We start from the raw sequence: 112,224 nt of genomic DNA, 5'->3' as shown, positions 1-112,224 counted from the left end.
CTGGATGGCGGCGAGCCCCATGGAACAGCCAGTCGCGACACCCTGCCCGGTCTTACCAGACTGGCAGTTGCCGGGGGTGGACCTGGCCAGCGGCATGCGCCGCGTTCTGGGCAAGCCCGAACTCTACCTGCGCCTGCTCGGCAAGTTTTCTGTCAGCCAGGCCGATTTTGCCGCGCGTTTGCGTCAGCTGCTGGCAGATGGCGAGCAGGAGGCCGCCGAGCGTGAGGCGCACAGTCTCAAGGGGCTGGCCGGCAACCTGGGCGCCGGTGATCTGGCGGCCCTGGCGGCGGCCCTGGAAAGTGCGATCAAGGACGCCCGGCATGATGAGCTGGACGCCGTGCTCGATGAGCTGGAAGCCAGCCTGGCGGCGCTGGTGCAGGCGATCCGGGCTCTGCAGCCGAGAACTGCCGCGGCGGTCGCCGATGCGCCGCAGTTACAGGCGCTTTGCCAGCAGCTGCTGCAACTGATCGCCGCCGATGATCCGCGCGCCGGAAAAGTCTTCGACGAGCAGGCCGAACTGCTGCGCAGCGCCTTTAATGAGCAGTACGGCCCCTTGGCTGCCGCGGTGCGTGGCTTCGATTTCGAACGGGCCCTGGTACTGCTGCGCGAGGCGGCGAAGGGAATCGATAGCACGCTCTGAGCGAGGAACAGGACATGATGGAAATGCTCGATCGGCCCGACCAGCCGCTGATATTGCTGGTGGACGACACGCCGGAAAACCTCACGTTGATGAGCGAGCTGCTGCTGGACAGCTACCGGGTCAAGGTCGCCAGCAATGGCGCCAAGGCCTTGCGCATCGCTGCGGAAAGTCAGCCTGATCTGATCCTGCTCGACATCATGATGCCGGAGATGGATGGCTACGAGGTTTGCCGGCGTCTCAAGGACGATCCCGCCACCGCTGACATTCCGGTGGTCTTCCTCACCGCCAAGACCGAGCTGGCCGACGAGCAGCAGGGTTTCGACCTGGGTGCGGTGGACTACATCACCAAGCCGATCAGCCCGCCCATTGTCCTCGCTCGGGTGCGGGCACAACTGCAGCTCAAGGCCAGTGCTGACTTCCTGCGCGACAAGAGCGAGTACCTGGAGTGGGAGGTGCGCCGCCGTACTCAGGATATCCAGCGCCTGCAGGAGGTGACCATCGAGGCCATGGCCAGGCTCGCGGCCATGCGTGACAACCCCTGTGGCAAGCACTTGGCCCGTATCGAGCCCTACATGACGGAGCTGGCCGGCAGCTTGGCGCGCCAGCAACCCCTGTTGGCCGATGAACTGAACCAGGCGCGCATCGCCCAGCTGGGCAAGTCCGCGTTGCTGTACGGCATTGGCAAGCTGGTACTGCCGGACCGCATTCTGCTAAGCCCGACGCCGCTGCAGGGCAAGGACCTGGCGCTGCTGCACAGCCACGCGCTGGCCGGGCGTGATGCGCTGCTGGCCGCCGAAGCCCGGCTGGGGAGCGTTACCGATTTCCTGCGTGACGCCCGCGATATCGTCTACAGCCAGCATGAGCACTGGGACGGCAGTGGCTATCCACAGGGCCTGCGTGGCGAGCAGATCCCCTTGGCGGCGCGCTTGATGGCAGTGGTCGGCGCCTATGAGGAAATGACCAGCTATCGCCCCTATCGGCAGACCCTGGATCACCCCGCGGCAGTCGCGCGGATCAGCGCCGCCAGCGGCACCCGCTTCGACCCTTCCGTGGTGCTGGCGCTGATCGAGTCCGCCGAGCGCTTCGTCCAGATCGCCCGGGAGCATGCCGACGATGCAGCCTCCTTGCACGGCGAACTGCAGCGCCTGGAAGAGTCGCTTGGCGAGAGTATCGAGCTGACCTTGCCGCCTTCCTAAGTTCAGGCTGGAATCAGGCGCCCGGTTGCCAGTCCAGGGTCAGGGCTTCCTTCCAGGCGAAGCGTTCGAAGTGGCTGGCGACCACGTTCTGCAGCCTTTCCAGGTTCTCCTGATCGGTGCTTTCCACGCGCAGGCTCAGGCCATTCGGCTCGGCTGTCAGCAGCGACAGGCCGATATTGAATTCGATACGGCCCTGCTGCTCGTCGAAGCTGACCGGGATCTTGTGGGCAAAGTGCTTGCACAGGCGGCTGATATAACGCGCCGGGCTGTCGGTGGTGACGAAGGCAGTTGCACTGAGATTGTTCATGGGTGACTCCTTGAAGGTGTGCAGCCCCTGAAACAGGGGCTGTCGATCAGTAGGCCAGGGTGAAACGCTGACGGATGTGCTGCGGATGCTCAGTCTCGTCGAGCAGGGCCACGGCCAGGTCGGCCACCGAGATGCGGCCGGGTTGCTCGCCGTCCATCAACAGCGCTTCGCCGCCCAGGCGGAACTTGCCGCTACGTGGGCCCGGTTCGAGCAGGGCAGCGGGGGAGAGGAAGGTCCACTCCAGCTCCTGTTCTTCGCGCAGCTGACTCAGGGCCTGGCGAGCGCCCTCGGCGCCTTCCTTGTAGGCCGCCGGGAAGCTGGCGGTATCGATCAGTTGCAGGCCCGGCGCCACGTACAGGCTGCCGGCACCGCCGACCACCAGCAGGCGCTTGACCCCGGCCGCCTTGCTCGCCGCGACGATCGCCTGGGAGCCGGTGATGAACTGGGCGCGAATGTCGGCCTGCTCCCAGCCGGGGTTGAAGGCGCTCAGCACGGCGTCGTGGCCGCGCAGTTGCTCGGCGAGGGCGGCGGTGTCATGCACATTGGCGCCTACGCCGTTCAGGCGTTCGTGGCTCGGTAGCTTCTCCGGATGGCGGACCAGGGCGGTGACCTGGTGCCCCCGGTTGAGGGCTTCTTCCAGCAGGGCCTTGCCGACAAAGCCGGTGGCGCCGATCAGGGCGAGTTTCATGCTGCGATTCCTTGGGTGGATTGCGGTGGTGAAATGATCGCAACTGGATAAAGATCGGAAAAAGACGCTTAATTGGCTTTCATAGTTAAGTAGGGCTTAATAATGGAGCAGCTCAAGCGCATGGCCCTGTTCGCCGCCGTAGTGGACAAGGGTTCCATGGTCGGCGCCGCCGAGGCCCTGGGCATGACCGCCTCGGCGGTCAGCCAGCAGATCCGCAAGCTGGAGGAGAGCACCCAGCTCAGCCTGCTGCACCGCACCACGCGCAAGTTGACCCTGACCGAGGCGGGGGCTCAGCTGTACCAGAGCTGCCGGCAGATCGTGGCGCTGGCCGAGCAGGCCGAGCAGCGCCTGGCCGAGCTGCGCGATGCGCCGGTGGGCGAGTTGCGCATCGCCGCGCCGGTGGGCTTCTCCGGTGGCCTTTTGTGCGAGGCCCTTGCGCCGTTGCTGCAGGCCCATCCGCAACTGAGCCTGCGATTGTTCTTCAATGACGAAGTACTCGACATGGTCGAGCAGCGCATCGACCTGGCCATTCGCGTCGGCCGTCAGGAGGACTCCAGCCTGGTCGCCCGGCATGTGGCGGACTGGGACACCCTGCTGTGCGCGGCGCCGGCCTATCTGGCCCGTTGTGGCTGGGTCGGGCAGCCGCAGCAGTTGCTCGACCTGGACTGGATCGGGTTGCATACCGATCGCGCCCAGCACCTGCTGCTGCGCGGACCGGCCGGTGCTGAGCAGCGTCTGCGCCTGGAAAGTCGCATCGCCTGCAACAACATCCTTGCGGTGCGCCAGTTCACCCTGGCCGGCATGGGCGTGTCGCAGCAGCCGGAGCCCGAGGTGCGTGAGCTGCTGGCCCGTGGCGAGCTGCTGGCGCTGCTGCCGGATTGGCAGCCGGAGAGCATCGGCCTGCATATCGTCACGCCGCGTCGCGACGCCCAGCCGGCCAAGGTACGCTATGCCATCGAGGCCTTGCGCCGCCGCCTGTTGCAGGCTTGAGCTGGGCGCGGCGGCGCGATTGCCGTATAAGGGCGCAATTGTCACCCGTGGAGACCCGATCAGTTCGATGAAAACCCCGAAACGCCTGGAACCCCTGCTCGAAGATGGTCTGATCGACGAGGTGGTACGTCCGCTGATGAGTGGCAAGGAAGCCTCGGTCTATGTCGTGCGCTGCGGTACCGAGCTGCGCTGCGCCAAGGTTTATAAAGAGGCTAACAAGCGCGGCTTCCGTCAGGCCGCCGAGTACCAGGAAGGCCGCAAGACCCGCAACAGCCGCGATGCCCGGGCCATGGCCAAGGGCAGCAAGTACGGGCGCAAGGAGCAGGAAGAGGCCTGGCAGAATGCCGAGGTCTCGGCGTTGTTCCGCCTGGCCAATGCCGGAGTGCGGGTACCCAAGCCCTACGACTATCAGGACGGCGTGCTGCTGATGGAAATGGTCGACGATGGCTACGGCGATGCCGCCCCGCGCCTCAACGATGTCGACCTGTTGCCGGACGATGCCCGCGAATTCCATGCCTTCATGATCGGCGAGATCGTCAAGATGCTCTGTGCCGGCCTGGTGCATGGTGACCTGTCGGAATTCAACGTGCTGCTCGACCCCTATGGCCCGGTGATCATCGACCTGCCGCAGGCGGTGGATGCGGCCGCCAACAACCACGCCTTCAGCATGCTCGAACGCGACGTGCGCAACATGGCCGAGTATTTCGGCCAGTTCGCCCCGGAGCTGCTGGGCACCCGCTACGCCAAGGAAATGTGGGCCCTGTTCGAAGACGGCAAGCTGACCCCGGAGAGCCAGCTCACCGGCCAGTTCGACGAGCCCGAGGACGAAGCCGACGTCGAGTCGGTGATGCGCGAGATCAAGGCCGCCCTGGCCGAGCAGGAGCGCCGTGAAGCGCTGCGCAGCGCCGAAGACGCCCCCCGCGACGAGCCGCCGCCACCGCCCTGGGCGCAATAGGTTGGTCTTCGCCAAAAAAAGCCCGCCCGTCGCGGGCGTTTTGGCATGTACCTGGGTAGACCTAAAAAGCAATCGATGCAGCTGCCCGGCCCTTGCTGCGAAAGCGGGTCAAGTGCGTTCGGTGGGAGCGGCTTCAGCCGCGATGAAGGCCGCTCGCGGTCGTGCTCTGTCCAGGCATTGCCTCGTGGCTGCAGCCGCTCCCTCACGGGTGTTGCGCTGGTGGTGCATACAGTTGCTCGGTAACTGTATCGATCCAGTCCTGCGGCAAACTGTTAGGGTGCTCAGGTTCTTGCTGGAGCGTTCGCCATGCCCCTACCGCACATCCTCCTGGCCCTGTTGGTCACCCTGATCTGGGGCGTCAACTTCGTCGTCATCAAGGTCGGCCTGGAGGACTTTCCGCCGCTGTTGTTCTGTGCCCTGCGCTTCGCCCTGGCGGCTCTGCCGTTGCTGTTCCTGCGTGGGCCCTTGCCGGCGCCCGGGTGGCGCATCGTGCAGATCGGCGTGCTGCTCGGGGTGGTCAAGTTCGGCCTGCTGTTCGTCGGCATGCACCTGGGCATGCCGGCCGGGCTGTCGTCGCTGGTGCTGCAGAGCCAGGTGTTCTTTACCGTGCTGATCGCCGCGCTGGTGCTGGGCGAGCGGCCGACGGCCCGGGCGTTGGCCGGCCTGGTGCTGGCGGCCGGAGGGTTGGTGCTGATCGGCCTGCAGCGGCCGCTGGGCGACAGCCTGCTGGGCTTCGCCCTGGTGGTAGCCGCCGCGCTGGCCTGGGCCTTCTCCAATATCGCCACCAAGCGTTCCGGCGCCAGCGACATGCTGCGCCTGATCTGCTGGGTCAGCCTGGTGCCGGTGTTGCCGCTGCTGGGCCTGTCGTATCTGTTCGAGGGGCCGCAGGCGATGGGCGCGGCACTGAGCAACCTGAGCTGGCGCGGCGTCGGCGCGCTGCTGTATATCGCCTTCCTCGCCACCACGGTCGGCTTCGCCATCTGGAGCTTTCTGCTGCGCCGCTACCCGGCCAGCCTGGTCACGCCCTTCGCCCTGGCGGTGCCGGTATCCGGCCTGCTGTCCGGCTGGCTGCTGCTCGGTGAGGCGCTCAGCCCGCTAGGTTGGCTGGCCTGCGGCCTGGTTTTCGGCGGCCTGGTGATCACCGTGTTGCCGGCGTCCGTTCTGCGACGTAGGGGCGCACCAGGCCAGCCAGCCAATCCATGAATACCTGCACCCGCTTCGACAGGTTGCGTCGATGCGGGTACAGCAGAAACACCGGCATGGGGGCGGCGCGGAACTCGGCTAACACTTCCACCAGGCGCCCATCGGCCAGATAGGGCAGCACGCCCACGCGCGGCACCTGGATCAGTCCGAGTCCGGCCAGGCAGGCCTGGCTGTAGGCGTCGGTGCTGTTCACCGTCAGCGCGCCAGGCATATCCAGGCTGTGCGTCTCGCCGTTCTGCTGGTATTCCCAGCCATCGGCCCGCGCGCCGAGGTTGGGCACGTAGTGCACCAGGCGATGCTCGGCCAGGTCCGCCAGGCTGCGCGGCGTGCCGAAGCGTTGCAGGTAGGCGGGGCTGGCGCAGTTGATCTGCTCCATCTGCCCCAGCGAGCGGGCGATCAGCCCCGGGTCGACCTGGCCGCCGACCCGCACCACGCAATCGAAACCTTCGCGGATCAGGTCGACTCGGTGATCGGTGCAGCTCAGCTCCAACTCCAGTTGCGGATGGGCGCGGAGGAATTCGGCCAGGCGTGGCAGCACCAGGTCGCGGGCCACAGCCTGGTTCATGTCCACCCGCAGGCGGCCACGCAATTGGCTGGCTTCCAGCTGGAACATCGCCTCGATTTCCTCGGCGTCGGCCAGCAGGTCCTTGCAGCGCTCGTAGCAGGCCTGGCCGTCCTGGGTCAGGCTCACCCGGCGCGTGGTGCGGTGCAGCAGGCGGGCGCCGAGCTGGTTTTCCAGTTGCTGTACCAGCAGCGAAACGCTGGCCTTGGGCTGGCCCAGGCTCTCGGCGGCGCGGGTGAAGCTGGCCAGTTCGGCGACGCGGACGAAAGCCCGCATGGCATGAAAGCGGTCCATAGCTGCTCACTGTTATTGATATTTGGACAGTCTAAACAGGATTGGCTGATTTATCTGATCAAGGTCGATCAATAGTTTTGTCCTCGTCAGCCATTCACTCCGACGAGGACATCAAGATGAACCCGACTCTCACCCTGATCACCGGCGCCAGCCGCGGCCTTGGCAAGAACGCCGCCCTGCACCTGGCCGAACAAGGCCACGACCTGATCCTGACCTACAACAGCGGCAAGGCCGAGGCCGAAGCATTGGTGGCGCAGATCCGTGCCCTCGGTCGCAAGGCCGTGGCCTTGCAGCTGGATGTCGGTCGCGCGGCAAGCTTCGAGGATTTCGCCAACCATGTGCGTGCGGCCCTGGCCGCCACCTTCCAGCGTGACAGCTTCGATGCCCTGGTCAACAACGCCGGCATCGGCATCCACGTGCCCTTCGCCGAGACCAGCGAGGAGCAGTTCGACCAGTTGCTGAACATCCACCTCAAGGGCACTTTCTTCCTCACCCAGAAACTGTTGCCGCTGGTGGCCGACGGTGGGCGCATTCTCAATGTCTCCAGCGGGCTGGCGCGTTTCTCGCTGCCGGGCTACGCCGCCTACGCGGCGATGAAAGGCGGTATCGAGGTTTTGACCCGCTACATGGCCAAGGAGCTGGGGGCGCGTGGCATTCGCGCCAATGTGATTGCCCCGGGCGCTATCGAAACCGATTTTGGCGGCGGCGCCGTGCGTGATAACGCCGAACTCAACGCGGCCATTGCGGCGCAGACGGCGCTGGGGCGGGTTGGCCTGCCGGACGACATCGGCAAGGCCATCGCCATGTTGCTGTCCGCGGAAGCCGGCTGGGTCAATGCGCAGCGTGTCGAGGTGTCCGGCGGCATGTTTGTTTGAGCCTGGCCTGAGCAACCGAGGAGCGGAGTTCTCTGCTCCTCGGTTGCTGTTTGTGGCGCGTTATCAGAGGCATTTTCATTTACTGCAAGATGGCTTAAACCCAGCAAGCATGCGGCTTTGCGCTAATGCGAATCGCTCCGCCGATAAAGGCGTTTTGTTGCTTGACCAGTGCGCATCGAGGGTCGAAGCTTGCCGTCTGAACGAAGCTTTTGTTGGGGAATCGAGTCATGCAAGGCGCTGCCGAAGTCGTCGAATATCTCAAGGAACTACTGCGTGGCGAGCTCGCCGCGCGCGATCAGTATTTCCTGCATTCACGGATGTACGAGGACTGGGGCTTCAACAAGCTCTACGAGCGTCTCAACCACGAGATGGAGGAAGAGACCGAACACGCCGATGCCCTGCTCAGGCGCATCCTCTTCCTCGAAGCCACGCCGAACATGACACCACACAAGATCCATCCCGGCGCCACCGTGCCGGACATGCTGCGTGCCGACCTCAAGCTGGAATACGAAGTGCGTGAGGCCCTGGCCAAGGGTATAGAGCTGTGCGAAAAGCATGGCGATTACATCAGCCGCGAGATGCTTGAAGTGCAGCTGCACGATACGGAGGAAGACCACGCCTATTGGCTGGAACAGCAGCTCGGCCTGATCGACCGCATCGGCCTGCAGAACTACCTGCAATCGCAAGCCTGACGCTTGCACTCTCAGCAATACCCAAGGGGCGCTTCGGCGCCCCTTTTGTTTGCCTGGCCAGTCAGCGCATCGCGCTGGGTTGGCATCTCTCCTGAAAAATTATTGCGCTGTTGCAAGGAACTTTCTTTTGGCAGGTTCTTTAAATTGAGTCTTTATCTGAATTACTATGATAAGCATTCTCAAATAAAGCATTAGCCAACGCATAACCCTTCGGAGTACACCATGTCCCCTTGCACCCTCCCGCGTCAGCCAGGTGCGGCTGCCGCGCGCTCGTCCCTGTCACTTCGCCCGCTGGCCCTGGCGATTCACCTACTGGCTGCTGGTAGCGCTGTTGCTGCGTTGCCGGCTTATGCGCAGCAGACAGAGGAGGGGGCGGTGACGCTCGATGCGTTGGCCATCACCGGCGAGGCTGCACAGGTTCTGGGTGACACCACCGAAGGAACACGGTCCTACACCACGGGTTCCGCCAAGACCGCGACTCCGCTGAAGATGTCGCTGCGCGAAACCCCGCAATCGGTCACCGTGGTCACCCAGCAGCGCATGCAGGACCAGGACCTGCAGACCATTACCGATGTGGTCAACAACACCACGGGTATCTCGCTGAACCGCTACGAGACCAGCCGTGGCCAGATCAACGCCCGCGGTTTCGAACTCAACTCGCTGATGATCGACGGCGTACCGACCATCTATGAGCAACCCTGGAGCTCGGGGGAGATCTTCAGCAGTCTGGCCATGTACGACCGCGTCGAAGTAGTGCGCGGCGCCAACGGCCTGATGACTGGCGCGGGCGACCCCTCCGCCTCGCTGAACATGGTGCGCAAACGCGCCAACAGCCGCGAGCTGACTGGCTCGGTCGAGGTCAGTGCGGGCACCTGGGATACCTATGGCACCCTGGGTGACCTGTCCATGGCCTTGAACGAGGAGGGCACCATCCGCGCGCGCCTGGTCGGTGAATACAACGAGGGTGACAGCTGGATCGACCTGCACTCCAACCAGCGCGAAACCTTCTACGGCACCATGGATATCGACCTGACGCCTGATACCACCCTGTGGTTCGGGGCCAGTCGCCAGGAGAACAAGTCCGATTCGCCGATGTGGGGTGGCCTGCCCGTGTGGTATGCCGACGGTGGCAAGACCGACTGGAGCCGCTCCAAGACTTCCTCTGCGAACTGGAGCCAGTGGGATACCACCTACGAAACCTATTTCGTCAATCTGGATCACACCTTCGCCAACGACTGGCAGGTCAACCTGAGCTACAACCGTGGCGAGCGGACCGGCGATTCCGCCCTGTTGTATCTCTCCGGCAATCCCGGCCGAGATGGCGCCAGCGGCATGTCCTCGTTCCCGGCCACCTACAAGACCGAAACCACCCAGGATGACTACAGCATTCGCTTCAGTGGCCCGTTCGCCCTGCTTGGCCGTGACCATGATCTGGCCTTCGGCTATGTCCACAGCGAACAGGATTTCGATGCCGACCAGGTTCCCGCGCTGAGCGGCTTTGGTGGCGTGGCGAACTTCGACGACTACAGCGGCGATTTTGCCGAACCGATCTGGGGCGCACGCAGCGACTATGGCTACGGCGAGGTCGAGCAGCGCGGCGTCTATGCGGCGACCCGCCTTAACCTGAGCGATGACCTGAAGCTGATTCTCGGTGCACGTGACAGCTTCTACGAGAAGACCAGCGATGACATCTACTCGGAAGTCAGCAAGGTCGACGTCGACAACGAGATCACGCCTTATGTCGGTATCGTCTATGACCTCACCGACAGTGTCTCGGCCTATGCCAGCTACACGGAAATCTTCCTGCCGCAATCGGTACGCGATAGCAGCGGCCAGCAGCTCGACCCGATTACCGGCGAAAGCTACGAGACCGGTCTGAAGTTCGAGTTCTTCGACGGCCGTCTGAATGCTTCCGCGGCGATCTTCCAGATCAAGCAGGACAACCTGGGTCAGAGCACCGGCCAGCTGATCGATCCTACCGACCCGGTAGGCGGTTATGCCTATGAGGCCACCGAAGGTGCGACCAGCGAAGGCTTCGAGCTGGAGGTGTCTGGTGAGCTCACCGAAGGTTGGAATGTGTCGGCAGGCTACACCCAGTTCGAGGCCGAAGACGCCGAGGGTAGTGACGTCAACACGCTCTACCCGACAAAGCTGCTGCGGACCTTCACCACCTACCGTGTACCGGGCCTCTTCAACGACAAGCTGACCATCGGTGGCGGCGTGAACTGGCAGGACAGCATCTACACCTATGCCACCAACCCGGCAGGCAACCCCGAGAAGATCGAGCAGGACGCCTATGCTCTGGTCAGCCTGATGGCGCGCTACGAAATCACCGAGAACCTCTCGGCGCAACTGAACGCCAACAACGTGACCGACGAGAAGTATTTCGACATCTTCGATGCTTACGGTGCCCTGACCTACGGTGCTCCGCGTAGCCTCACAGCGTCCGCGAAGTACAACTTCTAAGGTTGCCCCCGCTGTAGCGACAGGCCCAAACCTGCCTGTTTTCAGCTCCACGCCAAACGCCGGCCCCAAGGCCGGCGTTTGGCTTTCTGGTGCTGTGCAAATCAGCCTTCTAGCGGTTTCCAGCTATACAGCCGCCCGCGTTGGCACTGTGCTCGCCGCTCCCCGTTTCCAGATCCCGCAGAATCGGGCAATCAGGTCGCTGATCGCCCTGGCAGTGCTGCACCAGTTCGCCCAGGGTGTCGCGCAGTGCGGTGAGTTCTTCGATCTTGCGGTTCAGCTCGGTGATATGGCCTTGCGCCAGGGCTTTCACATCGGCGCTGGCGCGCTGGCGGTTCTGCCACAGGGCCAGCAGTTTGCCGACCTCTTCCAGGGAAAAGCCCAGATCACGCGAGCGCTTGATGAAGGCCAGTACATGCAGGTCCTGGGCACCGTACTGGCGATAGCCGCTGTCCGTGCGCCCGGCCGGTTGCAGCAGGCCGATCGACTCGTAGTAACGGATCATCTTGGCGCTGAGGCCACTCCGCTTTGCCGCGAGACCGATGTTCACGGGGAGGTCAGGCCAGTTCTGCGCTGGCGTAGAAAGCCGTCAGCACCTTCACCAGATGGGCCAGGTCCTGGCTGCCGGCCAGTTCGCGAATCGAATGCATGGCAAAGGTCGGCAGGCCGATGTCCACGGTGCGCACGCCCAGCTGGCTGGCGGTGATCGGGCCGATGGTCGAGCCGCAGCCCATGTCGCTGCGTACCACGAAGCTTTGCACCGGCACTTCCTCGGCCAGGCACAGGTGGCGGAAGAAACCGGCAGTCTCGCTGTTGGTGGCGTAGCGCTGATTGCTGTTGACCTTGATCACCGGGCCGGCGTTGAGCTTGGGACCATGGTTGGCGTCGTGTTTGTCGGCATAGTTGGGGTGTACGCCGTGGGCATTGTCGGCCGACACCAGTAGCGATTTCTGGATGCAGCGCACGAAGTCTCCGCCCTCCGGCAGCACTCGGCGCAGCACCTGTTCGAGGAACGGACCATCGGCGCCACAGGCCGAGCAGGAACCGATTTCCTCATGGTCGGTGCACACCAGTACGCAGCTTTCGTCACCTTCCGCGGCCAGCAGAGCCTGCAGGCCGGCATAGCACGACAGCAGATTGTCTAGGCGCGCGCCGGCGATGAACTCCTGGTTGAGGCCGATCACGGCGGCGCTCTGGGTGTCGTAGAAGCTCAGCTCGTAGTCGAGTACCGCATCGGCGCTGACACCGTGCTCCTCGGCCAGACGCTCGGTGAGCAGGGCGCGGAAGTCCAGTTTGTCGTCACCCGAGACCTGCGCCAGGATCGGCGGCAATTCGTTCTGTGGGTTGATCGCCCAGCCCTGGTTGGCCTCGCGGTTGAGGTGGATGGCCAGGTTGGGAATCACCGCGATGGGCAGCTGAAAGTCGATCAGCAGGCTCTGCACCTTGCCGCCTTCGCGAAAGGTAACGCGCCCGGCCAGCGACAGATCGCGGTCGAACCAGGGGGCGAGCAGGGCGCCGCCGTAGACTTCCACGCCGAGCTGGAAAAAGCCCTGGCGCTGCAGCTCAGGCTGGGGTTTTACGCGTAGGCAGGGGCTGTCGGTATGCGCGCCAACCAGGCGCAGGCCGCCGTCCAGCGGCGCGCGGTTGCCCAGGCGAAAGGCAATGATGGATGAGTCGTTGCGGGTCACGTAATAGCGACCGCCCGCTTCGGTGTGCCAGGGCTCGCGTTCGTCCAGAGCCTTGTAACCTGCGGCTTGCAGGCGTTGGGCCAGGTTGCGGGTGGCGTGGAAGGGGGTGGGTGAGGCCTTGAGGAAATCGATCAGGCCCTGGTTCAGCTCTGTGCGCATATCGGACTCCGGACAACGATGGTCCCGAGTTTATCGGATTCGGCTCGTTGATTGGCAGGAGAGTCCGGCGCTTGTTCGACCTCACCGAAGGTCGTGGTCTCGGGCTATGCGGTTGTTCACGAATTTTCCCCTGTCTGCCGCAGGCGCTTGCGATAGGCACCAGGAGCCTCTCCGCTGAGTTGCTTGAACAGTTTGGCAAAGGTCGCCCGGTCGGCGTAGCCGACCTGCTCGGCCACCTGCTCCAGCGAGCAGGCGGGATTGCGCAGGGCGTGCTGGGCGGCGCTGATGCGCAGGCGCTGCAGATAGTCGTTGGGGGTCAGGCCGGTGGCAGCGCGGAAGCGCCGTAGCAGGGTGCGGGTCGAGCAGCTGGCTTGCTCGGCCAGGCGTTGCAGGTCGATGGCTTCGGCGTGGTGCTGACGCATCCAGCGCAGCAGTGAGGCGATCTGCGGGTCGTCCTGGCCGGCGCTTGGTAGCAGCGGGACGAAGCGGGCCTGGCTGCCGCGCTCGCGGTCGATCACCAGGGTGGCGGCGACCTGCTGTGCCAGCCAGTCGCCGGCGTGTTGAGCGATCAGGTGCAGGCACAGGTCAAGGCCGGCCTGGGCGCCGCCGGAGCAGAAGCGGTTGCCATCCTCGGTGAACAAGGCATCGATCTGCAGGCGGACCTGGGGAAAGCGCTGGCGGAAGGGTTCCGCCAGGCGCCAGTGCGTGGTCGCGCGGCGGCCATTGAGCTGGCCGGCGGCGGCCAGCAGGCAGGCGCTGCTGCACAGGCTGGCCAGTTGCTGTTCGGTCGGGCGCGCCGCCAGCCAGTCGAGCAGTTCGGCGTTGCTGTCTAGGGTGAGCTGCAGGCTGCTGCCCGTGGCCGGAATCAGCAGCAGCTCGGCGTCGTTGGCCAGGCTCAGGTCGCCCTGTACGCGTACTTCGGCGATGCCGAGCTCCACCGCGTTGCCGCTGGCACTGACGCGCTGCAGTGCGAACAGCGGTTTGCCGGCCAGCTGGTTGGCCAGCTGCAGCGCATCGATGATCATGCTCAGGCTGGAGAGCACGGTCTGCGGACAGACGTAGATGGCGACTCGGATCATGGCGGTGCTCGCTGGGTTTGGCGATTATTCACACAAAGTAGTCGTTATCGCCAATCGCGTATCGCTCTATCGAAGGCGATACTGCAATCGATCCCCATCGGAGCCACCTCATGACTCATCCCAATGCCGAACTGATCGAGCGTTTCTACCAGGCCTTCCAGCGCCAGGATGGCGAGGCCATGGCAGCCTGCTATGCCGAGCATGTGCAGTTTTCCGACCCAGTGTTCCACGACCTCAAGGGCCGTGATGCCGGTGACATGTGGCGCATGCTCTGTGCCCGCGCCAAGCAGTTCTCGCTGACCTTCGAGGTGCTTGAGGCAGACGACCGGCAGGGTCGCGCGCGCTGGGTGGCGACCTACCTGTTCAGCCAGACCGGGCGCATGGTGGAAAACCACATCGAGGCCAGTTTCCGCTTCGAGGCCGGCAAGATCGTCGAGCACCATGACCGTTTCGACCTGTGGCGCTGGGCGCGCCAGGCCCTGGGTGCCAAGGGTCTGTTGCTGGGCTGGCTGGCGCCGGTGCAGGCGGCCATCGGCAAGCAGGCCATGGCCGGATTGCGTGCCTGGCAGGCCGGGCGTCGGGCGGGGTAAGCTCGGCGACCGCCGATCACTCCTGTTCTGTTCATGACCGATACCCCATCCGACAAGCCCTGGTTCGTCTACCTGGTACGTGCCGAGAACGGCGCGCTCTACTGCGGCATCAGCGACGATCCGCAGCGACGCTTCACCCAGCACTGCAGTGGCAAGGGCGCGCGTTTCTTCCACAGCAGCCCGGCGCAGGCGCTGGTGTACGTGGAAGCCTGCTCGGACAAGGGCAGCGCCCTGCGTCGCGAGCGGGCGATCAAGTCCCTGGCCAAGGCGGCCAAGGAGCGCCTGGTCGCGAGCTGCGTCATGGGGGAAACTGATAGCCTGCTATCAGTCTGAGCGGGTAGGCTGCCGCTCATCCCGGGGGTAAGCTGCCCCTTCATTGCTACCGACGCGGAGCCCGTCATGCACGAGTTGATCCTGCACCACTATCCGACCTCGCCCTTTGCCGAGAAGGCCCGTTTGCTGCTGGGCTTCAAGCAGCTGTCCTGGCGCTCGGTGATGATTTCGCCGGTTATGCCCAAGCCCGACCTGACCGCCCTGACCGGTGGCTATCGCAAGACTCCGGTGCTGCAGGTCGGCGCCGATATCTACTGCGATACCGCCCTGATCGCCCGTCGCCTGGAGGCCGAGAAGAGCGTGCCCGCGCTGTTCCCGGAAGGCCAGGAGTTCGTCGTTGCCAGCTTCGCCCTGTGGGTCGACTCGGTGGTGTTCCAGCATGCGGTGAGCCTGGTGTTCCAGCCGGAGTCCGTGGCGCTGCGTTTCGCCAAGCTGCCGCCGGAAGCGGTCAAGGCCTTCATCGCCGACCGCGCCGGGTTGTTCAGTGGCGGCACCGCGACCCGCATCCCGGCGGAAATCGCCAAACACAACTGGCCGAGCATCATGGGCCGGGTGGAGCAGCAGCTGGCGCGCGAGGAGGGCGACTTCCTGTTCGGCGAGCCGTCGGTGGCCGACTTCTCCCTGGCGCATTGCCTGTGGTTCCTCAAGGGCACCCCGGTGACCGCGCCTCTGGTCGATGCCTACCCCAACGTGAGCGCCTGGCTCGGTCGTGTGCTCGGCTTCGGCCATGGCGCTGTCAGCGAGCTGGGCGCCGCCGACGCCATCGAGATCGCCCGTGCGGCGACGCCGGCGGCGCTGCCGGATGAGCAGTTCGTCGAGCCCAACGGCTTCCAGGTCGGTCAGCGGGTGAAGATCGCCGCTACCGACTATGGTGTCGACCCGGTGGAGGGCGAGCTGCTGTTCGCCGGTGCCGAGGAGCTGATCCTGCGCCGCGAGGACGAGCGCGCCGGCGTGGTGCATGTGCACTTCCCGCGCCTGGGTTTCCGTATCGAAGCGCTGTAAGCGCGACAGGTTGCAAGGCAGCGTGCTTTGCAAAGTCAGAAAAACGCCGCACACCCCTACAGGTCTGCGGCGTTTTTTATGCTCCGAGCATCATGAGCGAGACCTCTGCCGGGTGTTGGTTCGCGCTCCTGCGTCGCTGCCAAGTGAGCGTCGTGCCGGCGCCGATCTTGCCTTTAGGAGAGGTCGTCGGCGGTAAAGGGCGCTGGTGTGTCCGGCCAATCCAGTTGCAGGCGTTCCAGCTCGCGGGCCAGCAGGCTGGCGATCAGCCAGTCGCGCAGCCAGCGGTGCTCGGCGGGAATGATGTACCAGGGCGCATGTGGAGTGTGCGTGGCAGCCAGCAGGGTGCTCCAGCGGGCCTGGCGCTGCTCGAACTCGCGGTGTGCCTGCAGGTCGCTGGCCTGCAGCTTCCAGCGTTTCTCCGGGCGTTGCAGGCGGTCCAGCAGACGCCGCTTTTGTTCCTCCGGGGAGATCTGCAGGTAGCACTTCAGCGGGTGAAGGCGTCGCTCGTTCCACTGCGCCTCGAAGGCGAGGAGATCCTGCAGACGGGCCGGCAGCTCATCCTCGCGACATAGGCCGTCCAGCGGGTCGCTGATCAGGCCTTCGTAGTGGCTGCGGTTGAATACGCCGAGCAGGCCGGCGGCCGGCAGGGCGCGGCGATAGCGCCAGAGGAAGTGGTGGCGCCGCGCACAGGCGTCGGGCGCGCGGAAGGCTCGCAGGGCGATGCCCTGTGGGTCGAAGGCGCTGACCACGCGGCGGATCACGCCGTCCTTGCCGGCGCAGTCCGGGCCCTGCAGGAGCAGGAGTAGCGAGTCGCGTTGGCAGGCCCAGAGCCTGCGCTGGTGTTCGTTGAGCCAGGGCCGCAGCTCGGCCATGGCCAGCAGCGCCTGGCTCTTGCTCAGGCCGAACGTGCACGCCGGGTCGCCTGCCAGCGGTGCCTGCGTCTGGCACAGGCAGGCGTCGAGGATGGCGTCGCCCAGGCGCATCGGCTCAGTCCTTGCGGCGCTTGAGCTGGTCCTTCAGCTGGGTGGGCAGCTGGCGAATGATCAGCATGTCGCGCGCCTCGTCGTACTCGATGGCCGAGCCCAGCAGGTGCGACTCGAAGCTGATCGACAGGCCCTCGGCGCGGCCGGTGAAGCGGCGGAACTGGTTGAGGGTGCGCTTGTCCGCCGGGAATTCCGGAGCCATGCCGTAATCCTTGTTGCGGATGTGTTCGTAGAAGGCGCGCGGGCGGTCTTCGTCGATCAGGCCGGACAGCTCGTCAAGGGTGATCGGCTCGCCGATCTTGGCCTGGCTGGTGGCGTAGTCGACCAACGTGTCGGTTTTGGCGCGGGCCTGTTCTTCCGGCAGGTCCTCGCTCTCGACGAAGTCGCTGAAGGCCTTGAGCAGGGTGCGTGTCTCGCTCGGCGCGTCGACGCCTTCCTGGCAGCCGATGAAGTCGCGGAAGTAGTCCGAGACCTTCTTGCCGTTCTTGCCCTTGATGAACGAGATGTACTGCTTGGACTGCTGGTTGTTCTGCCACTCGGAGATGTTGATGCGCGCCGCCAGGTGCAGCTGGCCCAGGTCGAGGTGCTTGGCCGGGGCCACGTCGAGGGCCTCGGTCACGGTGACGCCTTCACTGTGGTGCAGCAGGGCGATTGCCAGGTAATCGGTCATGCCCTGCTGGTAGTGGGCCAGCAGCACATGGCCGCCGGTGGCCAGGTTGGATTCTTCCATCAGCTTCTGCAGCTGCTCCACGGCCTGACGGCTGAAGGCGGTGAAGTCTTTCTCGCCGTCCAGATACTGCTTCAGCCAGCCACTGAACGGGTAGGCCCCGGACTCTTCGTGAAACAGGCCCCAGGCCTTGCCCTGTTTGGCGTTGTAGCTCTCGTTGAGGTCGGCGAGCAGGTTCTCCATGGCCTGGGAGGTGGTCAGCTCGGAGTCGCGGGCGTGCAGCACGGCGGGGCTGCCATCGGGCTTCTTGTCGATCAAGTGGACGATGCAGTGGCGGATCGGCATGGACGGGTGTCTCGCTGGTATTCGGGCGCAGGGCGCAAAGTCTACCCGAGTCCGCCGGTGGGCGCGTCCGCTGGCGTTCAATGCTGGCTTTTTGCTGGCAGTTTGCGGGCATCTTCGGTGATCCAGTGCAAGTTTTCGGCAAAAGGCAAACAACTGTCAGGCGCCTTCGGCGATCCCTGTCTAGCCTCCTTGTTCGTCCACACGACGCAGTAAAGGGACGTGTCGCGGCGGTGCCACAAGTGCCGCCGTTTCCATCGTTGCTCCAAATACGGATTGGAGAAATCCCATGCACAACAGGAACAAGAACAACCACCTGCTGGCCACCGCCATTGCTGGACTGCTTGGCGGCGCTGCGCTGCCGGGCATGGCAGCGCAGGGTCAGGGCGCCAGCCAGCTGTTCGACCACTTCTGGAGCCCGACGCGGCTCAGTCCGCTGGAGTGTCGCAGCGGGTTGTTGAACACCTCGCCGCTGCTGCTGCCGCGCTGCATGCAGGCGGAAAACAGCAACATTCACCTGCAGATGCTCAACAGCATCGCCCAGGCCCATGGTGGCAATCGCGCCGCCGGCCTGCCGGGTTATCAGGCCTCGCTGGACTACATCCAGAGCACCCTGGAGAACGCCGGTTACACGGTCAGCCGCCAGGCGTTCCCCTTCAGTGCCTTCTATCCTCAGGGCCCCGGTGTGCTGGAGAGCCTAGCGCCGACGCCGGCTGCCTATGAGTGGGAGGTGGATTTCACCTATCTATCGCAGACCGACGCCGGCGATGTCAGTGCACCGCTGGCGGCGGTGGATGTCGCTCTGGGTGCCGGTAACACCTCGACCAGCGGTTGCGAGGCCGACGATTTCGTCGGCTTCCCGGCGGGCGCCATTGCCCTGGTTCAGCGTGGTGCCTGCAACTTCCAGCTCAAGGCGGAGAATGCCGCAGCGGCGGGTGCCGCTGGCGTGGTCATCTTCAACCAGGGTGACACCGAGGACCGCAAGGGACTGCTGAGTGCCACCCTGGGCGATGGCTATAGCGGTGGCGTGCCGGTGTTGTTCGTCACTTACGACATCGGCGCCGCTCTGGCGCAGACTGCCGACACTCAGGTGCGCATGGTCGCCGACGTGGTGCGCGAGCGTACCGAAACCTTCAACCTGGTCGCCGAGTCGCGCCGGGGCGATCCGGATAACGTGGTGATGGCCGGGGCGCACCTGGACTCGGTGTACGAGGGCGCTGGCATCAACGACAACGGCTCGGGCAGTGCGGCGTTGCTGGAGCTGGCGATACAGATGCGCAAGGCCAAGCCGAAGAACAAACTGCGTTTTGCCTGGTGGGGTGCCGAGGAGTCCGGTCTGGTGGGTTCGACTTACTACGTCGAGCAGTTGCCGGCCGAGGAGAAGGCGAAGATCAAGGCTTACCTGAACTTCGACATGATCGCCTCGCCCAACTTCGCCTACTTCATCTATGACGGTGACGGCTCCGATTTCGGCCTTGCAGGCCCGCCCGGTTCGGCGGCGCTGGAGCGCCTGTTCGAGGAGTACTACAAGTTGCGCGGCCTGCCGTCCGAGGGTGACGAGATCACCTTCCGCTCGGACTATGCGCAGTTCTTCACCGATGGCATCGCCTTCGGCGGACTGTTCACCGGTGCCGAGGTGCTGAAGACCGAGGAGCAGGCCACGCGCTATGGCGGCACTGCCGGTATCGCGCTGGACCCCTGCTACCACTCGGCCTGTGACGACCTCAACAACATCGACCAGCGTGCCCTGGAGGTCAACGGCGATGCCATGGCCTTCGTCACCAGTTGGCTATCGCTGTCGACCAAGCTGGTGGACGACGAGATCGAGGCCAGTCAGGCCGCTCCAACTCTGAAACGCGCCGCCCAGGCGTACGACGTCACGCATTGGGGCAAGCACTGGATCAAGTGATCCGCACCCACTGAAGAGCCCCGCCAGGGATTCCCTGGCGGGGCTTTTTCATGCCGCCGCGGCGCGTCGGCGCTGCACCGAGTGCAGACGCTCGATCATGTAGCGCAGGTGCATGTGCAGCTCGTACAGCTCGTTGGAATAGGACAGCGGCACTTCCACCCGTGCCAGCTCGTCTTCGAGTTTCTCCAGGCGCTCGATCTCGGCGCCGATGTCGCTGTCCAGCTTGCCCTTGTAAAGCTGCTGGTCGATCTCGCGCAGGTGCTTGTACCAGCGATAGATGCGCGCGCGGATACGCCACTGGTAGATGGGGCCGATGGCCTTGAACAGCGGGAACAGCAGGATCACCAGGGGAATGGCGAGAATGATGTAGCGGTCGGCCAGCGAGGCGATACGGAAGGGCAGGTAGCGCTGCAGGATCGGCAGGCCCTTGGCGTAGTAGTACTCGGCCTCGTCGAGAATCGGTAGCGACAGCGGTGGCCTGGCCGGGTAGCTGCCGGCCGGGTCGAGCAGGCTGCCGTTCTTCAGCACGGTCTTGGCGGCTTCGAGGATCAGCGGCGTCAGGGATGGGTGAAAACCTTCGCCGGCGGCCAGGGTGGCCACTGGGCCGAGGGTAGCGATATCGCGGTCCGGCGTGTTGTGGGCCAGGTCGAGCATGCCTTCGCCCACCTGCAGACGGCTCAGGTACGGAAAGCGCGCCAGGTAGGCATCGATGCGGCGCAAACCGACGAGATGCACTTTGGGCTCGGCAGCCAGGCGCTGGATCAGCGCATTTTCCGCCGGACCGACGAAGAAGGCCGCATCCAGTTTACCGGTGATCAATCCTTCGGCAGCCGCAGTGCCGCCGAGCGCTTGCCACTGCTTGGGGTAACTGGACGGCCCGATGCCGTTGGCTCCCAGCAGCGCGGCGGTTACCGCCTGGGTGCCGCTGCCTTCCGAGCCGATGGCCAGGCGCAGCTTGAGCAGGTCGCCCAGACGCTCGAACTTCACCTTGTTGCCGAGAAACAGCCACAGCGGCTCGCGGTACATCACGCCGAGGCCGGTAATCTTCTCGCGTTGCGTGTCGCTCAGGCTCAGTTCCTGGCCACTTTGCACCAGGGCTAGCTCCACTTCACCGGCATCCAGCTTGGCCAGGTTGTCCTGCGAGCCACGACTCTGCACCAGTTCCAGCTCGAAGCCCTGCAGCGCCAGCTCTTCGCGCAGGCGTTCGGCGAATGAGTGGTAGCCGCCGCCGGCTGCGCCTGTGGCCATACGCGCATGCATGGGCGGCGGCGGGGCGACGAAATAGAACAGCGCACCGACCAGGCCGGCGATGACCGGCACCAGCCACAGGTTGGCGAGAATGAGGATTTTCAGGTCGCGGAGAATGCGGCGCATGGGCGGTCCTTGTCATGTCTGAACGACAGCATAGCTGGGGCAGCTTGCGCCGAGAGAGTGGCCGTATGTCGCAATAAAGATACAAATGTGAAATTTTCGTGAAAAAAATGTTGAGCCGGTAGTGGCGCATCGCTACCTTTGCCGCCGTCAAGCATTAAGGAGCGGTCATGCGCTATCTGGGCACATATAAAAGGATTTTTCCTCATCAGGCTTGTCTGCGGGACTTGACCTTACATGTGCAGGACGATGCCTCTGCAGATGTTTTACCCCCTATCGCTGAGCTGATAGGGCGTCACGGTCATGAGCCGTCACGTGGCGGTCTGACCCGTCGTGTTGGCGCTTTTCACTCTCGTTTCTTTGTCAAAACCGAGAAAATAGAAAGCTTTCCATCACGTTTGCGCGCGACCTTCGGATTACAGCGCTCCGGTGGCGGGCGTACCTGGCTGGTCGAAGAGCTGCGCAATAGTGTTGAAGCCTTTCGCCGTGGTGCCCCTGTTCCCAGCGTTGTGGGCTTTGGCTATCAGCGCCGTGGGCGGCGCCTCGTTCGAGAGTTTTTCCTGATCAGCGAAATGCTCGATAGCTATGTCAATGGTATGGACTGGATACGAGTACCAGGCACCGATATCGAATCGTTCTTGCTGAATTGCTTTGCGTTATTCAAAGACTTGCATGATCGAGAGGTTTTCCACCTCGACCTGTGGTTGGCGAACATCATGCTCAACCCGGCTCAGCCCGAGCAGTTGCGTGCTGTCGATCTGGAAAATTGCCATATTGGTGGGGCCCCGTATCTTGCCGAAATGCTTGGCTTCCAGTTCGGATTCTTTTATTTCCGTTTTGTCCGGGATTTTATTAGCGAAGTTCGTTATGACGAGCTGGTAAACACGGCACTTCAGGCATACACGGGCATTGATAGAGAGCGCTTTGCTCGTGTCTATGAGGTGCTCAAGCATCAGCCAATTAGCCGCAAGAAACGTCGGCAGCTGATTCTGCAGGGTGTGCTGGAGACTAAGTAGTGGCGTTTATGCGCGTTGCGGCGAGCTGCGCCGCATATGTTGCTCACGCCAATAGCCCAAACCTGCCAGCAGGGCGAGCAGCCCCAGGGCATACAGCGCATCAATGCCCAACGCCACTAGCACCAGCAGACAGAGCAGGCTGCTGAAACCGGCAAGCCAGCGCCACACGCCGCGCAGCAGCACCACGCCTGCAGCCATGCTGAGCAGGTAGACCAGGATGAAGTTGCCGTTGGCATAGCGAATTAGGTCATCCACCGAGAGTTGCAGCAACAGCGCCAGGCCGGCGCACAGGGCGCAGATGAGGATCACCAGCAGCAATGCCGGGCCCGGCACGCCGTGGCGGTTACGTCTGGCCAGCGGCGCCGGCAGCTTGCCCTCGTCGGCCAGGCTCCAGATCAGGCGCGCAAAGCCCTGCACATAGACGTTCATCGAGGCGAAGCAGGCCAGATAGCCAATCAGCGCCACCAGCCAGCGCGCCTGGTCGCCAAGCAACAGGTGCATGAGGCGTGGTAGCGAGGCGGCGTCACTGTGTACATCGCCATACACGCCGAAGCTCAATACCGCTACCGAGAAGGCCCAGTACACCAGGCCCGCCAGCAGCACGCCGAGCAGCAGGGCCAGGGGAAAGTCGCGCTGCGGGTGCTTGAACTCCTCGCCCAGATGGGTGAAGGCCTCGATCCCGACGAAGCACCAGAACATAACCCCCAGGGCCGCCGGCACCAGTGCCCAGGCATCGGCGTCGATGGTCGGCAGCAGCGGCTGGCTGGCGTGGGGCAGATCGCCGACCCACCAGACCAGCGCCACGGTGCCGAGGATGGCCAGAGCTATCAGCCCCTGCACCAGGCCCGAGGCTTTGGCCGGGCGCTGACCGAGCAGGAGCATGGCACCGAGGGTGAGCACTTGGATCAGCAGCGCTTCGACCTTGCCGATGGGCAACACGGCTTGCCAGAACCCGGTGGCAATGTTCAGCGCCGCCGGCAGGCCGACCGGCAGCACGGCGAGAAACAGGAACGCGATCAGCCGCTCCATGCGCGCGCCGAAGGCGCGGCCGATCAGGTGCGGCGCGCCGCCGGCATGGGGGAAGTGCTTGCCCAGCTGGGCGAAGGTGAAGGCCACCGGCAGCACCAGCACGATGAGGATCAGCCAGGCCCAGAGCGAGGCGCTGCCAGCGGCGGTGGCGGCCAGTGCCGGCACCACGAAGATGCCGGTGCCCAGCAGTGAAGTGCTCAGCAGGGCGACGCCTTGTAGCAGGCCCAGTTCCTTGTTCAGGCGGCTCATGAGGTATGCTCGTTCCTTCCGTTAGATTCCGCCATGTTATGCCTGCCCCGCTCGGCAGGTTGCCGCCGATTGCCGGCGATATGACGGAATCCGCCGTCAAACTGCCGAGAGCCAACGTGGACAAGTTCGATCGCCAGATCCTCGCCCTGCTGCGCGCCGATGCGCGTACCCCTGTCAGCCAGATAGCCCGCGAGGTCAGCCTGTCGCGTTCGGCAGTGGCCGAGCGTATTCGCCAGCTGGAAGTGGCCGGTGTGATCCAGGGCTACCACGCCAGCGTGGCCGATCCGGAGCAGGCCAGCATCAAGGCGTTTCTCGAACTCTTCTACAAGGACAGCCGCTGCGAGATCTATGCCGAGCGCATGCGCGCTTTTCCGGAGGTTCGCCAGTGTTGCGGCATCAGCGGCGAGACCGACATGCTGGTGCAGGTGGAAACCACCAGCATGGCGCGCCTGGCAGAAATTCGTGGCGAGATCGAGCGTTTTCCCGGCATGCAGCGGGTGAAGACGCACATGGTGGTCAAGGAATGGGCCATGTAGTACTCGCGGGCTTTTGCAAAGCTCTCTGCGTCGCCAGCGTTTTTCAAAAAGCGGCTAGTGCTGCAATTCTTGAATAAACCTGCTTTGGGCCTGTTCGCTGGTCAGGATCGAGTAGCGAGTTCGCCGTGAAACCTTGTGGTCGCGAAAGCGCAGATAGACCGGTGAAAATATGCTCAGGTCCAGTTCCGCATGGGCGCGCTGCAGGTAGGCACTGCTGATCTCATGGTAGTGCTCCTTGTCGATAAAACGCTGGAACCAGTAGCGATAGAAGTAGCCATGCAGGAAGCCGAGTGTGAAATCTGGGTTGAATACCCGGTGAGCGCAGCATTCGAAGTCGATCAGGCGCAATTGCCCACTTGGGGCGATTAGGATGTTTTTCGGATGAGGGTCCATGTGACAGAAGCCCTGTTCGAGCATTTGGCTGAACAGGGTGAATATCTGCTCCAGTAACACCCCGGCTTGCTCGGGTGCCTGCTGCAGTCGCTCATCAACGTCGCAGTGCCCGGCAAAGAACTTCACCAGTAGGTACTCATCCTGCAGCAGGCAGCCGAACTGTGTGCGGTAACCATAGGCGCCGACGTGCGGCCGGAAGTCGCTGGCAGTAACGCTGCGCAGGTTGATCATTTCGTTCGTCAGGTCATAAAGCCCGTAGCTTTTCTTCAGGCCAAAGAAGTTGGCCAGTTGTTTTTTCCAGCTGGTCAGTCGATTGAATTTCAGCACCCATTGATGCTCGGCGCCCTGCAGCAGGTAGACGCTACGATTCTCCTCTGGCTTGTCGAGCAACTGATGCTCGTGCGGTGCAGCGAAAAAACGCTCCAGTAATGTCTGGATTTCCAGTTGGTGCTGAGGGTCAACGAGGAAGCGGTTGGCGTTCAGTGACAGCGGCGTGAAGCCAGCTGTGAAGGGAGCAAGATGGCGCATGAGTTGTCCGTGCTAGGGGCAGTTTGGGGTTGATGCTGCCGGTTTTCGCGAGAAAATTAGTGGCGATTAGGTGTGGCGATCCGTGGCGATGTGCTCCGTTTCGCTGATTGGCTCAAGGCTGATTCGGCCGCGTCCAAGGTCGCTTAACTGGCATTTTGCCAGGTCGAGCTTTGCAGTCGGTACGGCTAATTCAAGCCAGGCGCCGTTGGCGTCGAAAGTCTTCTGTTCCAGCAGTGCCTGCCAGGTGCTCAGGTAGGATTGAATGCGGGCCAGTTCGGTGAAGGGAACATGGCAGCGAACTCGAATATGTTCTACCAACTCCATCGCTGAGCCGCCTTGCAGGCACCTGGCCGCGCTACCGCCATAGGCGCGGGCCAGCCCGCCGGTACCGAGCTGGATGCCGCCGTACCAGCGGATGACCAGCACCACCACCTGGTCGCAGTCCTGGCCCTCGATGGCGGCGAGAATGGGTCGGCCGGCGGTGCCGCCGGGTTCGCCGTCATCGCTGAAGCGGTACTGGTTGCCGCATTTGAACGCCCAGCAGTTATGCGAGGCGCTGCGGTCACTGTGGCGCTCGATAAAGTCCAGCGCCTCGCCGGTGCTGGCGACCGGTGCGGCGAGGGCGAGGAAGCGGCTCTTGCGGATTTCCTCGCGATATTCGCAAGGGGCTTGCAGGGTAAAAGGCATGGCTCAGCTCGGCTTGCGGCCGTGCAGCCATGCGCTGCGTTGTGCTGGGCCGTGGAAGCTCCAGGCAACGAAGCGACTCTGTTTGTTGCCCTGGGCCATGTCGACGCAGCGCACCTCCGCAGCACCGGCCTTCTTTAGCAGCTTCTCGGCATGGGCGACGTTGCTGGCCTTGGACACCAGGCTGCTGAACCACAGCACCTGGTCGGAGACCTGCGCGCTTTCAGCGATCATGCGCTTGAGGAAGCTGGCCTCGCCGCCGGTGCACCACAGCTCGGCGCTTTGTCCGCCGAAGTTGAGTTCCGGCAGCTTGCGCTGCGGGTCGAGCTTGCCGAGGTTCTTCCACTTGCGCCGGCTGCCGCTGGCGGCCTCCTCGGCGCTGGCATGGAAGGGCGGGTTGCACAGGGTCAGCTCGAAGCGCTCGTCCGCCTGCAGCAGACCCTTGAAGATCTGCCCGCGCTGCTTTTGCTGGCGTAGTTCGATGACACCGCCGAGGCCGTTGCCCTGGACGATCGCCGCGGCCGAGGCTAGGGCGGGTTGCTCGATGTCCGAGCCAAGGAAGTACCAGCCATAGTCGGCCTGGCCGAGCAGCGGGTAGATGCAGCTGGCGCCGGTGCCGATATCCAGCGCGCGGATCGCGCTGCCGCGCGGGATTTCGCCGGCATTGTCCGTGGCCAGCAAGTCGGCCAGGCCGTGCACGTAGTCGGCGCGACCGGGAATCGGTGGGCACAGGTAGCCGGCGGGGATGTCCCAGTGCTGGATACCGTAGAGCTGGCGCAGCAGGGCGCGATTGAACACCCGCACCGCTGCCGGATCGGCGAAGTCGATGCTTTGTTTGCCGTAGGGGTTGAGGATGACGAAGCGCCCCAGTTCCGGACTGGCCTCGATCAGCTTGGCGAAGTCGTACTGCCCCTGATGGCGATTGCGTTGATGCAGCTGGCCCTTGGGCGCGGCCTTGGGTGAGCGAGTTGGTGGGGTGTTGTGAGGCATGGCGGGTGGTTCGCTGGGCGGGGCGGGCATTGTCCCACAGCCGTCACTTCCAGCCCATCAACCAGCGTTCGCCGTCCTGCAGGGCATGCCAGTCGAGGCGTTCACTGCGCTGGGAGAGCACGGCCTGCAGTTCGACCTGCAGCACCGTACCTTCCTCGTCGCAATGCAGTTCGGTGACCAGGAAATGCTTCTCGCGATTGTGCGGCTGGCGCGCTGTCCATTTCGACAGCAGCAGCTTGCGGGGGTTGAGTCGATACGGACTCACTGGCGATGCTCCAGCAAACGGCGCGCGGCCTCCTGGCCGCTCAGCCAGGCGCCTTCGACGCGCCCCGACAGGCACCAGTCGCCGCAGGCATATAGGCCCAGGTCGGCATCGGCCAGGGCTCCCCACTCGTGGGCACTGGCCGGGCGGGCATAGAGCCAGCGATGGGCCAGGCTGAAACTTGGAGCGGGCAGGGCGCAGCCGATTACTTCGGCGAAGGCGCCGTGCAGGCGTTCGATCACGTCTTCCTTGGGCAGGTCCAGATGCTGTCGGCTCCAGCTGCTGGATGCGTGCAGCACCCAGGTGTCGTATCGAGCATCGCGACCGGGTTTGCTGCGGTTGCGCGCCAGCCAGTCGAGGGCACTGCCCTGGACGAAGCTGGCTTCTACCGGCGTCTCCAGTGCCGGTTCGAACGCCAGGGCGACGGCCCAGGTAGGGTCCATGATCACGCTGGCGGCGGCGCTGGCCAGTTTCGGGGCGGCGCTGAGCAGGCCTGTTGCCTGGGGCGCCGGCGTGGCCACGATCACGCTGCTGAAGGGCCCATGGCTCTGGCCTTCGGCATCCTGCAATTGCCAGTTCTGTTCGCCGCGGAAGACCTCGGTGATGCGGCAGCTGAAATGCACCGGCAGGGCGCCGAGCAGGGCGCGGCTGATGGCACTCATGCGTGGCGTGCCGACCCAGCGCAGTTGTTCGTCCGGTGACGGTTGCAGGCCGTTCTGGTTGAGTTGATAGAGCTGCGGGTCCCACTCGGCGACCCAGCCACGCGCCTGCCATTGCTGCACGACATCGACGAAGCGTCGGTCGCGGGCGGTGAAGTACTGGGCGCCAAGGTCCAGCGAGCCGGCATCGCTGCGCTTGCTGGCCATGCGTCCGCCACTGCCGCGGCTCTTGTCGAACAACTGGACGTCCATGCCGGCTGCATGCAGGGACTGGGCGGCGGAGAGCCCCGCCAAACCGGTGCCGATGATGGCGATGGGTGCTGTCATGGTCTACCTCGTTTCCTTTACAACAGGCTACGTTCTAGACGTTAATTGTACAAACACTATTGTTTGTACAATTATTCGAGGCTGCTATTTCGTCCCCGTTGCAATTGCGACGTTGTCGGTGCCGGGTCAAGGCACGTGTCTGCGCCATAATTCAGACTAGGGCGAGAGAGGTGGTTAGCGCCATGCGAGGAGGATGCCATGCACATATTGCTGACCGGCGGTAGCGGTCTGATCGGCCGCGCACTCTGCCGTTGCTGGCTGGCCCAGGGACACCGCCTGACCGTATGGAGTCGCACGCCGGAGAGGGTGAGCCAACTCTGTGGCGCTGCGGTACGCGGCATCGCGCGGCTGGAGGATTACGGCGACGCACCCCTGGACGCGGTGATCAACCTGGCTGGCGCGCCGATTGCCGATCGACCCTGGACGCACAAGCGCAAGGCCCTGCTCTGGGCCAGCAGAATCACCCTGACCGAACAGCTGCTGGCCTGGCTGGAGCAACGCCAGCAACGGCCGCAAGTGTTGATCTCGGGATCGGCGGTAGGCTGGTACGGCGATGCGGGCGAGCACGAGCTGCGTGAGAGCGATCCACCCGTGCGCGAGGATTTCGCCGCCCAGCTGTGCGGGGCCTGGGAAGAGACTGCGCAGCGCGCCGAGACCCTCGGCATGCGCGTGGTGCTGTTGCGTACTGGTCTGGTGCTGGCGCCGGAGGGGGGCTTTCTCAAACGCCTGCTACTACCGTTTCGCCTGGGCCTGGGTGGGCCTGTCGGTAACGGCCGGCAATGGATGCCGTGGATTCACCTGGAAGATGAAATCGGTCTGATCGATTTTCTCTTGCAGCAGGTCGACGCCAGCGGTCCTTATAATGCCTGCGCGCCGCAGCCAGTGCGCAACAAGGCCTTCGCTCGGGCACTGGGGCGAGCCCTGCATCGCCCGGCGCTGTTGCCGCTGCCAGGCCTGCTGCTCAAGGCCGGCCTTGGCGAGCTTTCCGAACTCTTGCTCGGTGGGCAGAAGGCTCTGCCGCAACGCGCACTCGACGCCGGCTACCGTTTTCGCTTTACCGATATCGACTCGGCCCTGGCCGACCTGCTCAAGGATTCTGCATGACCGATCACGCCCTGCTGTTGCTCAACCTGGGTTCGCCCGCGTCCACCGACGTGGCTGACGTGCGTCGCTATCTCAACCAGTTCCTCATGGACCCTCATGTGGTCGATCTGCCCTGGCCGCTGCGCCGCCTGTTGGTGTCGCTGATCCTGATCAAGCGTCCGGCCCAGTCGGCGCATGCCTATGCCTCGATCTGGTGGGAAGACGGCTCGCCCCTGGTCGTGCTGAGCCGTCGCCTGCAGCAAGCAATGCGGCAACACTGGACGCATGGCCCGGTGGAGTTGGCCATGCGCTATGGCGAGCCGTCGATCGAGCAAGTGCTTGTAGGCCTGGCCGCCCAGGGTGTGAAGAAAGTCACCTTGGCTCCGCTCTATCCGCAGTTCGCTGACAGCACCACCACCACCGCGCTGCAGGAAGTGTGGCGGGTGGTGGCTGAACACAACCTGCCGCTGCAGTTCGCCGAGCTGGCGCCGTTCTACGACCAACCGGAATACCTAGACGCGCTGGTGGCCAGTGCCAAGCCGCATCTCGAACAGGGCTTCGATCATCTGCTGCTGAGCTTCCACGGTCTGCCGGAGCGGCATCTGCACAAACTCGACCCCAGCGGCCATTGCCTGAAAGGTGCCGACTGCTGCAAGACCGCTTCGCCACAAGTGCTCGCTACCTGTTACCGCGCCCAATGCATGCGCAGTGCCGAGCTGTTCGCCGAGCGCGCCGGGCTCAGGCCGGAGCAGTGGTCGGTGGCGTTCCAGTCGCGCCTGGGCCGGGCCAAGTGGATCGAGCCCTACACCGAGGCGCGTCTCGACGAACTGGCTAAGGCTGGGGTGAAAAAGCTGCTGGTGATGTGCCCGGCCTTCGTCGCCGACTGCATCGAAACCCTGGAAGAGATCGGTGATCGTGGGCGGGAGCAGTTCTGTGAAGCCGGTGGCAAGGAGCTGGTGCTGGTGCCCTGCCTGAACGACCACCCACAATGGGCGAGTGCGTTGAACCAGCTGTGCGAAAGAGCGCCACTATCGCTCTAGATTGGTAGTCGGGATCGGTCGACCTGCGGGAGCACTTTGGGGCGTAACTATAGTGTCCTATAGTGCTCGCGTTTTTCCGGCCAAGGACTCCGATGTCTTTCAAGTGGTGGTCTGTACTGTTGCCGCTCTACCTTTGCTCGCAGGCGTTCGCCTCGGCAGGCGAGCTACGGGTATGCCAGCAGGATCCGAGCAAGTACGCGTATCGCATCGAGTTGGCCAACCTGATCCTGGCGCGTACGGCCGAACGCTATGGCGAGCTTCGGATCGTTGCCCGTGACCATGCAGACCCTTCCCAGGATCGCTGTATGGCCTTGCTCGCTGACGGTCTGGTCGACCTGGCCTATGTCCCGCCCAGCGACGCCCGACTGCGTGACTTTGCCGTTATTCCTTTCGACATCCACAGCGGCATGCTCGGCTACCGCTTGCTGCTGATCAATCGCGCCGATGCCCAGCGCTTTGCTGCGGTAAACAGCCTCGACGACCTGCGTCGTTTCACCGGTGGTTTTGGCAGCCAGTGGAGCGACTTTCCCCTGTTTGCCAACAACAGCTTACCGGTGGTCGGAGTCGCTCAGGCGGACAACCTGCTGGCGATGCTCAACAGCCGGCGTTTCGACTATTACCACCGAGGTCTGCATGAGGCCTGGCAAGAGGTCGCCGCTCACCGCGATATCTACCCCCTGCTGATGGTCGAGCCGCACCTCGCGCTGGCCTATTCCCAGCCGGTGTACTTCACCTTCAATCGCACGAATACGCAGCTCAAGCAGCGTTTCGAGGAGGGCCTGGCGCAGATTCGCAGTGACGGCAGTTACCGTCAGCTATTCCTGCGCCACTTTGGTGAGCTGGTCCGGCAGAGTCGGCTGAGCGAGCGGCGGGTGATCCGCCTGCAGAGTGAAACGCCCGCGGGCCTGCCAGGCGCTGATAGCGACTTCTGGCTGCAGCCCTGAGCAGAACGAAAAATGGCGGCCTAGGCCGCCATTTTTGCTTGTTACACAGGCTTGTTACAGCACCTCGAACAGCCCGGCAGCGCCCATGCCTCCGCCGACGCACATGGTGATGACCACGTACTTCACGCCACGGCGCTTACCTTCCAGCAGGGCGTGGCCGACCATGCGCGCGCCGCTCATGCCGTAGGGATGGCCGATGGCGATGGCGCCGCCGTTGACGTTCAGCTTGGCCGGGTCGATGCCGAGCTTCTGCGCGCTGTACAGCACCTGGCAGGCGAAGGCTTCGTTGAGTTCCCACAGGCCGATGTCGTCGACGGTCAGGCCGTGCTGCTTGAGCAGCTTGGGTACGGCGAACACCGGGCCGATGCCCATTTCTTCCGGGGCCAGGCCGGCCACGGCCATGCCGCGGTACAGGCCTAGCGGCTGGATGCCGCGTTGGGCAGCCAGGGCGCCGCTCATCAGTACGCTGGCGCTGGCGCCGTCGGACAGCTGGCTGGCGTTGCCGGCGGTGATGCAGCCGCCTTCGATGACCGGCTTGAGGTTCTGCAGGTCGGCCAGCACGGTCTGCGGGCGGTTGCCCTCGTCCAGGCTGAGGGTGACTTCTTCATAGCTGACCGCGCCGGTTTCCTTGTCGACCAGCTTCTTGGTGGCGGTGACCGGGACGATCTCATTGGCGAACAGGCCAGCAGCCTGGGCGGCGGCGGTGCGCTGCTGCGACAGGAAGCCGTACTCGTCCTGGGCTTCGCGGCTGATGTTGTAGCGCTTGGCGACGATCTCGGCGGTCTGCAGCATCGGCATGTAGGCATGCTCGGCCATCTTCACCACGTTCGGGTCGAAGTCGGCGCCGGACCATTTCATGTGGGTGTTCTGCACCAGGCTGATCTGCTCCTGGCCGGCGCCGACGGTGACGGCCATGCCGTCGACCATGATCTGCTTGGCGGCGATGGAGATGGCCATCAGGCCCGAGGCGCACTGGCGGTCGATGGTCTGGCCGCTGACCGACAGCGGCAGGCCGGCGGCGATGGTGGACAGGCGCGCCAGGTTGATCGCGGCGGTGCCGCCCTGCATGGCGGTACCCATCACCACGTCTTCGATCTCGCCCGGCTCGATGCCGGCGCGCTCGACGGCGGCGCGCAGGGCGACGGCGGCCATGGACGGCGACTTGAGGTCGTTGAAGGCGCCGCGGAAGGCCTTGGCGATGGGCGTGCGGGCGGTGGATACGATGACGGCGTCTTGCATGGCGGATTCCTCGGTTTTTCTCGGTTTATCAGTCGCGCAACAGGCGGGCGAGCGCCGTGCGCAGGTTGTCGGGGATGCCGACCGGGCGGTTGCTCGCGCGATCGACGAAGACGTGGACGAAGCGCCCGGCGGCGCAGGCTTCCTCTTCGCCGGCCTTGAAGATGGCCAGCTCGTACTGCACCGAGCTGTTGCCCAGCTTGCCGACGCGCAGGCCGACTTCGATGCGCTCGGGGAAGGCGATGGAGGCGAAGTAGTCGCAGGAGGAACTGACCACGAAGCCGATGATTTCACCCTCGTGGATATCCAGGCCGCCGACCTCGATCAGGTAGGTGTTCACCGCGCTGTCGAAATAGCTGTAGTACACGACATTGTTGACGTGACCGTAGACGTCGTTGTCGTGCCAGCGCGTGGTGATCGGCTGGAAGTGGGCGTAGTCGCCGCGCAGATGCTGCGGTGGGGTCATGCTGGTTCCTCGTGCTTGCGCAACACCCTAAGGCCTGGGCGCGGCGCGGGATACTTTGATTCGTCGGCTGTATTGCGGGTTATTGACCACCCCTCTCCCTGTGGGAGAGGGGTAGGGGCGGCCCGCGTAGGGTGAGGGATTTACACGCTACTCCGAGTTGCCTGCGTCACCCTCACTCCAGCCCTCGGCTTTGGCATCCTGCGTCGCCCTACCTTCTGCATCAATGCAGTCGTCTCCCAGGGGGATAGGGAGCCAGTGCCAGTAACTCAATACGCTGCCTGGTAGATCGCCAGTGCGTCCGCCTCGCTCACCTCGCGCGGGTTATTCACCAGCAGGCGCTGCTGCAGCATGGCGTCGCTGGCCAGTTGGCCGAGCATGGCCTCCGGCACGTTGGCGTCGCGCAGGCGGCTGGGCAGGCCACAGCGTTCGTTCAGCGCCGCCAGCTCTTCGATGAACTGCGCGCACAGTTGCTCCGCATTGCCGGGGCGCAAGCGCTCACCGAGCAGCAGCGGTGCCAGTTCGGCGTACAGCGCGGTGGCGACCGGCGCGTTGAAGCGCAGCACATGCGGCAGCACCAGGGCGTTGGACAGGCCGTGAGGAATGTGGAAGTGCCCGCCCAGCGGATAGGCCAGCGCGTGCACCGCCGCCACTGGCGAGTTGGCGAAGGCCTGGCCGGCGAGCAGGGCGCCGAGCAGCATGGCCTGGCGTGCCTCGCGGTTCTGCCCGTTGTGTACTGCCTGGTCGAGGTTGGCGGCCAGCAGGCGCAGGGCCTCGCGGGCCAGCAGGTCGGACAGCGGGTTCTTCTTGATCTTGCTGGTGTAGGCCTCGATGGCATGGACCATGGCGTCGATGCCGGTGGCGGCGGTCACCGCCGGCGGCAGGCCGAGGGTCAGGTCGGCGTCGAGCAGGGCCAGGTCCGGCAGCAGCAGCGGCGAGACCACGCCCATCTTGGTGGTTTCGCCGGTGGTGATGATGGCGATCTGTGTCACTTCCGACCCGGTGCCGGCGGTGGTCGGCACCTGGATCAGCGGCAGGCGCTTGCCCCGGGCATTGCCCACGCCGTAGATGTCCTTGAGGCCCTGGGCGCAGTCGGGGTGGGCGAGCAGGGCGACCAGCTTGGCCACGTCCATCGAGCTGCCGCCGCCGAAGCCGACGACCAGCTCGGCCTTGAGCGCACGGGCGCGCTCCACGGCGTTGAGCACGATGGCCTCGGGCGGGTCGGCGATCACCTGATCGAACACCGCCACTTCCACGCCGGCACTGGCGAAGCCCGGCAGCACGCCGTCGAGCAGGCCGAAGCGGGTGATGCCGGGGTCGGTGACGATCAGCACGCGGTGTGCCTCGCGCTCGCGGCACAGCTCGGCCAGGCGTGCGGCAGAGCCGGACTCGCAGAGGATCTGGGCGGTGGTGGCGAAACTGAAGGGCTGCATGATGGTTCCTCCGGTGAGTCAGGGCTGGGCCGGCGCGGGGCGCTGGCGGGCGAAGAAGTCCCAGATGGCCTGGGGGCCGTCGAAGCCGCTCAGGGTCGGGCCGAGCAGGCGTGGGGCGCGGAAACCGACTTGCGGCAGCAGGTGGCCGCCGCCGATCAGGCTGTACAGGGCCACCTCGGCGCGTTCGGCGCTTTGCCATTGGTCGAGCGTAGCGCGTTGTGCGGGGTCGTCCGGGTTCTGCCAGGCGACGCTGCTGCGCACGGCGTCCTGGGCATAGCCGGCGTGCCTGGCGAAATAGCTGGCCGACTCGTACGCCGAGCGCACGCTGCCGCGGTTACCCAGGCCGAACAGGGTGACCACGCCGCCGTTGTAGGGGTTGATCGGGTCGCGGGTGCCGTTCATCAGCAGCACCGGCACGCTACCGGCCACCGGCTGGCAGTCGAGGTTGTCGTCGGTCGGCAGGTTGGCGGCGAAGGCGGCCACGCCGGCCAGCAGCTGCGGCTGTTCCAGGGCGATGCGCAGGCCCAGGTGGCCGCCGTTGGAGTAGCCGGTGAGGAAGGCGCGCCGTGGATCGGCGCCGTTCTGGCTGGCGAAGTGCTGGATCAGCGCGGCGATCAGGCCGATGTCGTCGATGTTCTGCGCACGCGCCGGGTAGTCTGCCGTGCGCCGGCAGTCGTTCCAGTTGCGCTCGAAGCCCTGCGGGTAGACGACGATGAAACCGTGCTGATCGGCCAGGCGCTCGAACTCATAGGCACTGTAGCGGCGAATGTCGTCGATGGTCTGCAGCGAGCCGTGCAGGACGAACAGCAGCGGCGCCTTGGCCGGCAACTGGGCGGGGATGTAGTAGGCGTAGTCGCGTTGCCGCTCGCCGAGGGTGATCTGGCCCTGCTGCAGCGCGGCGCTCAGGCTCGGTTGCGTGGGGGCGGGGGTATAGAGGAAATAGCCGTACAGCCCGGCGAGGGCCACGGCGATCAGTAACAGCAGGCTCAGCACGATTTTTATTATTTTCATCGGTGCCTCTCGGGACGCGGTTTTTCGGTGTGCGCTCGCGGCCAGCCCTGCAATCGCCAGGGCTGGCCGCGAGATCCGCTTACAGCGCGAAGCTGTCTTCCGGCATGGCCATCAGGCAGCCCGCGCCGCCCAGCAGGGCTTCACGGTGGGCGCTGGCACGCGGCAGCACGCGGCGCAGGTAGAACGCCGCGCTGTGCAGCTTGGCCTGGTAGAACTCGGCCTCGCTGCTACCGCCGTCCAGCGCAGCCTGCGCTGTAGTGGCGGCCTGCAGCCAGAAACCGGCCAGCAGGACATAGGACGAGTACTGCAGGAAGTCCACCGACACGGCGCCGATTTCCTCGGCATCCTGCTGGCTCATGGCGATCACCTGGCCGGCCAGTTCGCGCCACTGGCGCAGGCGGGCGATGACCACACCAGCCATCTCGGCCAGGGCCGGCTGCGCGGCGGCCTGGGTGGCCTGGGCCAGCAGCTCCTCGATCAGCCCCTGCAGCTCGCTGCCGCCGTCGCCCAGCAACTTGCGGCGGATCAGGTCCAGCGCCTGGATGCCGTTGGTGCCCTCATAGAGCTGGGTGATGCGGCTGTCGCGCATCAGCTGTTCCATGCCCCATTCGCGGATGAAGCCGTGGCCGCCGTAGACCTGCACGGCGTGGCTGGCGACTTCCTGGCTCATGTCGGTGAAGAACGCCTTGACGATCGGGATCAGCAGCGCGGCGCGCTTGGCCGCGGCCTTGCGCTCGGCAGCATCCTCGGCGCCGTGCTCCAGGTCGAGCTGGCGCGCGGTGTAGGCGGCGAGCATGCGGCAGCCTTCGACCAGGGTCTTCTGGGTCAGCAACATGCGGCGTACATCCGGGTGGACGATGATCGGATCGGCGGCTTTCTCCGGCGCCACGGCGCCTTTCAGACCGCGCGACTGCAGGCGTTCGCGGGCATAGCTCAGCGCGCCCTGGAAGGCCGCCTCGCCGATGCCCAGGCCCTGCAGGCCAACCTGGAAACGTGCGTCGTTCATCATGGTGAACATGCAGGCCAGGCCCTGGTTGGCTTCGCCGACCAGCCAGCCGGTGGCGCCATCGAAGTTCATCACGCAGGTGGAGGCGCCCTTGATGCCCATCTTGTGCTCGATGGCTCCGCAGGACAGCGCGTTGGCGGCGCCCGGTGTGCCGTCGGCATTGGCGATGAACTTGGGGACCAGCAGCAGGCTGATGCCCTTCACGCCGGCCGGGGCGTCCGGCAGGCGGGCCAGCACCAGATGGACGATGTTCTCCGACAGGTCCTGCTCGCCGCCGCTGATGAAGATCTTGTTGCCGGTGACCTTGTAGCTGCCATCGGCCTGGGGTTCGGCCTTGGTGCGCAGCAGCGCCAGGTCGGTACCGGCCTGCGGTTCGGTCAGGCACATGGTGCCGGTCCACTGGCCGCTGACCATCTTGCCTAGGTAGTCGCGCTTGAGCTCTTCGCTACCGTGCTTGTGCAGGGCCAGCACGGCGCCTTCGGTGAGGCCGGAATAGATGCGGAACGACAGCGAGGCGCCCATCAGCATCTCGTGAAAGGCGAAGGACACCAGCTGCGGGAAACCCTGGCCGCCAAACTCGACCGGCCCGGTCATGCTCGCCCAGCCGTTGTCCACGTATTGCTGGTAGGCGCTGCGGAAGCCCTTGGGCGTGGTCACGCGACCCTCTTCCAGGCGGCAGCCTTCCTCGTCGCTGTTGCGGTTGAGCGGGGCGATCTCGTTGCCGGTAAAGGCGGCGGCTTCTTCCAGCACGCCGTCGATCAGCTCGCGATCCAGGCCGTTGCCCAGACGCTCGCAGTGGCCGGCGACATCGAACAGTTCATGGAGGACGAAGCGCATGTCGCGCAGGGGGGCTTGGTAGCTCATGCTTTACCTTCCTGTACGTCGCTGAATTGCTTGCCGTCGGCCACCAGTCGGTCGATCAGCTTGGCCGGCTGCCAGCGCTCGCCGAGCTGCTCGCGCAGGTGCAGCAGGCGTTCGCGGATGTGCGCCACGCCCTGGGCGTCGGCCCAGGCCATCGGGCCGTCGGCGGGGAAGCCGTAGCCGTTGAGGTAGACCAGGTCGATGTCGCGGCTGTTGGCGGCGATGTTCTCTTCGAGGATCTTCGCGCCCTCGTTGACCAGGGCCAGCAGGCAGCGTTCGAGGATTTCCTCTGCGCCGACGGTGCGTCGTTGGTAGCCCAGGCGCTCGGACTCGCGCTGCACCAGGTCGTCGACCACGGGGTCGTGCTCGGCCTGGCGGCTGCCCGGCGCGTACAGGTAGTAACCCTGGCCGGATTTCTGGCCGAAGCGGCCCATCTCGCACAGGCGGTTGTCGACCTGCACCTGATCGACGTCCTGGCCCTTGCCGGCCAGCTCGCGGGCGCGCCATTCCAGGTCGATGCCGACCACGTCGTACATGCGGAACGGGCCCATGGCGAAGCCGAAGCCCTGCAGCACGCTGTCGATCTGGTGCGGGAAGGCGCCTTCCAGCAGCATGCTGCGCGCCTCGAAGACATAGGTGTGCAGCATGCGGTTGCCGATGAAGCCGTCGCAGTTGCCGGCGACCACACTGATCTTGCCGATGCGTTGGCCCAGAGCGACGGCGGCGTCGAGCACGGCGGGGGAGGTATGGGCGCCGCGCACGATTTCCAGCAGCTTCATGATGTGCGCCGGGCTGAAGAAGTGCAGGCCGAGCACGTCCTGCGGACGCTCGGTAACGGCAGCAATGGCGTCGATGTCCAGCGCCGAGGTGTTGCTGGCGAGGATGGCGCCCTGCTTCACGGTGCGATCCAGGGTGCGGAAGATTTCCTGCTTGAGTTCCAGGTTCTCGTAGACCGCTTCGATCACCAGGTCGACTTCGGCGAGGTCGGCGTAGCTGCTTACCGCCTGGATGCGCGAGCGACGCAGGCTGGCTTCGCCCGGCGTGATGCGGGCCTTGGCGACGTTCTGGGCCCAGGTGTCTTCCGCCATCTGCAGGCCGGCGGCAACCATGTCCGGGTTGTTATCCAGCCACAGCACCGGAATGCCGGCGTTGGCCAGACTGATGACGATACCGCGGCCCATGGTGCCGGCACCGATCACGGCGGCCTGCTGAATGTTGTAGTTGTTACTCATAGCCTTACCTCGGTCACGAAAAACGGAACTGACGCACCTTATGCAAGGCAGTACTATTTGAGAAATTTTGACTTGTGATAAGAAGTATTTAGTCAGTGAATATCTCGACCTTCGACCTCAACCTGCTGCGCGTGCTCGATGCCCTGCTGCGTGAGCGCAACGTATCACGGGCCGCCGAGCGCCTGGCGCTGAGCCAGCCGGCGGTGAGTAATGCCCTCAATCGCTTGCGCGATCTGCTCGACGATCCGCTGCTGGTCCGCGTGGGTCGGGCCATGCAGCCGACGCCGCGGGCCCTGGAGCTGGAAGGGCCGATCCGCGCGGCGCTGCGGCAGATCGAGGAAAGCCTCAGCGAGGGCACGCGCTTCGATCCGGCCAGTAGCCGCCAGCGCTTCACCATCGCCATGACCGACTATGCGGAGATGCTGCTGATGCCGCGGCTGTTGTCGCGCCTGGCCGAGCAGGCACCGGGTGTGCGCCTGGATGTGCGCCACCTGACCCCGCGCCTGCCGACCGAGGCACTGGAGAAGGGCGAGCTGGACCTGGTGCTGGGCCGCTTCGAGGCGCTGCCGCCGCGTTTCGCGGGCAGCCGCTGGATGAGCGAAACCCTGCAGGTTGTGGCCTGCAAGGGTCATCCGCAATTGCGGGCAGGCCTCAGCCTGCAGACCTTTCTGCAGCTGCGCCACCTGTGGGTGCATGGCGGGCAGACGCGCGGCATGGTCGAGCAATGGCTGGGCGAGCAGGGCCTGGCTCGGGAGATCGTCTACAGCACGCCGAATTACCTGCAGGCCGCGCACATTGCCGCCGGCAGCGAACTGGTGGCGGTGTTGCCGACGCGCCTGGCTCACTACTTCGCCGGGTTGCTGCCGCTGCAGCTGTTCGACCTGCCGTTCGAGCTGGGGCCATTTCATCTGGATGTGGTCAGCCTGGAGCTGCGCCAGCGCGATGCGGCCCTGCAGTGGTTGATCGGCGAGATTCTGCTACTGGGCAATACCTGAGTTCGGCCGCTGTTCGGCGGCACGGTCCGCACGGCTGCCCAGGTACCAGCCGAGCAGGGCCCACAGGGCCGCACAGCCGGCGCCGACCAGCGCGGCCAGCACGGCGCCCTGACCCAGCGCGTCGAGCAGGCTCTTGGCCCAGCCGCTGACGGCATCGCCGCCGCGATACACCAGGGTATCGATGAGGTTTTTCGCCTTGTACTTGGTCTCGGCGTCGAGCGGGGCGAACAGCATCTCGCGGCCGGGGCGGACGAAGGCATATTCGCCGATGCGCCGTACGATCATCAGCGCCGCCAGCACGGCGAAGGTGGGAGCCAGCGCCAGGCCGACAAAGCCCAGGCACATCAGCACCGGTACGGCCGTCAGCAGCATGCGGATGCCCAAGCGCTGTGCCACCCGCCCGGTAATGAACAACTGGCTGGCCAGCGCGCCGGCCTGCACCACGAAGTCGATCAGGCCAAACACCCGCACCTGGGCGTCGCGCTCGGGAAACAGTTCGGCCACCAAACGCGCCTGCTCGAAATAAAGGAAGGTGCTCACCGTGGCCAGCAGCACCACGAAGGCCGATACGCCGAGCAGGTAGGGCGAGCGCAGCACGCGGGTGAAGCCGCTGAACGGATTGCCCGGCACCGGCTGGCGCGGGCTTTCACTGGGCACGGCGCCGGGGCGCCCGGCGCCCGCGTATTCGCGCCAGCGCATCAGGTGCTGCTTGAGTAGCGACGCCACCGCCAGCAGCCCGGCAGTCAGCAGGCACAGGCCGGCGGCGTCCAGCGTTTCGATCAGCAGGGCGCTGAGTGCCGGCCCGCTCAGGCCGCCGACACTGGCACCGGCGGCAATGAAGGCGAACAGGCGCCTGGCCTGGCGGGTGTCGAACACATCGGCCATCAGGCTCCAGGCCAGCGACACGACGAACAGGTTGTATACGGAAATCCACACATAGAAGCTGCGCGCCAGCCACAGGCTGTCCCCGGCGCTGGCGAACAGACCGGCGAAGATCAGCAGGTTGAGGCCGAAGAAGCCGAACACCCAGTCGGCGAAGCGCCGGCGGGACACTCGCGAGTTGATCCAGGCGAACAGCGGCACCGCCAGCAGCATGGCGACGAAGGTGGCGCTGAACAGCCATTGCAGGTGCTCCACGCCGGCCTGGATGCCCATCGCCTCGCGGATCGGCCGCAGCATGAAGTAACCACAGAACAGGCAGAAGAACAGGGCGAAACCGGCCAGCGCTGCCGGCAGCTCGATGGCTTCGGCATTGATCGTCCGGGCCAGCCGCTGGCGCATGTTCAGGCGAACAGTTCGACGATGCGCTGGCGCTGGCGGGCGTCGGGCAGTTCTCCCAGACCGGCCTTGAGGTTGTCAGCCATATAGCGAGGATTCGAGGTGGCTGGAATGACGGCCGTCACCGCCGGGTTGGCGAGGATGAACTTGAGCATCAGCTGGGCCCATGAGCTGGCGCCGAGTTCGATCATGGCCCAGTCGGGCAGATCCTTGTCGCGCACCTTGTCGAACAGCGCGGCACGCTGGAAGGGGCGATTGATCAGCACGGCAATGCCCTTGTCGGCGCAGAAGGGCAGCAGCTCGCGTTCGGCATTGCGTTCGCCCACTGAGTAGTTGAACTGCACGAAGTCCAGCGGCTCGCGGCGCAGCACCTGCAGCAGGTGCTCGTGGGCGCTGTCCAGGTAATGGGTGACGCCGATGTAGCGCACCTTGCCCTGTTCCTTCAGCTTGCGCAGTAGCCTGAGCTGGGTTTCGGTGTCCTGCAGGTTGTGCACCTGCATTAGGTCGATGCGCTCGGTCTGCAGGGCGGCGAAGCTCGCGGCGATCTGCCGTTGCCCGGCCTCGCGCCCGCTGGAGGACACCTTGCTGGCCAGAAACAGACGTTTGCGCATCATGTCCTCGGCGGCCAGCGCGCCGCACACCGCCTCTGCGCGGCCATAACTGGGCGCGGTATCGATCAGGCTGGCGCCGCCGTTGACCAGGGTGCGCAGCACCTCGCGCAACGGCCCCAGGTGCTCTTCATCGAGCGCCACGTCGTGGGTGCGCGAAGTGCCCAGGCCTATCACCGGCAGCAGCTCGCCGCTGCTGGGTATCTTGCGCTGCATCAGCGAGTTCAGGGCAAAGGCAGGGCTGCTGCCGAGCCAGGGGGCCAGCGCGGTGATGGCGGCAAGGCAGGCGCTGTGCTGCAGAAAGCGGCGGCGAGTGGGCATGGCTGACTCCTGCGGGACGATGAACACCTATCCGTTATAGGCCAGACCGCGTATCGGCTCAGTTGTTACAGCCATCAGGGAGGGAAGACGCAAGAAGTCAGTCAGGCATGAAGTCGGATGGGCCTGGCATTTGCGGCGCCAGCCCCACCGAAAGTGGCTCCGCAGGAGCGGAGCCGGCAGTCGATCAGATCTCCGGATCGAGCGGCGGATGCTTGTGCCAGGCACTGCCGCCCGGGAGCAGCAGGTTCAGGCCCAGTGCCACCAGCGCGGCCAGCGAGATGCCGGACAGGCTGAACTCGTTGCCACCGATGGCCATGCCGCCGATGCCGAACACCAGGGGCACCGAGACGATGATCAGGTTGCGTGCCTCGGACAGGTCGACCTGGTGGCGGATCAGGGTGTTCAGGCCGACCACCGCAATGGAGCCGAACAGCAGGCAGAGGATGCCGCCCATCACCGGTACCGGGATGGCCTGCAGCGCCGCGCCGAACTTGCCGATGAAGGCCAGGGCGATGGCGAACACGGCGGCCCAGGTCATGATCTTCGGGTTGAAGTTCTTGGTCAGCATCACCGCGCCGGTCACTTCGGCGTAGGTGGTGTTGGGCGGGCCGCCGAACAGGCCGGCGGCCGAGGTGGCCAGGCCGTCGCCGAGCAGGGTGCGGTGCAGACCGGGCTTCTGTACGAAGTTGTTGCCGGTGACGCTGCCGATGGCCACCACCCCGCCGATATGCTCAATGGCCGGCGCCAGGGCTACCGGGACGATGAAGAGGATGGCGCCCCAGTGCAGTTCGGGGGCGACGAAGGCGGGCAGGGCCAGCCACGGCGCGGCGACCACGGCGTCCACGTTGATCACGCCGAAGAAGGCCGACAGCACGCAGCCCACGGCGATGCCGGCAAGGATCGGCACCAGGCGCAGCAGGCCCTTGCCGAGCACGGCGACCAGTACGGTGGTGACCAGCGCCGCCATCGAGATGATCAGGGCGGTGTGGTAGGGCACCAGCACGGCGGCGCCGTCACCGGTCTTGCCCATGGCCATGTGCACGGCCACCGGCGACAGGGCCAGGCCGATGGAGATGATCACCGGGGCGATTACCACCGGCGGCAGCAGGCGGTCGATGAAGCCGGCGCCACGCACCCGCACCACCAGGCTCAGCAGCACATAGACCAGGCCGGCTGCGACTATGCCGCCGAGCACCGCCGGCAGGCCGAATTGGCCCTTGGCGGCCAGGATCGGTGCGATAAAGGCGAAGCTGGAGGCGAGGAAAACCGGCACCTGGCGCCCGGTGACCAGCTGGAACAGCAGGGTGCCGATACCGGCGGTGAACAGTGCCACGTTGGGGTCCATGCCGGTGATCAGCGGCATCAGCACCAGGGCGCCGAAGGCCACGAAGAGCATCTGCGCACCGGAGATCACCTGGCGCCAGAGCGGATCATTGAACTGCTGGTCCATGCTCAGGCGTCCTTCTGCTTGGTGCCGAAGATCTTGTCGCCGGCATCACCGAGGCCGGGGATGATATAGCCGTGCTCGTTGAGGCACTGATCGATCGAGGCGGTATAGATGGTGACGTCCGGGTGGGCGTCTTCGACCTTCTTGATGCCCTCGGGCGCGGCGACCAGGACCATGGCGCGAATTTCCTTGCAGCCCGCCTTCTTCAGCAGGTCGATGGTGGCGACCATGGAACCGCCTGTGGCGAGCATCGGGTCGACGATCAGCGCCAGGCGCTCGTCGATTTCCGGCGCCAGTTTCTCCAGGTACGTATGCGCCTGCAGGGTTTCCTCGTTGCGGGCGATGCCCACGGCACTGACCTTGGCGCCTGGGATCAGGCTTAGCACGCCATCGAGCATGCCGATGCCGGCGCGCAGGATGGGCACCACGGTGATCTTCTTGCCGGCGATCTTCTCCACCTGCACCGGGCCAGCCCAGCCTTCGATCTGGTAGTGCTCCAGCGGCAGGTCGTTGGTCGCTTCGTAAGTCAGTAGAGCGCCGACTTCCTGGGCCAGTTCACGAAAGTTCTTGGTGCTGATGTCGGCGCGGCGCATCAGACCGATTTTGTGGCGGATCAGCGGATGGCGGATCTCACGGATGGGCATGCAGAGGTCTCCGGACGGGCAAATTCTGGCTAGAGTAAAGCACTGCTGAAGCCAGATTGAAGCCGCGCATTTTACCGATCTACCTGGTCGAATGGTCAGAAATTACTGCGCTGGGCTTGCCCTGGTGCCGTCATCTGAGTACCTTTGCCGCCCATTTTTTAACCAGCCCACTAGCAACTGCCCGGAGCCCGCCATGCCCGCCGATCTCTCCCATATCCGCCAAATCATGGCCGAAGCCGACTGCCTGTTCAGCGAGGCGCAGGTTGAAGTCGCCATCGATCAGGTGGCGGCGGCCATCAACGGCGAGCTGGCCGAGAGCAATCCGGTGGTGTTCTGCGTGATGAACGGCGGCCTGATCTTCGCTGGCAAGCTGCTGCCGAAGCTGAGTTTCCCGCTGGAACTGTCCTACCTGCATGCCACCCGCTATCGCAGCGAAACCACCGGCGGCGAACTGTTCTGGAAGGCCAAGCCGGAAATTTCCTTCATCGACCGTGAAGTACTGATCATCGATGACATCCTCGACGAAGGGCACACCCTGGCCGCCATCATCGAGTTCTGCAAGCACGCTGGCGCCAGCAAGGTGCACACCGCAGTGCTGGTCGACAAGGATCATGATCGCAAGGCGCGCCCCGACCTCAAGGCCAGCTACGTCGGCCTGTCCTGCGAGGACCGTTTCATCTTCGGTTATGGCATGGACTACAAGGGCTACTGGCGCAACGCCGCCGGTATTTACGCCGTCAAAGGCCTCTGATCCTGCATAGGATCTGCTGCGCGTCGGCCATGCTGCGTTAGAAGCACGCTCGGCCTGCTCATTTACACTCAGTAAACTCCGCGTCCTCGCGTGCTTCTGCCTTGCCTGGCTCTAGCTCGCGAGATCCTAAGCAGGATCAAGCCATGAGCCAGTCGACCTTTCTCGATCGCCGCCTGTTCGCTGAGCTGGCGGGCAAGGCCGGGCAGAGTCCGCGCCAGCGTGCGCACCATAACCTGCACGAGATGAGCGAGCCCTGCCACCGCCTGGCGGTTGGTCTGCAACCGGATACCTATATTCCCCCGCACCGCCATCTCTCGGCGGACAAGGCCGAAACCCTGCTGGTGCTGCAGGGCCGCATCGGCCTGCTGCTGTTCGGCGACGACGGCGTGTTGCAGTCGACTCGCCTGCTCGAAGCCGGCGGTGACTGTGTCGGAGTCGACCTCGCCCCCGGTCAGTTTCACGCTCTGGTGGTGCTGGCGGCGGACAGCATTCTCTTCGAATGCAAGGCCGGGCCTTACCGTCCGCTGGGCGAAGGCGAGCTGGCCAACTGGGCGCCGCGTGAGGGGGAGCCCGAGGTGGGCGAGTACCTGGCCTGGATGAAGGCGCAGTTCTAGAGCGGTAAATACTGCGCAGCCTACCCAACCCCAGGCTGTTGTGGAGCACTGGGCTGATCGTGATCCCAGTGTCAGTGCTGTTTCCCTGCAGCTATTGCCTCTGTTGCTCGGTCATTTGTTGCAGGCGCTGTTGGCTCTGGGAATTGATCTGATCGATCTGCTGTTTGAGCTGTTCCATCTGCTGCTGGGCCTGTTGTGCTCTATCTGCCTGTAGTTTGGTCGTGGTAGCGGTTGCCGCCCCACCGTCACAGGCGGCGAGGCTGAACAGGCAGATCAGTAGCAGGGTGGTACGCATGGCAAGCTCCCAGGGTGAGTGTTGGTCCACTCTAGCGTGCTCGCCGCTGGATTACTGCGAGCCCTTGGACTGCACGACTCAGCCGTAGCGACGTCTGGCCTCGATGGCCAGGCCGCTGCCGATGCTGCCGAAGCTGTTGCCTTCGGTGGCGCGGGCGTTGGGTAGCAGGGCGGCCACGCTCTGGCGCAGGGCCGGGATGGTGCTGGAGCCGCCGGTGAAGAAGATGGTGTCGATCTCGCCGTGCCCCACACCGGCCTTGCACAGCAGTTCGTCGACGCCGATGCGGATGCGTTCCAGCAACCCGTCGATGGCGCGGTCGAACAATGGGCGGTCGAGCAGGGCGCTGAGGCCTGGCTCGATGCGCGACAGGTCGATGTTGCGGCTGTCGTGCTCGGTCAGGGCGATCTTGCTGTCTTCCACCTGCATCGCCAGCCAGTGGCCGGCGCGTTGTTCGGTGAGGCTGAGCAGGCGGTCGATGCCGGTCGGGTCGACGATGTCGTAGCGCATGTTCTTCAGCGCCAGCTGGGCCTTCTGCGCGTACACCGCGTTGATGGTGTGCCAGGTGGCCAGGTTGAGGTGGTGGCTGGTGGGCATCGGCGCGTCGCTCTTCATGCGGCTGCCGTAGCCGAACAGCGGCATGACGCCTTCCAGGCTGAGCTGCTTGTCGAAGTCGGTACCGCCGATGTGCACGCCGCCGGTGGCCAGGATGTCGTCCTGGCGCTCGTTCAACTCGCGGCGTTCTGGCGCCAGACGCACCAGGGAGAAGTCCGAGGTACCGCCGCCGATGTCGACGATCAGCACCAGCTCCTCGCGCGTGATGCTGCGCTCGTAGTCGAAGGCCGCGGCGATCGGTTCGTACTGGAAGGAGACTTCCTTGAAGCCAAGCTTGTGCGCCACCGCCTGCAGGGTGTTGGCGGCCTCGGCGTCGGCGGCCGGGTCGTCGTCGACGAAGAACACCGGGCGGCCCAGCACCACCTGCTCGAACTCGCGATCGGCCTGGGCTTCGGCGCGGTTCTTCAGCTCACCGATAAAGAAGCCGAGCAGGTCGCGGAACGGCAGGGCGCTGCCCAGCACCGTGGTTTCGCTTTTCAGCAGCTTGGAGCCGAGCAGGCTTTTCAGCGAGCGCATCAGGCGCCCCTCGTAGCCTTCCAGGTATTCGCTCAGCGCCAGGCGGCCGTACACCGGGCGGCGCTCCTCGGTATTGAAGAAGATCACCGAGGGCAGGGTGATCTTGCCGTCTTCCAGCTCCAGCAGGGGCTCCTGCCCTGGCCGCCACCAGCCGACGGTGGAGTTGGAGGTGCCGAAGTCGATGCCCAGGGCGTTGGCGGGGAGCGGGTGGTTCATGGCGCGACGGTTCCGGAAAAAACGGCCGCGCATTCTATGCGAGCGGGGCGCGACATGCTCGGGCAAATAGACGCCGCAGGTCGGCTGATAGTCTTTGCTGGGGTTACAGCACTACGTGCGCTAGATTGCTGGATACCTATTTCGATGATCGAGAGTCGTTCCAGCTGTCAGGGGAGCTGAACATGCCTATTCGAGCAAGTGCCTGCCTGTTGGCGGCGCTGTTGGCTAGCGACGGCGCCACTGCACAGGAACGGTGCATCAGTCTGGTGACCAGTGCCGGTGGTCAGGTCTTCTGGCGTCAGGTGCGCGAGGGCGCCGAGGCCGTTGCCGCCGAGCTGGGCATCCCGCTCTATGCCCGAGGCCCGAGCCGCGATGGGGACGTTGCGGTGCAACTGGAGCTGATCGAGCGCATGGGCAAGTTCAACTGCGGCGTGCTGATCGTCGCACCCAGCGGCCCTGCGGTGGCCACGCGCATGGCCGAGCTCCGGGCCCAGGGAACCCAGGGCATCTATATCGATCGGGATCTGGGTGACAAGGCGGTGCTGGCCGCCATCGCCACCGACAACCACGCTGCTGGCCTGCTGGCTGGGCAGCAGCTGGCCCGCCTGCTGGGTGGCCGCGGCAAAGTGGCGCTGCTGCGCCTCAATGCTCAGGTGCAATCGACCAGCGAACGTGAGCGTGGCTTCCTGGATGGCGCCAGGGCCGGTGGCCTGCACGTGGCGCTGGATCGCTACCTGCCGCAGGACGAGCCTTCTAAGATGGCCGACTTGAGCCAGGAGTTGCAGGGGCTCGATGGGCTGTTCACACCAAGCGAGGGCACGACCCTGGAGACGCTGGCTGTATTGCGGCGGGCGAGGCTGGTCGGCAAGCTGGTGCATGTGGGTTTCGATTCCAGCCCATTGTTGATAGAAGCCTTGCGCCAGGATGAGCTGGCCGGGCTGATGGTGCAGCAGCCGGCGATGATCGGCGCCGAGAGTGTGCTGCGCGCCCGGCGGATTCTCGATGGCGATCTCGAGGGCGCGCGGCGCGTAGCGTTGCCGGCGATCTACGTAGATAAACGCAACCTGGACGAGCCGGCAGTACAGCGTTTGCTGTTGCCCTGAACGGGGTGGGTGAGGATAAACAGATGCTCAAGGTAATACGGGCGTGTTGGCTGTTGCTGCTGGCATTGGTGGCACTACCCGCCTGGGCGTCCGAGTTGCAACTGCTGACGGAGGAAGCGCCACCCACCAGCTTTTTGCGTGATGGCACACCCGATGGCTACTCGGTGGAGGTAGTGCGCGAGCTGATTCGTCGCACGGACAGCGCGGCGCACATCGAGCTGCTGCCCTGGACGCGCGCCTACCATCTGGCCAAGCAGCAGGCCGACACCGGGCTGTTCTCGGTGGTACGCACCGCCGAGCGCGAGGCGCTGTTCCAGTGGGTTGGGCCGATCCTGCGTGGCACTACCCGGTTCTATTCGCTGAAGAGCAGCAACCTGCATATCGACAGCCTGGAGGATGCCGCCAAGTCCGGCACTCTGGCCCTGCCCAAGCAGTGGTACAGCTACGAAACCCTGCGCCAGCTGGGCTTCGACAACCTGTATGGAGTGCCCAGCCCCCGGCAGATGGTGACCATGCTCAAGCATGGCCGGGTCAAGCTGATCGCCACCGAGGACCTTACCTTGCGTGAGGAGCTGGCCAGCGGCGGCCTGACGCCGGAAGAGGTACAGAGCCACCTGAGCTTCATGCAGTCCGACTACTACATCGCCTTCTCCCCGCAGACCTCGGGCGAGGTGGTGGAGCGCTGGCGTCACGCGCTGGCCGGGATGCGCCGCGATGGCAGCCTGGAGCGAATCTTCCAGAAATGGCTGCCGGACGCGACGCTGCCCTGAGAGCCTATTCAATGGCTGCTGTGCGTCGGCCATGCGTCGTTAAAAACAGTCTGGAGCGCCAGCCCGGTCGAAATGCTCATTTACCTCTCGTAAACCCGGGTGCGGCCCCAGTGCTTTCCTCGCCGGTTTGCGGGGGCGCCTAGCCCTAGGCTGGCTCTAGCTCGCGAGCCGTTGAAAAGACTCTGAATCAGCTTATTCGTGGTGCTCGCTGCCGAGGAAGGTCAGCGAGCTGAACAGACCGAGCTCTTCGATATCCATGTCGCCTTTCACTGGCTGGTACAGCTCGGCGGCGATGATGTTCAGGCCTTCGTTGCGCACCGTCACCTCGGCGTAACCCTGGGCGTCGGTGGTGGCGCTGACTTCATGGGGCATGCCGCGGTAGTCACCGATCAGCTTCACGTCCTTGGCCGGTTTGCCATCCACCAGCACCTGCACGCGCAGCGGTTTGCCCGGGCCGACCGCAAGCGGGTCGCTCTGCGGCACGATGGCCAGGCGCAGCTTGTCCAGCGCCGGCAATTTCGCACTAGGGGCGAGAAGGGCCAGGCTGTACTTGTAGGTGTGCAGCGAGTGGGTGGAGTTCGGCACCTGGCTGCGTCCCTGGTTGATCCACTGTTTGTCCGGGGTCTGCGACCAGGCGCCGTTGTCCAGTGCCACGGCCAGCACCGCCGGCGCGCGCAGCGGCTGCAGGCGGGCGTGGTCGTCCAGGCGCTGCACGGTCACCGGGATCATCTTGCCGGCGCCGTCGTAGGCCCAGGCGCCGCTGATCTTCTCGGCTTTGAAGGCGTCGTCCTCGGCGCCATGGCCGTAGATGACTTCATGATTGCCGCGGCGCTGTTCGGTCCACAGGCCGTGGGCGGTGGCTTGGCCGCAGACGAGCAGGCCGGCGAGCAGCAGGGGAAGAGAGATACGCATCGAGAAAGTCCTTAGAGCGCCAGGCTCAGGCTGAAGTTGAGGTTGCGTGGCTCGCCCGGCAGCACCCAGACGGTGTTGTAGCTGCGCTCGTAGTACTTGCGGTCGAAGACGTTGTTGAGGTTCACGCCCAGGGTGACGTCCGGGCTGAGCTTGTAGTGGGCGAGCAGGTCCAGGGTCTCGTAGGCGTCCAGGCGGAAGTCGCTGCCAGCCTGGCCGGAGCGGTCGCCGACATAGTTCACCGCCGCGCCGATATCCGAGCCCTGCAGGGCGCCGCCCTGGAACTCGTACACCGCCATCAGGCTGCCGCTGTGTTGTGCCACGCCGACCAGGTCACTGCCGGTGGGGATGGCGGCATCGCCCTTGGTCACTTCCGCATCGATATAGGCGTAGGCGCCGATCACCCGCACGGCGTCGCTGAGCTGGCCGCTGAACTGCATGTCCAGGCCCTGGCTGCGTGCCTCGCCGGCCGCCACGCTCTCACCGAGGGCGTCGGTGGTGATGACGTTTTCCTTGTCGATATGGAACAGGGCGATAGTGCCGCCCAGGCGGCCGTCGAGCAGATCCAGCTTCAGGCCGCTTTCGTAGCCGATGCCTTTCTCCGGCTTATAGACCTGGCCCTGGCTGCCGAGGGCATTGGGGCGGAAGGACGACGAGGCGTTGGCGAACACGCCGACCTGCGGGGTGAGCTGGTAGAGCGCACCGATACGCGGGGTGGCGACGTCCTTGTACTGCGAGGTTTCCACACCGGTGGCGCGGTTCAGCGCATGCTGCTCGACCCGTTCCAGGCGCACGCCGAGCAGGCCGCGCAGGCGTTCGCTGAAGGTGATCTGGTCTTGCAGGTTGAGGGCGTAGCTCTCGGTCTGCTCGAAGAAGTCGTTGGGGCTGGTGATCGCCGGCTTGGGCGCGCCGTACACCGGGTTGTAGATGTTCTGCCCGTAGCCGAGCGACAGGCCGCTCTGCGGGTACTTCTGGCTGTTGCGGTAGTTCTCGTACTCCAGCCCGGCGAGCAGCTGGTGCTGCCAGCCGAAACCCTCCACCTGGCCGTGCAGTTCGGCCTGGGTGATGCTGTCGTTCCACTCGAAGTCGCGCTGACGGAAGCGCCGGGTGACGGTGTCGCCGACCAGTGCGCCTGGTTCGCTGGAATCGCCCTGCATATGGCCCTGGGTGTAGTGGTTGGCCAGGCGCAGCTTCCAGTCCTCGTTCAGGTAGCGTTCCAGAGCCAGGTCGAGGGTCTGGTTGTCGTTGCGGATGTGGCCGTCGTTCGGCTCGCCGAGAAAGGTGGAGCGTGACACCGCGCCCATCTCGCCGTTCACCGCCGGGATGCCGCGGTCGAACACCGACTCGGTGCGGGAGAACTCGGCGTCCAGTTGCAGGGTGGTGTCCTGGTCGAGCTGCCAGCTCAGCGAGGGAGTGACCACCTGGCGGCGGTTATCCACATGGTCGCGGAAGCTGCCGTTGTCCTCGACCGCCAGGTTGATGCGCGACAGCAGGCTGCCGTCTTCGCTCAGCGGGGTGTTGGCGTCCAGGCTGGTGCGGTAGCGATCCCAGCTACCGGCGCTGACGTCGAGTTGAGTGAAGGCTTCGGCCTGCGGGCGCTTGCTGACGAGATTGACCAGGCCGCCGGGGTCGCCACGGCCGTAGAGGCTGGCGGAAGGGCCCTTGAGCACCTCGATGCGCTCGATGGCGCCGGTGTCCGGCGAACTGTAGCTGCCGCGGTTGATGGCGAAGCCGTTGCGATACAGCTGGTCGGTGGTGAAGCCACGCACGCTGTAGTTGTAGAAGGTCAGACCGCCGAAGTTGTTCTGTCGCGACACGCCGCCGGCGAAATCCAGGGCGCGGTCGATGCGGGTGCTGCCGAGGTCTTCCAGTACCTGGCTGGGGATCACCTCGATGGTCTGCGGGGTGTCGCGGATATCGGTGTCGGTGCGCGTGGCGGTAGCCGAGCGGGTGGCGCGATAACCCTGCACGGGGCCATTCGCGCTTTCGCTGATGGCGCTGTCGCTGATGGTCAGGGTGTCCAGTTGCAGCGGCTGTTCGGCGTGCAGGTCCTGGGCAAGCAGGTACAGGGGCAGGCTGAGCAGCCAGGGCGAGGCGGGCGGTTTCATTGGGGCTCCTTGTGGTTATGTAATACTATAACTTTAAATTCTGATGGAAACACACCGCGCTGAAGAGGCCAGTGCATCCGGTTAAACTCCGAAGCCCCATCAGATGGATTACGCCTCATGTCCCTTGCCCCCATGCCTCTTGCCGAGCGCGCTGCGCTGTTCGCCCAGCTCGGGGCCATGGAGCAGGCCGGTGTGCCGTTGGATCGGGCGCTGGCCACGGTGCAGTTGCCCGCGCAGGCGCAACGTCGGGTGCAGGTGCTTGCGCGCCTAATCGGGCAGGGGCGCGACCTGGCGGGTGCCGGTCTGCAGGCCGGGGTGTTCACGCCGCTGGAAGGCAGCCTGCTGCGTGCCGCCCAGGCCGCCGGCAGTCCGGCGCGCATGCTCCTGCGCCTGGCTGCCGGTTACGAGCAACAGGTGGTGCAAGCTCGAGCTATAAAGTCGCGCCTGATGCTGCCGGCGGCCGTGCTGTTGCTGGCGCTGCTGATTCAGCCGTTACCGGCGTTGGTCGGCGGCACGCTGAGCCTCGGTGGTTATCTGTGGGGCGTGTTGCAGCCACTATTGCTGCTGGCTGGCCTGCTGCTGGCGGGGCGCTGGTGGTGGCAGAGGCAGTCTGCGCGTGGCCAGCAGAGTGCGTTGCTCAGTCGCCTACCTGTGCTGGGCCGGGCTTTGGCGCGGCGCAATGCGCGGGACTACTTCGAGAGCCTGGGGCTGCTGCTGGAGGCAGGCATGCCGATGTTCGATGCGCTGCCCAGGGCGCAGGCAACGCTCCGCGACCCGGCCATGCGCAGCGCCTTCCTGGCCATGCAGCAACGCGTGTTGGCCGGTCAGCCCCTGGCGCAGGCCATGCAGGCGCTGGAGTTTCCCGGTCAGCCGCAGCTGGCGGCATTGGTTCGCACCGGCGAAGCCAGCGGTACAGTTGCTGCCACGCTGCTCGGCTACGCACAGCGAGAAAGCCTTGGCCTGGCCGAGTTCGAGGAACAGTTGGCGACCTGGCTGCCGCGCCTGGTCTATGCCGCAGTGGCGCTGTGGATGGCCTATGGTTTGCTGACGGGTGCCGGTATAGGTCCGCGTCTGCCGGCGGAGCTCGGCTGAGGTGGGTGGGCTGTCGCCGAAATATGCCGGTTGAAAGCTGGGCGCAAGGCTGATCGGGCATTTATGACGAGTCGCCCGTGACTGTTTTTGTAGTTTTACTACATAATCTGCAGCCTAAGCCTTCACGACTTCTACATAGTGCCGACCATGCCAACAGCCTCTCATCATGATCTTCGCGCGCAGTTTCGTGCGCTTCTCGCCTCTGACGCCTGCTACCACACGGCTTCGGTCTTCGACCCGATGTCGGCGCGGATTGCCGCCGACCTGGGTTTCGAGGTCGGTATCCTGGGTGGCTCTGTAGCTTCACTACAGGTTTTGGCCGCGCCGGACTTTGCCCTGATCACCCTCAGCGAGTTCGTCGAACAGGCCACCCGCATCGGCCGCGTCGCGCGCCTGCCGGTGATCGCCGATGCCGACCATGGCTACGGCAATGCACTCAACGTGATGCGCACTGTTGTTGAGCTGGAGCGCGCCGGCATCGCCGCCCTAACCCTGGAAGACACCCTGCTGCCCGCCCAGTTCGGCCGCAAGTCCACCGACTTGATCGGCATCGACGAAGGCGTCGGCAAGATTCGCGCGGCGCTGGAGGCACGGGTCGATCCCGAGTTGGCAGTGATCGCCCGCACCCATGCCGGCATGCTGGAAGTAGACGAAGTGGTGCGCCGCACCCTGGCCTATGAAACGGCCGGCGCCGACGCCATCTGCATGGTCGGTATCCGCGACTTCGAGCATCTGGAGCAGATCGCCTCGCACCTGAGTGTGCCGCTGATGCTGGTCAGCTATGGCAACCCTGAGTTGCGCGACGACGCCCGCCTGGCGCGCCTCGGCGTGCGCATCGTGGTCGACGGCCACGCTGCTTATTTCGCGGCGATCAAGGCCACCTACGACTGCCTGCGCGAGCAGCGTGGCATCGCCGCCAGCGACCTCAACGCCACCGAGCTGACGCACAAGTACACCCACCCCGAGGACTACATCGTCTGGGCGCGGGAGTACATGAACGTCAAGGAGTAGGGGTTCGTCGCAGCTGTCGTGATTTGGTAAAGATGTGGCGCCATCTGTCAAATATTCAGCGCCCACCGCACGCATAGTTCCGCAGTCTGGGCTTGTTTTGCCGGCCCTTCTGGTGACCTGCCGCATGTATGCCATGCTCCAGTGCAGCTCATACATAACAATAAGGATTGCAGCTATGCGTAATCTCTCCTCCGCGCTCCTGCCATGGGCGCGAGCCGCCATGGTGGCGGCGTCGATCTTTGCCCTGCCGCTGGCGCATGCCGCCGACAAGCCGAACATTCTGGTGATCTTCGGCGACGACATCGGTATCACCAATATCAGCAAGTACAGCCACGGCATGATGGGTTACCAGACCCCCAACATCGACCGCCTGGCCAACGAAGGCATGATGTTCACCGACTACTACGGCGAGCAGAGCTGCACCGCCGGCCGCTCGGCCTTCATCACCGGGCAGATTCCGGTGCGTACCGGCCTGACCAAGGTGGGCCTGCCCGGAGCGCCGATCGGTATCCAGAAGGAAGACCCGACACTGGCCGAGTTGCTCAAGCCGCTGGGCTACGCCACCGGTCAGTTCGGCAAGAACCACCTGGGTGATCGCGACGAGTTCCTCCCCACCCAGCACGGTTTCGACGAGTTCTTCGGCAATCTCTACCACCTCAATGCCGAGGAAATGCCGGAGGACATGGACTGGACCAAGAATCCGCAGCTGGACAAGCTGCTGCGCCCGCGCGGCATCATCCACAGCACCGCCGATGGCAAGGTCGAGGATCTCGGTCCGCTGAACAAGAAGCGCATGGAGACCATCGACGCGGAGTTCCTCGAGGCCTCGAAGAACTTCATCGACAAGGCGGCCAAGGCCGACAAGCCGTTCTTCGTCTGGTTCAACGCCAGCCGCATGCACTACTACACCCACATCAACGAGAAGACCAAGGGCAAGTCCGGCCAGGACTTCTACAACGATGCCATGGTCGAGCATGACGAGCAGGTCGGCGAGCTGCTCAAGCAACTCGACGATCTGGGCATCGCCGACAACACCATCGTGCTCTACACCACCGACAACGGTGTGCACTTCAACCAGTGGCCGGATGCCGGCATCACCCCGTTCCGCGGCGAGAAGAACACCAACTGGGAAGGCGGCTTCCGGGTGCCGGCCGTGGTGCGCTGGCCGAATCACATCCAGCCGGGCCGCATCTCCAACGAAGTCATGTCGCACCTGGACTGGGTGCCGACCCTGATGCACATTGCCGGCGAGCCGCAGGTGAAGGAAAAACTGCTCGAGGGCTATCAGGCCGGCAGCAAGCGCTTCAACGTGCACCTCGATGGCTATGACTTCGTCCCCTACCTGGAAGGCAAGCAGGACAAAGGCCCGCGCACCGACTTCTACTACTTCAGCGACGATGGCGACCTGCTGGCCTCGCGCGATGGCGACTGGAAGCTGGTGTATGCCGAACAGCGTGCCCACCGTTTCGCCGTGTGGCGCGACCCCTTCGTCAAGCTGCGTGCGCCGAAGATCTTCAACCTGCGCCGCGACCCCTTCGAACGTGCCGACACCGACGCCAACAACTACAACGGCTGGTGGGACAAGAAGATGCATGCCGCCGGTTTGCCGGCCATGGCGCGCGTTCGCCAGTTCCTGATGACCTTCGAGAAATACCCGCCGCGCCAGCGCCCGGCCAGCTTCACCGTCGATCAGATGATGGAGCAGTTCATGAAGTACCAGAAGCAGTAAGGCGGTCTCGCTACAGGGAAACGGGCACTTCGGTGCCCGTTTCTGTTTCCGGCCTCAGAGCGCTCGCAGACGGCTCGCTACCTGCGGTGCATTAGCCTTGCTCCACTGGCTGGGGCTCATGCCGTACCAGCGCTGGAAGGCGCGGGAAAACGCGCTCTGGTCGGAGTAGCCGAGCAGCTCGGAAAGCTGCCCCAGGCTGATCTGCGATTCCTTGAGGTAGTGCTGGGTCATGGCCTGGCGGGTCTGGTCCAGCAGGGCCTGAAACGAGGTGCCGGCCTCGTTCAGATGACGCTGTAGCGAGCGCGGGCTGAGCTGCATGAAGTCGGCGATGGAGTCGATGGTCACCCGGCCGTTGGGCAGGAAATTGCGCAGCAGGCGTTGTACATAGCTGGCCAGCTCGTCGCGCTTGAGGTGAGTCACCGTGGCCAGATGCTGCTGCACCAGCTTGTGCAGTGCCTTGTCGGCATCGCGCAGGGGCACGGCGAGCAGGGCGGCGTCGAACATCAGGGCGTCCTGGGGACTGTTGAAACGTGGTGCGACGCCGAGCAGGCGCCGGTATTGGCCGGCAGCAACCTGGGGGGCGTGTTGCAGCAGCACGGCCGCTATCTGCCAGCGGTTGCCCAGCAGGGTGTGCATCAGCTGGTGACCAACGCCCATGGCCAGCTCGCTGATCTGGCGCAGGCCGGGCGTGTCCAGGCTGGCCTGGCGATAGCACAGCAGAGCGTGTTCGCCCTGGTGCTCGATCACCACATCGGCGGCGGTGTCATGCACGTGAAAGTACTGGCTGAGATCGCGCAGGGCCTCACCGACGTTGTCGGCGTTGCGTATCAGGTAGAGCAGCGAGCCGAAGATGCTGACCCCCTGGTGCAGACCGAACTGCAGGCCGAACAGCGGGTTGCCGCTGCGCTCTGCGCTCAGTTCCAGCACGCGGCCGAAGCGCGCATAGGGGATCAGGTCTTCGGGCCTGTCCAGGCAGGCCGCTGGCAGCTCGGCATCGCGCAGGATTTCCAGTGCATTGAGCCCTTGCGAGGTGGCGAAGGGCAGGAATTCGGCCAGGGAGGAGGCGCGGGTGAAGTAGTTCATGGGGGGCGGCCGTGGTCTTTGTTGTTGTGGCTTCGCGTCGGCAGATGCTGGGTGTCTTGGCGCGTATTGTCAAACCCTATACATGGGCTGGCTGGAATGAAATGACCAGGCCTTGGCGCACTTTATCAAGTCGTTGAGACGCATCTGACGCAGCATGACGGCAGATCCCGAGGGATCGCCCATAGCCCGATCAGGAGAACAACAAAGATGCCCATGCCGATTCCGGTCTTCGACCACAAAGAGCTGCTGACCCTCAACACCAATGAGCTGCCGATCTACGAAGACGCCATGGGGCCGTATTTTCCCGGTGTCGATGTGCAGCCGCTGTATCTCGATCCCAATGTCGGTGTGTGGTGCCTGCGCGTGCGCTTCCACCCCGGCGTGACCCTGCCGTGCCACTACCACACAGGTGTGGTGCACCTGTTCACCATGAGCGGCAAGTGGAATTACGTCGAGTACCCGGATCAGCCACAAACCGCCGGCTGCTATCTGTTCGAGCCAGGCGGCTCGATCCACACCTTCAGCGTGCCGGCCGACAACACCGAGATAACCGACACCTTCATGGTGGTGTACGGCGCCAACATCAACTTCGATGCCGAAGGTAACTACGTGAACACCATGGATGCCAGCGACATCACCCTGATGATCGACCGCCTGGTGAAGGAACGCGGCCTGGAGCCGGCCAAGTACATCCGTCCGGGCCACGCCGGCTACACCGTCGAGTAATCGCCGAATCGTCTAGCCAAGCCTGTGTCAGCCCGCCGTCTGCGACGGGCTTTCCCATCAGAGAACAAACAACATGACTCGAGCCTGCATGCCTGTTGGCGCGGATGGGCAGACGCCTGCCGTGCCGCGTTCCGTCTTCATTACCGGTGCCAGCGGTTTCATTGGCCGTGCCCTGGTCCAGCGCTATCGCGATCTGGGTGCCGAGGTGCGCGGCATGGACCTGCACGCCGATCCGGCCAATAACGTGGTGGCGGGTGATCTGACCCGTCCCGAGTCCTGGGCCGAGCACGCCAGGGGCTGCGAACTGTTCATCAACACCGCTGCCGTGGTGTCGCTGTCGGCTTCCTGGCAGCAGTACAGCGATGTTTCCGCGCGCGGCGTGCGCAATTGCCTGGATGTGGCCATCGCCTCGGGTACCAAGCGCTTCGTGCATTTTTCCTCCATCGCTGCATTGGGCTGGCGCTGCAAGGGCGTGGCCGACGAGCGCAATGAAGTGGTGATCGGCGATGCGTACCGCTATGGCGTGGCCAAGGGCGCCAGCGAACACATGGTGCTGGCAGCCCATGCGGGCGGCGAAATCGACTGCACCATCGTCCGTCCGGGCGATGTCTATGGGCCTGGCTCGCGGGCCTGGCTCACCGAGCCGCTGAAGATGGCCAGGGCCGGCCAGTTGATCCTGCCCGACGGTGGTCGTGGGCGCTGGACCCCGGTGTACATCGACGACCTGCTCGATGGCGTGATGCTGGCCGCCGGTCTGCCGCAGGGGCGCGGGCAGATCTTCCATCTCAGCTGTGCCGAATCGGTGAGCGTGGCCGAGTTCTTCACTCATCACTGGCGCTGGGCCGGGCGAGAGGGTTCGCCGCGCACCTTGCCGCTATGGCTGGCGCTGGGTCTGACCGGGCTGATCTGGCGTGTCTGCCGCGTGCTGAACAAACCCAACGAGACCGCGCCGGACGTGATGCGCATGTTCGCCCGCACGGGGGAAATCTCCATCGACAAGGCCCGCCGCCTGCTCGGCTACAACCCGAAGATGAGCCTGGAAGAAGGCCTGCGTCACTCCGAAGCCTGGCTGCGCGAAACCGGCCAGCTGTCCTGAACGGGCTGTCCCGCGCCGCCGCTGACGGCGGCGCCATAACAACAAGAGGTGCTCCATGAAAGCTGTCGTCATGCGTGACAAGAGGCTCGAAGTGGCGGCGATTGCCGACCCGGTTCCTGCCCAGGGCGAACTGCTGGTCAAGACCCTGGCCTGTGGCATCTGCGGCTCCGACCTGCACATGTTTCATCACTGCGAACTGGTGCTGAGCAATTTCAAACGGGCCAATCTGCCGATCGATTTCGATACCCAGCAGGACGTGGTGTTCGGCCACGAGTTCTGCGGCGAGGTGCTCGACCACGGCCCGGGCAGCGACAAGCGGCTCAAGGTAGGCACCAGGATCTGCTCGCTTCCGTTCGTGATCAACGACCGGCAGTTCCACCATATCGGCTACTCCAACCAGTACCCGGGCGGCTATGGCGAGCAGATGGTGCTGGCCGAGCAGATGGTGCTGCCGGTGCCGGGCGATCTGCCGGCCGACATCGCCGCGCTGACCGAGCCGCTGACCGTGGCGGCGCATGCGGTCAATCGTGCCCAGTTGAGCGGTGACGAGGTGCCGGTGGTGATCGGCTGCGGCCCGATCGGCCTGGCTGTGATCGCCATCCTCAAGTCACGCGGCATCGGTCCGGTGGTGGCCTCGGACTTCTCGCCCAAGCGCCGCGCGCTGGCCGAGAAGCTGGGGGCGGATGTGGTGGTCAACCCGGCCGAGCAGTCGCCCTATCAGTCCTGGCTGGAGGTGGCCGCGCCGCAGGGTTATGACATCAACGGCCCTATGGCACTGCTCGGCCTCGGCCCGCAGCCGCGCCCCTGCGTGGTGTTCGAGTGCGTGGGTATTCCCGGCATGATCCAGCAGGTGATCCAGAATGCGCCGCCACGTTCACGCCTGATCGTGGTCGGCCTGTGCATGGAGAGCGACCAGATCGAGCCGGTGATCGCCATCGCCAAGGAGGCCAACGTGCACTTCTCGTTCGGTTATACCGGCGAGGAATTCCACCAGACCCTGCACGCCCTGGCCGATGGCAAGCTCGATGGCGCGCCGTTGATCACCGGCAAGGTGGATCTGGCCGGTGTCAGTGGCGCCTTCGACACCCTGGCCAAGCCGGATGAGCATGCCAAGATCGTGATCACCTTCGCCTAGGTCAGTGTGCCCCCGGGAGCCCGTCGCATGGCTATTGGGGCCTCGATTATCACAAGCTGTGTCGAGGGCCAAGGTTGCAACAAGGCCGTCACAGGGGCTGGTTAGAGTGGCGGCCCGATTCAGCAGAAAGCTTATCCCGTGCGAATTTCCCGCAATATCCGCAAGAACCTGGACATGGTCGCCGAGCGCAACGAAGACGCGGCTCTGGTGCTGATGCGTGCCGCCGAGTCCACCGCCGACGAGCTGCTGCGCCAGCAATTGCTCAAGACCATCCATGACCTCAACCAGGATGCCCTCATGCTCCGCGCCCTGCGTGAGCACTGCGAGTTGCTGCGCGCCTGAGCCTTACCCACCGCTTGTCAGCTGCGCCGTAGCGGCGCATACCTGTGTCGTGGGGACGACAGAGGAGGGCTGATCATGGCCGGAGGCTGGACCAACGACGGTGCGGTGCAGGAACAGATCGACAGCAGCATCGAGGACGCCATTGCCCGCGCCCGCAGCCAGTTGCCGCGGGGCGAGAGCCTGCGCCGCTGCGAGGAGTGCGATGCGCTTATTCCCGAAGCGCGGCGCCAGGCTGTACCCGGCGTGCGCCTGTGTGTGGCCTGCCAGAGCGAGCACGATAAAGAGCAGCAGGCGAGCAGCGGCTACAATCGGCGGGGCAGCAAGGACAGCCAGTTGCGCTGATCAGAACAGCGGTCGTTCGGCACGCAGCATCAGCAAGCTTTCGCACTGGCCGTTGTTGCCCGAATAGGCCGCGCAGTCGGCTCCGCTCAACGATGAGTCGCCATAGGAAAATTGCAGCCGGCTACCGGCCCACTGGCGCGACAGGTTGAGCGACCAGTCGCCAAAGCGCTGTACCGTGTTGCCGCCAATGAGTGCGGGTTGATTCAGCCGATAGCCACCGTATTTCAGGGTGACGTCCAGATTCAGCGGTCTGGGCAGGGCCAGGTCCAGCAGAAAATTGCCGTCGTAGCGTTGCGGCTGGTCGCTGAAGGCGAAGCCGAAGCGGCTGCCAAGCAGTGTCAGCCCGCTGTAGTACTGGGTGTAATCGAGCTTGGTGAGCCCGGGATGGCTGTAGCGAATCAGCCCGAGCTCATAACCCAGCTGACCGTTCAGTGGCCGCTGTACGCCGGCATAGAGGTCCAGTTGCGGCATGCTGCCTTCCTGCACGCCCATGCTGGGTGCCCAGCCGCCAAAGTACCAACCGCTCGTGTGGGTGGCGTCCAGGCCGCCATGGAAGGCGCTGCTGGCGTTGGGCTGTACCAGGCCCTGGGCCATGCTGCGGGTGGGTGTGGTGGCAAGGCGCAGGTCGTAGTTGAACAGCTCGCGCTCCATGACGTAGGCCTGGGCGCCCTGGCAGCCGAGCAGCGCCAGGCTGCCCAGTAGAAGTGTGCGGATGTGCATCGCATGCCCCCATGCTTGGTTCGCCGAAAGGCGCAATAAGTGAGGTCGTGCAGCCTGCTCTCTGCGGAGCCCCTCGCCGGGCGAGAGTGGCTGTCTAGAGCGTTCCGAGGATAACCCCGTGGGTTTCATGGAAAGGCCCATTCGTCGTTTTTAAAAGCGCAATCGATCTGCGGTAGCGGTTAGTCGAATTGCCTCGCAGGGGTATTATTGCGAAGCTAACTATCATTTCAGACCCGTGTAATTCCCCATGTTGTCGCAGATCCTTTCGACCCTCCTGCCGGTCTTCCTGATTGCCGGATGTGGCGCCCTGTACGGTCGTTTCCGCAGCCCCGATATTCGCCAGCTGAACACCCTGAACATGGAGCTGTTCGTTCCGCTGCTGGTGTTCGTGGTGCTGGCCGAGCGCCAGGCGCCGCTGCAGGACTATGCCGGCCTGGCCGTGGCCGGCACCGGGGTGGTGCTGGGCTCGGGGCTGCTGCTGTGGCCGCTGGCGCGGCTGTTGAAATTGGACCTGCGTACCTTCCTGCCGCCGATGATGTTCAGCAATGCCGGCAACATGGGCCTGCCGCTGATGGTGCTGGCGTTCGGCGAGCAGGCGCTGCCGGCGGCCGTGGTGCTGTTCGTGGTGGAGATGCTGCTGCACTTCTCGGTCGGCCTGCACATGCTCGACCGCCACGCGCCGCTATGGCGCCTGCTGCGGGTGCCGGTGGTGATCGCCACCGCCGCCGGCCTGGCGGTCAACCTGGGCGGCCTGGCGCTGCCGGGCTGGCTGCTGGAAGCCTGCCGCATGCTGGGCGAGATCTGCGTACCGCTGATGTTGTTCGCCCTCGGCGTGCGTATGCTCGACGTGGACTTCGGCGCCTGGCGCCTGGGTTTGCTCGGCGCCGTGGCCTGCCCGGCCAGCGGTTTGCTGCTGGCCTGGCCACTGGCCGCGCTACTCGACCTGCAGGGCGTGCAGATGGCGACCCTGTGGGTATTCGCCGCACTGCCGCCGGCGGCGCTCAACTACATGGTCGCCGAACAGTACCGCCAGGAGCCGCACAAGGTCGCGGCCCTGGTGCTGATCGGCAATCTCGGCAGCGTGCTGGTGATGCCGCTGGTGCTGGCCTTTCTGTTCTCGGCGGGCTTCGCCAAGCCGCTCTGACCCCACTTCCTTGCCCTGGTCTCTGTCGTGTCCGAACAATCCCGCCCCGGTCTGGGGATACTGCTGATTCTCTGCGCCGGCCTGCTGCTGTCGAGCCAGGACGCCCTGGCCAAGACCCTGACCGCCAGCTATCCGCTGCTGCTGGTGGTGTGGTTTCGCTACCTGTCGCAGAACCTGCTGATGGCGGCGCTATTCGCCCCACGCCTGGGCTGGCGCCTGTTGCATACCCGGCGCCCGTTGCTGCAGCTGGCGCGTGGCCTGAGCCTGGTCGCGGTGACGCTGCTGTTCTACTGCGGCCTGCGCTATATCCCGCTGGGCGAGGCGACGGCGGTGATCTTCCTGGCGCCGGTGGTGGTGTTGCTGCTCTCGGTGTTCTGGCTCAAGGAGCGGGTGGCGCGCAGCGTATGGCTGGCGGTGGGCGGCGGCCTGCTCGGCGTGCTGCTGATCGTGCGCCCGGGCGGTGCATTGTTCACCCCGGCCATCCTGCTGCCGCTGGCGGCGGCCTGCTGCTTTGGCCTCTACCAGATGCTGACCCGGCGCCTGAGCAATACCGATGATCCGGCCACCAGCAACTTTCTCACCGCCCTGGTTGGCACCCTGGTCAGCAGTCTGCTGCTGCCCTGGACCTGGCAGTTGCCCAGCCTGGTGGACACTTTGCTGATGGCGGCGCTGGGCACCCTGGCCATGAGCGGGCACATGCTGCTGACCCACGCCTATCGCTTCGCCAGCCCGGCCGCCCTGGCGCCCTTTACCTATGGGCAGATTCTCACCGCGACCCTGATCGGCATGCTGTTGTTCAACCATGTGCCGGACGCCTGGGCTGTGTGCGGCATGGCGGTGATCATCCTCAGCGGTGTGGCGCTGACCTGGAGCCAGCGCGGCGGTCGCGCGGGCTGAGCCGTCTCACTGGGTGCGGCCCAGCGGCCACATATGCGGGCCGAGCAGCCCGCTGTGCCAGTAGATCTCCAGTTCACCGAGGCAGGCCAGCAGTTGCTGCACCGGAACCTGCGGCTCCAGCGGCGCGGCGCCCAGCAGGCGGCGCCACCAGGGGCGGTCCTGGCGGAACCAGCTTTCGCTTGCCGAGGTGCCGGCCTGCAGGCGGCCGGCGTCGCTGGCCCAGCTGGCGGCAAGCTCAGTGGCCGGCACGAGCCGATCCTGAATGCTTAGCCCTGCGCTCGGGACGGTGCCGTAGTTGAGGATGAAGCGTGGACGCTGGTACTTGTCCCACTGCACTTCGAGGATATGCAGCTGCTCGCCGTCGTGGCGGCGGTAAGTCCAGAACAGCGCGTGCTGCGGCTGGTCGGCGACGAAGCCGCGCGACTCCAGCAGGGGTTGCAGGCGTTCCTTCAGATGCTGGCGCAAGGCTTGGGACATGAACGGGCTCGCTGTGGTTTGCCGGCAGTCAACCTTAGAGCGAGTCCGTAGGCAAGCCTCAGAACCCGCTCAAAGTCTGCTGCGCGTCGGCCATGCGTCGTTAAAAACAGCCTGGAGCGCCAGCCCGGTCGGAATGCTTATGTACTATTCGTAAACTCGCGGGCGAGCCCAGTACGCTTTCTCACTTGTTTGCGGGGGCGCCTAGCCCTAGCCTGGCTCTAGCTCGCGAGACCTTGAGCAGGCTCTCAGAACAGGAAATAGCGCTGCGCCATCGGCAGTACCTCGGCCGGTTCACACCAGAGCAACTGGCCGTCGGCCTTGACCTGGTAGTTCTGCGGGTCGACCTCGATATCCGGCAGGTAGCCGTTGTGGATCAGGTCGCTCTTCTGCACCTCGCGGCAGCCTTTGACCACGCCGATCTGCTTCTGCAGGCCAAGCTGCTGCGGTACGCCGGCCTCGAAGGCGGCCTGGCTAATGAAGGTCAGGCTGGTGGCGTGCAGCATGCCGGCGTAGCTGCCGAACATCGGCCGGTAGTGCACCGGCTGCGGCGTCGGGATCGAGGCGTTGGCGTCGCCCATCAGGCTAGCGGCGATGGCGCCGCCCTTGAGGATCAGCGTCGGTTTCACGCCGAAGAAGGCCGGGCGCCACAGCACCAGGTCGGCGAATTTGCCCACTTCGATGGAGCCCACTTCGTGGCTGATGCCGTGGGTGATCGCCGGGTTGATGGTGTACTTGGCGATGTAGCGCTTCACGCGGAAGTTGTCGTTGCCCGCCGCATCCTCGGGCAGGGCGCCGCGCTGTTTCTTCATCTTGTCGGCAGTCTGCCAGGTGCGGGTGATCACCTCGCCGACGCGGCCCATGGCCTGGCTGTCGGAGCTGATCATGGAGAAGGCGCCGAGGTCATGCAGGATATCCTCGGCGGCGATGGTCTCGCGGCGGATGCGGCTTTCGGCGAAGGCCACGTCCTCGGCGATGCTCGGGTCGAGGTGGTGGCAGACCATCAGCATGTCGAGGTGCTCGTCGATGGTGTTCTTGGTGAACGGCCGGGTCGGGTTGGTCGAGCTGGGCAGTACGTTGGGGAAACCGCAGGCCTTGATGATGTCCGGCGCGTGCCCGCCGCCGGCACCTTCGGTGTGGTAGGTGTGAATGGTGCGGCCCTTGAACGCGCCGAGGGTGGTCTCGACGAAGCCGGACTCGTTGAGGGTGTCGGTATGGATCGCCACCTGGATGTCGTACTCATCGGCCACGGCCAGGCAGTTGTCGATGGCGGCCGGGGTGGTGCCCCAATCCTCGTGAAGCTTGAGGCCGATGGCCCCGGCCTTGACCTGTTCGATCAAGGGCTCCGGCAGCGACACGTTGCCCTTGCCGGTGAAGCCGATGTTCATCGGGAAGGCGTCGGCGGCCTTGAGCATCATCGCCATGTGCCAGGGGCCGGGCGTCACTGTGGTGGCGTAGGTGCCGGTGGCCGGGCCGGTGCCGCCGCCGATCATGGTGGTGGTGCCGCTCATCAGCGCTTCTTCGATCTGCTGCGGGCAGATGAAGTGGATATGGCTGTCGATGCCGCCGGCGGTGAGGATCATGCCTTCTCCGGCGATGACCTCGGTGGCGCCGCCGATGGCGATGGTCACATCCGGCTGGATGTCCGGGTTGCCGGCCTTGCCGATAGCGGCGATGCGTCCGTTCTTGAGGCCGACGTCGGCCTTGACGATGCCCCAGTGATCGATGATCAGCGCGTTGGTGATCACCGTGTCGACCACATCCTTGGCGCACAGCTGGCTCTGGCCCATGCCGTCGCGGATCACCTTGCCGCCGCCGAACTTCACTTCGTCGCCGTAGGTGGTGAAGTCCTTCTCGACCTCGACCCACAATTCGGTGTCGGCCAGGCGCACCTTGTCGCCGACGGTGGGGCCGAACATGTCGGCATAGGCTTGTCTGCTGATTTTCATGGGTCGCTTCCCGTTGCAACACAAAACAAGAGGTCTCGTGGGAGCGGCTTTAGCCGCGATGCTTTTGACGGTAAATGCATCACGGCTATAGCGGATTGCCGCCTGGCCGCTCCCACAAGTACGAAAGGGGTTAGAGCTCGCCCATCACCCGCCCGGCGAAGCCGAACACGCGGCGCGCGCCGGCCAGCTCGACCAGCTCCACCTCGCGGCTCTGCCCCGGCTCGAAGCGCACGGCCGTGCCGGCGGGAATGTTCAGGCGCATGCCACGCGCGCTCGCCCTGTCAAAGGTCAGCGCGTCGTTGGTCTCGAAGAAGTGGAAGTGCGAGCCGACCTGGATCGGCCGGTCGCCGCTGTTGGCCACAGTGAGCGTCAGGGTCGGGCGGCCGGCGTTGAGTTCGATCTCGCCGTCCTGAATCTGGTATTCGCCGGGAATCATGGCTTTCTCCGCTGCGGGGTCAGGATCAGTTGCATGAAGGTCAGGTCCAGCCAGCGGCCGAACTTGCGACCGACCTGGGGCATCTGTCCGGTGGTGATGAAGCCGAGGCGCTCGTGCAGGCGGATCGAGGCGGCGTTGCCGCTCTCGATGGCGGCGACCATCACGTGCTTGTCGCAGGCGATGGCGCGCTCGATCAGGGCCGTCATCAGCGGTGTGGCCAGGCCCTTGCCGCGCTGGTCGGCGCGGATGTAGACCGAGTGCTCGACCGTGTGGCAGAAGCCGTCGAAGGGGCGCCAGTCGCCGAAGGAGGCATAGCCGAGTGCCTCGCCGTGCGCATCCTCGGCGATCAGGATCGGGTAGCCCTGGCTGGCACGGGCGTCGAACCAGGCCTGGCGGTTGGCCAGGTCGACTTCGGCGTCCATCCAGATCGCCGTGGTGTTGCGCACCGCCTCGTTGAAGATGTCGCGCAAGGCCGGCAGGTCGGCGGCCACCGCGTCACGAATATGCCTGGCCATGGTCAGGCGATCGGCTGGTGCACGGTCACCAGCTTGGTGCCGTCGGGGAAGGTGGCTTCGATCTGGATCTCCGGGATCATCTCCGGCACGCCCTCCATCACCTGCTCGCGGCTCAGCAGGGTGGTGCCGAAGTGCATCAGGTCGGCCACGCTGCGACCGTCGCGCGCGCCCTCCAGTAGCGCGGCAGAAATGTAGGCCATGGCCTCCGGGTAGTTCAGCTTCACGCCACGGGCCAGGCGTCGTTCGGCGACCAGGCCGGCGGTGAAGATCAGCAGTTTGTCTTTCTCTCTTGGCGAAAGATCCATCAGGTACTCCAGATTCGTGGGGGTACGGCCTCGCGGCCGAGCAGTGCGGGGCGCAGCAGGCGCCAGAGTTCGATCAGCCAGGCGCGCGCATGTAGCGCTTCGCTGGCCAGGCAGCGGGCCACCAGCAGCCTCGGCAACTGGCTGAGGTCGCCGCACACCGGGCTCGGCAGCTCGCGGCAGCGTTCCAGCAGTTCGGCATCGATTTCGCCGCTGACCAGCAGGGTGGCGAATACCGGTTGGCCGGCCAGGCCGATGGGCGAGTCGAGCAGGCCGTCGCCACCGACCACGCGCTGGCGTTCGTGCCACAGCAACCGGCCATCGCGGCGGATATCCAGATGGGACTGGAAATAGCCGCTGTCGAAGCGTTCGCCGGCGGCAGGGCGGCCGAGGGCGACCATGTCCCAGTAACACAGGCGCGCATCGCCTTCGAGCTCGATGCGGGTGCTCAGCTCGGCCTGGGCTCCGCAATAGACGATGGTCTCCTGCGGTAGCCATTCCAGGGTGGCACCGGCGGCCACCCGCAGCTCGACCTGTTGGTGGGCGGCGCCAGCGGCGCGATACCACTTGGCGGCGCCGGGGCTGGTCAGCTGGGCCCAGGCCCGTTCGCCGACGCTGGCGCTGATATTCAGGCTGTCGCCACCGGCGATGCCGGCCGGCGGGTGGACGATGATGTGCTGGCAGACTTGCGGGCCTTCCGCGTACAGGTGCTTTTGCACCCGCAGCGGGCCCTGGTGGCGGCGCAGCACCGGACGGGTATGTTCGCCGCTGCGGGCGTAGCCCAGCTCCAGCTCGGCGTGCCAGCTGGGGGTGAACAGGGTAGGGGAGAGCGGTGAATTCATGGCTGTGGTTTTTATCAGATCGCGACCAGTCCGCGCACGCCATCTGCCTCCATGGTTTCGCCACGGCCCTGTTGGACGATCTCGCCGCGGCTCATCACCAGGTACTGATCGGCCAGCTCAGCGGCAAAATCATAGAACTGCTCGACCAGCAGGATGGCCATGTCGCCACGCTCGGCGAGCTTCTTGATGACCACGCCGATCTCCTTGATCACCGAGGGCTGAATGCCTTCGGTGGGTTCGTCGAGGATCAGCAGACGCGGCTTGCTGGCCAGTGCGCGGCCGATGGCCAGCTGTTGCTGCTGGCCGCCCGAGAGGTCGCCGCCACGGCGTTGCTTCATTTCGCGCAGCACCGGGAACAGCTCGTAGATGAACTCCGGCACCACCTTGGCTTCGCTGCCTGGGAAGCGCGAGAGGCCCATCAGCAGGTTTTCTTCCACGGTCAGTCGCCCGAAGATTTCCCGGCCCTGGGGCACGTAGGCGATGCCGGCGTGCACGCGCTGGTGCGGCTTGTAGCCGTTGATGGCCTGGCCTTCCCACTCGACCTTGCCTTCCTTGGCCGGGATCAGGCCCATCAGGCATTTGAGCAGCGTGGTCTTGCCCACGCCATTGCGCCCGAGCAGGCAGGTGACCTCGCCGACCTTGGCCTCGAACGACAGGCCTCGCAGGATATGGCTGCCACCGTAGTACTGGTGCAGTTGTTGGACTTGCAGCATGTCGATGTCCTTCGTTGATCTCTTCGTGGGAACGGTGATCCGCTTTAGCTCGAAAAAAGCATCGCGGCTAAAGCCGCTCCCACAGCTATGCCTTAACGACCGAGATAGACCTCGATCACCCGTTCGTTGGCCTGCACCTCTTCCAGCGAGCCCTCGGCCAGCACGCTGCCCTGGTGCAGCACGGTGACGTGGTCGGCGATGGAACCGACGAAGCCCATGTCGTGCTCCACCACCATCAGCGAGTGCTGGCGCGCCAGCGACTTGAACAGCTCGGCAGTGAACTCGGTTTCGGCGTCGGTCATGCCCGCCACGGGCTCGTCGAGCAGCAGCAGTTGCGGGTCCTGGACCAGCAGCATGCCGATCTCGAGGAACTGCTTCTGGCCGTGCGAGAGCAACCCGGCAGGGCGATGGCGCGAGGCGTCCAGGCGGATGGTGGTCAGCACCTCCTCGATGCGGTCTTTCTGCGCGCCGGAGAGCCTGGCGCGCAGGCTGGCCCACACCGACTTGTTGGTCTTCAGCGCCAGCTCCAGGTTCTCGAACACGCTGAGCGCCTCGAATACCGTGGGCTTCTGGAACTTGCGGCCGATGCCGGCCTGGGCGATCTCCACCTCGCTCATCTGGGTCAGATCCAGTGTCTCGCCGAAGTAGGCGTGGCCGTTGTCCGGGCGGGTCTTGCCGGTGATCACGTCCATCATGGTGGTCTTGCCGGCGCCGTTGGGGCCGATGATGCAACGCAGCTCGCCGACGCCGATGTACAGGGTCAGGTTGGTCAGGGCCCTGAAGCCGTCGAAGCTGACGTTGATGTCTTCCAGGGTGAGGATGGTGCCGTGGCGCACATCCAGGCCCTTGCTGGCCAGGCGCCCGGCGCCGATGGCGTCGCGTGCCGCGCCAGCCGGGTCGAAGGCGGGTTCGAGCATGAATTCGGGTACCGGAGTGGCTCTCATTGGTCCTTCTCCTTGCGTAGCAAGCCAATCACACCCTTGGGCAGGAACAGGGTGGCGACGATGAATAGCGCACCGAGGGCGAACAGCCAGTATTCGGGGAAGGCCACGGTGAACCAGCTCTTCATGCCGTTGACCAGGCCGGCGCCGAGCAGCGGACCGATCAGCGTGCCGCGCCCACCCAGGGCGACCCAGATGGCGGCCTCGATGGAGTTGGTCGGCGACATCTCGCTGGGGTTGATGATGCCCACCTGCGGCACGTACAGCGCGCCGGCCAGGCCGCACAATACTGCGCTCAAGACCCAGATAAACAGCTTGTAGCCGCGCGGGTCGTAGCCGCAGAACATCAGGCGGTTTTCCGCGTCACGCAGGGCGGTGAGTACCCGGCCGAACTTGCTGCGGGCCAGCTTGAAGCCCAGCAGCAGGCTGCCGACCAGAAGCAGCACGGTGCAGAAGAACAGCGTGGCGCGCGTGCCAGGCGCGGTGATGTCGAAGCCGAGGATGCTGCGGAAGTTGGTGAAGCCGTTGTTGCCGCCGAAGCCGGTTTCGTTGCGGAAGAACAGCAGCATGCCGGCGAAGGTCAGCGCCTGGGTCATGATCGAGAAGTACACGCCCTTGATCCGCGAGCGGAAGGCGAAGAAGCCGAACACCAGGGCCAGCAGGCCTGGTGCCAGCACCACCAGGCACATGGCCCAGAGGAAGCTGCTGGTGCCGTACCAGTACCAGGGCAGCTCGGTCCAGGCCAGGAAGCTCATGAAGGCCGGCAGGCCGTCACCGGCCGACTGGCGCATCAGGTACATGCCCATGGCGTAGCCGCCGAGGGCGAAGAACAGGCCGTGGCCGAGCGAGAGCATGCCGGCGTAGCCCCACACCAGATCGAGTGCCAGGGCGACGATGCAGTAGCAGAGGATCTTGCCGACCAGGGTCAGGCTGTAGGCCGAGACATGCAGGGCGTGCTCCGCCGGCAACAGGTGCAGCAGCGGCATGGCGACCAGCACGGCCAGTACCAGCAGGCCGATGGCCAGCGACACTTGCGGGCCGAGCTTGGCGCTGGCGCGCGCCAGCAGTGTTTGATTGAGAGGCATAGTCATCAGTCGATCACCCGTCCCTTGAGAGCGAAGAGTCCCTGCGGGCGTTTCTGAATGAACAGAATGATCAGCGCGAGGATGAGGATCTTGCCGAGTACGGCACCGATCTGCGGTTCGAGGATCTTGTTGGCGATGCCGAGGCCGAAGGCGGCCATCACGCTGCCGGCCAGTTGGCCGACGCCGCCGAGCACCACCACCAGGAAGGAGTCGATGATGTAGCTCTGGCCGAGGTCCGGGCCGACGTTGCCGATCTGCGAGAGGGCCACGCCGCCAAGGCCGGCGATGCCGGAGCCGAGGCCGAAGGCGAGCATGTCCACACGGCCGGTGGGTACGCCGCAGCAGGCGGCCATGTTGCGGTTCTGCGTCACGGCGCGCACGTTCAGGCCCAGGCGGGTCTTGTTCAGCAGCAGCCAGGTCAGGACCACGACAAACAGGGCGAAGCCGATGATCACCATGCGGCTGTAGGGCAGTACCAGGTTCGGTAGCACCTGCACGCCGCCGGACAGCCAGTAGGGGTTGGCCACTTCGACGTTCTGCGCGCCGAAGATCACCCGTACCGCCTGGATCAGGATCAGGCTGATGCCCCAGGTGGCCAGCAGGGTTTCCAGCGGGCGGCCGTAGAGGTGGCGGATCACCGTGCGTTCCAGCGCCATGCCGATGGCGGCGGTGACGAAGAAGGCCACCGGCAGGGCTGCCAGCGGGTACAGCGCTAGGTATTCCGGGGCGAGGTTCTTGAAGCCCAGTTGCACCATGTAGGTGGTGTAGGCGCCGAGCATCAGCATCTCGCCGTGGGCCATGTTGATCACGCCCAGCAGGCCGAAGGTGATGGCCAGGCCAAGCGCCGCCAGCAGCAGGATCGAGCCGAGGCTCAGGCCGCTGAAGGCCTGGCCCAGCAGTTCGCCGACCAGAAGCCGACGCTTGACCTGAGCCAGGCTGGTTTCGGCGGCGGCGCGCACGGCGGCATCGCTTTCCGCGCCGGCGTTGAGCAGCGCTTCCAGGCGGGCACGGGCCAGCGGTTCACCGCTCTCACCGAGCAGGCGCACGGCCTGCAGGCGCACGGCCGGGTCCGGGTCGACCAGCTGCAGGTTGGCCAGGGCCAGGGCCAGGGCGTCGCGCACGGCATCGTCCTGTTCGCTGGCGACCCGGGCATTGAGCAGGCCCAGCTGGGCCGGCTTGGCTTTCTTCTGCAGCTCCTGCGCCGCGGCCAGGCGCACGTTGGGATCTTCGTTCTGCAACTGCTGGCTGGCCTGGGCGATGGCCAGCAGGCCACGCAGGCGGTTGTTCAGGCGCAGCTTCTTCGGCGCGGAACTCGGCGCGGCGCTGCCTTCGGCGGGCAGGTACTGGCCGTTGTCCTCGAAGAACGGGGTCTTGGCCTTGTCGCTGGCCAGGCGGCCTTGCTGCAGGGCATCGAGCAGCGGCTGGCGGGCGGGATCGGGTTGCGCGGCCCAGCTCTCGAGGAGCTTGGCCTGCTTGGCCGGGTTGGCGGCGACGAAGTCGGCGGCATCTCCGGCATGGCTGGTCAGCGGCAGCAGCAGCGCCAGTGACAGCAGGATTCGGTAAAGGGCAGTGGGCATAGTGCAGCAGTCCTTCGTGTGGGGTCGTAGCTCGGACTGCATCCGGGCTACGAACACCCTCTCCCCCGGCCCCTCTCCCGTGAACGGGAGAGGGGAGGGAAACGCCCCGGTGTTGCTGAGGTGTAGCAAGCAGCACCAGACCGTTCCCTCTCCCACTGTGGGAGAGGGCTAGGGAGAGGGGCTTTGCTTAGTTGGACTTGACGGCGTAGTCCGGCTTCTTGTCGTTGCCGGGGATGAAGGGGCTCCACGGCTGGGCGCGCAGCGGGCCTTCGGTCTGCCAGACGATGGAGAACTGACCATCGTCCTGGACTTCGCCGATCATCACCGGCTTGTGCAGGTGGTGGTTGGTCTTGTCCATGGTCAGGGTGTAGCCGCTCGGCGCGGCGAAGGTCTGGCCGCCCATGGCCTCGCGCACCTTGTCCACATCGGTGGTGCCGGCTTTTTCCACGGCCTGGGCCCACATGTTGATGCCGACGTAGGTGGCTTCCATCGGGTCGTTGGTCACCGCGGTCTGGTAGTTCGGCAGGTTCTTGGCCTTGGCGTAGGCCTTCCAGGCGCTGACGAACTTCTCGTTGACCGGGTTATCCACCGACTCGAAGTAGTTCCAGGCGGCCAGTTGGCCGACCAGCGGCTTGGTGTCGATGCCGCGCAGTTCTTCCTCGCCGACCGAGAAGGCCACCACCGGGATGTCGGTGGCTTCGATGCCCTGGTTGGCCAGTTCCTTGTAGAACGGCACGTTGGAGTCGCCGTTGACGGTGGAGATCACCGCGGTCTTGCCGCCGGCGGAGAACTTCTTGATGTTGGCGACGATGGTTTGATAGTCGCTATGACCGAAGGGGGTGTAGACCTCTTCGATATCCTTGTCGGCCACGCCCTTGCTGTGCAGGAAGCTGCGCAGGATCTTGTTGGTGGTGCGCGGGTAGACGTAGTCGGTGCCCAGCAGGAAGTAGCGTTTGGCGCCGCCGCCGTCTTCGCTCATCAGGTATTCCACCGCCGGGATGGCCTGCTGGTTCGGCGCGGCGCCGGTGTAGAACACGTTCGGCGACATTTCTTCGCCTTCGTACTGCACCGGGTAGAACAGCAGGCCGTTGAGCTCCTCGAACACCGGCAGCACGGATTTGCGCGAGACCGAGGTCCAGCAGCCGAACACTACGTCGACCTTGTCCTGGGTCAGCAGTTGACGCGCCTTCTCGGCGAACAGCGGCCAGTTGGACGCCGGGTCGACTACCACGGGTTCGAGTTGCTTGCCGTTGACCCCACCCTTGGCGTTGATCTCGTCGATGGTCATCAGCGCCATGTCTTTCAGCGAAGTCTCGGAGATGGCCATGGTGCCGGACAGCGAGTGGAGGATACCGACCTTGATGGTCTCGGCGGCCTGCACGGTCCAGGTCATGCCCATGGCGGCGATGGAAGCGGAAAGGGTGAAGGCCTTGATCAGGCTGCGACGTTGCATAGTGCGATCTCCATTCACGAATGTGGTTTGAACTGCTTTGTTATTGCTTATGGGTTTGGCAGTGGTTCAAAGGTCAATCACGTCACCCGCCCCGGCGGCCTTCTGCCGGACGCTGTGCAGCATGTGCAGGGTGATCTTGCGCACTTCCGCCTTGCTGACCTCGACATGGGTCTTCAGCAATAGCTGTGCCTCTTCGCAACGGCGCGCCAGAATCGCGCCGAGGATGCTCGCGTGCTCCTCGTAGGTGAGCTCTACCCGTGGCGCCTGGGTGAAGTCCAGGCGCCTTAGAATGCGGATCTTCTCGCTGACCTCGGCATGCACCCGGGTCATTTCACGATTGCCGGCCGCCTCTAGCAGCAGGCAGTGGAAGCGCTCGTCGAGCAGGGAAACTGCCCTGCCGTCCTGCAGTCGCTCCTCGGGTTGCACCATCCAGGTGCGCTGCAGTTCCTGCAGGGCAGTGGATTGTTCACCCATGGGGCGCAGGCACAGGCGGCGCACGGCTTCCAGTTCGAGGACGATGCGCAGCTCGTAGAGCTCCTCGAAATGGGCGAAGTCGAACGGGCGCACCTGCCAGCCGCTGCGAAAGTGCACCTCCAGATAGCCTTCGCGCTGCAGGCGGTGCAGAGCCTGACGCACCGGCGTGCGACTGGCCTCGACCCGCGCGGCGACCTCGCCTTCGCTGAAGCGGTCACCGGGCAGCAGGCGGAACTCGAAGATGTCCTCCTTGAGCTGCAGGTAGATGCGCTCGGCGAGGTTCTCCGGGCGCTCCTTGCCTTGGCGCTGCGCATCGGCCAGTTGCATGGATTTCAGCCCTGCTGCTGGCTGGCGATAAAGGCGCGCCAGCCACCGAAGCTGGTGATATCGCGGGCGCCGTCCAAGGCGTAGGGCTCGCAGATGAAACCCTTTACCCAGCGGCCGTCGGCCAGCTCCAGGTTGCCGATGCCCAGCGGCGGCGGGATCTCGGCGACGAATTCGCCGAAGCGCGCCTGCGGTACATCCCACAGCTCGACGATGATCTCGGCGCCGTCCTCGGCGACCCGTGCCAGGCCCGGCTTGGGCGGCACGGTACCGGGCAGGGCATAGAGGCGGTAGCTGGCGGTGCTGGTGGTTTGCTCGACCAGCACGGCATCGCGAGTGGTGAGCTGGAAGTTCAGCGGCATGCCGGTCAGGTGCGCGCCGACCACTGCGACACGGATGCAACCTGGCGCCGGCTTGTCGTTGGCGGTTTGCGCCGGCAGCGGCTTGCCGGTGGCGCCCAGCGGCAGGGCCAGCGCCTGCTGCCAGCGTTGGCCGAAGGCGGCCAATGCCTGGTCGTGCCAGGCCGGGGCTATCAGGGTGATGCCGGCCGGCAGGCCGTCTTCGCGAACGCCGGCGGGCACGGCCAGGGCGGAGAGGTCGGCGAGGTTGGTGAAGTTGGTGTAGGTGCCGAACTGGCTGTTGAACAGCACCGGCTCCCGCTCCATCTCGGCTAGCGTGCGAATGGTCGGCGAGGTTGGCACCACCAGGGCATCGAAGCCGGCCAGGATGTCGTTGATGGTGCGACTCAGCTCGGCGCGAATGTACTCGGCCTTGTAGGCATCGCAGGCGCTGTACTTATGGCCGTTCTCGACGATGCCGCGCACCACCGGATTGATATGTTCGGGGTTCACGCCTTCCACCGCGACGGTGCGCTCGGCGACCCAGGAGCCGTAGTAGAGCTGCTCGGCCAGTTGCTGGAAGGGTGCGAAGTCGATCTCCACCAGCTCGGCACCGAGTTCGCGCAGTTTGCCCAGCGCCTGCTCGAATACCGCCTGGTTCTGTATGTCACCGAAGAACTCGGGGGCGGCCGGCACTGCCAGGCGCGGCTTGGCAGGCATGCCGACCTTGGCGCTGGTGGGGTTCTTGCGGCTGTAGGGATCGGCACTGTCGTAGCCGCCGGCGATCTGCGCCACGGCCATGGCATCGGCCACGGTCAGGGCAAATACCGAGATGCAGTCAAGGGTCTTGCAGGCGGGCACCAGGCCGGTATTCGGCAGCCAGCCCTTGGTCGGCTTGAGCCCGACGATATTGTTGAAGCCGGCCGGCACGCGGCCGGAGCCAGCGGTGTCGGTGCCCAGCGCGAAGGGCACCAGGCCACGGGCGACCACGCTGGCCGAGCCGGAGCTGGAGCCGCCGCTGACGTAGTCCGGGTTGAAGCTGTTGCTTACCGCGCCGTGGGGTGAGCGGGTGCCGACCAGGCCGGTGGCGAACTGGTCGAGGTTGGTCTTGCCAATGAGGATGGCGCCGGCGGCACGCAGGCGAGCGACCACTGTGGCGTCGTCGACGGCGGTGTAGGCGAACTCGGGGCAGGCTGCGGTGGTGGACCAGCCGGCGGCGTCGATATTGTCCTTGATGGCGAAGGGCACGCCGTACAGCGGCAGCTTGGTGAGGTCGCCGCCGGAGCTGTCCAGCAGCGCGGCCAGGGCTGCCAGCTGGTCATCGAGCTGAGTTGCGCTGGCCAGGGCGATCCAGGCGTTATCCGTTGCGCTCAGTTCAAGGCGCAGGCCCTGCAGCAGTTCGGCGGGCGACTGCCCGTCGCGATAGGAGCGTTGCCAGTCGGCGAGGGTGAAGGCAATAGGAGCGTTGGCCATGCGTTGAGATTCCATCTTGTATCCAAGTTGGAATCGCTAGAGCAATGTGGGTGCCAGTTCTTTAAAGATGTTTATTTTCAGTGGGTTATGGACGTTGCAGGCTTTTCTGAAACGTGATTGCCGCGCTGCGCTGCACCGTGTCGGGGCTGCGGGCACGTTTATGGTGCGGGTGTTTTGCGCTTTGCGGCTGGAGCAGGCTGCAACTGTCACCCAGTGCAGCCTGGTTACGTGGCGGAGGCGTCAGGGCTGCAGATAGCCGCGCACGCCGGTGAAGATGATCTGCGCGGCCAGGGCGCAGACGAACAGGCCCATCAGGCGGCTGAGAATCTGCAGGCCCTGCTGGCCTAGCAGGCGCTCGACCCGGTCGGAGAGATAGAGCACGGCGCCTACGGTGGCGCTGGCGATGGCGATGGCGAGGATGGCCAGCAGCTTGGCGTCCCACTGCGGCTGGCTGATGCCCATCACCAGCAGCGCACCGATGGTGCCGGGGCCGACGGTGAGCGGGATGGTCAGCGGCACTATGGTGATGTCCTGGTTGAGGTTGTCGGTCTGTACCGCCGACTTGCCTTGGGCCATGCCCAGTGCCGAGATGAACAGCACGGAACCGGCGCCGATGCGGAAGGCGTCGGCGGTGATGCCGAACAGGTCGAAGATGGTCTGGCCGAACAGGTACAGCAGCACGCTGGCGATCAGGGTGCCGAGGGCGACCCGCCAGGCCAGCTTCTTGCGTTCCTTCACCGAGTGGCCAGGAGTCAGGCCGATGAAGCAGGACAGCACGAAGAACGGGCTATAGAGGACCAGCATTTTCAGGTACAGGCTGAACAGCACGGAGAGCATGGGGCGGGCTCGTCAGAAGGAAATGGGGCAAGCATAGAAGCGGTCGAGGTGACCTGCGTTCGATGCCTCAGGAGGGCAGGGCGTCACGCCGGCGCTGGCGTTCGACCACCCAGTGGGCGATCAGCTCGCGTAGCTGGGACATTTCCACCGGCTTGGCCATGTGGCCGTCCATGCCGACCTGGCGCGCGCGCTCCTTGTGTTCGGCGAGGATATGCGCGGTCAGTGCCACCACCGGCGTGCGCTCGCGCTGCTCGCGCTGTTCCCAGGCGCGCAGCTGTTCGGTGGCGGAGAATCCGTCGAGCACCGGCATTTCGCAGTCCATCAGCACCAGGTCGTACTGCTGCGCCTGCATGGCGCGCAGGGCTTCCTCGCCGTTGCTGGCGGTGTCCGGCTGCAGGTTGAGCTTGCTCAGCATGCCGCGGATGACCTTGGTGGAGATGCTGTTGTCCTCGGCCACCAGGATGCGGAAGTCCGCAGGCACCTGCAGCGGGCCGTTCTCGCTCTGCGGCAACACGGGGGCGCCTAGGCGGCGCTGGGCCAGCTCGTCGGCCAGGGTGGTCTTCAGCGTGTAGCCGGCCACCGGCTTGGCCAGGATGCGCTTGATGCCGGCGTTGCGGGCGATGATCTTGCTCGGCGCGTTGCTGATGCCGGTGAGCATGATCAGCAGGATGTCGTGGTTGAGATTGGGGTCTTCCTTGATCTTGGCCGCCAGCTGCATGCCGGTCATGCCGGGCATTTCCTGGTCGAGCAGTACGGCGTCGAAGTATTCCTTGAGGTGCGCCTTGGTGCGCAGCAGGGCCAGGGCTTCCTTGCCGGAGGCCACGGCGCTGACCTGCAGGCCCCAGGCGTTGCACTGCTGCTGCAGCACCTTGCGGCAGGTCTCGTTGTCGTCCACCACCAGCAGACGCGCGCCCTGCAGCGGGCCATCGAGGTCGGCGGTAGGGTGCTCCAGGCGCTGGGGGTCGAGCGGCAGGCTCAGCCACAAGGTGCTGCCGCTGCCAGTGCCGCTCTGCACGCCGAACTCGCCATCCATCAGCCGCACCAGTTGGCGGGCGATGATCAGACCGAGGCGCCCGCCAAGCTTGCTGGCGCTGAGGAAGTCGCTGCTGTGCAGCTGGGTGTTGAGCAGGGCATCGCGTTCGCTGGCCTCCAGCGGGCGGCCGCTGTCCTGCACGGCGATGCGCAGGCGCGGCTCCTTGGCCTCGTTGTCCAGCGCCACCACCAGCAGGATCTCGCCCTCGTCGGTCTGGCGGAAGGCGTTGTCCAGCAGGCTCAGCAGGGTCTGGCGCAGGCGCGTGGGGTCGCCGCTGATCACCCGTGGCACCTGGGGCTGGGTGAAGCTGATCAGCTCGACCTTCTGCTGTTCGGCCTTGGCGCGGAAGATGTCCAGGCAGTCGTCGATCAGGGCGTTGAGGTCGAACTGCACGTCGTCCAGCTCGATCTGCCCGGACTCCAGCTTGGAAATGTCGAGAATCTCGTTGATCAGGGTGAGCAGCTCGTTGCCCGAGCTGTGGATGGTCTGCACGTAGTCGCGTTGCTTGGCGGAGAGCGGGGTGCCGAGCAGCAGCTCGGTCATGCCCAGTACACCGTTCATGGGGGTGCGGATTTCGTGGCTGATCTTGGCCAGGAATTCGGCCTTGGCTTTCAGTTCTGCGCTGGTGGCGGCTTCGCTGGTGCGGCGGGTCAGGGTATCGCTGACGATCTGTCGCTGTCGCTCGGAGAGGGCGATGCTGAGGATCAGGCCGGCGACCATGGCCACGCTGAACAGGCTGAGCACCAGCCAGCCGGGGTTGAGCTGGTCGAAGCCGAACAGCACCGGGCCGAGCACGATGAACCCCAGGTTGAACAGCAGCAGCCCGGCAAAGATCAGCCGCGCCGGACGATAACCGTTGCGCCAGTGCACGAAGGCCACGGCCGGCACCGTCATCGAGGCCAGTACCACCAGGCCATAGACCAGCCAGCTGTGCCAGAGCAGGCCGGTGAAGGCGATCAGCGCGGCGGCGCCGGCGATCAGGGCGAATTCGGCATGCAGGATGTGGCGCAGCGGGCTGTGTTCGGCCGGGCTGCCGCGGAAGAAGAAACGGGTGAAACCGAGGATGCACAGGGCCGCCGTCAGCGCGGCGAGGTCGGCTATCAGCGACTGGTTGTAGCTCTGCTCTGGTAGCCAGACCGCCAGCAGGCCGATGTTGGCGGTGGCGCACAGGGCCAGAGCGATATGCATGCCGGCCAGCCACAGGTTGCTGGCGGTGGGTGAATAGGCCATGCGCAGCAGGTTGAACAGGGCCAGCAGCAGCAGACCACCGAGCAGGGCGCCGAACAGGTAGGCGGGCCTTTCCTGGGCCACCAGCTCACGCTGGTCGATGACCTTGAACCACATCATCAGCGCGTGGTTCGAGGTCATGCGCATGTAGGCCATGCGCGGTTGTTCGTCGCTGGGCAGGGGGAACAGATAGGCCCGCGAAGGCAGCGGGCGCGAGGCCAGGGTCAGTGCCTCGCCGGTGTGCAGGGTCTGCTCCAGTACCCCGTTGTTGACCAGGTAGAAGTCCAGGTATTGCACCCGTGGGGCGAACAGCCACAGCCAGTGCGGGTCACCGAACGAGCGCGTGTCGACCTTGAGCCAGATGGCCTGGGGCGAGGCGGGTAGGGTGAAGGAGAGACGGTCCAGCGGTTGGAAGCGCGAGCTTTGCGCCTGTACTTCGGCGAAGGAGAGTTGTGCGGACTTGTCGAGGAGGATCGACCAGTTGCCATCGGCGACGGGGCCATCGCTATTGGCAGCTACCGAGAGCGGCAGGCCAAGCAGCAGGCTGACGATGAGTCCTGTGGCGATCCAGAGCCGGCGCACGAGTTGGAGTCCCTTCGAAAATGAATTCCCGGATTATAGCTATGGGTTATGGACAAAAGGCAGCCATGTCGCGGCCATAAGTGGGAGCTTTACCGCAGCTTTACCGTGCGCCCGTGGCGAAATGACCAACGGGCGCTTGTTACGGTGTTATTCCTGCTCGCGGGCGATGGCGCGGTAGCCGATGTCGCTGCGATAGAAACTGCCGTTCCAGCGGATCTGCTCGGCCAGACGATAGGCCTGCTGCTGGGCGCTGGAGACGCTGGTACCGATGGCGGTGGCGCACAGTACGCGACCGCCAGCGGTGACGATCTGGCCGTCCTTCAGCGCGGTGCCGGCATGGAACACCTTGCCGTCGAGCTTGGCCGCGGCGTCCAGGCCTTCGATCACATCGCCCTTGGCGTAGTCGCCTGGGTAACCGCCGGCCGCGATGACCACACCCACGGTCGGACGCGGGTCCCAGGTCGCTTCGACCTTGTCCAGCGCCTTGGCCAGGGCGGCCTCGACCAGCAGGACCAGGCTCGACTCCAGGCGCACCATGATCGGCTGGGTTTCCGGGTCGCCGAAGCGGCAGTTGAACTCGATGACCTTGGGCTTGCCGGCCTTGTCGATCATCAGCCCGGCGTAGAGGAAACCGGTGTAGACGTTGCCTTCGCTGGCCATGCCGCGCACGGTCGGGTAGATCACTTCCTCCATCACGCGCTGGTGCACGTCCGGGGTGACCACTGGGGCCGGCGAGTAGGCGCCCATGCCGCCGGTGTTCGGGCCGCTGTCGCCGTCGCCGACGCGCTTGTGGTCCTGGCTGGTGGCCATCGGCAGCACGTTCTCGCCGTCGACCATGACGATGAAGGAAGCCTCTTCACCATCCAGGAACTCTTCAATCACTACGCGGGCACCGGCGTCGCCGAAGGCGTTGCCGGACAGCATGTCGCGCACGGCGTCTTCGGCTTCTGCCAGGGTCATGGCGACGATCACGCCTTTGCCGGCAGCCAGGCCGTCGGCCTTGATCACGATCGGCGCGCCTTTCTCACGCAGATAGGCCAGCGCCGGCTCGACTTCGGTGAAGTTCTGGTAGTCGGCGGTGGGAATGTTGTGGCGTGCCAGGAAGTCCTTGGTGAAGGCCTTGGAGCCTTCCAGCTGGGCGGCGGCGGCGGTGGGGCCGAAGATGTCCAGGCCGCGCGAACGGAACAGGTCGACCACGCCCTTAACCAGCGGTGCTTCCGGCCCGACTATGGTCAGCTGCACGTTCTTCTCGGCGAAGTCGGCCAGCTGCTCAATGGCCAGCACGTCGATGGCGACGTTCTCGCACTTGGCTTCGGTGGCAGTGCCGGCGTTGCCCGGGGCAACGAAGACTTTCTCGACGCGCTTGTCCTGCGCCACTTTCCAGGCCAGGGCATGCTCGCGGCCGCCGCTGCCGATGATCAGTACGTTCATGTTGCTCTCCCTGTGGAGGCGGGCCTGTGGCCCGTTCGGTGGACAGCCTCGGCTGTCCACCCTACGAAAATCTTGCTTCTAGCGTCCTATCGGGCCGCGATGGAGCGTCTGGCTGCTAGGCGCGGATGGCTTCGATAAGCGCAGTTGCCGCCTGGCAATGAGCATTAGCGAAGTCATCCGCAACAACGCAGACGGGCGCTTCAGCGCGGCCCCCGCACATCAGTGGCGGAAATGGCGCATTCCCGTGAACACCATGGCGATCCCGGCTTCATCGGCCGCATCGATCACTTCCTGGTCACGCATCGAACCGCCTGGCTGAATCACCGCGGTGATGCCGACCTTGGCGGCATTGTCCAGGCCGTCACGGAAGGGGAAGAAGGCGTCGGAGGCCATCACCGAGCCGGCAACCTGCAGGCCGGCGTGCTCGGCCTTGATCGCGGCGATGCGTGCGGAATTGACGCGGCTCATCTGGCCGGCGCCGACACCGATGGTCTGGCGGCCCTTCGCATACACAATGGCGTTGGATTTGACGAACTTGGCGACTTTCCAGGCGAACACCAGGTCGTGGATTTCCTGCTCGGTCGGCGCGCGCTTGGTGACGACCTTGAGGTCTTCCGCCTTGATCATGCCGATGTCGCGGCTCTGTACCAGCAGACCGCCGTTGACGCGCTTGAAATCCCAGCCGGCGGCACGTTCGGCCGGCCACTCGCCGCATTCGAGCAGGCGCACGTTGGCTTTGGCAGCGACCACGTCGCGGGCGGCCTGGGAGACTTTCGGCGCGATGATCACTTCGACGAACTGGCGGTCGACGATGGCCTTGGCGGTCTCGCCGTCCAGCTCGCGGTTGAAGGCGATGATGCCGCCGAAGGCGGATTCGGTATCGGTGGCGTAGGCCAGGTCGTAGGCCTTGCGGATGCCGCCTTCCTCGTCGGTGGCCACGGCCACACCGCACGGGTTGGCGTGCTTGACGATGACGCAGGCCGGCTTGACGAAGCTCTTCACGCACTCCAGCGCGGCGTCGGTGTCGGCCACGTTGTTGAACGACAGTTCCTTGCCCTGCAGCTGCACGGCGGTGGCGACGCTGGCCTCGCCCTTCTGCGCTTCCACGTAGAACGCCGCGCTCTGATGCGGGTTCTCGCCGTAGCGCATTTCCTGAGCCTTGATGAACTGGCTGTTGAAGGTGCGTGGGAAGGCGCCACGCTCTTCGGTGGAGAGGGTGTCGCGGCTCTGGTCGATGGTGCCCAGGTAGTTGGCGATCATGCCGTCGTAGGCGGCGGTGTGCTCGAAGGCCTTGAGGGCCAGGTCGAAGCGCTGGGCGTAGCTCAGGCCACCGGCCTTCAGCGATTCGACGATGCCGGCGTAGTCGCTGGCGTTGACCACGATGGCCACGTCCTTGTGGTTCTTCGCCGCGCTGCGGACCATGGTCGGGCCGCCGATGTCGATGTTCTCGATGGCGTCGGCCAGGTCACAGCCCGGCTTGGCCACGGTGGCGGCGAAGGGGTAGAGGTTGACCGCGACCAGGTCGATCGGCTTGATGCCGTGCTGCTCCATCACCGCACCGTCGAGGGCGCGACGGCCGAGGATGCCGCCGTGGATCTTCGGGTGCAGGGTCTTCACCCGGCCGTCCATCATTTCCGGGAAACCGGTGTAGTCGGCCACTTCCACGGCCGTGACGCCGTTGTCCTTGAGCAGCTTGTAGGTGCCGCCGGTGGAGAGGATTTCCACGCCGAGGGCTTCGAGCTCGCGGGCAAAGTCGAGGATACCGGTCTTGTCGGAGACGCTGATCAGGGCGCGGCGAACGGGGAGGCGGGTGGTCTGGTCGGTCATTGCAAAGTCCATTGGAGCTGGAAAATCAGTGAAAAAGGGCGGCTTCTGGCCGCCCTTTTCGAGGAAATTCGCTTACAGCAGGTCGTACTGCTTGAGCTTCTTGCGCAGGGTGCCGCGGTTCAGGCCGAGCAGCTCGGAGGCCTTGGTCTGGTTACCTTTCACGTAGTTCATGACGGTTTCCAGCAGCGGCGCTTCCACCTCGGTCAGTACCAGGTTGTACACATCGGTGGCGTCGGCGCCTTCCAGGTGCGCGAAATAGTTGTGCAGCGCCTTCTCCACGCTATCGCGCAGGGTCTGGCCCTGCTCGAAGGGGGTGTTGAGGTGCTGCTTAAGGTTGACGTTGTCGCTCACGGGTACTGCCCCATCAAAAACTGATTGCTCAAAAAAAGGCTCTGTCATCCTCGTCATGCGGCCACCTCTTCTCCATTGTTATGACGTTCGGCGAAGAACTGCCGAACGCTGGTGTACTGCGCGTCCGTACTTTCCAGACGATTGAACTCGGCGCGAAACTCCCGCGCGCCGGGAAGGGTTGCCAGATACCAGCCGACATGCTTGCGGGCGATGCGTACGCCCATCACGTCGCCATAGAAGGCGTGCAGTGCGGCCAGGTGTTCCAGCAGGATTTTTTCGATTTCATAAAGGCTCGGCGCGGCCATTTCCGTGCCGGTCGCCAGGAAATGGGCGATCTCGCGGAAGAGCCAGGGGCGGCCCTGGGCGGCGCGACCGATCAGCAAGGCGTCGGCACCGGTGGCCTGGAGCACGGTCCGGGCCTTGTGCGGCGAGTCGATGTCGCCGTTGGCGAACACCGGTATCGAGACGGCCTGCTTGATCGCGGCGATGGTGTCGTATTCGGCTTCGCCGGTGTACAGGTCGGCGCGGGTGCGGCCGTGCACGGCGAGAGCGGCGATGCCTGCCTGTTCGGCGATCTTGGCTACGTTAATGCCATTTTTGTTCGCGCGATCCCAGCCGGTGCGGATCTTCAGGGTTACCGGGACGTCGACCGCCTTGACCACGGCGTTGAGGATGGCGGTCACCAATTCTTCATCTTTCATCAGCGCCGAGCCGGCGGCCTTGTTGCAGACCTTCTTGGCCGGGCAGCCCATGTTGATGTCGATGATCTGCGCGCCCAGTTCGACATTGCGGCGGGCGGCTTCGGCCAGCATCTCGGGATCGCCACCGGCGATCTGCACCGAGCGCGGCTCGGGATCGCCCTGGTGCACCAGGCGCAGGCGCGACTTGCGGCTGTTCCACAAACGTACGTCGCTGGTGACCATCTCGGAGACCACCATTCCGGCGCCGAGGCGCCGGCACAGCTGCCGGAACGGCTGATCGGTGACGCCCGCCATGGGGGCGAGGATCAGCTGGTTGGGCAGTGTATATGGGCCGATGTGTACCACCGACATGGGGTCATCCCTGTTCTGGCGAAGGTCGTTTGGCAAAGGCGTAGCACCGCCAGTGTGTAAACGGCGTTCGGGGGAGTGCGAAAAAGGGAGGGCATGATACCCGCTCTCGGTGACCGGATAAAGGCTGTTTTGAACAAATTATGAGCAGCTATGGGCTTATCACCTTTAGGCGGGTGATGGCTCTGAAGCGCCGGAAAACCGGCGCTTGTGGCTTACTCGGGGGAGTGGAAGTTGAGGCTATAGTTGACCGCTCTGGCGCCGGGGTCCTTGATCTCCAGGGAGATGTGGATGGGCGTCTGCGGCGGCATTTCGGCCTGGCCGGCCAACTCACCGCTGAGGTATTCGCTGGGGCGGAAGCGACTGCCGACGATCAGTTGGCCATTGATGTCGGCGAAGCGCAGTTCCAGCACCGGGAAGGGTTGGGCGAAGGGCGCACGGTTGTAGACGATGGCGTCGACCAGCAGGGCATCCATGTATTGCGGATGGCTACGCACCACCAAGTTGGTGCTGCGAATCTGGCTGATATCGACCTTGGAGGGCAGGGTGCAGCCGATTTCCGGGCAGAGGGTTTCGAACCAGGGGCGGTACTGATCCTGACGGGCCAGTTCCTCGAAGTGGTAGCTGATGTACTGGGTGGCCAGGGCGCCTGCGCCCAGCAGATTCAGCAGGCCCCAGCCAAGCCAGCGGCCCCAGGGTTTCTTCGGCTGTTGCCAGTCGAGTTGCAGCGGGTCGTCGCTCAGGTCCAGCAGGCTGTCGTTGCGCAGTGCTGGTTCGCTGCGGGGCTGCTTGGATTCCGCTGCGGGGGCCATGCGATAGGCGCTGTCGTCGATTTCCTCGGCGTCGTCCTCGGCCTCGACTTCGTTGTCAGGCTCATTGACAACGGGTTCCTCGCGTTTGGCGTGAGTTTCGTCCGGGAGCGGGGCGTGTAGCTTGTCGGTTGGCGTCGCCGCGGGCGCTTGGCTCGGCTCTACGATGGGCGCGGCTGCGCTCGGCGGGAATACCGGCTCCAGCTTGCGTGGCGCCTCGTCCTTGAGCAGTGACTCGGCCCAGCTCTCGTCGTGCTGGTCGTTAGTTTCTTGTGGCTGATGCAGCAGGTGCTCGGCTGGCTTTGGGGCCTTGTCCATCGCCAGGAACTCGCGGGACAGCTGCATTTCCTGTTCTTCCAGCTTGGCCAGTTCCTCATCCAGATCGAGGCTGTCCAGATCCAGGTCATCATGAATCCACAGCGTGTCGACGGACTGCTTGTCGGGAACTGGTGGCAAGCTGGGTTTGTGCGTCGCTGGTTGGGCGGCGGCTACCGGCGCCACCTTCATCGGCGGCGGAGTGGGGCTGGCTGCCGCTGGCGCGGGTGCAGCAGGCGGGGTGGTTGTCGCGGCTGCGCTGGACGGCTTGCCTGCCCGGTTCTGATCCACCAGTAATTGCTGGGCTGCGTTGAATACGCGCATGCAGGCACCGCAGCGGACGGCGCCATGGGCGGCGCCCAGCTGTGCGCGGCTGATACGGAAACTGGTGCGGCAGTGGGGGCACTGGGTGACGAAGCTGTCGGTCATGCGGCGGTCCGTGCGAAACGAAGCGCTAGTGTACCCAAGCAGAGGCCTGGGTAGACAAGGGCTACGCGCGCTTCACCCCGCTGATGCGTACCCAGCCGTCCTTGATCGCAGTGGGGTCGAGAATGAAAGCATCGGCATAGGCGGCGCGTACTTCCTCGGCCTGTTCAGCGAGGATGCCAGACAGCGCCAGGCGGCCACCGGCTTCGACCAGGGCAGTGATCTGCGGCGCCAGGGACACCAGTGGGCCGGCGAGGATGTTGGCCACCACGACCTGGGCGGGCTGTTGCGGCAGGTCGGCGGGCAGGTAGACCGGAAAGCGCGCCGGGTCGATGCCGTTGCGCGAGGCGTTGTCGCGCGAGGCCTCCAGGGCCTGCGGGTCGATATCGGTACCGACGGCCTGTGGCGCGCCGAGCAGCAGCGCGGCAATGGCCAGGATGCCGGAGCCACAGCCGAAGTCGAGTACGTTGCAGTCGGTCAGGTCCTGGCCGTCCAGCCATTCCAGGCACAGTGCGGTGGTCGGGTGAGTGCCGGTGCCGAAGGCCAGGCCGGGGTCGAGCAGCAGGTTGACCGCCTCCGGCTGCGGCGCGGCGTGCCAGCTCGGCACTATCCACAGGCGTTGGCCGAAGCGCATGGGCTGGAAGTTGTCCATCCAGCTGCGCTCCCAGTCCTGGTCCTCGATCTGCTCTATCTGATGCTCGGGCAGTTCAGCGCCAGTCAGCAGCTGCAGATGCGCGACCAGGTTGGCCGGGTCGGTATCGGCCTCGAACAGGGCCAGCAGGTGGGTGTGCGACCACAATGGCGTGGTACCCAGGTCCGGCTCGAAGATCGGCTGATCCTCGGCGTCCATGAAGGTCACCGACACGGCACCGACGCCGAGCAGGGCGTCTTCGTAGGTTTCTGCCTGTTCCGGGCTGATGGCGAGACGGACTTGTAACCAGGGCATGACGAACCTCGTGTGCGGTGCAGCGGGATGGCGCTATTTGGGCGCGCAGCTTACTTGAAGGTGGTGGCGGCCTGCCAGCGCAGGCGCCGAAACGACAGAGGCCGCCCGAAGGCGGCCTCTGTGCATGGCAGGATAATCAGTGTTTATCCATGCCTAGCTTCTTCTCCAGGTAGTGGATGTTGACACCACCCTTGAGGAAGCCCTTGTCGCGCGTCAGGTCGCGGTGCAGCGGGATGTTGGTCTTGATCCCGTCGACCACGATCTCTTCCAGGGCATTGCGCATGCGGGCCATGGCTTCGTCGCGGGTACGACCGTAGGTGATCAGCTTGCCGATCAGCGAGTCGTAGTTCGGCGGTACCGAGTAGCCGCTGTACAGGTGCGAGTCGACGCGAATGCCGTTGCCGCCCGGAGCGTGATAGTGCTTCACCTTGCCAGGGCAGGGCATGAAGTTGTCCGGGTCTTCGGCATTGATCCGGCACTCCAGGGCGTGACCGAGGATCTTCACGTCTTCCTGCTTGATCGACAGCTTGTTGCCTGCGGCGATGCTGAGCATCTCCTTGACGATATCGACGCCGGTGACCATCTCGGTGACCGGGTGCTCGACCTGTACGCGAGTGTTCATCTCGATGAAGTAGAAGCGGCCGTCTTCATAGAGGAACTCGAAAGTGCCGGCGCCACGGTAGCCGATCTCGATGCAGGCATCGACGCAGCGCTTGAGCACTTCGGCGCGGGCCTTCTCGTCGATCATTGGCGCGGGGGCTTCTTCCAGAACCTTCTGGTGGCGGCGCTGCAGCGAGCAGTCGCGGTCATACAGATGGATGGCGTTGCCCTGGCCGTCGGACAGAACCTGGACTTCCACGTGACGCGGGTTGCCGAGGAATTTCTCCAGGTAGACCATCGGGTTGCCGAACGCGGCACCGGCTTCGGTGCGGGTCAGCTTGGCCGACTTGATCAGGTCTTCTTCCTTGTGCACCACGCGCATACCGCGACCACCGCCGCCGCCAGCAGCCTTGATGATCACCGGGTACCCGACTTCACGGGCAATGCGCAGCGCTTCTTCTTCGTCTTCCGGCAGCGGGCCGTCGGAGCCGGGGACCACGGGAACGCCGGACTTGATCATGGCGTCCTTGGCCGACACCTTGTCACCCATCAGGCGGATGGTGTCGGCTTTCGGGCCGATGAAGGCGAAGCCGGAGTTCTCTACCTGTTCGGCGAAGTCGGCGTTTTCGGCGAGGAAGCCGTAGCCCGGGTGGATCGCGGTGGCGCCGGTGACTTCGGCGGCACTGATGATGGCCGGGATGCTCAGGTACGACTGAGCACCGGGTGCCGGGCCGATGCACACGGTTTCGTCGGCCAGGCCCAGGTGCATGAGTTCACGGTCGGCGGTGGAGTAGACCGCCACCGTCTTGATGCCCATTTCCTTGCAGGCGCGCAGGATGCGCAGGGCGATTTCGCCACGGTTGGCGATCAGGACTTTTTCCAGCTGCATCGGAGCTTCCCCGCGCATCAAACGATGGTGAACAGCGGCTGGTCGTATTCCACCGGCTGGCCGTTCTCGACCAGGATGGATTCGATCACGCCGCTGGCTTCGGCCTCGATGTGGTTCATCATCTTCATGGCTTCGACGATGCAGAGGATGTCGCCTTTCTTCACGCTCTGGCCGACTTCGGCGAAGTTGCCCGAGGTTGGCGAGGCGGCACGATAGAAGGTGCCGACCATCGGCGAGCGCACCACGTGACCGTTCAGCTTGGCGGCAGCGGGGGCGGCGTCGGCAGGTGCGGCCGCGACCGGAGCAGCAGCCACCGGGGCGGCGGCTGGAGCCGGAGCCGCGTACATCGGCTGGGCGGCATATGCCGGTTGCTTGCTGTGACGGCTGATGCGCACGGACTCTTCGCCCTCGCGGATCTCCAGTTCATCGATACCGGACTCTTCCAGCAGCTCGATCAGTTTTTTGACTTTACGGATATCCATAGCTTTTCAACTCCCAAGGGTGAGGTCAGGGGCGTTCTAATTGTTCCAGGGCGGCCTCCAGGGCCAGTCGATAACCGCTGGCGCCAAGGCCGCAGATCACTCCCACCGCTACGTCGGAAAAGTAGGAGTGATGGCGGAAGGGTTCGCGTTTGTGCACGTTGGACAGGTGCACTTCGATGAATGGGATGCTCACCGCCAGCAACGCGTCACGTAATGCGACGCTGGTATGGGTAAATGCGGCGGGATTGATCAGGATAAAGTCGACACCTTCGCCTTTCGCGGCGTGAATGCGGTCGATCAGTTCGTACTCGGCATTGCTCTGCAGGTACAGCAGATGGTGGCCGGCGGCGCGGGCGCGCTGCTCCAGGACCTGATTGATTTCGGCAAGGGTGGTAGCGCCGTATTTATCGGGCTCGCGGGTGCCCAGCAGGTTGAGGTTGGGGCCGTGCAGCACCAGAAGGGTGGCCATGGGCGTGTCCTTATCGTTTGACCGGAAATGGCCGGGACTGTGCCGATTACGCTTAAGGTTGTCCAGTTGCCGGCAATAGCCGACAAGATAGACGAAATTTGCTGCAGAAATATAGACGCTTCAGTTCCGCAGTGCGGTAGCGCGAGTCAGGCGTTCGGCGAAGTCGGCGGCGCTGATTTCCCCTACGACACGCAAATCCGTCCATTCGTCACCGTTTGCGGCAAAGAACAGAATGGCTGGTGGTCCGAACAGTTGGTAACGATCGAGCAGGGCACGCTGCTCTTCGTTGCTTTCGGTGATATCGAAGCGAATCAGTTTGTAGCCGGCGAGCTGTGCAGTGACCTCTGGCGCGGTGAGCACTTCACGCTCGATCACCTTGCAGCTGATACACCAGTCGGCGTACCAGTCCAGCAGTAGTGGCTGGCCGGCGCGTTGAGCCGTTGCCAGGGCAGCATCCAGCTCGGCAGGGGTGGTCACCGTTTGCCACTCGCCGTGGGCGGTGGTTGTCGCGGTGGTGGCGACAGCGGCTTCAGCACGGCCCAGTGGGCGCAACGGATCGCTGGCGCCCTGTAGAGCGCCAATCCAGGCGATTATCGCGTAGACCAGCAGCGGCAGGCCGATTAGCTGGGCGAGTTTCTGGTGATGAGTCTTCGGCGTCAGTTCCAGTACGCCCAGCCACAGGGCGATGCCGGCTGCCCAAAGGCCCCATAGTGCGAGGCTGATCTGGCCGGGTACGACGCGCTCCAGCAGCCAGATCGCCACCGCCATCAGCAGCGCGCCGAACAGATTGCGTACGCCAACCATCCAGTTCCCGGATTTTGGCAGCAGCGCGCCACCACCCACGGCGAACAGTACCAGCGGCGCCCCCATGCCCAGGCCCAGTGCCAGCAGCTTGAGCGCACCACCCAGGGCATCGCCGCTGGTACTGATATACAGCAGGGCGCCGGCCAGCGGTGCTGACACACAGGGCGAGACCAACAGGCTGGAGAGCACGCCGAGGGCGGCGGCGCTGAACACGGTGCCGCCTCTCAGACGCTGGCTGAGGTTCTGCAGCGGACCGTCGATGGCCGCCGGTAGGCGCAGTTCGAGAAAGCCCAGGCTGGCGGCGCCGAACAGGGCGAAGAAGATGGCGAAGGGCACCAGGACCCAAGGCGATTGCAGGCGCGCCTGCAAGTTGAGCTCGGCCCCGAACACGCCCATCAGTGCGCCGAGCGTGGCGAAGCTCAGCGCCATTGGCAGCACGTAGGCCAGTGACAGCACCAGGCTGCGAGCGCCGCCCGGCTGGCCACGCAGGACCACGCCGGTCAGGATCGGCAGCATCGGTAGTACGCAGGGGGTAAAGGTCAGAGCCAGGCCGCCGAGGAAGAACAGGGCCAGTTCCTTCCAGCTCCAGCCGGAAGGTGTCGGTGCGTCGTTGGGGATGGTTGCGCTGCTGGTCTGCGGCGCGGTGCCCTTGCCCTCGACTTCGATGCGCTCGTTCTCCGGTGGGTAGCAAAGTCCTTTGTCGGCGCAGCCCTGATAGGTGACATGCAGGGTGAACGGCAGATCGATGGGATTGTCGATCGGCAGTTCGACATCGGTGATGCCGTAGTACACCTCGACATCGCCAAAGTATTCGTCATGCTTGGGTTCGCCGGCCGGCAGCACGGCCTCGCCCTTGGCCAGGTCGCTGGGCTCGATGCGGAACTGGAAACGGTGGCGGTAGAGGTAGTAACCCTCGGCATTGACGAAGCGCAGCTTCACCGACTTGTCCGTATGCTCGACCAGACTGAGCTTGAAAGCCTCACGCACCGGCAGGAAGTCGCCGCTGTTGTTCAGTGGCTCGCCGAACAGGCTGCCACGGGGCGCAGGATCATCGAATAGGCCGGCCATGGCCGGCAGGGTGAACAGCAACAGCAACAGGGGGAGCAGACGGCGCATGGGAGACTCGCTCGACGGATCAGGCGGGCATCATACCCAAGTTGCGCGGCCGACCCCAGGCGACCAGGTGGCGCAGGGTGTCAGCGGATATTGCCGGAGGATGGTCGGTCGAGGTGGTGTTCTGGGCAGCAACTAGCCCACGCGAAACGCCTGCACTGCCGTGTGCAATTGGCTACCCAGCTGCAGCAGCTGCTCGCCTTGGGCGCGGCCTTCGCCGATGCGGCTGAGGTTGTCACCGCCGAGGCGGTGGATGCGCTCGCTGCGGTCGCGGATTTCACTGGCCGTGCCACCCTGCTGGGCGGTGGCCTCGGCGATACGCTCGGCCATGCTGGCGATGGTGCGGATGGCCACCACCACTTCATCTAGAGCACCGTCGGCTTGTTCGGCTTGGCCGGCGGTGGCCTCGGCATGTTCGACCTGGGCACGCATGGCCGCCACCGATTTTTGCGCGGCCTGCTGCAGGCGGGCGATCAGTTGCTGGATTTCATCGGTAGCGCCGCTGGTGCGTTGCGCCAGCGAACGTACTTCGTCGGCGACTACGGCAAAGCCACGACCCATCTCGCCGGCTCGTGCCGCCTCGATGGCGGCATTCAGGGCCAGCAGGTTGGTCTGCTCGGCCACGCCGCGAATCACTGTCAGCACCTGGCCGATGGTGGCGGTTTCTGCGGCCAGCTGTTCGATTGAGTGGGCGTTTTCCTGAACCTCGCCGACCAGGCCGTGCAGGCCGGTGAGGCTCTGCTCGATCACCCGCTGGCCATGTTCCACTGCGCGGCTGGCGGCGCGGCTGGCCTCGGCGGCCTGGCTGGCGTCCTCGGCGACCTGGCCGATGGTGCCTTCCAGCTCGCCGAGGGCATCGCGAATCTGCGCGGTATCGCTCAGTTGGCGCTCGGCGCCGCCGTGCAGACCCTGGCTCAGGTCAGCCAGGGTGCGGCTGCTGCCGGCGACTTCGCCGGCGTGCTGGTGGATGGTGCCGACCAGCTCGACCAGATAGTGGCGCAGGCGGTTCAGCGAGTCCTCGATGTCACGCATCTCGCGGGTACGCGCCTGCAGCTGGATATTGGCGCCGAAGTCGCCGGCGGCCCAGGTCGACAGGGCGGGTGCCAGGTGGCTGAGGACATTGCCCAGGCGCCGCTGGATCTGATCCAGACCGAGAGCGATCAGCAGGATAAGACCGATTACCAGCCCCTGGATCAGGCGTACCTCGCCCTGAATGCGGCCATGCTCGGCGCGCACGGCAGGCCCCAGGGCAGTGAGCGCCTGTTGCAGATCCGCGACCCTGGCGGCACTGGCGGCGGCCAATTCACTGCGTTGCTGAATCAGTGTCTGCGTGCGTTTCAGTTCACCGGGATAGCGTTTGATCAGGCTGGTCAGTTCGCGCTTGAGGCCGATGCCTTTGTCTTCGGTCTGAGCCTGCTCGCTGTTGCTGTCCAGGCCGAGCATGGCGGCGAAGCTGTCGCCGCCGTCGGCCTCGTCGGCCACGCCGAGCAGGGGCAGGGCTTCCAGTTCAGCAGCCAGTTGCATCAGTTTCAGCTGTTCGCGCTCGACGTCCGTCGCCAGCTCCTCGCGGCCGCTGCCGACCAGCTTGCCGCGGGCGTGGGCCAAGCGCGTCAGGTGCTGGGCGGCCTGGAACAATGGAGTGCGGTAGGCGGCAGCCGACTCGCCGTTGCTCTCGGCGGCATAGCCTGCAAGCTGGTCAAGGGCGCCGCTAATCTCTCGCTCGGCCTGCAGCAGCAGCCCCTGAGGGTCGCCGGCCAGTTTTCCGGCCGCCAACAGGTCGCCGGCGACGAACTGGCCGAGCTGAGTCAGGCTCGGGCGCAATGTGTCGGCCAGTTGTGGCGGAATTGCGTCGAGCTCGGTTTCGAGGGTAGCGATGGACTCCTGGGCCTGGCGATGACGCAGCGCATCGCCGCCGCTCAGGTAGGTCTGGATATTGGCCGCCACCTGCTGGAATTGCTGGGACAGGTTGAGGTAGCGCTGCATCAGCAAATACGGCTGTTCCAGGGCTTTTTCCGACCACCAGAGTGCGCCGCCCAGAACAAGGCAGGCAGTGATCAGGAGTGTGGTGGACAGATTGGTGAGCTGTTTGAGGCGCATGCGGACACCGGAGCACTACAGGAGCGGTGTCCACAGGTTATTGCGGTTTGGTTAAGGCTTTATGACAGCGTGACGGCGGTCACGCTTCGGTGAGATGGATTTCCACCCGGTTGCGCCCACCGCGCTTGGCGACATAGAGGGCTTCGTCGGCCTGCTTGGACAGGCTGTTGCAGTCCATGCCGTCGTGTAGCTCGGCGATGCCGCAGCTGAAGGTGCAGGACAGGTCCTGGGGTTGCGCTGGGTAGCGGATCTCGGCGAAGCGACGGCGGATTTCGTCGAGCACCTTGGCTGCGGTAACGGCATCGGTATCCGGCAGCACCACGGCGAACTCTTCACCGCCGTAGCGACCGATATGGTCGGTCTTGCGCAGGCGTTGCTTGAGGAACAGTGCCAGGCTTTTGATCACCCGGTCACCCATGGGGTGGCCGTAGGTGTCGTTGACCTTCTTGAAATGGTCGATGTCGATCATCGCGAAGGTCAGCGGCTGGCCGTCACGACGGGCGCGGAAGCGCGCGTCTTCCAGCAATTGCAGGGTGTGGGTGTGGTTGAACAGCCCGGTGAGGCTGTCACGCACCATGCGCGCCTTGAGGTTGCGGGCGCGCGCCGCGCGGTTGCGTACGGTGGCGATCAGGTGGCGCGGCTTGATTGGTTTGGTGAGGAAGTCGTCGCCGCCTTCGCTCATGGCGTCGAGCTGCTTGTCCAGGTCGTCCTCGGCGGACAGGTAGATGATCGGCACGCTGACGTAGCGGTCGTTGTGGCGGATCACCTTGGCCAGCTCGGTACCGCTGCAGTCCGGCATGTACATGTCGAGAATGATCAGGTCCGGCTGGAACTCGGCCAACTCGGCCATGGCCTGGATCGGCTCGATCAGCGTGCGAGTGACGATGCCGGCGCTGTTCAGCACGCGCTCGGTGTGGGTGGCCTGGGCACGCGAGTCATCGACGATCAGTACCCTATAAGGCTCGTACTGCACCACGTTGGTGAGGACTTCGATGCGCTCGATCAGGCTGGAGGCATCCAGGGCGCCGGTAAAGAACTCCTGGCCGCCGGCGCGTACCGCTGCCAGGCGGGTCGGGGTGTCGACATCCTCGTGGCTGAAGAACAGCAGCGGCAGCTTCTGCTCCAGTCCCTCCTGGGCTTCGCTGGCCAGGAGCAGGCCCTGGCCGGGGCCGGCAAAATCGACCTCCATCAGGATGGCGGCAGGGTGGCGCTCGGCCATGGCGGCACGGAAGGCGCTGGCGCTGGCCAGCGGCTGCGCGCTCAGGCCGAAGAACTCCAGTTGCTGGGCCAGGCGCTGCGCACGGTCCTGATCCTGCAGGGCCAGGTACACCGGCTTGCGCAGCGGGGGCAGGAAGGTCTGCTCGTACTGGTCGCCATGGCGCAGGCCGGTACGCGACAGGCGCTGCATCAGCTGGTTGAGTTCGGTGATCAGCGGGCTGCTCAGGCGCCCGCGATTGGCTTCCACCGCCTCCAGGCACTGGCCGATGGCACGGGCCAGCTGAATATGGACATCCTGCTCGAAACGCTCGGCGTAGCGCAGCAGGCCGAGATTGGTCTCGACCAGTTCAGCCATCACGGGCGCGCCCCATTCCTCCTGCTGCAAGCGTTGCCACACTTCCAATACCTGGCGCGCCTGGTGAATGACGCGCTTGGCGAAGTGCTGCTTGAGGCGGTCGCGGCTGGGGTCTTCTGGCTCGGTCATGGCAGGTATCTGATCGATCATGGGTTGGCCTTGTGGGCCGATGATGGCCTCATGCTACCACTGGAGAGGTTCCGCACTACAACCATCGGTCAATTGGCGTCAAGTTCCCAGCATTTGGCGGCTTTGCCCTATGTCGGACCATTCCGTCACTGCGACGTTCCTGCGCTTCACTTATAGTGCTGGGCACCGATCGGCCCTGGACAGGGTCGAATGATTCAATGCGTTGAGCAAGGACAAGACCATGTTGGATTGGAAGAAGAGTGCAGACGAGCTGAAAGGCAACGTCGATGATCGGGTAGACGATGCGCGCAGTTACTTCGGGAACCGCTGGTTCAGCCGCGTGCTGGGCGGCTTGGTCGGGCTCTACCTGTTGGCGGCGTTGCTGGTGGGCTGGTACTGGAGCCAGGAGCCCGAGTTGTTCCCGGTACAGCAGCAGGCCCAGGCTGCGGCAGAGCAGGCCCAGCGCAAGCTGGTCAGCGGCTACACCACCGTGGAAACCCTGAAGCAGGTTGCCAGCACCCTACTGAATAAGCCCGGCGGCTACCTGTCCAACGATATCGCTCCTCCCGGCCTGTGGTTGGACAACATGCCGTCCTGGGAGTACGGCGTGCTGGTGCAGGTGCGTGACCTGTCCCGGGCCATGCGCAAGGACTTTGCCCGCTCGCAGTCGCAGTCCACCGAGGACCCGGATCTGGCCAAGGCCGAGCCGCGCTTCAACTTCGACAACAAGAGCTGGGCGCTGCCGGCCTCCGAGGCCGAATACCAGGAAGGCATCAAGTCGCTGGACCGTTACCTGGCGCGCCTGGCCGATCCGGGCCAGCCCAATGCGCAGTTCTATACCCGCGCCGACAATCTCAATAACTGGCTGGGCGATGTCGCCACTCGCCTTGGCTCCCTGTCCCAGCGGCTGTCCGCCAGCGTCGGCCGGGTGCGTCTGAATACCGACGTGCAGGATGACAGCAAGGTCGTCGTCGGTGACAGCCTGCCGGTGCGCGAGGAGGAGGTGAAGACCCCCTGGCTGCAGATCGACAACGTGTTCTACGAGGCCCGTGGCCAGGCCTGGGCCCTGTCGCACATGCTGCGCGCCATCGAGGTGGATTTCGCCGATGTGCTGGCGAAGAAGAACGCCACCGTCAGCGTGCGGCAGATCATCCGCGAGCTGGAAGCGGCACAGGAGCCGCTGTGGAGCCCGATGGTGCTCAACGGCAGCGGCTATGGCGTGCTGGCCAACCACTCGCTGGTGATGGCCAACTACATTTCCCGCGCCAACGCCGCGATCATCGACCTGCGTACCCTGCTGAGCCAGGGCTGATGGTGATCAGCGAACGCGAGGCGGCGCACCGTGCCGCCTCGGATGTCGAGCGCATCGCCTGGGTCGACGAGCAGGATCAGCTTCTTGGCGCCTTGCCGCGTGCTGAACTGCGTCAGCGCGGGCTGATCGGCCGCGGCACGTTCATCCTGCTGTTCAACTCCGCCGGCGAGCTGTGCGTGCACCGGCGTACCCTGAGCAAGGCCATCTACCCGGGTTACTGGGACGTGGCCGCCGGCGGCATGGTCGGCGCGGGCGAGAGCTATGCCGAGTCCGCCGCGCGCGAGTTGCATGAGGAACTCGGCATCGCCGGGGTGGCGCTGCACGAGCAGGGGCGTTTCTTCTTCGACCAGCCGGACAACCGCCTGTGGTGTGCAGTGTTTGCGGCGGTCTCCGATGCGCCGCTGGTGCTGCAGCCGGAAGAGGTGATGGCTGCGCGTTTCATGACGCCCGAGCAGGCCCTGGCCGAAGCGGCGACGCAACCCTACTGCCCGGACTCGTTGCAGGCGCTGCGCATGTACCTGGCTGCCCGGTCATAGACGAAAGGGGGGAGGTTCCTTGATTCATCCGGGCCTCTCCGGGGAGTGCGGAGCCCGCGCCGGGCGTGGCTTTGTGCAGTATTCCCTTGCACCTTGTGCACGATGGCGCACAAGGTCGCCAATCCATCGGCCAATGGCGCAATTTCGCACTTAGCACGAAGGGAATTTGCCCTTACACTGCGCCCCCTCTGAACCCGGGTGCCAGCCCGGTAGCGCTGCCCCTGCCTGAGTGGGGCCTCGCGGCTGAACCTGTTCAGCCAGTCGCTATCCTGACCCCTACGAGGACAAGCCGGTGGTCAAGAAAGCTTCGTCGTTATCCGCCCTGGGCGGTCTCGTCTATTCCACCGACAGTGGTCGGCACTGCCCCGATTGCAGCCAGCCGGTGGACGCCTGCATCTGCAAGAAGACCTTTATTCCCGAAGGCGACGGCATCGCCCGTGTGCGCCGGGAAACCAAGGGCCGTGGCGGCAAGACCGTCACCACCGTGACCGGCGTGCCGCTGGCCGAGGCCGAGCTAAAAGAGCTGGCCAGCGCGCTGAAGAAGCGCTGTGGTTGCGGTGGCGGGCTCAAGGACGGTGTCATCGAGATCCAGGGCGACATGGTCGAACTGCTTCTCGAAGAACTCACCAAGCGCGGCTTCAAGGCCAAGAAATCCGGCGGTTGAGCCGGCTCTTCTAAACTTCTTCCAGGCAGGTGCAGTCCATGCACCTGCAATCGTCATATCCATGGCTTACACCTGCGGCCCCATGGGCGGCAGCCTTTACCTCGCTACAGGGAGACCTCGATGGCCGCAAGACGCACACGCAAAGACGACGGCAGCCAGTGGACAGTTGCGGACAGCCGCAGTGTGTACGGCATTCGCCACTGGGGCGCCGGCTTCTTCTCGATCAATGACGAGGGCCGCGTCGAGGTGCGTCCCAATGGTCCGGACAGCGCGCCGATCGATCTTTACGGCCAGCTCGACGGCCTGCGCGAGAGCGGCCTGTCGCTGCCGCTGCTGGTGCGTTTCCCGGACATCCTGCAGTACCGCGTGCGCCAGCTGACCAGCGCCTTCGACGCCAGCATCGCGCGTCTCGAATACGGTAATCGCTACACCGCGCTGTACCCGATCAAGGTCAACCAGCAGGAAGCGGTGGTGGAGAACATCATCGCCACCCAGGACGTCTCCATCGGCCTGGAGGCCGGCTCCAAGCCCGAGCTGATGGCCGTGCTGGCGCTGGCGCCGAAGGGCGGCACCATCGTCTGCAACGGCTACAAGGATCGCGAGTTCATCCGCCTGGCGCTGATGGGGCAGAAGCTCGGTCACAACGTGTTCATCGTGATCGAGAAGGAATCCGAGGTGCAGTTCGTCATCGACGTGGCGGCCGAGCTCAAGGTCGCCCCGCAGATCGGTCTGCGCGTGCGTCTGTCCTCGCTGGCGTCCTCCAAGTGGGCCGACACCGGCGGTGAGAAGTCCAAGTTCGGCCTCTCCGCCGCGCAGATCCTGGCCGTGGTCGAGCGCTTCAAGGAGGCCGGCCTGGATCAGGGCATCCGCCTGCTGCACTTCCACATGGGTTCGCAGATCGCCAACATCGCCGACTACCGCAAGGGCTTCCGCGAGGCCATCCGCTACTACGGCGAACTGCGCGCCCTCGGCCTGCCGGTCGATCACATCGACGTCGGCGGCGGGCTGGGTGTGGACTACGACGGCACCCACTCGCGCAGCGCCAGCTCGATCAATTACGACATGGCCGACTACGCCGATGCGGTGGTCGACATGCTCAAGGAGTTCTGCGACCGCCAGGACATCCCGCACCCGCACATTTTCTCCGAGAGTGGCCGGGCGATGACCGCGCACCATGCGGTGCTGGTGGTGCAGGTGACCGATGTGGAGAAGCACAACGATGAGGTGCCGCAGATCGATCCGGCCGTCGAGCAGCCGGAAGTGCTGCAGGCGCTGATCGAGCTGCTCGGTGACACCGACCCGGAAATGGTCGCCGAGAGCTACTGGCGCGCGACTCACTACATCGAGGAAGTGGCCGCGCAGTATTCGGCGGGCAAACTGTCGCTGGCCGAGAAGGCGCTGGCCGAGCAGTGCTATTTCGCCATCTGCCGCCGCCTGCACAACCAGCTCAAGGCGCGTCAGCGTTCGCACCGCGCACTGCTCGACGAGCTCAACGACAAGATGGCAGACAAGTACATCTGCAACTTCTCGGTATTCCAGAGCCTGCCGGACACCTGGGCCATCGGCCAGATCCTGCCGATCCTGCCGCTGACCCGCCTGGAAGAAGAGCCGCTGCGCCGCGCTGTGCTGCAGGACCTGACCTGCGACTCCGACGGCAAGATCCGTCAGTACGTCGACGAGCAGTCGATCGAGACCAGTCTGCCGGTGCATGAGGTGCGCGAGGGCGAGGACTATGTGCTGGGCGTATTTTTGGTGGGCGCCTACCAGGAAATCCTCGGCGACATGCACAACCTGTTCGGCGACACCGACTCGGTGAACATCCATCAGCGTCCGGATGGCACCGCCTACCACACCGGTATCGAGACTCACGACACCATCGAGGACATGCTGCGCTACGTGCACCTGTCGCCCGAGGAGCTGATGACCTACTACCGCGACAAGGTGGCCGGGGCCAAGCTCAGCGCTGCCGAGCGTACCCAGTACCTCGACGCCCTGCGCCTGGGTCTGACGCGCTCGTCCTACCTGTCCAGCTGAGTTGGTTTCAGCCCTGAAAAAAGCCCGCATCACGCGGGCTTTTTCATATGACGCAGAAGGCTGGGCGGCACTTCGCTTCAGCCGCGATTGGGGGTTGCCTGAAGCAGTATCGCGACTGAAGTCGCTCCTACAGGCGCAGGGTATGGCTATCGGTTTACCCGCCAAACATGCCCTGGCCGCGCGCCATCAGGCTGGCGAGCAACGGCAGGCAGATCAGCAACAGCAGCTCCAGGCGGATCACCATGATGGTGCGGCGGGCCGTGGCCGGGCTGATGCTGGGCGCCTTGCCGGCGAGCAGGTCGTTGCGCCAGTTGAAGAAGGTCAGGGTCGGTACGATGGAGATCAGGCCGATGAGAATGAACAGGCTGACCTTGGCGTGGAACAAGTAGTTGTGCAGGTAGTAGTCCAGGCCCTTGCCGTACCACAGCACCCGCGCCAGGCCGGTGGCCAGCACCAGGCCGGCGCTGATGCCATAGGCGATGTCGATACGCATCAGGCGCCGGGCCGTATTGGCATCCAGGTCGGGCTTGAACAGTACATGTTCGGCGGTGAGCAGGGCGAACAGCACGAAGATCGACAGGAAGTGCAGGCTGGCGGCGATGGCGTCGGCCATGGACAGTCTCCTCAGGTGGCGTCGGGGGCGTGGACCGTTCTGTCGCGGCCCTGGTGCTTGGCAAGATAGAGCGCGCGGTCGGCTCTTTCCAGCAGCGCGGCCTGATTCTCGCCAGGCAGGGCCAGCGCGGTGCCGATGCTCAGGGTGACCTGTGGCGCATGCTCGCCGACTTGCATCGGTGTCTCGGCAATGGAGCGGCGCACGCGCTCGGCGATGCGCTGCAGTTCGTCGAGGCCATGCACCGTCACCAGGGCGACGAACTCCTCGCCGCCCAGGCGCACCAGCAGGTCATCGGGGCGTAGCGCCGCGCTCATACGTCGGGCGCTTTGCCACAGCACCTGGTCGCCGGCGGCGTGGCCGTAGCGGTCATTGATCTGCTTGAAGTGGTCCAGGTCGGCATACAGCACGCCCAGTTGCAGCCCGTTGTCGCGGGCGCCGTGCAGCTCGCGGGCGAAGAACTGGCCGAGGGCGGCGCGGTTCCATAGCTGGGTCAGCGGGTCGACCAGGGCCTTGCGCTGCTCGCGGCTGACCGCCTGGCGCAGTTTCTGCGCCTGTTGGCTGAGGCCACGCAGCTGTAGATAGCCTTCGGCCAGGGTGCCCAGATCACGCAGGCGCAGGCGCTCTGGCAGGGAGAGAGTGCCTGGCTCGGGGTGCAGCAGGCAGAGGGTGCCGATGGCCTGGCCCTCGCGGCTGTACAGTGGCTGGCCGGCGTAGAAACGGATGAAGGGCGCGCCGGTGACCACCGGGTTGTCGGCGAAGCGCGGGTCCTGACGGGCATCCTCGATCAATAACAGGCTGCTGGCCGCTACCGCGTGGCCACAGAAGGAAATGTCGCGTGGCGTCTCGGCGAGATCCAGGCCGATGCGGGCCTTGAACCACTGGCGGTCGCGATCGATCAGGCTGATCAGCACCGTTTCCACCTGAAACAGTTCGCGGGTCAGACGTACCAGGGTATCCAGATACTGCTCCGCGGGCGTGTCGAGCAGCTCCAGCTCGTCCAGAGCCTGCAGGCGCTGGGGTTCGTTGGCGGGGCAGGGGGCCTTGAGCATGTCGTTCTCCTATCAGCCGTTACCGGCGAGCCAGGCGTTCTGGCGTTGTAGGCGCCAGGCCTGAGCGGCCAGGCATACTCCACGCATCAGCATAAAACATAGAAAGGCCAGCCACAGGCCGTGATTACCCAGGCCGCGCAGCAGCCAGGCCAATGGTAGTACCAGGATCAGGCTCAACAGCATGGCATCGCGCATTTCGCGGGCGCGGGTGGCGCCGATGAACAGGCCGTCGAGCAGGTAGCTCCACACTGTCACCAGGGGCAATACGGCCAGGTAGGGCAGATACTGGTAGGCCACCGCGCGCACGGCGGTGATATCGCTCTGCAGGTCGATGAAGGCGTGCCCGGCGATGAGGAACGCGGCGGCGAACAGCAGGCTGGCCAGTAGCGACCAGCCTCCGGCCACCACCAGTGAGCGGCGCAGTTCGTCGCGTCGGCCGGCACCGATGGCGTGGCCGCACAGCGCTTCCACCGCATGGGCCAGACCATCCAGGGCGTGCGCGGTGAGTAGCAGGCCATTGAGCAGCAGGGCGTTGGCCGCCACCGTGGCATCGCCCAGGCGGGCGCCCTGCACCGTGACCAGGAAGAACACCAGCTGCAGCGCCAGGGTGCGGATGAGGATGTCGCGGTTCACTGCCAGCAGCGGCCGCCAGTTGCGCCACAGGCGCAGGGCTGCACCCGGCAGGTGCCCGGGATGCTGGCGCAGGGCGCGCCAGGCCAGCACCAGGCCGAGTAGGGCGCCGCTCCATTCGGCGATCACCGAGGCGCGTGCGGCGCCGAGTACGCCCCAGTTCAGGCCAAGCACGAACCACAGATCCAGTGCCACGTTGAGCAGATTGGTGGTCAGCAGGATGGCCAGCGGCCCGCGTGCGTTCTGCGTGCCCAGCAGCCAGCCGATCAGGGCATAGCAGGCCAATGCCGCCGGCAACCCCAGCAGGCGGGTGTGGAAGTACGCGCGGGCCAGCTCGTCGAGAGCCGCCGAGGGTTGCATCAGACCCAGCGCCAGGTCGCTGAGTGGCAGTGCCAGCAAGGCCATCAGCAATGCCAGGCCGCCCGCCAGCAACAGGCCCTGCAGCAGCACCAGGCGCAGCGCGTCACCGTCGTCGCGCCCGCAGGCCTGCGCGGCGAAGCCGGTGGTGCCCATGCGCAGGAAGCCGAACAACCACACCAGCAAGGTATACAGGCTGCCACCCACGGCCACTGCGGCGAGCTGGTGAGCGTGCGGCAGGTGGCCGATCACAGCGCTGTCGACCAGGGCCACCAGCGGTACCGAGAGGTTGGACAGGATCATCGGCGCGGCCAACGCCCAGACCCGGCGGTGGGTCGGGGCGTGACGCCAGGCCTCGAGCAGCTTGGACATGGGGGCTCCTGGTGGCCTGTTCGGCGAATGCAAATACTCGGCTTCGGCGCCAGGCGTCGTTGCTATCGCTCTGCTACGACTCGTCGACGCGCCCAGCCGGGCGAACCCAGGCACTCGATTGTGAGTGCCTGAAGTCGCCGCACTGGCTGCCGGCAAAGCGCCGAATTATAGGTGCAGTGAGCTGGTGCCGTCCGTCGCTTGGCTATCCTTGTTCTTCAGAACGGGCCTGACCGCGCCGACTGAAAGAGAAGGGGAGATAGATAGCGGCAAAATTAATTGTGTGCATTAAAGTGACGGCATTGTGACTTTTATGCGCATTTTTTGGTCGCAATTCTGTTTCTGCATGGCTCGGAGGCTCTATCCAGAGCTGCGCCTGCCATGGCGTAGTCCTTGCTTTCGCATGATCGGGCCGCCTGCCGGTGGTTCGCAGCCTGGCGGCCGGTAGCCGCATATGACAAGAGGTGAGACGCATGCAGTTCTGGCAGCGCAGCATTCGCTGGCAATTGATTCTCAGCATGGGCGCGGCGCTGGTGGTCAGCGTCCTGATCGTGATCTTCATCTACTCCGGAGTGGCCAATCGGCAGGTCGAGCAGTACCTGGTCAATGGCGAGCTGCCGGCCCGGGTGGAGGCGGTGCGCAACGATCTCGAACGGGTCCTGGCCACTCCGCTGGAACAGGCACGCGGCATCGCCGGCAACAGCCTGGTGGCCGACTGGCTGGCGGCCGGGGAAGACCCGGCGCAGCTGGACGCGATGAGCCGCTATCTGCAGCAGGAGAAGGTGGCCGGCGGGGCCTTGAGCACCTTCATCGTCGCCTTGAAGTCCGGCAGCTACATCACCAACCAGGGCCTCGACCGCACCCTGACGCGTGGCCCGGACAGCGCCTGGTTCTACGGCTTCGTCGACAGCGGCAAGCAGCGCTCGTTGGACATCGACATCGACTCCAGCACCAAGATTCCCACCCTGTTCATCAACCAGCGCATCGAGGCCGGCGGCAAGACGCTGGGTGTCGGCGGCCTGGGCCTGGGCCTGGGTGCCATGTCCGAGCTGATTCGCGGTTTTCGCCTGGGCGAATCCGGGCGCGTCTACCTGGTGGATGGCAGCGGCAAGGTCAAGGTGCACCCGGATGCCCAGCTCAGCGATCAGAGCAGCCTCGATCAGCTGGTCGGCGCCGAGGCGGCTGGCCGCCTGGTCGCCGAACCCGGGCACAGCCTGCGTTTCGAACGCGATGGCGAGGGCTATCTGGCCATGGCCCTGCCGCTCAAGTCCATCGACTGGCGCCTGGTCGCCGAGATCCCCGAGCAGCAGGTCTACGGCGAAGCGCGTCAGGCATTGCTGACCACCGCCCTGATCGGCCTGGCGGTGGTGCTGCTGTCGCTGGGCCTGGTGGTATTGCTGGCGCGTGGCCTGGTGCGGCCGATCCAGCGGGTGACCGCGGCGCTGGTCGAGATCGGCGGTGGTGGCGGCGACCTGACCCGGCGCCTGGACGATTCACGCGGCGACGAGCTGGGTGACCTGGCGCGCGGCTTCAACCGTTTCCTCGAAGGGCAGCGGCAACTGATCAGCGAGGTGCTGACCACCAGCGAGCGCCTGCGCGAGTCGGTGATGCAGGTCATCCAGGTGGTGGAGAACACCGCCGTGCGTTCCGGCCAGCAGCAGGACATGACCGATCTGGTGGCGACCGCCGTGCACGAGATGGGCCTGACCGTGCAGGAAATTGCGCGCAATGCCGGCTCCGCCGCCGAGGTGTCGCAGAGTGCGCGCGATGAGGCCGATGGTGCGCGGACCCAGGTCAGCGGGTCGATCGCGCATATCCAGCGCATGTCCGGCGAGATCGGCACGGCGGCTGAGGCGGTCAGTGAACTGGCCGCGCAGGTGGCGTCCATCGATCAGGTGCTGGCGGTGATCCGCGGTATCGCCGAGCAGACCAATCTGCTGGCACTCAATGCCGCCATCGAGGCCGCGCGCGCCGGCGAGCAGGGCCGTGGTTTTGCCGTGGTCGCCGACGAGGTGCGCACCCTGGCCAGCCGCACACAGAACTCCACCGACGAAATCCAGCAGATGATCATGCGCCTCAAGCAGGGCGCCGAGGCGGCCGTCAGTTCCATGCAGGCGGGCCAGAGCGCCACCGGTGTGGGCGTCGAGGCGAGCGAGGGTACCGGGCGGGCGCTGGAGTCGATTGCCGATCAGGTCGAGCGTCTGAGCGACATGAATCACCAGGTCGCCACGGCCACCGAGGAACAGAGTTCGGTGACCGAGGAGATCAACCGCAACGTGCAGGGCATCGCCGATCTGGCGCACTCCACGGCCAGCGAGGTCACCGTGTGTCGCGAACACTGTCAGAAGCTGCAGGGGCTGACCGAAGCGCTCGGCTCGCAGATGGGGCGTTTCCGCCTCTGAGGTGAGGAGTCGCACCGGAAACGCAGCCTGTACTCGGCTATAGTGCTGGGCCTCAGATTCTCCTGCGAGGCCCGCCATGCGTTACAAAGGATTGTTGTTGGCACTTGCGCTCAGCCTGCTGAGCGCCTGCGACTCCTCTACCCCGGAAGCCCCCCAGTCTGCCCAGACCAGTGGCCCCGCCACTGCCCAGGATGCGGCCCGGCCGGCGCTGGACGAGGCCACGCTGGCCAAGCGCTACGCCGGGCGCGAGTTGACGGTGGCGGACGTTTCGGAAATCCAGCTCGATGGCGCCAGCACCCTGTCGGTGAGCTTCAGCGTGCCACTCGAGGCGGATCAGGATTTCGCCGCCAAGCTGCACCTGGTGGACAAGAAGAGTGGCAAGGTCGACGGCGCCTGGGAACTGTCCGACAACCAGATGGAGCTGCGCCTGCGCCACCTGGAGCCCAAGCGCAAACTGGTGCTGACAGTGGATCGCGGCCTGCGCGCGGTCAACGCCAGCGAGCTGGCCGCCGAGTACAGCGCCAGCCTGGAGACCCGTGACCTGCAACCCACCGTCGGTTTCGCCAGCCGTGGCTCGCTGCTGCCGACCCGCCTCGCCGAAGGCCTGCCGGTGATCGCGCTGAACGTCGACAGGGTCAATGTCGAGTTCTTCCGCATCAAGCAGGAGTCCCTGCCGGCCTTCCTCGCCCAGTGGGGGCGCGGCGCCAACCTGGACACCTGGGAGGCGCGCGAGCTGCTGCCCATGGCCGAACTGGTCTACGGCGGGCGCTTCGACCTCAATCCGGCGCGCAACACCCGCGAGACCCTGCTGCTGCCGATCGCCGGCCTGGAGCCGTTGCAGCAGCCCGGCGTGTACCTGGCGGTGATGCGCCAGGCCGGCACCTACAGCTACCAGCAGCCGGCGACCCTGTTCACCCTGAGTGACATCGGCCTGTCCGTACACCGCTACCACGGCCGCCTGGACGCCTTCGCCCAGGCCCTGGAGGGCGGCAAGGCCCTGGCCGATGTGGAGCTGGAGCTGCTCGGCGACAAGGGCCAGCTGCTGGCCAGCGGCAAGACCGATGATGCCGGCCACGCCGAGCTGCCGCTGCCGGACAAGGCCAGCCTGTTGCTGGCGCGCCAGGGCGAGCAGACCAGCCTGCTCAACCTCAACAGTCCGGCCCTGGACCTGGCCGAGTTCGATATCGCCGGGCCGGTGGCCAACCCGCTGCAGCTGTTCGTGTTCGGCCCGCGCGACCTCTATCGCCCCGGCGAGACCGTGCTGCTCAACGCCCTGCTGCGCGACGCCGACGGCCGAGCGGTGAAGCCGCAGCCGGTCAACGTGGAAGTGCGCCGGCCGGACGAACAGGTCAGCCGCAAGTTCGTCTGGCAACCCGATGAGCAGGGCCTCTACCAGTACCAGCTGCAACTGGCCGACGAGGCGCCGACCGGGCGCTGGCAGCTGCTGCTCGACTTCGGCGGCGGGCGCAAGCAGCTCTATGAATTCCTCGTCGAGGACTTCCTGCCCGAGCGCCTGGCGCTCGAACTGAAGGGCAGTGAGACGCCCATCGCGCCTGGCGACGAGGCGCAGTTCCAGGTCGAAGGCCGTTATCTCTATGGCGCGCCGGCTTCCGGCAATCGCCTGAGCGGCCAACTCTATGTGCGGCCGCTGCGCGAGGCGGTCAAGGCGCTGCCCGGCTACCAGTTCGGCTCGCTCACCGAGGAGGAGCTGAGCCAGGACCAGGAGCTGGAGGAGGTCACCCTGGACGCCCAGGGCAAGGCCGTGGTGCAGCCGGAGAACCGCTGGGCCGAGGCCAAGTCGCCGCTGCAGCTGATTCTCCAGGCCAGCCTGCAGGAGTCCGGCGGGCGCCCGATCACCCGCCGCCTGGTGCAGCCGGTATGGCCGGCCGCTCAGCTGCCGGGTGTGCGCAGCCTGTTCGACGGCGGCGAGGTAGATGGTGACGGCCTGGCCGAGTTCGAGGTGCTGCTGGCCGACCCGCAAGGCAACAAGCTGGCCAGCGACAACCTGCAGGTGCGCCTGATCCGCGAGCGCCGCGATTACTACTGGAGCTTCTCCGACAGCGACGGCTGGAGTTATCACTACAACGAGAAGTTCCTCAACCTGGGCGAGGAAAGCGTCAAGGTCGCGGCCGGCGGCACCGCCAAGGTCAGTTTTCCGGTGGAGTGGGGCCCCTATCGCGTCGAAGTGACGGACCCCGCCACCGGCCTGCTCAGCAGCTTGCGCTTCTGGGCCGGCTATTCCTGGCAGGACAACAGCGACGGCGGCGCGGTGCGTCCGGACCAGGTCAAACTGGCCCTGGACAAGCCAGCCTACGGCGCGGGTGAAACGGCCAAGGTCAGCGTCACCCCGCCCAGCGCCGGTAGCGGCTACCTGCTGGTGGAATCGCGTGATGGCCCGCTGTGGTGGCAGGAGATCGAGGTGCCGGCCGAAGGCGCCAGCTTCGACATTCCCCTGGCCAAGGACTGGGCGCGCCATGACCTGTACGTCAGCGCGCTGGTCATCCGCCCCGGTGAACGCAAGGCCGGGGCCACGCCCAAGCGTGCCGTCGGCCTGCTGCACCTGCCGTTCGACCGTGCGCCGCGCAAGCTGCAGGTCAGCCTCAGCGTACCGGAGAAGATGCGCCCGCAGCAGCCGCTGAAAGTCCACGTACAGGCGCGCAATGCCGATGGCAGCGCACCCAGGCAGGCTCATGTGCTGGTCGCGGCGGTGGATGTCGGCATTCTCAACATCACCGAATACAAGACGCCCGATCCCTTCGCCGAGTTGTTCGGGCGCAAGGCCTACGGCGCCGACCAGCTGGATGTTTACGGCCAGCTGATCGAGGCCGGGCAGGGGCGGCTGGCCTCGCTGGCTTTCGGCGGTGATGCGGCGCTGGCCAAGGGCGGCAAGCGCCCTGACACCAGCGTCACCATCGTCGCGCTGCAGAGCGTGCCGCTGACCCTGGACGACAAGGGTGAAGGCGAAGTCAGCCTGGATATCCCCGACTTCAACGGCGAGCTGCGGCTGATGGCTCAGGCCTGGACCGATGAGCGCTATGGCATGGGTGAGGCCAAGACGGTGGTCGCCGCGCCTCTGGTGGCCGAACTGTCGGCGCCGCGCTTCCTGGCCGGTGGTGACGAGACCAGCGTGGCGCTGGACCTGACCAACCTCTCCGGTGTCATGCAGAAGCTCGACGTGCAGGTCGAAACCGACGGCCAGCTCAGCCTGGCTGAAACCCCCGGTGGCTACACGGCACCGCTTCAGCTCGACCAGGGCCAGCGCACCACCCTGCGCATTCCGGTGCGCGCCGCGGGCGGTTACGGTTCCGGCATCGTCCGGGTCAAGGTCGCCGGGCTCAGCCTGCCGGGCGAGAACCTGGGGGCGTTCAGCCGAGAGTGGCGCATCGGCGTGCGTTCCGCCTGGCCGGCGCAGACCCGCCTGCTGCGCGGTGTGCTGCAGGGCGACAGCTGGCAGCTGCCGGCCGGCACTCTGGCGGACTTCGAACCGGCAGGGCGCGAGGCGCTGCTGAGCGTCTCCAGCCGCCCGCCACTGAACCTGGCCGAGCAGATCCGCGCGCTCAAGGCCTATCCCTATGGTTGTCTGGAGCAGACCACCAGCGGCCTGTATCCCTCGCTGTATGCCGACGCGGCGACCCTCGAACGCCTCGGCCTGGAGGGCGAGCCGGAAGACAAACGGCGCAACTCCATCGAAATCGGCATCGAGCGCCTGCTGGGCATGCAGCGCTACAACGGCAGCTTCGGTCTGTGGGGTTCTGACAGCGACGAGGAATACTGGCTGACCGCCTATGTCACCGACTTCCTCCTGCGCGCCCGCGAGCAGGGCTTCGCCGTGCCGCCGCAAGCCCTGGAGAAAGCCAGCCAGCGTCTGCTGCGCTACCTGCAGGACCGCCAACTGATCGACGCCGGCTACAGCGAAGACCTCGACCACACTCGCTTCGCCGTGCAGGCCTACGCCGGCCTGGTGCTGGCACGCAGCCAACAGGCGCCGCTTGGCAGCCTGCGCGCGCTGTTCGAGCGCCGCGAGGAGGCCAAGTCAGGCCTGCCGCTGGTGCAGCTGGCCGTGGCCCTGCAGAAGATGGGTGACAAGCCGCGTGCCGACCAGGCGCTGAGCCTCGGGCTGGGCCTGGGGCGCAACCGCAAGGCATGGCTGGCCGACTACGGCAGCCCGCTACGCGACCAGGCGCTGATCTATGCCCTGCTGGAGGAGAACGGCCTGGCCGCCGCCACGCGCGACACCCTGCTATTTGAACTGGCCGAGGAGCGCGCGTTGCGGCGCTACCTGTCGACCCAGGAGCGCAATGCCCTGTTCCTCGCCGGGCGCGGTCTGATCAAGCAGCCAGAGCAGCCCTGGAACGCCACGCTGGAGGTCGCCGGCCAGCCGCGCGAGCTGAATAACCAGCAGGGCGCGGTGCGGCTCGATGGCGCCGGCCTGGCCGAGCCGCTGAGCCTGAGCAGCGCGTTCGACGGCAAGTTGTACCAGCAGCTGAGCATCTCCGGTTATCCGACCCAGGCGCCGGCCGCCAGCGGCAACAACCTGAGCATCGAGCGCGGCTACTACGACCTGAACGGGCAGGCGCTCGACCTGGGCAACCTGCGCAGCGGCCAGCTGGTGCTGGTGCACCTGGCGGTGCGCGCCGAGGAACGAGTCCCGGATGCCCTGGTGGTCGATCTGCTGCCGGCCGGCCTGGAGCTGGAAAACCAGAACCTGGCGCAGAGCGCCGCCAGCCTGGATGACGCCGGCAGCGCGGTGAAGGACTGGCTCAAGGCCATGCAGAACGCCCCGCTCAAGCACCAGGAGTTCCGCGATGACCGCTTCGTTGCCGCCGTGGATGTGAACGGCTACGACACCACCCACCTGCTGTACCTGGCCCGGGCCGTCACACCCGGCACATACCGCGTGCCGCCGCCGCAGGTGGAGTCCATGTACCGCCCAAGCTGGCAGGCACTGGGCGCGACGTCGGGAGAGTTGGTGGTGAAGGAGCGGTGATTGAAAGCAACCCTCTCCCGTTCACGGGAGAGGGAACTGACCGTGCAGGAAGGTAAATGCCGGGTTTCTCCTCGCCCATTTATGTGAGAGGGCGAAGGAGCAAGGAGGCTCCAATGGGCTTACGAGATAACGCTAAGTCACTGCGAACCAGCATGACCGATGCCGAGGCGAGGATTTGGTATCACCTACGTGCTCACCGCTTTATGGGCCTGAAGTTCCGTCGGCAAAAACCTATTGGCCGCTACATCGTCGACTTCGTCTGTCTGGAGCATTTTCTGGTGATTGAACTGGATGGCGGACAGCATGCCGAGCAGGCTTGGCAAGATGGCGAGCGTGATCGGTATCTAGAAGAGCGTGGCTATAGAGTGCTGCGTTTTTGGAATCATCAGGTGTTAGGGGAAATGGAGGCGGTGCTGGAGCGGATTCGGCTGGAGATCGGCCCTCTCCCGTGAGCGGGAGAGGGGGCAGGATGTGCGTGCTATCGGGCTCGGTGCGTTGCTTATTTCTTGCGGGGCTGCAGGATTGCAGGGTATGCAAGGTGCATCGGTAGAGTCACCCCTCGCCCATTTATGGGAGAGGGGCTGGGGGAGAGGGCGAGGCCTTCAGCTCACAATCAAACTCAACAACCACAAACCCAGCAGCCCGTAGATCACCATGCGCACGAAGGCCTTGCGCATGCCGGCGCGCACGGCTGCGTAGAGCAGGAGCAGGCCGCAGACCATGGCGACGATGCTGAGCAGGCCGACATCGGTGCCCAGCGCCGAGGCCAGGCCGTTGAGGAAGCTGCGGCCGACGTCGGCGAACAGGCCGAAGAAGCCGCTGAGGGCTTCGACAATGAAACGGATCAGGGTGCCGAGGGCATGGCCCAGCCATTCGAAGAAGTCTTGGATCAAGGTATGAATATCCGCAGTGCCGCCATAAGTTGCCGCGCAGCATGCCATAGCTGGCGCCGCTCGCGCAGCGAGGCGGGGAAATGAGATGGGGTTGGCCCGGGCGACGTGGCCTGGTGTTGCTCCTGCTGCCGCTGATGCTGCTGTGGTTGGCCGACCATCTGTTCCCGTTGCCCTTGCCGGAGGACGGCCTGGCCCGCGTGGTGCTGGCCGAGGACGGTACGCCGCTGTGGCGTTTCGCCGACGCCGAAGGCGTGTGGCGCTATCCGGTGACGCCGCAGGAGGTGTCGCCCTACTACCTGCAGGCGCTGCTGACCTATGAGGATCGCTGGTTCTACCGCCATCCCGGCGTCAACCCGCTGGCCCTGGCGCGGGCCGCCTGGCAGAACCTCAGTGGTGGGCGCATGCTGTCCGGCGGCAGCACCCTGTCGATGCAGGTGGCGCGTCTGCTCGACCCGCACTCGCGCTCGTTACCCGGCAAGTTCAAACAGCTGTGGCGCACCCTGCAGCTGGAGTGGCACCTGTCCAAGGACGAGATCCTGACGCTGTACCTTAACCGCGCGCCTTTCGGCGGCACCCTGCAGGGCGTGGCGGCAGCCAGCTGGGCCTACCTGGGCAAGTCGCCGGCGCAACTGACCCGTGCCGAGGCTGCATTGCTGGCGGTGTTGCCGCAGGCGCCCAGCCGCCTGCGCCCGGATCGCCATGCGACGCAGGCGCAGGCGGCGCGGGACAAGGTGCTGCGCCGTCTGGCGCAGTTCCAGGTGTGGCCGCAGAGTGCGGTGGACGAGGCGCTGCAGGAGCCGGTGCTGCTGGCACCGCGCCAGGAGCCGAGCTTGGCACCGTTGCTGGCGCGCCGCCTGAACCGGGCCGGCAGCCCGCCACTGATCCGCACCACCCTGGATGCCGCCCTGCAGCGGCGCCTGGAGGATCTGCTGCTGGGCTGGCGCGCGCGCCTGCCGGAGCACACCTCGGCGGCGATCCTGGTGGTCGAGCACGAGAGCATGGCGGTACGCGCCTACCTGGGCTCACCGGATATCGGCGATGCCCGCCGCTTCGGCCATGTCGACATGGTGCATGCGTTGCGCTCGCCGGGTTCGACCCTCAAGCCCTTCCTCTACGGCATGGCCCTGGATGCCGCGCTGATCCATTCCGAATCCCTGTTGCAGGACGTGCCGCGGCGTTACGGCGACTACCGCCCGGGCAACTTCGCCGCTGGCTTCACTGGGCCGGTGTCGGCCAGCGAGGCGCTGGCCACCTCGCTCAACCTGCCGGCGGTGCAGTTGCTGGAGGCCTACGGCCCCAAGCGTTTCGCCGGCGAGCTGCGTGCGGCTGGCGTGCCGTTGGCGCTGCCGGCCGGCGCCGAACCGAACCTGGCCCTGATCCTCGGTGGCGCCGGTAGCCGCCTGGAGGAACTGGTCGCCGGCTATGCCGCGTTTGCCCGTGGTGGTATGGCTGCGCGCCCACGGCTGCAACCGGACGAGGCCCTGCGCGAACGGCGCCTGCTGTCGCCAGGGGCGGCCTGGATAGTGCGGCGGATACTCTCCGGCCAGGCGCGCCCGGACCGCGATCCGCGTGCCGAGCTGACGCAGCGACCGGTGCTGGCCTGGAAGACCGGCACCAGCTATGGCTTTCGCGATGCCTGGGCTATCGGTGTCGGTCCTCGGCATCTGATCGGGGTGTGGATCGGCCGCCCGGATGGCACGCCGGTGCCGGGGCAGTTCGGCCTGGCATCGGCGGCGCCGCTGCTGCTGCAGGTGCACGATCTGCTGGTCAATCGCGACCAGCAACGTGGCCTGACACCGCCGGCACAGCCCGTGCCGGATGAGATCGGCGTGGCGGCGATCTGCTGGCCGCTGGGTCAGGAGCTGGCGCGCAGCGATCCCAACTGCCGGCGCCAGCGCTTCGCCTGGACCCTGTCCGGCACCGTGCCGCCGACCCTGCAGGCGGCGGATCAGCCGCTGGGCCTGGGCCTGCTGCAGCCGTTATGGCTGGATGCGGCGGGGCGGCGGGTCAGTGCCGGGT

101 protein-coding genes and 1 pseudogene (1 of these 102 only partly in view) are annotated in these 112,224 nt (G+C 65.2%); 40 read left to right on the top strand and 62 right to left on the bottom strand.

All coding sequences use genetic code 11. The features are described 5' to 3' along the window. Positions 1–640 carry the final stretch of a response regulator gene (locus AYB31_RS16230; protein WP_068829746.1) on the top strand. The gene continues 2,855 nt to the left of window position 1, outside the view, so 640 of the gene's 3,495 nt are visible here — the last part of the coding sequence; its start codon lies off the left edge, out of view; the stop codon is at positions 638–640. A 14-nt stretch (positions 641–654) separates the two neighbouring features. Further along, positions 655–1,836 carry an HD domain-containing phosphohydrolase gene (locus tag AYB31_RS16225; RefSeq protein WP_068829745.1) on the top strand — a complete coding sequence of 394 codons (1,182 nt, stop codon included), beginning with the start codon at positions 655–657 and terminating at the stop codon, positions 1,834–1,836. A gap of 13 nt (positions 1,837–1,849) precedes the next feature. Here AYB31_RS16225 and AYB31_RS16220 read toward each other — a convergent pair whose 3' ends face one another. Next, positions 1,850–2,143 (bottom strand): DUF2218 domain-containing protein, encoded by a 294-nt coding sequence (locus tag AYB31_RS16220; protein WP_068829744.1) that lies wholly within the window; start codon positions 2,141–2,143, stop codon positions 1,850–1,852. 46 nt (positions 2,144–2,189) lie between these two features. Continuing rightward, complete coding sequence (locus tag AYB31_RS16215) at positions 2,190–2,831, bottom strand: NAD(P)-dependent oxidoreductase (protein ID WP_068829743.1); 642 nt, start codon at positions 2,829–2,831, stop codon at positions 2,190–2,192. A gap of 102 nt (positions 2,832–2,933) precedes the next feature. Between AYB31_RS16215 and AYB31_RS16210 the strand changes: the two genes are divergently transcribed. The 3 genes from AYB31_RS16210 to AYB31_RS16200 all read left to right on the top strand — a co-directional run bounded on the left by AYB31_RS16210 (position 2,934) and on the right by AYB31_RS16200 (position 5,979). Then, on the top strand, positions 2,934–3,821 hold the full coding sequence (locus AYB31_RS16210) for a LysR family transcriptional regulator (protein ID WP_068829742.1): 888 nt from the start codon (positions 2,934–2,936) through the stop codon (positions 3,819–3,821). Positions 3,822–3,888: 67 nt separating this feature from the next. Next, a complete protein-coding gene (locus tag AYB31_RS16205; protein ID WP_068829741.1) occupies positions 3,889–4,776 on the top strand; it encodes a PA4780 family RIO1-like protein kinase in 888 nt (295 codons plus the stop codon). 306 nt (positions 4,777–5,082) lie between these two features. After that, the gene (locus AYB31_RS16200) at positions 5,083–5,979 is read left to right on the top strand and encodes an EamA family transporter (protein ID WP_068829740.1); all 897 of its coding nucleotides are present in this window, start codon (positions 5,083–5,085) and stop codon (positions 5,977–5,979) included. Here AYB31_RS16200 and AYB31_RS16195 read toward each other — a convergent pair. Then, positions 5,915–6,835 carry a LysR family transcriptional regulator gene (locus AYB31_RS16195; RefSeq protein ID WP_068829739.1) on the bottom strand — a complete coding sequence of 307 codons (921 nt, stop codon included), beginning with the start codon at positions 6,833–6,835 and terminating at the stop codon, positions 5,915–5,917. The genes AYB31_RS16200 and AYB31_RS16195 overlap by 65 nt on opposite strands. A 116-nt stretch (positions 6,836–6,951) precedes the next feature. Between AYB31_RS16195 and AYB31_RS16190 the strand changes: the two genes are divergently transcribed. The 3 genes from AYB31_RS16190 (at position 6,952) to AYB31_RS16180 (ending at position 10,868) form a co-directional block, all read left to right on the top strand. Continuing rightward, on the top strand, positions 6,952–7,710 hold the full coding sequence (locus AYB31_RS16190) for an SDR family NAD(P)-dependent oxidoreductase (RefSeq protein ID WP_068829738.1): 759 nt from the start codon (positions 6,952–6,954) through the stop codon (positions 7,708–7,710). Between the two features lie 227 nt (positions 7,711–7,937). After that, positions 7,938–8,402: a bacterioferritin gene (bfr, locus tag AYB31_RS16185; protein ID WP_068829737.1), complete on the top strand. Its 465-nt coding sequence runs from the start codon at positions 7,938–7,940 to the stop codon at positions 8,400–8,402. A 222-nt stretch (positions 8,403–8,624) separates the two neighbouring features. Next, on the top strand, positions 8,625–10,868 hold the full coding sequence (locus tag AYB31_RS16180; RefSeq protein WP_068829736.1) for a TonB-dependent siderophore receptor: 2,244 nt from the start codon (positions 8,625–8,627) through the stop codon (positions 10,866–10,868). 109 nt (positions 10,869–10,977) lie between these two features. Here AYB31_RS16180 and cueR read toward each other — a convergent pair whose 3' ends face one another. From cueR to AYB31_RS16165, 3 genes are all read right to left on the bottom strand, one after another. Next, a complete protein-coding gene (cueR, locus tag AYB31_RS16175; protein WP_068829735.1) occupies positions 10,978–11,415 on the bottom strand; it encodes a Cu(I)-responsive transcriptional regulator in 438 nt (145 codons plus the stop codon). A 7-nt stretch (positions 11,416–11,422) separates the two neighbouring features. Continuing rightward, positions 11,423–12,712: a M18 family aminopeptidase gene (locus tag AYB31_RS16170; protein ID WP_068829734.1), complete on the bottom strand. Its 1,290-nt coding sequence runs from the start codon at positions 12,710–12,712 to the stop codon at positions 11,423–11,425. A gap of 116 nt (positions 12,713–12,828) precedes the next feature. Continuing rightward, positions 12,829–13,791 carry a GlxA family transcriptional regulator gene (locus AYB31_RS16165; protein ID WP_068829733.1) on the bottom strand — a complete coding sequence of 321 codons (963 nt, stop codon included), beginning with the start codon at positions 13,789–13,791 and terminating at the stop codon, positions 12,829–12,831. 110 nt (positions 13,792–13,901) lie between these two features. Here AYB31_RS16165 and AYB31_RS16160 point away from each other — a divergent pair, with 110 nt between their 5' ends. The 3 genes from AYB31_RS16160 to AYB31_RS16150 all read left to right on the top strand — a co-directional run bounded on the left by AYB31_RS16160 (position 13,902) and on the right by AYB31_RS16150 (position 15,716). Then, complete coding sequence (locus AYB31_RS16160) at positions 13,902–14,381, top strand: nuclear transport factor 2 family protein (protein ID WP_068829732.1); 480 nt, start codon at positions 13,902–13,904, stop codon at positions 14,379–14,381. Between the two features lie 33 nt (positions 14,382–14,414). Further along, on the top strand, positions 14,415–14,714 hold the full coding sequence (locus tag AYB31_RS16155; protein WP_068829731.1) for a GIY-YIG nuclease family protein: 300 nt from the start codon (positions 14,415–14,417) through the stop codon (positions 14,712–14,714). Between the two features lie 66 nt (positions 14,715–14,780). Continuing rightward, the gene (locus AYB31_RS16150; protein WP_068829730.1) at positions 14,781–15,716 is read left to right on the top strand and encodes a glutathione S-transferase family protein; all 936 of its coding nucleotides are present in this window, start codon (positions 14,781–14,783) and stop codon (positions 15,714–15,716) included. A 173-nt stretch (positions 15,717–15,889) separates the two neighbouring features. Here AYB31_RS16150 and AYB31_RS16145 read toward each other — a convergent pair whose 3' ends face one another. Together AYB31_RS16145 and yejK are read right to left on the bottom strand one after the other, a co-directional pair. Beyond that, the gene (locus AYB31_RS16145; protein WP_068829729.1) at positions 15,890–16,699 is read right to left on the bottom strand and encodes a polyphosphate kinase 2 family protein; all 810 of its coding nucleotides are present in this window, start codon (positions 16,697–16,699) and stop codon (positions 15,890–15,892) included. A 4-nt stretch (positions 16,700–16,703) separates the two neighbouring features. Further along, the gene (gene yejK / locus AYB31_RS16140) at positions 16,704–17,711 is read right to left on the bottom strand and encodes a nucleoid-associated protein YejK (protein ID WP_068829728.1); all 1,008 of its coding nucleotides are present in this window, start codon (positions 17,709–17,711) and stop codon (positions 16,704–16,706) included. A gap of 286 nt (positions 17,712–17,997) precedes the next feature. Here yejK and AYB31_RS16135 point away from each other — a divergent pair, with 286 nt between their 5' ends. Continuing rightward, on the top strand, positions 17,998–19,617 hold the full coding sequence (locus AYB31_RS16135) for a M28 family metallopeptidase (RefSeq protein ID WP_068829727.1): 1,620 nt from the start codon (positions 17,998–18,000) through the stop codon (positions 19,615–19,617). 48 nt (positions 19,618–19,665) lie between these two features. On the opposite strand, the gene AYB31_RS16130 is transcribed toward AYB31_RS16135, so the two are convergent. After that, positions 19,666–20,991 carry a TAXI family TRAP transporter solute-binding subunit gene (locus AYB31_RS16130; protein ID WP_068829726.1) on the bottom strand — a complete coding sequence of 442 codons (1,326 nt, stop codon included), beginning with the start codon at positions 20,989–20,991 and terminating at the stop codon, positions 19,666–19,668. A gap of 167 nt (positions 20,992–21,158) precedes the next feature. Between AYB31_RS16130 and AYB31_RS21530 the strand changes: the two genes are divergently transcribed. After that, positions 21,159–22,004, top strand: a complete 846-nt coding sequence (locus AYB31_RS21530; protein WP_153020733.1) for a lipopolysaccharide kinase InaA family protein — start codon at positions 21,159–21,161, stop codon at positions 22,002–22,004. Between the two features lie 6 nt (positions 22,005–22,010). Here the strand turns inward: AYB31_RS21530 and yjeH are convergent, their stop codons facing one another. Further along, positions 22,011–23,282 carry an L-methionine/branched-chain amino acid transporter gene (yjeH, locus tag AYB31_RS16120; protein ID WP_068829724.1) on the bottom strand — a complete coding sequence of 424 codons (1,272 nt, stop codon included), beginning with the start codon at positions 23,280–23,282 and terminating at the stop codon, positions 22,011–22,013. A gap of 116 nt (positions 23,283–23,398) precedes the next feature. On the opposite strand from yjeH, the gene AYB31_RS16115 reads away from it, so the two are divergent. Next, positions 23,399–23,818: an Lrp/AsnC family transcriptional regulator gene (locus tag AYB31_RS16115; protein ID WP_068829801.1), complete on the top strand. Its 420-nt coding sequence runs from the start codon at positions 23,399–23,401 to the stop codon at positions 23,816–23,818. A gap of 54 nt (positions 23,819–23,872) precedes the next feature. On the opposite strand, the gene AYB31_RS16110 is transcribed toward AYB31_RS16115, so the two are convergent. The 5 genes from AYB31_RS16110 to AYB31_RS16090 form a co-directional block, all read right to left on the bottom strand. Then, the gene (locus AYB31_RS16110) at positions 23,873–24,739 is read right to left on the bottom strand and encodes a phosphotransferase (protein ID WP_068829723.1); all 867 of its coding nucleotides are present in this window, start codon (positions 24,737–24,739) and stop codon (positions 23,873–23,875) included. A gap of 66 nt (positions 24,740–24,805) precedes the next feature. Next, positions 24,806–25,426 carry an IMPACT family protein gene (locus AYB31_RS16105; protein WP_068829722.1) on the bottom strand — a complete coding sequence of 207 codons (621 nt, stop codon included), beginning with the start codon at positions 25,424–25,426 and terminating at the stop codon, positions 24,806–24,808. A gap of 3 nt (positions 25,427–25,429) precedes the next feature. Further along, on the bottom strand, positions 25,430–26,413 hold the full coding sequence (gene rlmF, locus AYB31_RS16100; protein ID WP_236715569.1) for a 23S rRNA (adenine(1618)-N(6))-methyltransferase RlmF: 984 nt from the start codon (positions 26,411–26,413) through the stop codon (positions 25,430–25,432). A gap of 43 nt (positions 26,414–26,456) precedes the next feature. After that, on the bottom strand, positions 26,457–26,678 hold the full coding sequence (locus tag AYB31_RS16095; RefSeq protein ID WP_068829720.1) for a TIGR02450 family Trp-rich protein: 222 nt from the start codon (positions 26,676–26,678) through the stop codon (positions 26,457–26,459). Continuing rightward, on the bottom strand, positions 26,675–27,661 hold the full coding sequence (locus tag AYB31_RS16090) for an NAD(P)/FAD-dependent oxidoreductase (protein WP_068829719.1): 987 nt from the start codon (positions 27,659–27,661) through the stop codon (positions 26,675–26,677). The genes AYB31_RS16095 and AYB31_RS16090 overlap by 4 nt, the downstream gene beginning before the upstream one ends. Before the next feature lie 198 nt (positions 27,662–27,859). On the opposite strand from AYB31_RS16090, the gene AYB31_RS16085 reads away from it, so the two are divergent. The 3 genes from AYB31_RS16085 (at position 27,860) to AYB31_RS16075 (ending at position 30,728) form a co-directional block, all read left to right on the top strand. Further along, complete coding sequence (locus AYB31_RS16085; protein WP_068829718.1) at positions 27,860–28,765, top strand: TIGR01777 family oxidoreductase; 906 nt, start codon at positions 27,860–27,862, stop codon at positions 28,763–28,765. Beyond that, positions 28,762–29,784 (top strand): ferrochelatase, encoded by a 1,023-nt coding sequence (gene hemH, locus AYB31_RS16080; protein WP_068829717.1) that lies wholly within the window; start codon positions 28,762–28,764, stop codon positions 29,782–29,784. The genes AYB31_RS16085 and hemH overlap by 4 nt, the downstream gene beginning before the upstream one ends. A 92-nt stretch (positions 29,785–29,876) precedes the next feature. Next, positions 29,877–30,728, top strand: a complete 852-nt coding sequence (locus AYB31_RS16075; protein ID WP_068829716.1) for a substrate-binding periplasmic protein — start codon at positions 29,877–29,879, stop codon at positions 30,726–30,728. Positions 30,729–30,782: 54 nt separating this feature from the next. Here AYB31_RS16075 and AYB31_RS16070 read toward each other — a convergent pair whose 3' ends face one another. The 6 genes from AYB31_RS16070 to AYB31_RS16045 form a co-directional block, all read right to left on the bottom strand. Next, positions 30,783–31,967, bottom strand: coding sequence for an acetyl-CoA C-acyltransferase (locus tag AYB31_RS16070; RefSeq protein ID WP_068829715.1), 1,185 nt, complete (start codon positions 31,965–31,967; stop codon positions 30,783–30,785). A 28-nt stretch (positions 31,968–31,995) separates the two neighbouring features. Beyond that, the gene (locus tag AYB31_RS16065; RefSeq protein ID WP_068829714.1) at positions 31,996–32,430 is read right to left on the bottom strand and encodes an acyl-CoA thioesterase; all 435 of its coding nucleotides are present in this window, start codon (positions 32,428–32,430) and stop codon (positions 31,996–31,998) included. A gap of 266 nt (positions 32,431–32,696) precedes the next feature. Further along, complete coding sequence (locus AYB31_RS16060; protein WP_068829713.1) at positions 32,697–33,860, bottom strand: iron-containing alcohol dehydrogenase; 1,164 nt, start codon at positions 33,858–33,860, stop codon at positions 32,697–32,699. A gap of 18 nt (positions 33,861–33,878) precedes the next feature. Further along, positions 33,879–34,871 (bottom strand): alpha/beta hydrolase family esterase, encoded by a 993-nt coding sequence (locus AYB31_RS16055; protein WP_068829712.1) that lies wholly within the window; start codon positions 34,869–34,871, stop codon positions 33,879–33,881. Positions 34,872–34,950: 79 nt separating this feature from the next. Continuing rightward, positions 34,951–36,741: an acyl-CoA dehydrogenase C-terminal domain-containing protein gene (locus AYB31_RS16050; protein ID WP_068829711.1), complete on the bottom strand. Its 1,791-nt coding sequence runs from the start codon at positions 36,739–36,741 to the stop codon at positions 34,951–34,953. Further along, positions 36,738–37,970: a 3-hydroxyacyl-CoA dehydrogenase gene (locus tag AYB31_RS16045; RefSeq protein WP_068829710.1), complete on the bottom strand. Its 1,233-nt coding sequence runs from the start codon at positions 37,968–37,970 to the stop codon at positions 36,738–36,740. The genes AYB31_RS16050 and AYB31_RS16045 overlap by 4 nt, the downstream gene beginning before the upstream one ends. Positions 37,971–38,065: 95 nt before the next feature. On the opposite strand from AYB31_RS16045, the gene AYB31_RS16040 reads away from it, so the two are divergent. Further along, positions 38,066–38,965, top strand: coding sequence for a LysR family transcriptional regulator (locus AYB31_RS16040; RefSeq protein WP_068829709.1), 900 nt, complete (start codon positions 38,066–38,068; stop codon positions 38,963–38,965). Here AYB31_RS16040 and AYB31_RS16035 read toward each other — a convergent pair. The 4 genes from AYB31_RS16035 to upp form a co-directional block, all read right to left on the bottom strand. Next, on the bottom strand, positions 38,948–40,246 hold the full coding sequence (locus AYB31_RS16035) for an NTP/NDP exchange transporter (protein WP_068829708.1): 1,299 nt from the start codon (positions 40,244–40,246) through the stop codon (positions 38,948–38,950). The two genes, AYB31_RS16040 and AYB31_RS16035, sit on opposite strands and share 18 nt — an antisense overlap. A gap of 2 nt (positions 40,247–40,248) precedes the next feature. Beyond that, positions 40,249–41,172 carry an aldo/keto reductase gene (locus AYB31_RS16030; RefSeq protein ID WP_068829707.1) on the bottom strand — a complete coding sequence of 308 codons (924 nt, stop codon included), beginning with the start codon at positions 41,170–41,172 and terminating at the stop codon, positions 40,249–40,251. A gap of 184 nt (positions 41,173–41,356) precedes the next feature. Further along, entirely contained in the window at positions 41,357–42,622 is a 1,266-nt protein-coding gene (locus AYB31_RS16025; protein ID WP_068829706.1) for a uracil-xanthine permease family protein, read from the bottom strand. Between the two features lie 2 nt (positions 42,623–42,624). Further along, positions 42,625–43,263, bottom strand: coding sequence for a uracil phosphoribosyltransferase (gene upp / locus AYB31_RS16020; protein ID WP_068829705.1), 639 nt, complete (start codon positions 43,261–43,263; stop codon positions 42,625–42,627). 193 nt (positions 43,264–43,456) lie between these two features. Between upp and AYB31_RS16015 the strand changes: the two genes are divergently transcribed. Together AYB31_RS16015 and AYB31_RS16010 are read left to right on the top strand one after the other, a co-directional pair. Further along, positions 43,457–44,014 (top strand): hypoxanthine-guanine phosphoribosyltransferase, encoded by a 558-nt coding sequence (locus tag AYB31_RS16015; RefSeq protein ID WP_068829704.1) that lies wholly within the window; start codon positions 43,457–43,459, stop codon positions 44,012–44,014. Between the two features lie 143 nt (positions 44,015–44,157). Next, entirely contained in the window at positions 44,158–44,628 is a 471-nt protein-coding gene (locus AYB31_RS16010; protein WP_068829703.1) for a WbuC family cupin fold metalloprotein, read from the top strand. A gap of 91 nt (positions 44,629–44,719) precedes the next feature. On the opposite strand, the gene AYB31_RS16005 is transcribed toward AYB31_RS16010, so the two are convergent. Further along, a complete protein-coding gene (locus AYB31_RS16005) occupies positions 44,720–44,923 on the bottom strand; it encodes a hypothetical protein (protein WP_068829702.1) in 204 nt (67 codons plus the stop codon). Positions 44,924–45,001: 78 nt separating this feature from the next. Beyond that, entirely contained in the window at positions 45,002–46,267 is a 1,266-nt protein-coding gene (locus tag AYB31_RS16000) for an Hsp70 family protein (protein WP_068829701.1), read from the bottom strand. A gap of 182 nt (positions 46,268–46,449) precedes the next feature. Between AYB31_RS16000 and AYB31_RS15995 the strand changes: the two genes are divergently transcribed. Continuing rightward, positions 46,450–47,370 (top strand): substrate-binding domain-containing protein, encoded by a 921-nt coding sequence (locus tag AYB31_RS15995; RefSeq protein WP_068829700.1) that lies wholly within the window; start codon positions 46,450–46,452, stop codon positions 47,368–47,370. A 23-nt stretch (positions 47,371–47,393) separates the two neighbouring features. Further along, complete coding sequence (locus AYB31_RS15990) at positions 47,394–48,140, top strand: substrate-binding periplasmic protein (RefSeq protein ID WP_068829699.1); 747 nt, start codon at positions 47,394–47,396, stop codon at positions 48,138–48,140. Positions 48,141–48,332: 192 nt separating this feature from the next. Here AYB31_RS15990 and AYB31_RS15985 read toward each other — a convergent pair whose 3' ends face one another. Together AYB31_RS15985 and AYB31_RS15980 are read right to left on the bottom strand one after the other, a co-directional pair. Continuing rightward, a complete protein-coding gene (locus AYB31_RS15985) occupies positions 48,333–49,052 on the bottom strand; it encodes a DUF4198 domain-containing protein (protein WP_068829698.1) in 720 nt (239 codons plus the stop codon). An 11-nt stretch (positions 49,053–49,063) separates the two neighbouring features. Then, on the bottom strand, positions 49,064–51,157 hold the full coding sequence (locus AYB31_RS15980; RefSeq protein WP_068829697.1) for a TonB-dependent siderophore receptor: 2,094 nt from the start codon (positions 51,155–51,157) through the stop codon (positions 49,064–49,066). Positions 51,158–51,274: 117 nt separating this feature from the next. Here AYB31_RS15980 and AYB31_RS15975 point away from each other — a divergent pair, with 117 nt between their 5' ends. The 3 genes from AYB31_RS15975 to AYB31_RS15965 all read left to right on the top strand — a co-directional run bounded on the left by AYB31_RS15975 (position 51,275) and on the right by AYB31_RS15965 (position 54,989). Beyond that, a complete protein-coding gene (locus AYB31_RS15975) occupies positions 51,275–52,249 on the top strand; it encodes a type II secretion system F family protein (RefSeq protein WP_068829696.1) in 975 nt (324 codons plus the stop codon). A 147-nt stretch (positions 52,250–52,396) separates the two neighbouring features. Further along, complete coding sequence (locus AYB31_RS15970; protein WP_068829695.1) at positions 52,397–53,260, top strand: isocitrate lyase/PEP mutase family protein; 864 nt, start codon at positions 52,397–52,399, stop codon at positions 53,258–53,260. Between the two features lie 175 nt (positions 53,261–53,435). Further along, the gene (locus AYB31_RS15965) at positions 53,436–54,989 is read left to right on the top strand and encodes an arylsulfatase (protein WP_068829694.1); all 1,554 of its coding nucleotides are present in this window, start codon (positions 53,436–53,438) and stop codon (positions 54,987–54,989) included. A gap of 54 nt (positions 54,990–55,043) precedes the next feature. On the opposite strand, the gene qhpR is transcribed toward AYB31_RS15965, so the two are convergent. Next, a complete protein-coding gene (gene qhpR, locus AYB31_RS15960) occupies positions 55,044–56,072 on the bottom strand; it encodes an AraC-like transcriptional regulator QhpR (RefSeq protein ID WP_068829693.1) in 1,029 nt (342 codons plus the stop codon). 207 nt (positions 56,073–56,279) lie between these two features. On the opposite strand from qhpR, the gene AYB31_RS15955 reads away from it, so the two are divergent. From AYB31_RS15955 to AYB31_RS15940, 5 genes are all read left to right on the top strand, one after another. Beyond that, positions 56,280–56,798, top strand: coding sequence for a 2,4'-dihydroxyacetophenone dioxygenase family protein (locus AYB31_RS15955; RefSeq protein ID WP_153020732.1), 519 nt, complete (start codon positions 56,280–56,282; stop codon positions 56,796–56,798). Between the two features lie 73 nt (positions 56,799–56,871). Further along, positions 56,872–57,894 (top strand): NAD-dependent epimerase/dehydratase family protein, encoded by a 1,023-nt coding sequence (locus AYB31_RS15950; RefSeq protein ID WP_201787428.1) that lies wholly within the window; start codon positions 56,872–56,874, stop codon positions 57,892–57,894. A 55-nt stretch (positions 57,895–57,949) separates the two neighbouring features. Beyond that, complete coding sequence (locus tag AYB31_RS15945; protein WP_068829691.1) at positions 57,950–59,029, top strand: zinc-binding dehydrogenase; 1,080 nt, start codon at positions 57,950–57,952, stop codon at positions 59,027–59,029. A gap of 138 nt (positions 59,030–59,167) precedes the next feature. Further along, on the top strand, positions 59,168–59,371 hold the full coding sequence (locus tag AYB31_RS21525) for a hypothetical protein (RefSeq protein ID WP_153020731.1): 204 nt from the start codon (positions 59,168–59,170) through the stop codon (positions 59,369–59,371). A 75-nt stretch (positions 59,372–59,446) separates the two neighbouring features. After that, the gene (locus tag AYB31_RS15940; RefSeq protein WP_068829690.1) at positions 59,447–59,713 is read left to right on the top strand and encodes a DksA/TraR family C4-type zinc finger protein; all 267 of its coding nucleotides are present in this window, start codon (positions 59,447–59,449) and stop codon (positions 59,711–59,713) included. Here AYB31_RS15940 and AYB31_RS15935 read toward each other — a convergent pair whose 3' ends face one another. Then, positions 59,714–60,433 (bottom strand): TorF family putative porin, encoded by a 720-nt coding sequence (locus AYB31_RS15935; RefSeq protein WP_068829689.1) that lies wholly within the window; start codon positions 60,431–60,433, stop codon positions 59,714–59,716. It abuts the gene before it with no gap. A gap of 247 nt (positions 60,434–60,680) precedes the next feature. Here AYB31_RS15935 and AYB31_RS15930 point away from each other — a divergent pair, with 247 nt between their 5' ends. Both AYB31_RS15930 and AYB31_RS15925 read left to right on the top strand, forming a co-directional pair. Continuing rightward, a complete protein-coding gene (locus tag AYB31_RS15930) occupies positions 60,681–61,577 on the top strand; it encodes an AEC family transporter (protein WP_068829688.1) in 897 nt (298 codons plus the stop codon). 27 nt (positions 61,578–61,604) lie between these two features. Further along, on the top strand, positions 61,605–62,474 hold the full coding sequence (locus tag AYB31_RS15925) for a DMT family transporter (protein WP_068829687.1): 870 nt from the start codon (positions 61,605–61,607) through the stop codon (positions 62,472–62,474). 6 nt (positions 62,475–62,480) lie between these two features. Here the strand turns inward: AYB31_RS15925 and AYB31_RS15920 are convergent, their stop codons facing one another. The 27 genes and pseudogenes from AYB31_RS15920 to AYB31_RS15790 all read right to left on the bottom strand — a co-directional run bounded on the left by AYB31_RS15920 (position 62,481) and on the right by AYB31_RS15790 (position 94,359). Continuing rightward, positions 62,481–62,951 carry a hypothetical protein gene (locus tag AYB31_RS15920; protein WP_068829686.1) on the bottom strand — a complete coding sequence of 157 codons (471 nt, stop codon included), beginning with the start codon at positions 62,949–62,951 and terminating at the stop codon, positions 62,481–62,483. Positions 62,952–63,196: 245 nt separating this feature from the next. Next, complete coding sequence (gene ureC / locus AYB31_RS15915) at positions 63,197–64,897, bottom strand: urease subunit alpha (protein WP_068829685.1); 1,701 nt, start codon at positions 64,895–64,897, stop codon at positions 63,197–63,199. A gap of 130 nt (positions 64,898–65,027) precedes the next feature. Beyond that, positions 65,028–65,333 carry an urease subunit beta gene (locus AYB31_RS15910; RefSeq protein WP_068829684.1) on the bottom strand — a complete coding sequence of 102 codons (306 nt, stop codon included), beginning with the start codon at positions 65,331–65,333 and terminating at the stop codon, positions 65,028–65,030. After that, positions 65,330–65,848 (bottom strand): GNAT family N-acetyltransferase, encoded by a 519-nt coding sequence (locus tag AYB31_RS15905; RefSeq protein WP_068829683.1) that lies wholly within the window; start codon positions 65,846–65,848, stop codon positions 65,330–65,332. The genes AYB31_RS15910 and AYB31_RS15905 overlap by 4 nt, the downstream gene beginning before the upstream one ends. Before the next feature lie 2 nt (positions 65,849–65,850). Next, the gene (gene ureA, locus AYB31_RS15900) at positions 65,851–66,153 is read right to left on the bottom strand and encodes an urease subunit gamma (RefSeq protein WP_068829682.1); all 303 of its coding nucleotides are present in this window, start codon (positions 66,151–66,153) and stop codon (positions 65,851–65,853) included. Beyond that, positions 66,153–66,992: an urease accessory protein UreD gene (locus AYB31_RS15895; protein WP_068829681.1), complete on the bottom strand. Its 840-nt coding sequence runs from the start codon at positions 66,990–66,992 to the stop codon at positions 66,153–66,155. Before AYB31_RS15895 ends, ureA begins: the two co-directional genes overlap by 1 nt. A 14-nt stretch (positions 66,993–67,006) precedes the next feature. Continuing rightward, positions 67,007–67,705, bottom strand: a complete 699-nt coding sequence (gene urtE / locus AYB31_RS15890; RefSeq protein ID WP_068829680.1) for an urea ABC transporter ATP-binding subunit UrtE — start codon at positions 67,703–67,705, stop codon at positions 67,007–67,009. A gap of 92 nt (positions 67,706–67,797) precedes the next feature. Next, positions 67,798–68,649: an urea ABC transporter ATP-binding protein UrtD gene (gene urtD, locus AYB31_RS15885; RefSeq protein ID WP_162493010.1), complete on the bottom strand. Its 852-nt coding sequence runs from the start codon at positions 68,647–68,649 to the stop codon at positions 67,798–67,800. Next, positions 68,646–69,737, bottom strand: a complete 1,092-nt coding sequence (gene urtC / locus AYB31_RS15880) for an urea ABC transporter permease subunit UrtC (protein ID WP_068829679.1) — start codon at positions 69,735–69,737, stop codon at positions 68,646–68,648. Before urtC ends, urtD begins: the two co-directional genes overlap by 4 nt. Continuing rightward, the gene (gene urtB, locus AYB31_RS15875; RefSeq protein ID WP_068829678.1) at positions 69,737–71,308 is read right to left on the bottom strand and encodes an urea ABC transporter permease subunit UrtB; all 1,572 of its coding nucleotides are present in this window, start codon (positions 71,306–71,308) and stop codon (positions 69,737–69,739) included. The genes urtC and urtB overlap by 1 nt, the downstream gene beginning before the upstream one ends. 187 nt (positions 71,309–71,495) lie before the next feature. Continuing rightward, positions 71,496–72,761 (bottom strand): urea ABC transporter substrate-binding protein, encoded by a 1,266-nt coding sequence (gene urtA / locus AYB31_RS15870; RefSeq protein WP_068829677.1) that lies wholly within the window; start codon positions 72,759–72,761, stop codon positions 71,496–71,498. Positions 72,762–72,827: 66 nt separating this feature from the next. Continuing rightward, the gene (locus AYB31_RS15865) at positions 72,828–73,562 is read right to left on the bottom strand and encodes a GntR family transcriptional regulator (protein ID WP_068829676.1); all 735 of its coding nucleotides are present in this window, start codon (positions 73,560–73,562) and stop codon (positions 72,828–72,830) included. Positions 73,563–73,567: 5 nt separating this feature from the next. Further along, positions 73,568–75,370, bottom strand: a complete 1,803-nt coding sequence (atzF, locus tag AYB31_RS15860; protein ID WP_177332305.1) for an allophanate hydrolase — start codon at positions 75,368–75,370, stop codon at positions 73,568–73,570. Positions 75,371–75,610: 240 nt separating this feature from the next. Beyond that, complete coding sequence (locus AYB31_RS15855; RefSeq protein ID WP_068829674.1) at positions 75,611–76,207, bottom strand: MarC family protein; 597 nt, start codon at positions 76,205–76,207, stop codon at positions 75,611–75,613. Positions 76,208–76,274: 67 nt separating this feature from the next. Beyond that, positions 76,275–79,049 carry a hybrid sensor histidine kinase/response regulator gene (locus AYB31_RS15850; protein ID WP_068829673.1) on the bottom strand — a complete coding sequence of 925 codons (2,775 nt, stop codon included), beginning with the start codon at positions 79,047–79,049 and terminating at the stop codon, positions 76,275–76,277. Between the two features lie 147 nt (positions 79,050–79,196). Further along, positions 79,197–80,480 (bottom strand): phosphoribosylamine--glycine ligase, encoded by a 1,284-nt coding sequence (gene purD, locus AYB31_RS15845; protein ID WP_068829672.1) that lies wholly within the window; start codon positions 80,478–80,480, stop codon positions 79,197–79,199. A 219-nt stretch (positions 80,481–80,699) separates the two neighbouring features. Continuing rightward, entirely contained in the window at positions 80,700–82,307 is a 1,608-nt protein-coding gene (gene purH, locus AYB31_RS15840) for a bifunctional phosphoribosylaminoimidazolecarboxamide formyltransferase/IMP cyclohydrolase (RefSeq protein WP_068829671.1), read from the bottom strand. Between the two features lie 72 nt (positions 82,308–82,379). Next, positions 82,380–82,715, bottom strand: coding sequence for a DNA-binding transcriptional regulator Fis (gene fis / locus AYB31_RS15835; RefSeq protein ID WP_068829670.1), 336 nt, complete (start codon positions 82,713–82,715; stop codon positions 82,380–82,382). Beyond that, positions 82,712–83,710, bottom strand: coding sequence for a tRNA dihydrouridine synthase DusB (dusB, locus tag AYB31_RS15830; protein WP_068829669.1), 999 nt, complete (start codon positions 83,708–83,710; stop codon positions 82,712–82,714). The genes fis and dusB overlap by 4 nt, the downstream gene beginning before the upstream one ends. Positions 83,711–83,922: 212 nt before the next feature. Then, entirely contained in the window at positions 83,923–85,260 is a 1,338-nt protein-coding gene (locus tag AYB31_RS15825) for a DUF3426 domain-containing protein (protein ID WP_068829668.1), read from the bottom strand. A 61-nt stretch (positions 85,261–85,321) separates the two neighbouring features. Then, a complete protein-coding gene (gene prmA / locus AYB31_RS15820) occupies positions 85,322–86,203 on the bottom strand; it encodes a 50S ribosomal protein L11 methyltransferase (protein WP_068829667.1) in 882 nt (293 codons plus the stop codon). A 136-nt stretch (positions 86,204–86,339) separates the two neighbouring features. Continuing rightward, complete coding sequence (gene accC / locus AYB31_RS15815) at positions 86,340–87,692, bottom strand: acetyl-CoA carboxylase biotin carboxylase subunit (protein WP_153020730.1); 1,353 nt, start codon at positions 87,690–87,692, stop codon at positions 86,340–86,342. A 17-nt stretch (positions 87,693–87,709) separates the two neighbouring features. Further along, on the bottom strand, positions 87,710–88,174 hold the full coding sequence (accB, locus tag AYB31_RS15810) for an acetyl-CoA carboxylase biotin carboxyl carrier protein (RefSeq protein WP_068829665.1): 465 nt from the start codon (positions 88,172–88,174) through the stop codon (positions 87,710–87,712). Between the two features lie 25 nt (positions 88,175–88,199). Continuing rightward, positions 88,200–88,643: a type II 3-dehydroquinate dehydratase gene (aroQ, locus tag AYB31_RS15805; protein WP_068829664.1), complete on the bottom strand. Its 444-nt coding sequence runs from the start codon at positions 88,641–88,643 to the stop codon at positions 88,200–88,202. 120 nt (positions 88,644–88,763) lie between these two features. Continuing rightward, on the bottom strand, positions 88,764–90,563 hold the full coding sequence (locus AYB31_RS15800; protein ID WP_068829663.1) for a protein-disulfide reductase DsbD: 1,800 nt from the start codon (positions 90,561–90,563) through the stop codon (positions 88,764–88,766). 132 nt (positions 90,564–90,695) lie between these two features. Continuing rightward, a pseudogene (locus tag AYB31_RS22355) lies at positions 90,696–91,214 on the bottom strand (methyl-accepting chemotaxis protein); the annotation flags it as partial. Positions 91,215–92,736: 1,522 nt separating this feature from the next. Further along, positions 92,737–94,359 (bottom strand): response regulator, encoded by a 1,623-nt coding sequence (locus AYB31_RS15790; RefSeq protein ID WP_068829798.1) that lies wholly within the window; start codon positions 94,357–94,359, stop codon positions 92,737–92,739. Positions 94,360–94,600: 241 nt separating this feature from the next. Between AYB31_RS15790 and AYB31_RS15785 the strand changes: the two genes are divergently transcribed. The 4 genes from AYB31_RS15785 to speA all read left to right on the top strand — a co-directional run bounded on the left by AYB31_RS15785 (position 94,601) and on the right by speA (position 98,905). After that, positions 94,601–95,671, top strand: coding sequence for a DUF2333 family protein (locus tag AYB31_RS15785; RefSeq protein WP_068829797.1), 1,071 nt, complete (start codon positions 94,601–94,603; stop codon positions 95,669–95,671). After that, complete coding sequence (locus tag AYB31_RS15780; protein ID WP_068829661.1) at positions 95,671–96,207, top strand: NUDIX hydrolase; 537 nt, start codon at positions 95,671–95,673, stop codon at positions 96,205–96,207. Before AYB31_RS15785 ends, AYB31_RS15780 begins: the two co-directional genes overlap by 1 nt. 292 nt (positions 96,208–96,499) lie before the next feature. Continuing rightward, positions 96,500–96,871 (top strand): translation initiation factor Sui1, encoded by a 372-nt coding sequence (locus AYB31_RS15775; protein WP_068829660.1) that lies wholly within the window; start codon positions 96,500–96,502, stop codon positions 96,869–96,871. A gap of 120 nt (positions 96,872–96,991) precedes the next feature. Then, positions 96,992–98,905 carry an arginine decarboxylase gene (gene speA / locus AYB31_RS15770; protein WP_068829659.1) on the top strand — a complete coding sequence of 638 codons (1,914 nt, stop codon included), beginning with the start codon at positions 96,992–96,994 and terminating at the stop codon, positions 98,903–98,905. 154 nt (positions 98,906–99,059) lie between these two features. Here the strand turns inward: speA and AYB31_RS15765 are convergent, their stop codons facing one another. From AYB31_RS15765 to AYB31_RS15755, 3 genes are read right to left on the bottom strand one after another with little or no spacing between them, the layout of a single operon-like run. Further along, a complete protein-coding gene (locus AYB31_RS15765; RefSeq protein WP_068829658.1) occupies positions 99,060–99,518 on the bottom strand; it encodes a DUF2214 family protein in 459 nt (152 codons plus the stop codon). Between the two features lie 11 nt (positions 99,519–99,529). After that, entirely contained in the window at positions 99,530–100,567 is a 1,038-nt protein-coding gene (locus tag AYB31_RS15760) for a GGDEF domain-containing protein (RefSeq protein ID WP_068829657.1), read from the bottom strand. Between the two features lie 12 nt (positions 100,568–100,579). Continuing rightward, entirely contained in the window at positions 100,580–101,926 is a 1,347-nt protein-coding gene (locus AYB31_RS15755; RefSeq protein WP_068829656.1) for an MATE family efflux transporter, read from the bottom strand. Between the two features lie 470 nt (positions 101,927–102,396). Here AYB31_RS15755 and AYB31_RS15750 point away from each other — a divergent pair, with 470 nt between their 5' ends. The 3 genes from AYB31_RS15750 (at position 102,397) to AYB31_RS15740 (ending at position 109,764) form a co-directional block, all read left to right on the top strand. After that, positions 102,397–104,325, top strand: a complete 1,929-nt coding sequence (locus AYB31_RS15750; RefSeq protein WP_068829655.1) for a methyl-accepting chemotaxis protein — start codon at positions 102,397–102,399, stop codon at positions 104,323–104,325. 76 nt (positions 104,326–104,401) lie between these two features. Continuing rightward, on the top strand, positions 104,402–109,312 hold the full coding sequence (locus AYB31_RS15745; protein WP_068829654.1) for an alpha-2-macroglobulin family protein: 4,911 nt from the start codon (positions 104,402–104,404) through the stop codon (positions 109,310–109,312). A gap of 113 nt (positions 109,313–109,425) precedes the next feature. Then, a complete protein-coding gene (locus AYB31_RS15740; protein WP_068829653.1) occupies positions 109,426–109,764 on the top strand; it encodes an endonuclease domain-containing protein in 339 nt (112 codons plus the stop codon). Between the two features lie 150 nt (positions 109,765–109,914). On the opposite strand, the gene AYB31_RS15735 is transcribed toward AYB31_RS15740, so the two are convergent. Then, a complete protein-coding gene (locus AYB31_RS15735; protein WP_442961824.1) occupies positions 109,915–110,205 on the bottom strand; it encodes a hypothetical protein in 291 nt (96 codons plus the stop codon). A gap of 80 nt (positions 110,206–110,285) precedes the next feature. On the opposite strand from AYB31_RS15735, the gene pbpC reads away from it, so the two are divergent. Further along, a partial coding sequence (gene pbpC, locus AYB31_RS15730) for a peptidoglycan glycosyltransferase PbpC (protein WP_068829796.1) occupies positions 110,286–112,224 on the top strand: 1,939 nt, incomplete at its 3' end.

Source organism: Pseudomonas sp. BMS12, assembly GCF_001592875.1.
GTDB lineage: Bacteria > Pseudomonadota > Gammaproteobacteria > Pseudomonadales > Pseudomonadaceae > Aquipseudomonas.
Note: the sequence above shows the minus strand (reverse complement) of the source record. Positions and strands in the feature narration are given on the sequence as shown.

What these genes read in the sequence shown, in the direction of transcription:
- AYB31_RS16225 (WP_068829745.1), top strand. Translation starts at nt 655, where the DNA reads ATGATGGAAATGCTCGATCGGCCCGACCAGCCGCTGATATTGCTGGTG.
- AYB31_RS16220 (WP_068829744.1), bottom strand. Translation starts at nt 2,143, where the DNA reads ATGAACAATCTCAGTGCAACTGCCTTCGTCACCACCGACAGCCCGGCG.
- AYB31_RS16215 (WP_068829743.1), bottom strand. Translation starts at nt 2,831, where the DNA reads ATGAAACTCGCCCTGATCGGCGCCACCGGCTTTGTCGGCAAGGCCCTG.
- AYB31_RS16210 (WP_068829742.1), top strand. Translation starts at nt 2,934, where the DNA reads ATGGAGCAGCTCAAGCGCATGGCCCTGTTCGCCGCCGTAGTGGACAAG.
- AYB31_RS16205 (WP_068829741.1), top strand. Translation starts at nt 3,889, where the DNA reads ATGAAAACCCCGAAACGCCTGGAACCCCTGCTCGAAGATGGTCTGATC.
- AYB31_RS16200 (WP_068829740.1), top strand. Translation starts at nt 5,083, where the DNA reads ATGCCCCTACCGCACATCCTCCTGGCCCTGTTGGTCACCCTGATCTGG.
- AYB31_RS16195 (WP_068829739.1), bottom strand. Translation starts at nt 6,835, where the DNA reads ATGGACCGCTTTCATGCCATGCGGGCTTTCGTCCGCGTCGCCGAACTG.
- AYB31_RS16190 (WP_068829738.1), top strand. Translation starts at nt 6,952, where the DNA reads ATGAACCCGACTCTCACCCTGATCACCGGCGCCAGCCGCGGCCTTGGC.
- bfr (WP_068829737.1), top strand. Translation starts at nt 7,938, where the DNA reads ATGCAAGGCGCTGCCGAAGTCGTCGAATATCTCAAGGAACTACTGCGT.
- AYB31_RS16180 (WP_068829736.1), top strand. Translation starts at nt 8,625, where the DNA reads ATGTCCCCTTGCACCCTCCCGCGTCAGCCAGGTGCGGCTGCCGCGCGC.
- AYB31_RS16170 (WP_068829734.1), bottom strand. Translation starts at nt 12,712, where the DNA reads ATGCGCACAGAGCTGAACCAGGGCCTGATCGATTTCCTCAAGGCCTCA.
- AYB31_RS16165 (WP_068829733.1), bottom strand. Translation starts at nt 13,791, where the DNA reads ATGATCCGAGTCGCCATCTACGTCTGTCCGCAGACCGTGCTCTCCAGC.
- AYB31_RS16160 (WP_068829732.1), top strand. Translation starts at nt 13,902, where the DNA reads ATGACTCATCCCAATGCCGAACTGATCGAGCGTTTCTACCAGGCCTTC.
- AYB31_RS16155 (WP_068829731.1), top strand. Translation starts at nt 14,415, where the DNA reads ATGACCGATACCCCATCCGACAAGCCCTGGTTCGTCTACCTGGTACGT.
- AYB31_RS16150 (WP_068829730.1), top strand. Translation starts at nt 14,781, where the DNA reads ATGCACGAGTTGATCCTGCACCACTATCCGACCTCGCCCTTTGCCGAG.
- AYB31_RS16145 (WP_068829729.1), bottom strand. Translation starts at nt 16,699, where the DNA reads ATGCGCCTGGGCGACGCCATCCTCGACGCCTGCCTGTGCCAGACGCAG.
- yejK (WP_068829728.1), bottom strand. Translation starts at nt 17,711, where the DNA reads ATGCCGATCCGCCACTGCATCGTCCACTTGATCGACAAGAAGCCCGAT.
- AYB31_RS16135 (WP_068829727.1), top strand. Translation starts at nt 17,998, where the DNA reads ATGCACAACAGGAACAAGAACAACCACCTGCTGGCCACCGCCATTGCT.
- AYB31_RS16130 (WP_068829726.1), bottom strand. Translation starts at nt 20,991, where the DNA reads ATGCGCCGCATTCTCCGCGACCTGAAAATCCTCATTCTCGCCAACCTG.
- AYB31_RS21530 (WP_153020733.1), top strand. Translation starts at nt 21,159, where the DNA reads ATGCGCTATCTGGGCACATATAAAAGGATTTTTCCTCATCAGGCTTGT.
- yjeH (WP_068829724.1), bottom strand. Translation starts at nt 23,282, where the DNA reads ATGAGCCGCCTGAACAAGGAACTGGGCCTGCTACAAGGCGTCGCCCTG.
- AYB31_RS16110 (WP_068829723.1), bottom strand. Translation starts at nt 24,739, where the DNA reads ATGCGCCATCTTGCTCCCTTCACAGCTGGCTTCACGCCGCTGTCACTG.
- AYB31_RS16105 (WP_068829722.1), bottom strand. Translation starts at nt 25,426, where the DNA reads ATGCCTTTTACCCTGCAAGCCCCTTGCGAATATCGCGAGGAAATCCGC.
- rlmF (WP_236715569.1), bottom strand. Translation starts at nt 26,413, where the DNA reads ATGCCTCACAACACCCCACCAACTCGCTCACCCAAGGCCGCGCCCAAG.
- AYB31_RS16090 (WP_068829719.1), bottom strand. Translation starts at nt 27,661, where the DNA reads ATGACAGCACCCATCGCCATCATCGGCACCGGTTTGGCGGGGCTCTCC.
- AYB31_RS16085 (WP_068829718.1), top strand. Translation starts at nt 27,860, where the DNA reads ATGCACATATTGCTGACCGGCGGTAGCGGTCTGATCGGCCGCGCACTC.
- hemH (WP_068829717.1), top strand. Translation starts at nt 28,762, where the DNA reads ATGACCGATCACGCCCTGCTGTTGCTCAACCTGGGTTCGCCCGCGTCC.
- AYB31_RS16075 (WP_068829716.1), top strand. Translation starts at nt 29,877, where the DNA reads ATGTCTTTCAAGTGGTGGTCTGTACTGTTGCCGCTCTACCTTTGCTCG.
- AYB31_RS16070 (WP_068829715.1), bottom strand. Translation starts at nt 31,967, where the DNA reads ATGCAAGACGCCGTCATCGTATCCACCGCCCGCACGCCCATCGCCAAG.
- AYB31_RS16065 (WP_068829714.1), bottom strand. Translation starts at nt 32,430, where the DNA reads ATGACCCCACCGCAGCATCTGCGCGGCGACTACGCCCACTTCCAGCCG.
- AYB31_RS16060 (WP_068829713.1), bottom strand. Translation starts at nt 33,860, where the DNA reads ATGCAGCCCTTCAGTTTCGCCACCACCGCCCAGATCCTCTGCGAGTCC.
- AYB31_RS16055 (WP_068829712.1), bottom strand. Translation starts at nt 34,871, where the DNA reads ATGAAAATAATAAAAATCGTGCTGAGCCTGCTGTTACTGATCGCCGTG.
- AYB31_RS16050 (WP_068829711.1), bottom strand. Translation starts at nt 36,741, where the DNA reads ATGAGCTACCAAGCCCCCCTGCGCGACATGCGCTTCGTCCTCCATGAA.
- AYB31_RS16045 (WP_068829710.1), bottom strand. Translation starts at nt 37,970, where the DNA reads ATGAGTAACAACTACAACATTCAGCAGGCCGCCGTGATCGGTGCCGGC.
- AYB31_RS16035 (WP_068829708.1), bottom strand. Translation starts at nt 40,246, where the DNA reads ATGCGCCAGCGGCTGGCCCGGACGATCAATGCCGAAGCCATCGAGCTG.
- AYB31_RS16030 (WP_068829707.1), bottom strand. Translation starts at nt 41,172, where the DNA reads ATGCCCACTCGCCGCCGCTTTCTGCAGCACAGCGCCTGCCTTGCCGCC.
- AYB31_RS16025 (WP_068829706.1), bottom strand. Translation starts at nt 42,622, where the DNA reads ATGGACCAGCAGTTCAATGATCCGCTCTGGCGCCAGGTGATCTCCGGT.
- upp (WP_068829705.1), bottom strand. Translation starts at nt 43,263, where the DNA reads ATGCCCATCCGTGAGATCCGCCATCCGCTGATCCGCCACAAAATCGGT.
- AYB31_RS16015 (WP_068829704.1), top strand. Translation starts at nt 43,457, where the DNA reads ATGCCCGCCGATCTCTCCCATATCCGCCAAATCATGGCCGAAGCCGAC.
- AYB31_RS16010 (WP_068829703.1), top strand. Translation starts at nt 44,158, where the DNA reads ATGAGCCAGTCGACCTTTCTCGATCGCCGCCTGTTCGCTGAGCTGGCG.
- AYB31_RS16005 (WP_068829702.1), bottom strand. Translation starts at nt 44,923, where the DNA reads ATGCGTACCACCCTGCTACTGATCTGCCTGTTCAGCCTCGCCGCCTGT.
- AYB31_RS16000 (WP_068829701.1), bottom strand. Translation starts at nt 46,267, where the DNA reads ATGAACCACCCGCTCCCCGCCAACGCCCTGGGCATCGACTTCGGCACC.
- AYB31_RS15995 (WP_068829700.1), top strand. Translation starts at nt 46,450, where the DNA reads ATGCCTATTCGAGCAAGTGCCTGCCTGTTGGCGGCGCTGTTGGCTAGC.
- AYB31_RS15990 (WP_068829699.1), top strand. Translation starts at nt 47,394, where the DNA reads ATGCTCAAGGTAATACGGGCGTGTTGGCTGTTGCTGCTGGCATTGGTG.
- AYB31_RS15985 (WP_068829698.1), bottom strand. Translation starts at nt 49,052, where the DNA reads ATGCGTATCTCTCTTCCCCTGCTGCTCGCCGGCCTGCTCGTCTGCGGC.
- AYB31_RS15980 (WP_068829697.1), bottom strand. Translation starts at nt 51,157, where the DNA reads ATGAAACCGCCCGCCTCGCCCTGGCTGCTCAGCCTGCCCCTGTACCTG.
- AYB31_RS15975 (WP_068829696.1), top strand. Translation starts at nt 51,275, where the DNA reads ATGTCCCTTGCCCCCATGCCTCTTGCCGAGCGCGCTGCGCTGTTCGCC.
- AYB31_RS15970 (WP_068829695.1), top strand. Translation starts at nt 52,397, where the DNA reads ATGCCAACAGCCTCTCATCATGATCTTCGCGCGCAGTTTCGTGCGCTT.
- AYB31_RS15965 (WP_068829694.1), top strand. Translation starts at nt 53,436, where the DNA reads ATGCGTAATCTCTCCTCCGCGCTCCTGCCATGGGCGCGAGCCGCCATG.
- qhpR (WP_068829693.1), bottom strand. Translation starts at nt 56,072, where the DNA reads ATGAACTACTTCACCCGCGCCTCCTCCCTGGCCGAATTCCTGCCCTTC.
- AYB31_RS15955 (WP_153020732.1), top strand. Translation starts at nt 56,280, where the DNA reads ATGCCCATGCCGATTCCGGTCTTCGACCACAAAGAGCTGCTGACCCTC.
- AYB31_RS15950 (WP_201787428.1), top strand. Translation starts at nt 56,872, where the DNA reads ATGACTCGAGCCTGCATGCCTGTTGGCGCGGATGGGCAGACGCCTGCC.
- AYB31_RS15945 (WP_068829691.1), top strand. Translation starts at nt 57,950, where the DNA reads ATGAAAGCTGTCGTCATGCGTGACAAGAGGCTCGAAGTGGCGGCGATT.
- AYB31_RS15940 (WP_068829690.1), top strand. Translation starts at nt 59,447, where the DNA reads ATGGCCGGAGGCTGGACCAACGACGGTGCGGTGCAGGAACAGATCGAC.
- AYB31_RS15935 (WP_068829689.1), bottom strand. Translation starts at nt 60,433, where the DNA reads ATGCACATCCGCACACTTCTACTGGGCAGCCTGGCGCTGCTCGGCTGC.
- AYB31_RS15930 (WP_068829688.1), top strand. Translation starts at nt 60,681, where the DNA reads ATGTTGTCGCAGATCCTTTCGACCCTCCTGCCGGTCTTCCTGATTGCC.
- AYB31_RS15920 (WP_068829686.1), bottom strand. Translation starts at nt 62,951, where the DNA reads ATGTCCCAAGCCTTGCGCCAGCATCTGAAGGAACGCCTGCAACCCCTG.
- ureC (WP_068829685.1), bottom strand. Translation starts at nt 64,897, where the DNA reads ATGAAAATCAGCAGACAAGCCTATGCCGACATGTTCGGCCCCACCGTC.
- AYB31_RS15910 (WP_068829684.1), bottom strand. Translation starts at nt 65,333, where the DNA reads ATGATTCCCGGCGAATACCAGATTCAGGACGGCGAGATCGAACTCAAC.
- AYB31_RS15905 (WP_068829683.1), bottom strand. Translation starts at nt 65,848, where the DNA reads ATGGCCAGGCATATTCGTGACGCGGTGGCCGCCGACCTGCCGGCCTTG.
- ureA (WP_068829682.1), bottom strand. Translation starts at nt 66,153, where the DNA reads ATGGATCTTTCGCCAAGAGAGAAAGACAAACTGCTGATCTTCACCGCC.
- AYB31_RS15895 (WP_068829681.1), bottom strand. Translation starts at nt 66,992, where the DNA reads ATGAATTCACCGCTCTCCCCTACCCTGTTCACCCCCAGCTGGCACGCC.
- urtE (WP_068829680.1), bottom strand. Translation starts at nt 67,705, where the DNA reads ATGCTGCAAGTCCAACAACTGCACCAGTACTACGGTGGCAGCCATATC.
- urtD (WP_162493010.1), bottom strand. Translation starts at nt 68,649, where the DNA reads ATGAGAGCCACTCCGGTACCCGAATTCATGCTCGAACCCGCCTTCGAC.
- urtC (WP_068829679.1), bottom strand. Translation starts at nt 69,737, where the DNA reads ATGACTATGCCTCTCAATCAAACACTGCTGGCGCGCGCCAGCGCCAAG.
- urtB (WP_068829678.1), bottom strand. Translation starts at nt 71,308, where the DNA reads ATGCCCACTGCCCTTTACCGAATCCTGCTGTCACTGGCGCTGCTGCTG.
- urtA (WP_068829677.1), bottom strand. Translation starts at nt 72,761, where the DNA reads ATGCAACGTCGCAGCCTGATCAAGGCCTTCACCCTTTCCGCTTCCATC.
- AYB31_RS15865 (WP_068829676.1), bottom strand. Translation starts at nt 73,562, where the DNA reads ATGCAACTGGCCGATGCGCAGCGCCAAGGCAAGGAGCGCCCGGAGAAC.
- atzF (WP_177332305.1), bottom strand. Translation starts at nt 75,370, where the DNA reads ATGGCCAACGCTCCTATTGCCTTCACCCTCGCCGACTGGCAACGCTCC.
- AYB31_RS15855 (WP_068829674.1), bottom strand. Translation starts at nt 76,207, where the DNA reads ATGCTCTCCGTGCTGTTCAGCCTGTACCTGAAAATGCTGGTCCTCTAT.
- purD (WP_068829672.1), bottom strand. Translation starts at nt 80,480, where the DNA reads ATGAACGTACTGATCATCGGCAGCGGCGGCCGCGAGCATGCCCTGGCC.
- purH (WP_068829671.1), bottom strand. Translation starts at nt 82,307, where the DNA reads ATGACCGACCAGACCACCCGCCTCCCCGTTCGCCGCGCCCTGATCAGC.
- fis (WP_068829670.1), bottom strand. Translation starts at nt 82,715, where the DNA reads ATGACGAGGATGACAGAGCCTTTTTTTGAGCAATCAGTTTTTGATGGG.
- dusB (WP_068829669.1), bottom strand. Translation starts at nt 83,710, where the DNA reads ATGTCGGTGGTACACATCGGCCCATATACACTGCCCAACCAGCTGATC.
- AYB31_RS15825 (WP_068829668.1), bottom strand. Translation starts at nt 85,260, where the DNA reads ATGACCGACAGCTTCGTCACCCAGTGCCCCCACTGCCGCACCAGTTTC.
- prmA (WP_068829667.1), bottom strand. Translation starts at nt 86,203, where the DNA reads ATGCCCTGGTTACAAGTCCGTCTCGCCATCAGCCCGGAACAGGCAGAA.
- accC (WP_153020730.1), bottom strand. Translation starts at nt 87,692, where the DNA reads ATGCAGCTGGAAAAAGTCCTGATCGCCAACCGTGGCGAAATCGCCCTG.
- accB (WP_068829665.1), bottom strand. Translation starts at nt 88,174, where the DNA reads ATGGATATCCGTAAAGTCAAAAAACTGATCGAGCTGCTGGAAGAGTCC.
- aroQ (WP_068829664.1), bottom strand. Translation starts at nt 88,643, where the DNA reads ATGGCCACCCTTCTGGTGCTGCACGGCCCCAACCTCAACCTGCTGGGC.
- AYB31_RS15800 (WP_068829663.1), bottom strand. Translation starts at nt 90,563, where the DNA reads ATGCGCCGTCTGCTCCCCCTGTTGCTGTTGCTGTTCACCCTGCCGGCC.
- AYB31_RS15790 (WP_068829798.1), bottom strand. Translation starts at nt 94,359, where the DNA reads ATGACCGAGCCAGAAGACCCCAGCCGCGACCGCCTCAAGCAGCACTTC.
- AYB31_RS15785 (WP_068829797.1), top strand. Translation starts at nt 94,601, where the DNA reads ATGTTGGATTGGAAGAAGAGTGCAGACGAGCTGAAAGGCAACGTCGAT.
- AYB31_RS15780 (WP_068829661.1), top strand. Translation starts at nt 95,671, where the DNA reads ATGGTGATCAGCGAACGCGAGGCGGCGCACCGTGCCGCCTCGGATGTC.
- speA (WP_068829659.1), top strand. Translation starts at nt 96,992, where the DNA reads ATGGCCGCAAGACGCACACGCAAAGACGACGGCAGCCAGTGGACAGTT.
- AYB31_RS15765 (WP_068829658.1), bottom strand. Translation starts at nt 99,518, where the DNA reads ATGGCCGACGCCATCGCCGCCAGCCTGCACTTCCTGTCGATCTTCGTG.
- AYB31_RS15760 (WP_068829657.1), bottom strand. Translation starts at nt 100,567, where the DNA reads ATGCTCAAGGCCCCCTGCCCCGCCAACGAACCCCAGCGCCTGCAGGCT.
- AYB31_RS15755 (WP_068829656.1), bottom strand. Translation starts at nt 101,926, where the DNA reads ATGTCCAAGCTGCTCGAGGCCTGGCGTCACGCCCCGACCCACCGCCGG.
- AYB31_RS15750 (WP_068829655.1), top strand. Translation starts at nt 102,397, where the DNA reads ATGCAGTTCTGGCAGCGCAGCATTCGCTGGCAATTGATTCTCAGCATG.
- AYB31_RS15745 (WP_068829654.1), top strand. Translation starts at nt 104,402, where the DNA reads ATGCGTTACAAAGGATTGTTGTTGGCACTTGCGCTCAGCCTGCTGAGC.
- AYB31_RS15740 (WP_068829653.1), top strand. Translation starts at nt 109,426, where the DNA reads ATGGGCTTACGAGATAACGCTAAGTCACTGCGAACCAGCATGACCGAT.